The organism is Novosphingobium sp. (assembly GCF_036820275.1).
Taxonomy (GTDB): domain Bacteria; phylum Pseudomonadota; class Alphaproteobacteria; order Sphingomonadales; family Sphingomonadaceae; genus Novosphingobium.
The window spans coordinates 1-94,020 of sequence record NZ_DAISLT010000022.1; the positions used below are offsets into that span (position 1 = coordinate 1).

At 66.0% G+C, this 94,020-nt stretch carries 70 protein-coding genes; 36 read left to right on the plus strand and 34 right to left on the minus strand.

What is annotated here, in order from left to right; all coding sequences use genetic code 11:
* Together V7066_RS16925 and V7066_RS16930 are read right to left on the minus strand one after the other, a co-directional pair.
* On the minus strand, positions 1-766 hold a 766-nt coding region (locus V7066_RS16925), incomplete at its 3' end, for a Ca2+-dependent phosphoinositide-specific phospholipase C (protein WP_334184158.1).
* Positions 766-3,402: a TonB-dependent receptor gene (locus V7066_RS16930; protein WP_334184159.1), complete on the minus strand. Its 2,637-nt coding sequence runs from the start codon at positions 3,400-3,402 to the stop codon at positions 766-768. The genes V7066_RS16930 and V7066_RS16925, both read right to left, overlap by 1 nt.
* A 531-nt stretch (positions 3,403-3,933) precedes the next feature.
* Between V7066_RS16930 and V7066_RS16935 the strand changes: the two genes are divergently transcribed.
* Positions 3,934-4,455 (plus strand): hypothetical protein, encoded by a 522-nt coding sequence (locus tag V7066_RS16935; RefSeq protein ID WP_334184160.1) that lies wholly within the window; start codon positions 3,934-3,936, stop codon positions 4,453-4,455.
* Positions 4,422-4,916 (plus strand): copper resistance protein B, encoded by a 495-nt coding sequence (locus V7066_RS16940; RefSeq protein WP_334184161.1) that lies wholly within the window; start codon positions 4,422-4,424, stop codon positions 4,914-4,916. The genes V7066_RS16935 and V7066_RS16940 overlap by 34 nt, the downstream gene beginning before the upstream one ends.
* Before the next feature lie 95 nt (positions 4,917-5,011).
* Here the strand turns inward: V7066_RS16940 and V7066_RS16945 are convergent, their stop codons facing one another.
* Positions 5,012-5,890, minus strand: a complete 879-nt coding sequence (locus tag V7066_RS16945) for a class I SAM-dependent methyltransferase (RefSeq protein ID WP_334184162.1) — start codon at positions 5,888-5,890, stop codon at positions 5,012-5,014.
* A 91-nt stretch (positions 5,891-5,981) separates the two neighbouring features.
* Entirely contained in the window at positions 5,982-7,811 is a 1,830-nt protein-coding gene (locus V7066_RS16950; protein WP_334184163.1) for a sensor domain-containing diguanylate cyclase, read from the minus strand.
* Between the two features lie 167 nt (positions 7,812-7,978).
* On the opposite strand from V7066_RS16950, the gene V7066_RS16955 reads away from it, so the two are divergent.
* The gene (locus tag V7066_RS16955; RefSeq protein ID WP_334184164.1) at positions 7,979-8,386 is read left to right on the plus strand and encodes a low affinity iron permease family protein; all 408 of its coding nucleotides are present in this window, start codon (positions 7,979-7,981) and stop codon (positions 8,384-8,386) included.
* A 130-nt stretch (positions 8,387-8,516) separates the two neighbouring features.
* A complete protein-coding gene (locus tag V7066_RS16960) occupies positions 8,517-10,406 on the plus strand; it encodes a bifunctional sugar phosphate isomerase/epimerase/4-hydroxyphenylpyruvate dioxygenase family protein (RefSeq protein WP_334184165.1) in 1,890 nt (629 codons plus the stop codon).
* 214 nt (positions 10,407-10,620) lie between these two features.
* On the opposite strand, the gene aroE is transcribed toward V7066_RS16960, so the two are convergent.
* From aroE to V7066_RS16980, 4 genes are all read right to left on the minus strand, one after another.
* On the minus strand, positions 10,621-11,523 hold the full coding sequence (aroE, locus tag V7066_RS16965) for a shikimate dehydrogenase (protein ID WP_334184166.1): 903 nt from the start codon (positions 11,521-11,523) through the stop codon (positions 10,621-10,623).
* A gap of 28 nt (positions 11,524-11,551) precedes the next feature.
* Positions 11,552-12,901: an MFS transporter gene (locus V7066_RS16970; protein WP_334184167.1), complete on the minus strand. Its 1,350-nt coding sequence runs from the start codon at positions 12,899-12,901 to the stop codon at positions 11,552-11,554.
* Between the two features lie 145 nt (positions 12,902-13,046).
* On the minus strand, positions 13,047-13,964 hold the full coding sequence (locus V7066_RS16975) for a LysR family transcriptional regulator (RefSeq protein ID WP_334184168.1): 918 nt from the start codon (positions 13,962-13,964) through the stop codon (positions 13,047-13,049).
* Positions 13,965-14,017: 53 nt separating this feature from the next.
* Entirely contained in the window at positions 14,018-15,400 is a 1,383-nt protein-coding gene (locus tag V7066_RS16980; RefSeq protein WP_334184169.1) for an amino acid permease, read from the minus strand.
* Between the two features lie 417 nt (positions 15,401-15,817).
* Between V7066_RS16980 and V7066_RS16985 the strand changes: the two genes are divergently transcribed.
* Entirely contained in the window at positions 15,818-17,122 is a 1,305-nt protein-coding gene (locus V7066_RS16985; protein ID WP_334184170.1) for a methyl-accepting chemotaxis protein, read from the plus strand.
* A gap of 65 nt (positions 17,123-17,187) precedes the next feature.
* Here V7066_RS16985 and V7066_RS16990 read toward each other — a convergent pair whose 3' ends face one another.
* The 3 genes from V7066_RS16990 to V7066_RS17000 are packed head-to-tail and all read right to left on the minus strand — an operon-like array spanning position 17,188 to position 21,331.
* Positions 17,188-18,642 carry an efflux transporter outer membrane subunit gene (locus tag V7066_RS16990; protein ID WP_334184171.1) on the minus strand — a complete coding sequence of 485 codons (1,455 nt, stop codon included), beginning with the start codon at positions 18,640-18,642 and terminating at the stop codon, positions 17,188-17,190.
* 8 nt (positions 18,643-18,650) lie between these two features.
* Entirely contained in the window at positions 18,651-20,198 is a 1,548-nt protein-coding gene (locus V7066_RS16995) for an MDR family MFS transporter (protein WP_334184172.1), read from the minus strand.
* Entirely contained in the window at positions 20,195-21,331 is a 1,137-nt protein-coding gene (locus tag V7066_RS17000) for an HlyD family secretion protein (protein WP_334184173.1), read from the minus strand. The genes V7066_RS16995 and V7066_RS17000 overlap by 4 nt, the downstream gene beginning before the upstream one ends.
* 113 nt (positions 21,332-21,444) lie before the next feature.
* Here V7066_RS17000 and V7066_RS17005 point away from each other — a divergent pair, with 113 nt between their 5' ends.
* Positions 21,445-21,921 (plus strand): MarR family winged helix-turn-helix transcriptional regulator, encoded by a 477-nt coding sequence (locus V7066_RS17005; protein ID WP_334184174.1) that lies wholly within the window; start codon positions 21,445-21,447, stop codon positions 21,919-21,921.
* 389 nt (positions 21,922-22,310) lie between these two features.
* Positions 22,311-23,345 carry a class 1 fructose-bisphosphatase gene (locus V7066_RS17010; protein WP_334184175.1) on the plus strand — a complete coding sequence of 345 codons (1,035 nt, stop codon included), beginning with the start codon at positions 22,311-22,313 and terminating at the stop codon, positions 23,343-23,345.
* 58 nt (positions 23,346-23,403) lie between these two features.
* On the opposite strand, the gene V7066_RS17015 is transcribed toward V7066_RS17010, so the two are convergent.
* Positions 23,404-24,597, minus strand: coding sequence for a mechanosensitive ion channel family protein (locus V7066_RS17015; protein ID WP_334184176.1), 1,194 nt, complete (start codon positions 24,595-24,597; stop codon positions 23,404-23,406).
* A gap of 278 nt (positions 24,598-24,875) precedes the next feature.
* On the opposite strand from V7066_RS17015, the gene V7066_RS17020 reads away from it, so the two are divergent.
* From V7066_RS17020 to V7066_RS17045, 6 genes are all read left to right on the plus strand, one after another.
* Positions 24,876-26,018 (plus strand): glycosidase, encoded by a 1,143-nt coding sequence (locus V7066_RS17020; RefSeq protein WP_334184177.1) that lies wholly within the window; start codon positions 24,876-24,878, stop codon positions 26,016-26,018.
* A gap of 99 nt (positions 26,019-26,117) precedes the next feature.
* Positions 26,118-27,326, plus strand: a complete 1,209-nt coding sequence (locus V7066_RS17025) for a sugar phosphate nucleotidyltransferase (RefSeq protein ID WP_334184178.1) — start codon at positions 26,118-26,120, stop codon at positions 27,324-27,326.
* Between the two features lie 166 nt (positions 27,327-27,492).
* Complete coding sequence (locus V7066_RS17030; protein WP_334184179.1) at positions 27,493-28,596, plus strand: fumarylacetoacetate hydrolase family protein; 1,104 nt, start codon at positions 27,493-27,495, stop codon at positions 28,594-28,596.
* 13 nt (positions 28,597-28,609) lie between these two features.
* Positions 28,610-29,362, plus strand: coding sequence for an SDR family NAD(P)-dependent oxidoreductase (locus V7066_RS17035; RefSeq protein ID WP_334184180.1), 753 nt, complete (start codon positions 28,610-28,612; stop codon positions 29,360-29,362).
* 1 nt (position 29,363) lies between these two features.
* Positions 29,364-30,224, plus strand: coding sequence for an SMP-30/gluconolactonase/LRE family protein (locus V7066_RS17040; protein ID WP_334184181.1), 861 nt, complete (start codon positions 29,364-29,366; stop codon positions 30,222-30,224).
* Positions 30,225-30,258: 34 nt separating this feature from the next.
* Complete coding sequence (locus V7066_RS17045) at positions 30,259-31,722, plus strand: sugar porter family MFS transporter (protein WP_334184224.1); 1,464 nt, start codon at positions 30,259-30,261, stop codon at positions 31,720-31,722.
* Between the two features lie 210 nt (positions 31,723-31,932).
* Here V7066_RS17045 and V7066_RS17050 read toward each other — a convergent pair whose 3' ends face one another.
* Complete coding sequence (locus tag V7066_RS17050; protein ID WP_334184182.1) at positions 31,933-33,003, minus strand: LacI family DNA-binding transcriptional regulator; 1,071 nt, start codon at positions 33,001-33,003, stop codon at positions 31,933-31,935.
* A gap of 123 nt (positions 33,004-33,126) precedes the next feature.
* Positions 33,127-35,223 (minus strand): alpha-glucuronidase family glycosyl hydrolase, encoded by a 2,097-nt coding sequence (locus V7066_RS17055; protein ID WP_442947339.1) that lies wholly within the window; start codon positions 35,221-35,223, stop codon positions 33,127-33,129.
* A gap of 245 nt (positions 35,224-35,468) precedes the next feature.
* Between V7066_RS17055 and V7066_RS17060 the strand changes: the two genes are divergently transcribed.
* The 8 genes from V7066_RS17060 (at position 35,469) to V7066_RS17095 (ending at position 49,294) form a co-directional block, all read left to right on the plus strand.
* Positions 35,469-37,850, plus strand: coding sequence for a glycoside hydrolase family 3 N-terminal domain-containing protein (locus V7066_RS17060; protein WP_442947340.1), 2,382 nt, complete (start codon positions 35,469-35,471; stop codon positions 37,848-37,850).
* 11 nt (positions 37,851-37,861) lie between these two features.
* On the plus strand, positions 37,862-39,073 hold the full coding sequence (gene manD / locus V7066_RS17065; protein WP_334184184.1) for a D-mannonate dehydratase ManD: 1,212 nt from the start codon (positions 37,862-37,864) through the stop codon (positions 39,071-39,073).
* A gap of 23 nt (positions 39,074-39,096) precedes the next feature.
* Complete coding sequence (locus V7066_RS17070) at positions 39,097-40,389, plus strand: MFS transporter (protein WP_334184226.1); 1,293 nt, start codon at positions 39,097-39,099, stop codon at positions 40,387-40,389.
* Positions 40,386-41,798: a glucuronate isomerase gene (gene uxaC / locus V7066_RS17075; protein ID WP_334184185.1), complete on the plus strand. Its 1,413-nt coding sequence runs from the start codon at positions 40,386-40,388 to the stop codon at positions 41,796-41,798. Before V7066_RS17070 ends, uxaC begins: the two co-directional genes overlap by 4 nt.
* Positions 41,795-43,255, plus strand: coding sequence for a mannitol dehydrogenase family protein (locus V7066_RS17080; protein ID WP_334184186.1), 1,461 nt, complete (start codon positions 41,795-41,797; stop codon positions 43,253-43,255). Before uxaC ends, V7066_RS17080 begins: the two co-directional genes overlap by 4 nt.
* Entirely contained in the window at positions 43,252-44,931 is a 1,680-nt protein-coding gene (locus V7066_RS17085) for a GH35 family beta-galactosidase (RefSeq protein ID WP_334184187.1), read from the plus strand. Before V7066_RS17080 ends, V7066_RS17085 begins: the two co-directional genes overlap by 4 nt.
* Positions 44,932-45,066: 135 nt before the next feature.
* Complete coding sequence (locus tag V7066_RS17090; RefSeq protein ID WP_334184188.1) at positions 45,067-47,988, plus strand: TonB-dependent receptor; 2,922 nt, start codon at positions 45,067-45,069, stop codon at positions 47,986-47,988.
* Between the two features lie 85 nt (positions 47,989-48,073).
* Positions 48,074-49,294, plus strand: coding sequence for an SGNH/GDSL hydrolase family protein (locus V7066_RS17095; RefSeq protein WP_334184189.1), 1,221 nt, complete (start codon positions 48,074-48,076; stop codon positions 49,292-49,294).
* Here V7066_RS17095 and V7066_RS17100 read toward each other — a convergent pair.
* Positions 49,291-50,163 (minus strand): polysaccharide deacetylase family protein, encoded by an 873-nt coding sequence (locus V7066_RS17100; RefSeq protein ID WP_334184190.1) that lies wholly within the window; start codon positions 50,161-50,163, stop codon positions 49,291-49,293. The genes V7066_RS17095 and V7066_RS17100 overlap by 4 nt on opposite strands.
* A 228-nt stretch (positions 50,164-50,391) precedes the next feature.
* Positions 50,392-51,453, minus strand: a complete 1,062-nt coding sequence (locus tag V7066_RS17105; RefSeq protein WP_442947341.1) for a glycoside hydrolase family 43 protein — start codon at positions 51,451-51,453, stop codon at positions 50,392-50,394.
* A gap of 235 nt (positions 51,454-51,688) precedes the next feature.
* On the opposite strand from V7066_RS17105, the gene V7066_RS17110 reads away from it, so the two are divergent.
* Entirely contained in the window at positions 51,689-51,898 is a 210-nt protein-coding gene (locus V7066_RS17110; RefSeq protein WP_086492567.1) for a hypothetical protein, read from the plus strand.
* A gap of 99 nt (positions 51,899-51,997) precedes the next feature.
* On the opposite strand, the gene V7066_RS17115 is transcribed toward V7066_RS17110, so the two are convergent.
* A complete protein-coding gene (locus V7066_RS17115; protein ID WP_334184191.1) occupies positions 51,998-52,180 on the minus strand; it encodes a YbdD/YjiX family protein in 183 nt (60 codons plus the stop codon).
* The gene (locus tag V7066_RS17120) at positions 52,177-54,222 is read right to left on the minus strand and encodes a carbon starvation CstA family protein (RefSeq protein WP_334184192.1); all 2,046 of its coding nucleotides are present in this window, start codon (positions 54,220-54,222) and stop codon (positions 52,177-52,179) included. Before V7066_RS17120 ends, V7066_RS17115 begins: the two co-directional genes overlap by 4 nt.
* Positions 54,223-54,473: 251 nt before the next feature.
* Between V7066_RS17120 and V7066_RS17125 the strand changes: the two genes are divergently transcribed.
* From V7066_RS17125 to V7066_RS17135, 3 genes are all read left to right on the plus strand, one after another.
* Entirely contained in the window at positions 54,474-55,850 is a 1,377-nt protein-coding gene (locus V7066_RS17125; protein WP_334184193.1) for an ATP-grasp domain-containing protein, read from the plus strand.
* Positions 55,847-56,635, plus strand: coding sequence for a sulfite exporter TauE/SafE family protein (locus tag V7066_RS17130; RefSeq protein ID WP_334184194.1), 789 nt, complete (start codon positions 55,847-55,849; stop codon positions 56,633-56,635). The genes V7066_RS17125 and V7066_RS17130 overlap by 4 nt, the downstream gene beginning before the upstream one ends.
* A gap of 265 nt (positions 56,636-56,900) precedes the next feature.
* The gene (locus V7066_RS17135) at positions 56,901-57,587 is read left to right on the plus strand and encodes a CDP-alcohol phosphatidyltransferase family protein (protein ID WP_334184195.1); all 687 of its coding nucleotides are present in this window, start codon (positions 56,901-56,903) and stop codon (positions 57,585-57,587) included.
* Between the two features lie 82 nt (positions 57,588-57,669).
* Here V7066_RS17135 and V7066_RS17140 read toward each other — a convergent pair whose 3' ends face one another.
* Positions 57,670-58,179, minus strand: a complete 510-nt coding sequence (locus V7066_RS17140) for a winged helix DNA-binding protein (RefSeq protein WP_334184196.1) — start codon at positions 58,177-58,179, stop codon at positions 57,670-57,672.
* Positions 58,180-58,314: 135 nt separating this feature from the next.
* On the opposite strand from V7066_RS17140, the gene V7066_RS17145 reads away from it, so the two are divergent.
* From V7066_RS17145 to V7066_RS17160, 4 genes are read left to right on the plus strand one after another with little or no spacing between them, the layout of a single operon-like run.
* Positions 58,315-61,935: a hydantoinase B/oxoprolinase family protein gene (locus V7066_RS17145; protein WP_334184197.1), complete on the plus strand. Its 3,621-nt coding sequence runs from the start codon at positions 58,315-58,317 to the stop codon at positions 61,933-61,935.
* 40 nt (positions 61,936-61,975) lie between these two features.
* Positions 61,976-62,641 (plus strand): 5-oxoproline transporter, DUF969 family subunit, encoded by a 666-nt coding sequence (locus tag V7066_RS17150; protein WP_334184198.1) that lies wholly within the window; start codon positions 61,976-61,978, stop codon positions 62,639-62,641.
* The gene (locus V7066_RS17155) at positions 62,638-63,576 is read left to right on the plus strand and encodes a 5-oxoproline transporter, DUF979 family subunit (RefSeq protein WP_334184199.1); all 939 of its coding nucleotides are present in this window, start codon (positions 62,638-62,640) and stop codon (positions 63,574-63,576) included. The genes V7066_RS17150 and V7066_RS17155 overlap by 4 nt, the downstream gene beginning before the upstream one ends.
* Positions 63,573-64,586: a DUF2891 domain-containing protein gene (locus V7066_RS17160; RefSeq protein WP_334184200.1), complete on the plus strand. Its 1,014-nt coding sequence runs from the start codon at positions 63,573-63,575 to the stop codon at positions 64,584-64,586. Before V7066_RS17155 ends, V7066_RS17160 begins: the two co-directional genes overlap by 4 nt.
* Here the strand turns inward: V7066_RS17160 and V7066_RS17165 are convergent.
* The 5 genes from V7066_RS17165 to V7066_RS17185 all read right to left on the minus strand — a co-directional run bounded on the left by V7066_RS17165 (position 64,574) and on the right by V7066_RS17185 (position 68,729).
* Complete coding sequence (locus V7066_RS17165) at positions 64,574-65,377, minus strand: DeoR/GlpR family DNA-binding transcription regulator (RefSeq protein WP_334184201.1); 804 nt, start codon at positions 65,375-65,377, stop codon at positions 64,574-64,576. The two genes, V7066_RS17160 and V7066_RS17165, sit on opposite strands and share 13 nt — an antisense overlap.
* Before the next feature lie 33 nt (positions 65,378-65,410).
* Positions 65,411-66,949, minus strand: coding sequence for a glycerol-3-phosphate dehydrogenase (locus V7066_RS17170; RefSeq protein ID WP_334184202.1), 1,539 nt, complete (start codon positions 66,947-66,949; stop codon positions 65,411-65,413).
* Between the two features lie 113 nt (positions 66,950-67,062).
* Complete coding sequence (locus V7066_RS17175) at positions 67,063-67,509, minus strand: nuclear transport factor 2 family protein (protein ID WP_334184203.1); 447 nt, start codon at positions 67,507-67,509, stop codon at positions 67,063-67,065.
* A gap of 173 nt (positions 67,510-67,682) precedes the next feature.
* A complete protein-coding gene (locus V7066_RS17180) occupies positions 67,683-68,321 on the minus strand; it encodes a response regulator transcription factor (RefSeq protein WP_334184204.1) in 639 nt (212 codons plus the stop codon).
* A 54-nt stretch (positions 68,322-68,375) separates the two neighbouring features.
* The gene (locus tag V7066_RS17185) at positions 68,376-68,729 is read right to left on the minus strand and encodes a nuclear transport factor 2 family protein (RefSeq protein WP_334184205.1); all 354 of its coding nucleotides are present in this window, start codon (positions 68,727-68,729) and stop codon (positions 68,376-68,378) included.
* Between the two features lie 327 nt (positions 68,730-69,056).
* Between V7066_RS17185 and V7066_RS17190 the strand changes: the two genes are divergently transcribed.
* Positions 69,057-70,664: a PAS domain-containing sensor histidine kinase gene (locus V7066_RS17190; protein WP_334184206.1), complete on the plus strand. Its 1,608-nt coding sequence runs from the start codon at positions 69,057-69,059 to the stop codon at positions 70,662-70,664.
* Here V7066_RS17190 and V7066_RS17195 read toward each other — a convergent pair.
* From V7066_RS17195 to V7066_RS17215, 5 genes are all read right to left on the minus strand, one after another.
* The gene (locus V7066_RS17195) at positions 70,642-71,865 is read right to left on the minus strand and encodes a PAS domain-containing sensor histidine kinase (protein ID WP_334184207.1); all 1,224 of its coding nucleotides are present in this window, start codon (positions 71,863-71,865) and stop codon (positions 70,642-70,644) included. The two genes, V7066_RS17190 and V7066_RS17195, sit on opposite strands and share 23 nt — an antisense overlap.
* Positions 71,862-72,518, minus strand: coding sequence for a cytochrome b (locus V7066_RS17200; protein ID WP_334184208.1), 657 nt, complete (start codon positions 72,516-72,518; stop codon positions 71,862-71,864). The genes V7066_RS17195 and V7066_RS17200 overlap by 4 nt, the downstream gene beginning before the upstream one ends.
* Positions 72,515-73,609 (minus strand): catalase family peroxidase, encoded by a 1,095-nt coding sequence (locus V7066_RS17205; RefSeq protein WP_334184209.1) that lies wholly within the window; start codon positions 73,607-73,609, stop codon positions 72,515-72,517. The genes V7066_RS17200 and V7066_RS17205 overlap by 4 nt, the downstream gene beginning before the upstream one ends.
* 105 nt (positions 73,610-73,714) lie before the next feature.
* Positions 73,715-75,205, minus strand: a complete 1,491-nt coding sequence (locus V7066_RS17210; protein WP_334184210.1) for a hypothetical protein — start codon at positions 75,203-75,205, stop codon at positions 73,715-73,717.
* 2 nt (positions 75,206-75,207) lie between these two features.
* On the minus strand, positions 75,208-75,603 hold the full coding sequence (locus V7066_RS17215) for a response regulator (RefSeq protein ID WP_334184211.1): 396 nt from the start codon (positions 75,601-75,603) through the stop codon (positions 75,208-75,210).
* Between the two features lie 338 nt (positions 75,604-75,941).
* On the opposite strand from V7066_RS17215, the gene V7066_RS17220 reads away from it, so the two are divergent.
* Positions 75,942-78,905: a sensor histidine kinase gene (locus V7066_RS17220; RefSeq protein ID WP_334184212.1), complete on the plus strand. Its 2,964-nt coding sequence runs from the start codon at positions 75,942-75,944 to the stop codon at positions 78,903-78,905.
* Here the strand turns inward: V7066_RS17220 and V7066_RS17225 are convergent.
* Positions 78,879-79,493, minus strand: coding sequence for a response regulator transcription factor (locus V7066_RS17225; protein WP_334184213.1), 615 nt, complete (start codon positions 79,491-79,493; stop codon positions 78,879-78,881). The genes V7066_RS17220 and V7066_RS17225 overlap by 27 nt on opposite strands.
* 383 nt (positions 79,494-79,876) lie before the next feature.
* Here V7066_RS17225 and V7066_RS17230 point away from each other — a divergent pair, with 383 nt between their 5' ends.
* From V7066_RS17230 to V7066_RS17240, 3 genes are read left to right on the plus strand one after another with little or no spacing between them, the layout of a single operon-like run.
* Positions 79,877-83,074 carry an efflux RND transporter permease subunit gene (locus tag V7066_RS17230; RefSeq protein WP_334184214.1) on the plus strand — a complete coding sequence of 1,066 codons (3,198 nt, stop codon included), beginning with the start codon at positions 79,877-79,879 and terminating at the stop codon, positions 83,072-83,074.
* Positions 83,067-84,284, plus strand: a complete 1,218-nt coding sequence (locus tag V7066_RS17235) for an efflux RND transporter periplasmic adaptor subunit (protein WP_334184215.1) — start codon at positions 83,067-83,069, stop codon at positions 84,282-84,284. The genes V7066_RS17230 and V7066_RS17235 overlap by 8 nt, the downstream gene beginning before the upstream one ends.
* Positions 84,274-85,677, plus strand: a complete 1,404-nt coding sequence (locus V7066_RS17240; protein ID WP_334184216.1) for an efflux transporter outer membrane subunit — start codon at positions 84,274-84,276, stop codon at positions 85,675-85,677. Before V7066_RS17235 ends, V7066_RS17240 begins: the two co-directional genes overlap by 11 nt.
* 34 nt (positions 85,678-85,711) lie before the next feature.
* Here the strand turns inward: V7066_RS17240 and V7066_RS17245 are convergent, their stop codons facing one another.
* Positions 85,712-86,932: a glycosyl transferase gene (locus V7066_RS17245; RefSeq protein WP_334184217.1), complete on the minus strand. Its 1,221-nt coding sequence runs from the start codon at positions 86,930-86,932 to the stop codon at positions 85,712-85,714.
* 159 nt (positions 86,933-87,091) lie between these two features.
* Here V7066_RS17245 and V7066_RS17250 point away from each other — a divergent pair, with 159 nt between their 5' ends.
* Both V7066_RS17250 and V7066_RS17255 read left to right on the plus strand, forming a co-directional pair.
* Positions 87,092-87,769 (plus strand): response regulator transcription factor, encoded by a 678-nt coding sequence (locus V7066_RS17250; protein WP_334184218.1) that lies wholly within the window; start codon positions 87,092-87,094, stop codon positions 87,767-87,769.
* A gap of 7 nt (positions 87,770-87,776) precedes the next feature.
* On the plus strand, positions 87,777-89,189 hold the full coding sequence (locus V7066_RS17255; protein ID WP_334184219.1) for a sensor histidine kinase: 1,413 nt from the start codon (positions 87,777-87,779) through the stop codon (positions 89,187-89,189).
* Here the strand turns inward: V7066_RS17255 and V7066_RS17260 are convergent.
* The 3 genes from V7066_RS17260 to V7066_RS17270 all read right to left on the minus strand — a co-directional run.
* On the minus strand, positions 89,171-91,009 hold the full coding sequence (locus tag V7066_RS17260) for an Svx/AvrXca family virulence/avirulence protein (protein ID WP_334184220.1): 1,839 nt from the start codon (positions 91,007-91,009) through the stop codon (positions 89,171-89,173). The two genes, V7066_RS17255 and V7066_RS17260, sit on opposite strands and share 19 nt — an antisense overlap.
* 2 nt (positions 91,010-91,011) lie before the next feature.
* Complete coding sequence (locus V7066_RS17265) at positions 91,012-93,771, minus strand: DUF5695 domain-containing protein (RefSeq protein WP_334184221.1); 2,760 nt, start codon at positions 93,769-93,771, stop codon at positions 91,012-91,014.
* 18 nt (positions 93,772-93,789) lie between these two features.
* A partial coding sequence (locus V7066_RS17270) for an alpha/beta hydrolase family protein (RefSeq protein ID WP_334184222.1) occupies positions 93,790-94,020 on the minus strand: 231 nt, incomplete at its 5' end.

Sequence of the window (94,020 nt, forward strand, 5' to 3'; positions counted from 1 at the left end):
CGTCGGAGACGGCCTGACGCACATCGAACAGGACGTAGATCCGTCCGCGTGCCGCCTTCAGCGTGGGCCAGCCCTTCGTCGTCACCGCCCCTGCGAGCGTGGCCGCGTCGCCGCGCACTTCGTCGGGGGTGATGAGGCGTTTGCCCGGCAGCGCCTTGCGGATTTCGGCGTCCAGTGCATCGAGCAGGCGCGCATCGTCGAGCGGCAGCGGCTGCGTGATTTCGTGCGTGTTCGCGGTATCGGCGGCGTTGAGAGTCAGCATGATCGGCAGATGGCCGGGGTGCGCCCGCGACCACGCGTTCACTTCGGTGAGGCAGGCGACCAGGGTGGGGCACACGACGCGATAGTCGACGTCGGGAATGTGCAGCACCTTGTAGCCGGGCTTGCGCAACGCGGCCTCGTCGAAGCCCTCCTGCCTCGCCCGGGTCCGCTCGGTCGGAGAGAGCAGCGCCTCGCCCTTGGGGGCGGCATAGCGGCCGCCCTCGGGATCGGCGAAGATGTCGATCTCCAGCTGACGCACGCCGGCATCGAGCTGGGCGGACAGCGGCAGGTGGTAGTAGTCCAGCGCCTCGGCCATCTTCGGATCGCGGCGGCGCAGTTCCGCCATCACGGCTGCGGGAATCCGCGTCTTGAAGCTGTTGTGCGAGCCGACCACCTGGATGTCGTTCATGCGCAGCGGCCCGGAAGCCTCCGCGTCCTTCGCCAATACCGGGGAGGCCATCGCCCCCCCGACCATCAGCGCTGCGAGAAACGCCGCGCGCAGCATCAGAATTCCGCCCGCGCGCCGAACAGGATCGTGCGGCCGTAGTCGTTGATGTCGCCGTAACGGATCGGCAGGTCGTTGTATGTGTACTGGCGAGCCTTGGCGATGTTGATCGCCTCGAGGCTGAGCGTGACGTTACTGGTCAGGCGATAGGCGATCGACCCGTCGAGCGAACCGAATGCCGCGGTATAGGTCGGCGCCTGCGTAGTGCTGCCGGTGCCCGACAGATAACGGTCGCGCCAGACGTAGGACAGGCGGGTCGAGATCGGGCCCTTTTCGAAGAAGCCGACCACGTTGAAGCTGTTCTTCGACAGGCCGATCATCTCGTCCTTGATGACGCGCGAACCGGCGGTGTAGTTCGCCTTGACCGAAGTGCGGGTGTAGGATGCCTGGAAGCCTAGGCCGTTGAACGGCTGCGGCAGGAAGGTGAACACCTGCTGGTAGGCGGTCTCGAAGCCGTAGACCTTGGCGTCACCACCGTTCACCTGCGTGCTCAGCTGCACCGTGCCGCGACCCGGAATGTCGATCGGCACGTTCTGCTGGGTGATGTAGTCGTCCATCGACTTGTAGAACACCGCGCCGGTGAGCGAGCCGGACTTGTTGAAGTACCACTCCAGCGACCCGTCGAATTGGGTGGCGAGGAACGGCACGAGGTCCGGGTTGCCGCCGCTGGCGGTCGGCGCGTCGGTCGAGATGGTGATGCGCGGGGCGCTGTCGGTCACGTTCGGACGGGTCAGCACGCGGCTGGCGCTGAGGCGGCCGACGAGAGAGGGCGTCAGCTCGGCGCGCAAATTGAAGCTGGGCAGGACGTTGTTGAACGTCTTGGGGTACTTGACCGGGGTGATCGCGTCGCCGCTGCGCAGGTTGCCGCCCGCGACCTGGTCGGTGTGGACATAGCGCACGCCGATGTTGCCGGTGACCGCCACCGAACCCAGTGAGAAGTCGTAGTCGGCGCGGGCGTAGGCGCTCAGGATCTTCTCGGTGGTGCGGAACGAGGCGGCCAAATCCGCCGGGGTCAGCGCCGAGTTCTCGACCGTGGGGGTGAAGAAGGCGTCGAGATAGGCGCTCGTCACCGGGACCAGGAAGTTGCGCGGAATGTTGCCGCCCAGGCCCTGCAGATAGTCGTCGAACGGCAGTTGCTCGTAGGCACCCGAACCCAGGCTTGACAGCGGCGTGCCGGCTACCGGGTTGACGATGAAATCGCGGCGCGAATAGTCGCGCTTGCGGAACTGGTACTCGCCGCCGACCGCCAGCTTGGAGATGACACCCTCGAAATCGTGGGCGACGTCGGCGCGGGTGTAGAAGTTCCAGTCCTTGCTGTTCTTGGGCGCGATGTTGAACTGGTAGAGCTGGTAGTTGGCCGGATTGGTGGGATCGATCGTGGTGTTGAAGTCCGGCACTTCCTTGTAGCCGCGCGTCGCGTCATAGGTCAGCGGCGCGAAGAACATGGCGCGGCTGCGCACGGTGCCCACGTCGTAGCTGGGGTGGTAGCTGTGCGCGTAGGACCAGTTGACGGTGCCGGCGACATGCCAGGCGTCATGATCCCACGTCTGGCGCAGGCCGACGTTGAACAGGTCGTGGCGGTTAAGGCTGTACTCGCGCGAGGCCATGAAGCGCACGTCGTTGATCGTCGCCTTCACCACGGTATCGCCATCGAGCACGACGCTGCCCGGGACGATGGTGGGACGGTGACCGACGACGCTGCTGTCGTCGGGATAGATGTCGAGGCCGTATTCGTCGTAAGCCACGTCGAGGCGGGTGGCGAGGACGTTCAGCGTCGTCGTCATTTCCGGGTTCGGGCGCCACTGCATCGACAGCATGCCCGAGATGCGCTCGCGCTTTTCGGTCTCGACCGTCGCGCGGGTACGGGTGGGCAGGTAGAGACCGGTCTGGCCCAGCTGTGAGGCGAAGCGGTCCTTGTACCAGCCGGCGTTGTACCAGCGGTCGTTGCGCACGTCCTTGGCCCAGTACTGGCCGCCGACGAGGATGCCGAAGGTGTCGTCGTTGTTGACCCAGCTGGTGATCAGGGTGGCGTTCGGCTTCACCTTGCCGGTCTGCTCGGTGTAGGTGCCGCGCACGTTGAGCGTGGTCTTGGTGCCGACGTCGAACGGCTCGAAGGTCTTGACGTTGATGTTGCCGCCCAGCGCGCCTTCGGTCATGTCGCCGGTGGGCGTCTTGATGACGTCGATGCTGGAGGTGAACTCGGCTGGGAGCATCTCGAAGCGGAACTGGCGACCGGCGGCGCCGCCGTTCTCGATCACTTCGTTCACCGCCACCGGGCTGCCGTTCAGCAGGGTGTTCTGGAACTGTGGACCAAGGCCGCGCACACTGACGTTCAGGCCCTCGCCACGCGGACGGGTGATCGCGACGCCGGTGACCAGCTGCAGTGCCTCGGCGACGTTCTGGGTGGGGAACTTGCCGATGTCGGTCGAGTTGATCGAATCGACCTGGTACGATGCGGTGCGCTTGGCCTCGGTCGCGGCGCGCAGGCTGCGGGCGTAGCTGCCGGTGACGACGATGTCCTCACCTCTGACGCCAGCCTCGGCATCCGGCTCGGTTTGGGCGGATGCGGGAAGTGCGATGGCCGCGAACAGGATGGCCGACGTCGACGACGCCAAGGCCCGCTTGGTGATACGCATGTGAGATGTGACCCGAAGAGATTTTTATGTTGGGGCCCCACTAGGAACCATGCATGACGTTTCGCCGTCAAAGTCGTGACGGTTCGATGACCTCTGCGATTCAATGGAAATATATTTCAATGTGTAGCATCGTGGCGCTAATCTTGGGGCGACTGGGCAAATGCTGAATGACAGAAACATGGATTAGCGGACGGACCGCACCTAGGAACGAAAAATTGGCGGCTGAATGGCGACAAAGGGTCGGTTGGGCCGAGAACGAACGCCGCAACCTGGAACAATTCTGCCGTTCACGAGCGCATCAGTGAACGACGGCTATCGGCCGGAGCGGACAGAGAAGGTTTGCGGTGTCCTGCTCCCGAACGGACAAGTCTGGCCATTTCAGTCCGGCAGCTTCGTGGTCTCGGACCTGAGGTAGAAGTCGCTACCCGACCCAACATTTCTTGCGAGTGCATTCGAGGCAGGTGAGAGAATAGGGCTTGATCGGCGAGCCTATCGTGCTGGCGGGAACTCCACCATTTTCGACACTCCCGTTTGCGCAAAGCCATTGGCGGCACCGGGCTGGGCCGGGCAACCATTACCAACACCGGTACGCTGGAGGGTGGTAATCTGTCCGCCGCCATCGGTCTCGTGGGCACGTCGCCCTGGATCGCGACGATCATCAATAGCGGGGTCATCTCGGCAGGCGATGGCGGTGACACTGCGATCGACATGGGCACCAGTGCCAGCAGCCAGTTGACCCTGGAATTGCAGGACGGATCGCTGATCAACGGCAATGTCATCGCCAGCGGTAGCACGACGGACATCGTGCGCCTGGGAAGCACCATCAACAGCACTTTGGACGCCACGCAAATCGGCGCCACTGCGAAGTATCGTAATTTCGAGCTGTTTGAAAAGACCGACAGCGGCAAGACCAACTCGAATTCCGTATTGGCAAAGGTGGCGATGGAATCGGTTGGGAAGGACAGGCCTGATATGGCGGTGATATCGACCGGATCGTGCTCGCCAGCGAGGGCGAGGGTATGTTCGGCGAGCGGGCCGAACGCATCGAGCTAAATGTCTACTGGCGCCATGCGCTAGATCCCTGGTTCAACCTGCAACTCGGTATGCGACAGGACTTCCGGCCCGATCCGCAGCGTACTTATGCGCTGGTCGGTATCGAGGGGCTGGCGCCCTACTGGTTCGAGTTGCAAGCCCTGTTGCTTGTCTCGAAAAAGGACGACATCCATGCGCGCGGTAAGGCAGGCTATACGCAGCGCATCATCCAGTCGCAGGTGGTCGAACCCGAGGCCGAGGTGGATTTCGCGTTTCAGGACGTACCGGCGCTGGGCGTGGGAGCGGGCTTCGAACGTCTCGAACTGGGCACCCGGCGTCGTTACGAACGCAACCGTTCACTGGCACCTTATGTGAGGGTAAATTGGGAGCGCAAGCTGGGCGGAACCGCCCGGATCGCACGGGCTGCGGGTGAGGATATGTCCGGCGTTTCGGCGGTTTTCGGCGTGCGCGCGATGTTCTGAAATTGCGCGGTCTCGCAGTCCACCTTGTCGCCTCCCGTCCGCGAAAGGCTGCTTGCAACGTCCCGATGATGGGCGAAACCCGACAGCTGGACATCTCAAGCCGCCGGATTGCGTGCGGTGACAATCCACGCTGCACCATCGATCATCACCGAGGTTTCGCCGGGGCGCCGCTCGAAAGCCTCGCGCACGGCTGAGGCTGCGCGCTCACGCAGGCACTCTGGCCGGTCGGCCAGTGCGCGGGACAGCGGGCCGACTGCAAACGCCATGGCCACGGCATCGTCCAGCGCGGCGTTGCGGTTCTCGCCGCGCCCGAAGGGGATGTCGTGGTCGAAAGGGCGGGTCGCCACATCGGCAAAGCCAGCCTGGCCGAGGATGCGCTCGATGCGGGCCTGGTCGCCGAAGGAAAACGGGCCGGGAGCTTCGGGATCCGCAGGCGGCTGAATGGGGATCAAGTCCTCGATCGCACCCATCGGCAGGCGTACCCAGTCGTTCTCCTTCGCTCCGCGCCAGCAGACGAAGGCGAGCCGCCCTCCCGGTTTCAGGGCTCGGCGCATATGCGTGAAGGCGCGGGCGGGGTCGTCGAAGAACATCACGCCGAAGCGGGAGAACAACAGGTCGAAGGCTGCCTGTGGCAGCGGCGCTTCGCCCGCATCTGCCCGCTCGAACGAAACGGAGATATCGGCGGGAGCGATCCGGCGTGCCTGGTCCAGCAAGGCCTGTGAGATATCGACGCCGAGTACCTGTCCGTCCGGGCCGACCTTGCGGGCCAGCGCGAAGCTGGTCGCACCCGCGCCGCAGCCGATGTCGAGCACACGCTCGCCCATGGCCGGAGCGGCGGCGGCAAGCGCTTCGGTGCCGAAGACTTCCAGCATCGCATCGAGCCGGATCTGGTTCGAGACCCAGTTGTCGCCGGTGGAACCGCTCCAGTCGGAAACCCTGTGAATCCCGGCTTCCGCCGCTTCTGTTTGCTTCATTACCAAACCTTATTTGCGAATCATTCGCAAACATAGGGGCGCGACGCGGCTAAGCAATCCCTTGCGGAAGACGCGGCGAAGAGCGACCCATTCAGCCGGTGGCGGCAGAGGCTGTCTTTTCGTTGTTCTCGCCTGCCTGCACGATCCGGTTGCGGCCTTCGTCCTTGGCGCGCAACAGGGCCGCGTCGGCCGTGGCGATCAGCATATGCGCAGGGCCATGGTCCGGATAAGTGGCGACGCCGATCGAGACCGAGACCGGGCCGAGCGGCATGCCGTCATGCACCAGCGTCATGGCCAGTATGCGCTCCTGGATCAGGCGGGCGCGATCGAGTGCTCGGTCGCGGTCGCAGCCGGGTAGCAGCAGCAGGAACTCTTCGCCGCCGTAGCGGAAGGCGATGCCGTCCTCGCGCACCGCATTGTCGAGGGCACCGGCGACCGAACGGATCGTCATGTCCCCGGCGTCGTGGCCGTGGCGGTCGTTGAGCTGCTTGAAGTGGTCGATATCCACCATGAGGCAGCTCAGCGGCGTCTTCGAGGCATCGGCCTGGGCGACGTTGCGGCGCAGGGTATCGGCCAACTCGTGCCGATTGCGCAGTCCCGTCAGCGCATCGAACAGCGCCTTTTCATGGAGCGCATCGCGCAGTTTGAGATTGGCGAGCGCCAGCCCCACCGTTTCCGACATCAGCTCGATATAGACCTGGATGTTCCCGTTGGGTCCCCGCCGATCCGCGGCGTTTCGGCCCGCCATGTTTTCCAGCACCAGCAGGCCGATCGTCTCGCCCTGGGCGGTAAGCGGCACGCAGACGGTGGCCTCGGCGGTTTCGGGCGGGACATGCTTGCAGGGCACGTCCACGAGGTCGCCGCCGGGCATGTGCGACTGCCCGCGCCGAAGCGCCCAGCAATCGTCGGGAGTGAAGGCCGCATCGCTGCCGTGGGGCGACTGCCATTCGGATGCGCAGGCCATCATCCCCAGCCGGGTGTCGAGCGTGTAGAGGCGCCCGGCAAGCTCCGGCGCGATCCGCGGGGCGAACAGGCGCACGACCTCGAACAGGTCCGCCACGGATTCGCAGCCTTGCAAGCGCTGGGTCATACGCGACAACAGGTCGCGGACGTGCCAGTCGGCATCGCGCTCGCGCTCCAGCCGCTGGCGCTCGATACCGTTCTCGCGGAAGACGCGGATGGCATGGGCCATGTCGCCGATCTCGTCGATCTGGGAAAGCTGCGGGGGCTCCACCGCATAGTCCTGGTCTGCCAGCCGATTCACCACGTCGCTCAGCTTGACCACCGGCTTCAGGATCCGGCGCTTGAGCACGAAGCCCAGCACGAACAGGAACAGCACGGCGGTGATCGCCACCATGACTTCCGAAACCGTGCGCAGGCGCTGCGAGGCGCGGCTGGCTTCCTCGATCGCGCGGTCGGATCGATTGTCGAGCATGTAACGGAAACGGCCGAGCAGGAAGTGCACGCGTTCCAGTTCGCGCTCGTACTCGGCGCCGAAAATGATCTTGTGGGCGGTCAGTTCGTCTCCTGCCTTGATTGCGGCGATCGCAGCCTTCTGTTCGTCCTGAAGGGTCGCCGCCCAGCGCAGCCCTTCCTCCAGCGAGCGCAGTTCCTCCTCTTTGGCGCCGTTGTCCTTGAGCTTGGCAAGTCGCTGCTCGACAGGCCCGATTGCGGCCAGCGTCCGGTTATAGGCGATCTCGTGGCTGGGGTCGCCGGTGACGGCTGCCAGCCGCGCCTGATCGGTAAGCTGGGCTTCGTCCGCTTCGACTTCGAAGGCGAGCTGGTCGAACAGGTCGCGTTGGCGGACGGCCTCGCGTTCCACCTTGTCGGCATTGGAGGCCATGACCATGGTTACGCCTGCGGCGATCGTCAGGCAGACCGTCGCCCCGTAAGCCCAGTTGGTGATCGTCGCTATGCGCATGCCGTTTCCTGCCGCCCTGATCGCCTCATGCTCCCGGCGGAGAAATCTGGCCACCCCGTAAAACCACCGAATTGGATATGGTTTTCGCCTTGTCGCTCTCCGGGCGATGGGAAGGGAACGCCGGCACACACCGGAGCGTTCCTCACGCAGCCAGCGGGAGCTTCATCATGCGCAAGTCCTTCACTGCCTTCGCCAATTTCGTAGCCGATGCGGCAGGCAAGGCGCAGACGTTCATTATCGCCTTGCTGGTGGTGGTTGTCTGGGCGATTTCGGGGCCTGTGTTCAAATGGTCGGACACCTGGCAGCTCGTCATCAACACCGGCACCACCATCGTCACGTTCCTGATGGTGTTCCTGATCCAGAACAGCCAGAACCGCGATGCCGCAGCGCTTCAGGCCAAGCTCGACGAACTGCTGCGGGCGCTGGAAACGGCACGGGACGACTTCATCGGCATCGAGCATCTCAGTGTCGAGGAAATCGAACGCCTGCGCCAGATGCTGGAAGAGGAGACCGGCGAGTGCAAGGATGGTCGCAAGGCCCATGCCAGCGTGGATCGACTGCTCAGCCGCTATTGAGGATGATACTGAATGGAGCGAATTTGCCGTCTCTCCATAACAAGATGGCATGGGAGACTGAATCGATCCCGCTTCAATCGTGGGCATTCCGAGACGATATTGCAGGGATCACAATTCCGGGAAGATCGCCATGTCCAAGGCCGACACCAACGCCATCGCCACCGTCTCGCTGCGCGGCACGCTCGAAGAAAAGCTCAAGGCCGCGGCTGACGCGGGCTTCGACAGCGTCGAGATCTTCGAGAACGACCTGATCGGCTCGGCCCTGCGCCCGCGCGAAGTGCGCGCGATGATGGATGATCTCGGCATCCATTGTTCGCTCTACCAGCCGTTCCGCGATTTCGAGGGCATGCCCGGCGACATGCGCGCCCGCGCCATGGACCGCGCCGAGCGCAAGTTCGACCTGATGAGCGAACTCGGCACCGACCGCATTCTGGTCTGCTCCAACTGCTCGCCCCATTCGCTGGGCGACCACGCGCGCATCGTCGACGATTTCCGCGAACTGGGCGAGCGGGCCGCCGCCCGCGGCATTCTCGTCGGCTACGAGGCGCTGGCCTGGGGGCGCCATGTCAACGACCACCGCGACGTCTGGTCGATCGTCAAGCAGGTCGACCACCCCGCCATCGGCATCATTCTCGACAGCTTCCACTCGCTTTCGCGCCGCATCCCCAGCGAGAGCATCCGCGACATTCCCGGCGACAAGATCGTCTACGTCCAGCTGGCCGACGCGCCGCTGCTCGACATGGACCTGCTCTACTGGAGCCGCCACTTCCGCAACCTGCCGGGGCAGGGCGGTCTCGACCTGCCGGGCTACGTCGCCGAAATCCTGCGCACCGGCTACGACGGGCCGCTCTCGCTGGAGATCTTCAACGACCGCTTCCGCTCGATTTCCTCGCGCCTCGTCGCGCAGGACGGGCATCGCTCGCTCGAATATGTCCGCGATGCGGCCCGGCGCCTGCTCGATCAGCCGACCACGATGCCCGCGCCGCAGCCGCCGCTGGGCGCCGAGTTCGTCGAGTTCACCGCCACCGGCGACGACATTGCGCGGCTCGGACACACGTTCCACACGCTCGGCTTCGCGCATGGCGGCACCCATCGCACCAAGAAGGTCACGCGCTGGCGGCAGGGCAACGTCAACCTCGTCATCAACGCCGAGCCCAAGGGCTTCGCCAAGTCCTACCGCATCGTCCACGGCACCTCGATCTGCGCGATCGGCGTGCGGGTTAAGGATGCCGCTGCCGTCATGGAGCGCGCCGCCGCGCTCGGTATCCGCGCCTACAGTCCCGAGGGGCGCCCCGGCCGCATGGCCATGCCCGCGCTGCGCGGCGTTGGCGGTAGCCTGGTCTATCTCGTCGAGGACGACGGCGCCGAAGCGCTCTGGGCGCGCGAGTTCGAGGCGGTGCCGGTCGAGGATCTTACCGACGATGCCGGCGCGCGCGCGATCGATCATCTTGCCGCCGTAGTCCACAACGACGAGTTCCTGTCGTGGCAGCTTTACTGGCGCGCGCTGTTCGGCCTCGAAGGCCGTGATGCCAACGATGTGATCGACCCCTCGGGCCTCGTCCATAGCCAGGCACTGCAATCGCCGGACGGCAAGTTCCGCCTGACCCTCAATGCCTCGGATGCGCGTGAGACGCTGTCCTCGCGCTTCCTGGCGCAGGGCATGGGCGGCGGCTTCCAGCATGTGGCGCTCGCCAGTGACGACCTGCTTGCCACGGCCTCGGTCGTTCGCGCGCGCGGGGCGGCGATGCTTGATATTCCGGCGAACTACTACGACGATCTCGTTGCCCGCTTCGGCTTCGACGGCAAGGTTGCCGCGCGGCTGGAGGGGGCCGGGGCGCTCTACGACGAAGACTTCGCGGGTAATGCCTATCGCCAACTCTACAGCCGGGCATTCGACAAGCTGTTCTTCTTTGAATTCGTCGAGCGGGCTGGGACTTACGCGGGCTACGGTGCGCCGAATGCCGGGATCAGGCTGGCGGCGCAGAACCGATTTCGTGAAGTTGAAGAGGTTGTCGAGTAAGGAAAAAGGAAGATCCGGGGCCCTTCGACAAGCTCAGGAGATCCCCCGGACCCTCGGAATGTCGTCGTTGTGCACGACCTATCCGTCGTGCGATCCCTGCGGCGCAGCCATTATGTCTCCCGACGCAGCCATGAGTGCACAGCGGATAGGCTGGGCATGACCTCGACAGTATCGGGGGTGCAGGGGGGCTATGCTCCCCTGCTTTTCCTATTCCTTAAACAGCCTTGCTGGCTTTCGCGAAGTCCGCCAGCATACGCTCCACGTCCGGCTCCTGTCCGGTGAAGCGCGCAAAGGCGTGGGCCGCCTGCATCACCGCCATGCCGCCGCCGTTCAGTGTGGCGCAGCCGATTTCCTTGGCCGCCTTGAGCAGTTCGGTTTCGAGCGGGAAGTAGATCACGTCCGACACCCACATGTCGCGAGTCAGCAGCGCCGGGTCGAAGGGCAGGCCGGGGTGGCTGAGCATGCCCACGGGCGAGCACTGGACCACGCCGTCCACACCGGAGATCGCTTCCGCCGCCGAGCTTGCGGCGATGACTTCGGCTTCGGGGAACAGCGCGCCGAGACGCTCTGCGAGGGCCTGCGCGCGCTCGGTGGCGGGGTCGAAGATTGCCAGCCGCTGGGCGCCGAGGTCGAGGTGGGCATAGCCGACTGCCGAGGCCGCGCCGCCTGCGCCGACCATCGCCACGTTCGCACGCGGCAGCACGCCGAGCGAGGCGAGGAAGCTGGCGCGGTAGCCGGACCAGTCGGTATTGTCGCCGATCAGCTTTCCGTCCCGCAGCAGCACGGTGTTGACGGCGCCGAGCTTGGCGGCGGCTTCGGACAGTTCGTCCATCAGAGGCACGACCGCCTGCTTGAAGGGGTGGGTGACGTTGGTGCCGTCGAACCCGAGCGCGGCCATGGTCTTCAGGAAATCGCCCAGGTCGTCGGCGTCGAAGCCGATCACGTCGCTATCGAGGATGCGGTAGACCAGCGGCAGGCCGAGCGCCTTGGCCTCGGTCTGGTGCATGGCCGGGCTGCGCGAGCCGCCGATACCGGACCCGATCAGGCCGCATAGGATGGACCGCGGGCCGGAGCGGGGGCTGGACGTGCGCGAGGGAGCCGCAGCGGGCGTGGTCATTTTCGGGTCCTTGGTAACGAGAGAGCGCTCAGCGCTGTTGGGGCATTCGGATGAACGTCACGGCGAGGCCAGCGAGTACGGCGGGCACTGCAAAGATCGCGAAGATCGCGGACAGCGGCACCTTCTCGGCCAGCAGCACGCCGCCCAGCATCGGTCCGATCACCGCGCCGATGCGGCCGACGCCCATGGCCCAGCCGAGGCCGGTGCTGCGCACTTGCGGCGGATAGAAGCTGGTGGCGAGCGGGTAGCAGCCGTTGAAGCCGCCCTGGATGAAGGCGCCGATGAAGAAGGCGGTCAGCAGCGTTGCGGCGATCGTCATCGAGACCGCGCCGAACACGACGAGGGCGACGGCGGCGAGCACCATGTAGAGCAGGATCAGGCGGCGCAGGTCGATACGGCTGGCGATCAGGCCGATCGAGGTGATGCCGATGAAGGCGCCGATGTTGTAGACCGCACCGGCGTAGATCGCCTGGGTCGAGGGCAGGCCTGCCTCCACCGCGAGCTTGGGAATCCAGCTGATGACGAAGTAGAGGGTCATGAAGCCGAAGATCGTGGCGGTCCAGAGCAGGATCGTGCCAGTGGTGCGGCCTTCGCCGAGCACGCCGCGCAGGCCGACGGAGTGGGCTTCGGCGTCGCGGCGCTCGGGCAGGGCTTCCAGGGTCGGACGGCCGAGCGAGGCAAGCAGGCGGTTGGCCTTGGCGAGCGCACCCTTGGGCTGGTGGGCCAGCAGGAAATCGACCGATTCCGGCAGGAGCACCCAGACCAGCGGCAGCGCCAGCAGGCAGAGCGTCGCCGCGCCGAGCAGCATGGCCTGCCAGCCGTGGGTGTCGATCTGGTGGGCGACGATGAAGCCGGTGAGCGTCGCGCCGACCGGATATCCGGCCTGGAGGAAGCCCACCGCGAAAGTGCGGTGCTTGGCCGGGGCATATTCGGCGGTCAGCGCGGCCATGCTGGCGAGCACGGTGCCGATGCCGATGCCGACGACGAAGCGCGAGACGATCAGCTCGACGATCGAGGTCGCCATGGCCGAACCGAACATCGCCACCGTCATCATCACCAGCGAGGCGATGATGAGCTTGCGGCGGCCGAACTTGTCGGCCAGCGGCGCGATCAGCAGGCCGCCTGCGGCCATACCGGCGAGGCTGGAACTGAACACGACGCCGAGGCTTTCGGGACTGATCTTCCAGTCGGCGGAAAGGGCGGGTGCGACGTAGGAGAGGATGAGCACGTCCATGCCGTCCAGCATGTTGAGCAGGAAGCAGACGGCGACCACGAGAACCTGCCGCGGGGTCCAGCCGTCGACGTTCTGCGAGGCGGTCTCGCCGACAGTCACGTAAGGGCGCACGGATACCGATCCGGCGGCGGAGTAGCTGGCCATGGTAACGCCTTTCCCATCCTCAGCGGCGCTTGCCTTGCGCCTGTTGTCGTCCGGCCGCTCGGTGCCGGGACTTGTATGAACCTTGCGAGCTGGATCAACGGTGTTTGATCCGGGGGCGCATTGCCAGACATTGCGGGACTGTGACTTATAGCGTTATGTTATGGGTTATAACTCTTGGCAAATTCATCAGGATGTTGCGGGCAATTTCCTCGAAGGTCTCACCGACCAGAGTGCGCGCCACGTCGAGGTTGCGGCTGACGTAGACGGGCAGGAGGCCCGGCGACTCGAACTCCAGGAAGCGCACGGTCTCGGCATGGGGCTGCATCGCGGTGAAGCTGTCGACCAGCGCAATGCCCATGCCCTGGGCCACGAAGGCCACGGCGGTCTCGGCGAAGCGGATATAGGTGGCGACTTCCAGTTCCTCGCCCGCATCCGCATACATCCGGGCGATGATCCGGCCGTGGGGCGTGTTTTCCTGGAACGACTGGATGCGTTCGCCCTTGAGGTCCGCTACCGTGATCCGCTCGCGTTCCGCCAGCCGGTGCCCGGCAGGAACGGCACAGACCATGCGGCCGTTGCCGATGCGGCTGGAGAGCACGTTGGGGTGATCGATCGGGAACACCGTCAGCGCATAGTCGCCGCGCTGGAGCGCCAGCCAGTCGTCCGCCTGCTCCACCGAGAGAATGTCGAACTGGATGGTGAGGTCGGGGTAGTTGGTGGTCAGCCGCGAGAGCATCTGGGGCACCACGGAATGTCCCAGCGAGGGCGAGGCGCCGACCCGGAACGTGCGATCCTCCCCCTTGGCCAGGCGGCGCACCACATGCTCGAGGTCGCTGAAGCCCTTGTAGATCTGCTCGATCTCTTCGAACAGCACGCGGGCCTCCGACGTGGGAACCAGCCTTCCACGGGTGCGGTCGAACAGTCGGAAATGGAGCTTGTCCTCCATGTGCCCGAGCATGCGGCTGAGACCGGGCTGCGAGGTGCCCAGCATCCGCGCGGCACCACTCACCGTCTTGGTGATCATCACCGCACGGAAAATCTCGATCTGCCTAATGGTCAGCATGGCTTGCGGCTAGCACGCCGCTGTGCTCGCGCCAACGGCTCTCTTGGGCGCGGTCAGCCGGCCCGGCGGCGGCGGTGGACCAGATAAAGCAGGCCGCCGAGCACGTTCCAGCAGAGGCAGGCGATCAGCGTCTTGTTCGGCAGACTGGCGAAGAGATAGAGACAGCCGCCGATCGTCACCGCGCCGACGAGAACGCCCGCGGGAACACGGAACGGACGATGGGCCTCTGGCTGGCGCTTGCGCAGTACGATCAGGCAGGTGCCGACCGCCGCGAATGCTATCAGGGTCCCGGCATTGGCAAGCGCCGCGATTTCCGAGATCGGCAGGATTCCGGCCAGGATCGCCACTATCACGGCGGTCATCGTCGTCACCCGTACCGGAGTCCCGCGCGAGGAGAGCTTTGCCAGCGAGGCGGGCAGGAAGCCGTCGCGTGCCATGGCGAGGAAGATGCGGCTTTGGCCGTAGAGAAAGCCGAGAAGCACGGTGGGCAGGGCGATCACGGCGGCGATCGCGACGATATGGGCGACGCCCTCGCGGTTCATCTGGCGCAGGATCAGTGCCAGCGGTTCGGGGCTGTCGGCAAAGCGCGCGAAGGGCATGGCGCCGATCGCGGCGGCAGCGACCAGTACGTAGACGAGCGTGCAGATCGCCAGCGAACCGATGATGCCGATCACCAGATCACGGCCGGGATTGCGGGTTTCCTCGGCGGCGGTGGAGATCGCGTCGAAGCCGTAGAAGGCGAAGAAGATGATCGCGGCGGCGGCCATGACGCCGCGTTCCACGCCGTCCGGGCTCATCGACTTGCCGAAGCCGAAGGGCATGAAGGGGGAAAGGTTCGCGGCATCGAAGGCGGGCAGGGCGACGGCCACGAAGAGGCTCAGCGTCAGGATCTTGATGACCACCAGCACGGTGTTCACCCTGGCGCTTTCGCGGGTGCCGAAAGCGAGCAGCCCCGCGACCACTGCGATGATGACGATGGCGGGCAGGTTGATGATCCCACCCAGTTCCGGGCCTTCGGTCAGCGCCTTGGGGAAGCCCAGGCCGTGGAGCAGCGGCGCGGCATAGCCCGACCAGCCGACCGCCACGGTCGAGACCACCAGTGAATATTCGAGGATCAGGCTCCAGCCGACGATCCAGCCCACCGTGCTGCCCAGCACCTTGTGGCTGTAGCTATAGGCGCTGCCCGCCGTGGGCATCATGGTCGACAGCTCGGCATAGGCGAGTGCGGCGCAGGCGCAGATGGCCCCGGCGATGGCAAAGGACACCAGAACCGCCGGTCCCGCGCGGTCGGCGCCGACCCCGATCAGCGTCAGGATGCCGGTTCCGACGATGGAGCCGACGCCGAGCGCCAGGAGGTGCGGCCAGGACAGGGTCTTGGGAAGGGCGGATGGAGCCGGTGCGTGGGCCGGTGCTGGGGCCGGTGCGGGGGTAGTCATCGGGGTGATCCTCTCGGGTATTGCTCCTGCCCTAGCACTCGCGGGACGCGGCGCAAGTTCGCTTGGGCTTGTCGTCCACCGATGGCCCTCCGCTGACGGGAGGGGCGGCTTTGGCCGCGGAAATGCCTGCAACCGGTTCGGTGCGGTCGTGCAGCCATCGGCTCGCTAAAGAGCGCGTCGATGGACTTGAGTGAACCTGTTGCAATCAATCACGAAAATGTCTTTTCGGGTAATTAAGCAATCGTTTTTAGTTCTATTCCCGTCCCTTGCGGTCGACTTCGCGAAACAACCTGTTCGGTTGCAATTCGGTGACGCTCTGAAACCAGCGTCCAATTCCCCTCTATAAGGCAGGAGGATGCTTCGCTCGCCGATACTCTATCTGGCCGGGCGAGAAACTCAGGGGTGGGGGAAATCCGAATGGAATGGTTCAAGGCCAATGCACCGATCCGTCTGAAATTGCTGATCTCTTTCGGCAGTTTCGTAGCGCTTGTAGCGGTTTCCGGAGGGGCGGGGTTGCTCGTGGGCGAAAGCGCCGCGCACTGGGTGGCGCTGGGCGCGACCTTGGTGGCCGCGCTTCTGGCCGTATTCTATCGCGAGGCGATCGCTGGGCCTTACGTCACGACCGTGGTTCGCATGGAAGGACTGGCAGCGGGCGATCTCGAAAGTCCGATCGAATTCACTGATTATCGCGACTGCGTGGGGCGGTTGACGCAGGCGATGTTCCAGTTCCGTGCCACGGCGCAGGCGGAAATCGCCGCCAATGAGGAGACCCAGCGCAACGCCCTTGTCGTGCAGGGTATGGCCGAGAACTTCCGCAGCCTTTCCGATGGCGATCTGACGGCGGACATCGTTGCCGACTATCCTGTGCAATATGCGGCATTGAAGGACAGTTTCAACGAAGCCCTGGCCAGCCTGCGGGGGCTGCTCGGCTCGGTCAAGGCAAGCACCCAGAACAGCCTGACGGGGTCGCGCGAGATCGCGCAGGCCTCGGAAGACCTTGCGCGGCGGACCGAGAGTAACGCCGCCAGTCTCGAACAGACGGCAGCGGCGATCCAGCAGATCGACGAGCGGCTGCGGGCCACGGCGCAGGCCGCAACGCGCTCGGTGGCGACCTCGGAGCAGGCGATGGGCGCGGTGCTGGAGGGGCGTGCGCGCACCGATGCGGCGGTTCAGGCGATGAGCCGTGTCAGCGATAGTGCCAAGGGTATCGACGGGGTTATCGAGGGGCTGGACAAGATTGCCTTCCAGACCCGCGTGCTGGCCATGAACGCCGCTGTCGAGGCGGGGCGGGCGGGCGATGCCGGGCGAGGCTTCGCGGTGGTGGCCGATCTCGTCTCGGCTCTGGCGATGCGGGCGGAGGAAGAATCGAAGCGCGCGCGCGACCAGCTCGGGGTCACCCAGACCGATATAGCAGTGGCGGTGGAGGCGGTGCGGAAGGTCGATTCCGCGTTCGGTGTGATATCTTCGTCAGGCGAGGAAGTGACGCGGCTGGCCGGGCAGATCGCCGCCGACAACGATGCCCAGGCCGCGGCCATCGGCGAGATCAACACGGCGGTCGGCGCGATGGACCACGCGACCCAGCAGAATGCCGCAATGGTCGAGGAAACCTCGGCCGCCGCCCGCAACCTTTCTTCGGAAATCGTCGCCCTGGCGGCGGAAGCCGATCGCTTCCGGATGGGACCGGCGACGCCGGGCCTGCGACTTATCTCGCGGCACGGCTGATACGGTTTTACCGCGGGTGCGTGAAGGCTCCCCCGCCCGATCAGGCAGGGGAGCCTTCTTCCTATTTATTTCCAAGCCAGGCCTAGCGCCTTCTGGATCGCAACGTAGTCTGCCGTGAGCGTCGCGCGGGCGGAGACGAGGTTCTGCTCGGCGCCGTTGCGTTCGTCCTGCGCCTTGAGCAGGGCGATCCTGGTGGCGGTGCCCGCCTGGAAGCGCTGCTCGGTCAGGCTTTCGGCCAGCGCGGCCTTGTCGCGTGCGCGGGCGAGCGCGGCGACCGTGACCCGGCCCTCGCGGTAGCGCGCGAGCGAATCCTCGGCATCGCGCAGTGCGGTCAGCACCGTGCCGCGATAGCGCGCTTCGGCTTCGTCGCGCACCGCCTCGGATTGGTGGACCTTGGCCTTGTTGCGGCCGAAATCGAGGAAGTTCCAGCTCAACTGGGGGGCCGCCAGAGCCGTGAAATCGTCCAGCTTGCTCAGATCGCTGATCTTGGTGCCGCCGATACCGATCAGTCCCATGAACGAAAGCCGCGGAAAGCGTGCGGCTTCGGTCTGACCGATCTTTGCCGTGTCAGCCGCGAGTTCGCGCTCCGCCGCGCGGATGTCCGGACGGTTGGCGATCAGGCGGGCGGGATCGCCGATCGGGACCGAGGCGGGCGGCAGCGGGATATCTCCGGCGGCGGCCAGGCTGGCGTCGAGCGCGCCCGGCTCCTGCGCGGTCAGCACCGCCAGCGCGTTCATGAAGGCATCGCGGTCGGCGGCAAGCGGGGCGAGCTGGGCGCGGGTGGAAGCAAGCTGTCCTTCCGCCTGTGCCACGTCCATGGCGGTCGCGGTGCCGCGTTCGAAGCGCTGACGGGTCAGGCCGAGGGCTTCCTCCTGAAGCGCGATCGACTGCCTTCCGAGCGCAATCCGCTGCTGGCGGTCGCGCAAGTCGAGATAGTTCTTCGCGACATTGGCCGAGAGGCTGACCTGCACGTCGGCCAGGCTGGCCTCGCTGCCTTCGAGGCTGGCGCGGGCGGCCTCTACCGCGCGGCGCTGGCCGCCGAACAGATCGATCTCCCAGCTCGCATTGAAGCCGAGGTTGTAGAGATTGAGATCGGTGCTGCCGCCGCCGCCGCCGCTTTCCTCGCCGGAGCCGGACCCACTGCCGCTGTCGCTCGAACCCAGATTGAGGCCGGGGACATGGGCATGGGCGTACAGGGCCGAGGCGCTGGCCTTCGGTGCGAAATTGGCGCGCTGCTCGCCGAGCGCGGCGCGGGCCTGGCGAAGTCTGGCCTCACCGGCCTTGACGTCGGTGTTGTTCGCCAGGGCGCGGGCGATCAGATCGTCCAGCAGCGGGTCGCCGAGCGGCTTCCACCAGTCGGCTACCGGGGGAGCTTCGGTCACGGCGCCGGCATCGGCGCGTACGAAGGCGGCAGGCGTCGCGGCGTCCGGAACGGCCTTGGGCGGACCGGCATAGTTGGGGCCGACGGTGCATCCGGCCAGGACGCCGGTCAGCAGGGGCAGCAGGTGATAGGAGCGCATGGTGTACCTCAATGTCCGGTCGCCAGCGGTGCATTCTTGGGCAGCGGGCGAAGGAACAGGACGAGCGGAATGACGAAGACGATGCCCACCGACATCATCCAGAACATGTCGGCGTAAGTCATCGTCAGCGACTGGATCTGGATCGTCGCTTCGAGCGAGCGCAGGACCCCGGCACCTTGCGCGGTCACATAGTCCTGCACGGCGACGGAATTGGCGTTGAGGCTCTCCTCCAGCCGCCGGGCGTGGAGCCAGAGGCGCTGGTCCTGGATCACCGCGATCCCGGCCAGCGCGAACGAGCCGCCAAGGTTGCGTGCGGCGTTGTAGAGACCCGAAGCGTCGCCCGCCTCTTCCTTGGGCACCGAGCGGATCGCCGCCTGGTTCAGGAACATCATGCAGAACACCGTACCCATGCCGCGCATGAGCTGGGATTCGACGAAGTCCGCGCCGTCGGAGAGCGGGGTGAGGCCGGTTTCCAGCCAGGCGCTGAGAGCCAGGACCGAGAGCCCGAAGCCCACCGAGAGCCGGATGTCGACATTTCGGATCAGCCAGGGCGTCACCGGCATCATCAGCATGACGGGAATGCCCGAGAGCATCACCACCTGCCCCGATTGCAGCGAGTTGTAGCCCGCGATCGTCGAGAGGAACTGCGGGATCACGTAGGAGGTCCCGTAGATCACCATGCCGACCACGGTGACCATGGCGACGACGCTGCCGAACTGACGGTCCAGCAGGAGCCTGAGCTTGATGACCGGCTTGCGCGCGAAGACCTGACCCAGGGCGATCATGATCAGCCCGAGGATCGTGACCCCCGTGAGCATGACGATCAGTTCCGAGGAGAACCACTGTTCGCGCTCGCCTTCTTCCAGCACCACGGTCAATCCGCCGAGGCCGAGGGCAAGGCCGAGGATGCCCAGCCAGTCCGCCTCGCGAATGAGGCTGAGGTTGGACTTCTGGTGTGGAATCGCGACGAGCAACAGAGTCGCCAGGGCGATGCCGACGGGCAGGTTCAGGAAGAAGGCATAGTGCCAGCTGACGTTCTCGGTCAGCCAGCCGCCCAGCACCGGGCCGACCACCGGGCCGAGCAGGGCGGTGGCGCCGAACAGGGCATTGCCGATCGGCTGCTGTGCGCGGGGTAACCGCGTTGCCACGATGGTCATGGCGGTGGGGATCAGCGCGCCGCCGGTGAAGCCCTGGCCGATGCGGCCGACGATCATCATCGGCAGCGTCGTCGAGAGGCCGCACATGATCGAGAACAGCGTGAACAGTGCAGAAGCGACGAGCAACAGCGTCCGTAGGCCGAGCAGGCGTTCGAGCCAGCCGGACAGCGGGATGATGACGATCTCCGCGACGAGATAGGCGGTGGCGATCCAGGTGCCTTCGGTGCCGCTGGCGCCGATCTCACCCTGGATGGTAGGCAGCGAGCTGTTTACGATGGAGACGTCGAGCGTCGCCATCAGCGCGCCCAGCGTCCCCGCCGCTACCGCCAGCCAGGCGGCGGCATCGGCGCGCTGTTCCGGTACGGGGGCGCTCCCGGAAAGAGCGGGAGCCGTGCTCACTGGCGCTTGTCCCGCTGGGCCTTCTCTTCCTGAGCGATGCTGTGCTGCGCGCCTTTGGCCGAGATCGTGTCGACGGTGACCGTCACCGAAAGACCGGGCACCAGCACGCGGCGGGCTTCCGGTCCGGCGTCGATGGCGATGCGCACGGGGACGCGCTGGACGATCTTGGTGAAGTTGCCGGTGGCGTTCTGCGGCGGCAGCAGCGAGAACTGCGCGCCGGTGCCCGGCGAGATGCTTTCGACGTGACCGGCGATCTTGGTGCCGTTCAGTGCATCGACTTCGATCGTCGCGGGCTGGCCGGCGTACATCAGGCCGATCTGCGTTTCCTTGAAGTTCGCCGTGACATAGAGCTTGTTCAGCGGCACGACCGACATCAGGCGGGTGCCCGCTTGCACGTACTGCCCGGCGCGTACGGTGCGATCGCCGATGCGGCCGTCGACGCTGGCCTTGAGCACGGTGGCGCCGACATTGACATGGGCGGCGGCCAGTTGGGCCTTGGCGGCTTCGCCTTGGGCTTCGGCCTGACGGATCTGCGCCTTGAGCGAACCGATCCGGCGCTCGGTCGAAAGCAGGGCGGCGCGCTGTGCATCGGCAGCGGCGCGGGCCTTTGCCGCCTGGTTGCGCAAGGATGCGAGCTGCTGCTTCGTTTCGGCGCCGCTGGCGGCGAGCGGGGCGTAACGGGCTGCCTCGCGCTCGGCATAGCGGGCGTCTTCCTCGGCCGAGGCGAGCTGGGCGCGGGCCTGGGCGATCCCGGCTTCCTGCTCGCTGATTCCGGCGCGGACGTTTTCGGCATTAGCCTTGGCGACGTCGATCTGCGCCTGATATTGCTGGGCCTGGGCGTCATAGTCGCGCGGGTCGATGCGTACGAGCGGCTGTCCGGCCTTCACGTTCTCGTTGTCGCCGACCAGCACGGCATCGACATAGCCGGAAATCCGGGGCGAGACGGTAACCGCATCGGCCTGGATAAAGGCGTCGTTGGTATCCTGCAGATACTTGCCGCGCGTCTCGTAGTGGAGCAGCCAGGCCCCGCCGGCGACGATCGCCACGGCGACGCCCCCCAGAAGCACGAAGCGCGTGCGGGAACTTTTCTGCGCGGAGGGGCTTTCCTGCGACTCGGTCACGTCGTTTGCCATCGGTCTTTTACTCGTGCCTTATTGCTGCATCGCAGCAGTGATATATCCCGCACTTGCACCGCTGCGAAGCATATGGCAATGCCATTTGATATGGTCCCACAATATTTCTTGTCATGAGCATTCAGCAGGACGTCCTCGAGCAGATGCGCGATCTGCACTTCAGAATGCACCGTCTCTTCAACGACCGGATGCGGGCGCAGGGCGCGTCTCTTGCCCAGCTCAAGCTGCTGTTGTTGATAGAGCGTTGCGGAGAAATGCGCTCGACCGACATTGCCGATGCGCTCGGTCAGGCGCCGCGCACCGTGACCGAGGCGGTGGATGGGCTGGAGCGGGACGGGCTGGTCATGCGCCATCCGGACCCGAACGATCGGCGGGCCAAACGGATCAATCTGACGGAGGCGGGGCGCGGGGTCATCCGGGAGGTGGAGCCTCACCGGGATGTGTTCGCCGCAGAGTTCTTTGCATGTTTGCCGGAACAGGACCTGGAGAAGTTCCTATCGATTCTCACGACATTGAACGGGCGCATCGTTGAAATGGGCGCGCCCAGCAGCCTGGGGGCCTTCAGGCCCGACGAAGGATCAGGTCAATAGCAGGATCGTGACGAGCGCGACGCTGCCCGAACAGCAGACCGCGGCGCACAAGGCCCGAAACTCGCAGACGCAAAATACGGATTCCAACCGTTCCATGGCGCTCTCCTGTTCATCCGCTCTCTGGCGGTTGCGCGCAGGATATCACCATCCGTTGCGGGGTGGAAGAGAACATCGTTCTTGCGGCGGATTCAGCTCCGATAATTACCCTTTGATCGATCGAGCGATGGATCGGGCAAAAACTCCGCCTTTCTAATCCTTCATTCCAGCGTTTGCCGATGGCCGCGCCGCGCGGCTTGGTCTAAGGATGCCGAACCGGAGGCCGCTGGGCCGCCGCGTCTCACACTTTCAGGCCGTCATCGCCTCCAATACCGTCAGGCAGGGAACCGACCATGAAGCCGACTACGCTCACCCGTTTTCTGATAGAACAGCAACGGGAGCCCAATTCCGCCTGTCCCGCCGAACTGCGTCTCCTGATCGAGACCGTGGCCCGCGCCTGCAAGGTGATCGCACAGGCGATCTCCAAGGGTGCGCTGGGCGACGTGCTCGGCAGCCTGGGCTCCGAAAACGTCCAGGGCGAAGTGCAGAAGAAGCTGGATGTCATCGCCAACGACTTGCTGGTCGATGCCAACGAGTGGGGCGGCCACCTTGCTGCCCTGGCCTCGGAAGAGATGGAAACCATCCACCGCATTCCCGGTCGCTACCCTAAGGGCGAATACCTGCTGCTCTACGATCCCATCGACGGATCCAGCAACATCGACGTCGATCTCTCGGTCGGCACGATTTTCTCGGTGTTCAAGGCGCCTGAAGGCGCGTCGGGCCGTGAAGTGACGGAAGAAGACTTCCTTCAGTACGGCCGCGAGCAGGTGGCCGCCGGCTATGCGATCTACGGCCCGCAGACCCTGCTGGTCCTGACGATCGGCACCGGCGTCTACGAATTCACGCTCGACCGCGAAGTCGGCGCGTGGCGCATGACCGACGGGCCGCTCAAGGTCACGTCCGGCACGACCGAAGTCGCGATCAACATGGCGCGCCGTAGCCAGTGGTCGCCGGGCATCTCGCGCTATGTCGATGAGCGCGTGGGCTGCGTCGACGGCCCGCTTGCCGGGCAGTACAACATGCGTTGGACCGGCTCGATGGTTGCGGACGTGCACCGTATCCTGAAGCGCGGCGGCGTGTTCCTCTACCCGTCGGACTATGCCAATCCGGGCAAGGCGCGTCTGCGCCTGCTCTATGAAGCCAATCCGATGGCTCTCCTGATCGAGCAGGCCGGCGGTGCCGCCACCGACGGGCGCGAGCGGATCCTCGATGTCGAGGCGATCGGTCTGCACCAGCGCGTCGGCGTGGTGCTGGGCGATCCGGCGGAAGTGGCGGCCGTGCGCGAGCTTTCGCTGGCGCTGGACCGTCAGGACGTTCCTGTTACCTGAACTCTCTTGAAGGTTCGAGCGAAGCCCCGGTCGCCTTGGCGGCCGGGGCTTCGTGCGTTCAGGTCCGTTCGACGGGCAGGGTGCTGGCGCCGTCGAGGTAGGGCATGATGAGCTTGCCGTCCGGTGCCGCGGTGAAGGTGGTCTGGGTAGGATAGGGGATCGAGATGCCCTCCGCCGCGAAGCGCTTCATGATCGCCACCAGCAGCCGGTCGCGCAGCGGGTGGGCGACCGACCAGTCCGCGCCCGGGACATCCACCAGCAGGGTGAAGTCCAGCGAACTGGCGCCGAAAGTCTCGAAACCGGCGCGCGCCGCCTTGGCACCTTCGGCCTCGACCAGTTCCTTCAGGATGGCGGGAACCCGCGCCAGCGTTTCCGGCGGCGTCTCGTAGGCGACGCCGATGGTGAAGGGCATGCGGATATGGTCCCGCTTGGTGACGTTGAGCAGTTCCTTGTCGAGCAGGGCCTTGTTGGAGATCACCCGCAGTTCGCCGGTATAGGCGCGGATGCGGGTGGATTTGAGGCCGATCGCCTCGATCGTGCCGCTGCTGGTGCCGTAGCTGATCTGGTCGCCCTTGCTGAACGGACGGTCGAAGATGATCGCCAGCGCCGCGAAGAGATCCGCGAAGATGCCCTGCGCGGCCAGGCCGATGGCGATGCCGCCGACGCCGAGACCGGCGACGAGACCCGTCACGTTGACACCCAGGTTGTCTAGCAGGACCACGGTGGCGACTGCGAAGACCACCACGCTCACCAGCAGCCGGATGAGGCCCATGGCATTGATGATCGTCTCGCCCTGGAAATGCTCGCTGGCGGTCTTGTGCTCGATGGCGCCGAGGATCAGTTCGCGTGCCCAGATCGCGCATTGCAGCACGGCGGCGATGGTGAACAGGAACGTCACCAGATTGTCGAGCATCGGCGGCGTCTGGGCGTAGTTGTCGACCACCTTGATGGCGACCATGATGATGAAATAGTTGGTGGTCTTGGCCGCCACCCGGCCCACCACGGTCAGCCAGGCGCCGCGTGCATGTCCCGGGCGACAGAGACGGGTGCCGAGCCTGCGCAAGGCATAGAGTGCCGTGACGATGCCGAAGGCGATGGCACCGGCGATGATGATCTGCAGCCAGTAAGCCTGGAACCAGCCGACCGTCGAATGGGTAAGGTCCTGAAGCTGCGCCTGCACGTCGGGCGCAGGAGGTCGGGTCTGGGCTTGGACCGGCGGTGTCGAGGAGGGGGTGGGAGTGCTTGCAGCCATGGGTACTCTTCGTTCTGGTGTGCTGTCGGCAGGGTGCCCTTGGAGAGCATGGTCCCGCCGGTCGGGCGATCCGCCAAAGCGATTTGCGCGAATGCCGCGCGGGCGTCCTTGCAAGCCGGATCAATGGTTATGCCGGTGAAATTGTTCCCGGCGGTTCACGCTTCCGGATTAGGAGCAGGCTTGTGAAAGCGTCAACCGGCGGCTGTGCCCAGCAGGGTGAGGGCACTCCACGCGTTCCGGTGCGTTAGCCCTGCGCAAGTCCGGGAGAGTTCGCGAAGATGCCAGACCCGTTTCCAGAGGACCGCCTCGTCTTCGTACCCGACGATGTGGACCTCTCGCGCTCCCCGCTGGCCGGGCATCTCGACGCGGAGACATATGTGCTGGGTGCGTTCAATCCGGGCTTCACGCGGCTGCCCTCCGGCAATCTGCTGATGATGGTCCGCGTAGCCGAGGCGCTGCGCGAGCCGATCCGGGACGGTCATGTCCACGCCATCCGCTGGGAGGGCGAGGAGGGAACCGAGGGGCGCTATGTGCTGGACGCCTGGCCGCTCGAACATGCCGACACGGCCGATCCGCGCAAGTTCATGCTGCGCGGAGGCGGCTGGAAGGTCATGGCGCTGACCTCGCTGTCCTGGCTGCTCCCGGTCGAACTCGATGCCGAGGGATTGGAAGTGATCGCCGTCCATTACGACCGGGCCGTGGCGCCGCGCAGCAGCCTGCAATGCTACGGCGTGGAGGATGCGCGGATCAGCAAGGTGGACGGAAGCTGGCTGATGACGACCTGTTCCGTCAGCCCGGAGCGTCATTCGACGACGCTCTACAGCTCGGAAAACGGGCTGGACTGGCGTTTCGAGGATATCGTGCTCGATCACCAGAACAAGGACATGCTCATCTTCGAGGGTCTGATCGACGGACACTACTGGGCGCAGACGCGGCCGCTGGGCGATCTCTATTTCGCCTATCCGCCGGGCAGCGAATGGCGGGCTGGGCCGTCGATCAACCTCGCCCATTCTCCCGACTGCAGGTTCTGGAAGCCCTGCCGCAAGCCCGGCATCCGGCCGCATTCGGGCACTGTCGCCACCGCGCGCATGGGCGGAGGCGCCCCGCCGATCCTCACCGAGGAAGGCTGGCTGACGCTCTGGCACGGGGTGGAGCCCAAGGAAATCGTCGGCATCTATCGCACGTACTGGTCGATCCTCGACAGCGCCGATCCCTCACGCGTCCTGCGCACCGGAAGTAGTCCGCTGATCGAGGCCGATCCGCGGCTCACCCGGCCGCTGGAAGCGCAGATGTACCTGCATGATGTTGTTTTCACGACGGGAATCGTCGAGGCAGGCGATCATTACATTGTAGCGTCCGGAGAGGCGGACCTCGCTTGCCGGATTACCCATGTTTCCAAATCGCGGTTCCGGAGCGCCTGAGCCAAAGTCCGAATGCGACGAACCGTGCCCGGCGCGGCGGAACCGGGCCCTCCTTTCGCGGATTAGGCACCGGAGCATTACTGTGATGAAGAGGGGCGAATGCCTGGGGCCAATCCCGAAGACCGTAACGGAAAAGTCCTGGCGATCATCCTGGCGGGAGGTCGGGGCAGCCGCCTTCACGACCTGACCGACCGCGAAGCGAAACCGGCGCTGCCGATCGGTCCCCATGCGCGGCTGATCGACTTCACCCTGGCCAATGTCGTCAATTCCGGCATCGGTCAGGCCATGGTGCTGACCCAGTATCAGCCCGATACGCTCCATCGCCACCTGCTGGACAGTTGGCAGGCCGAAACCGCGCAGCCTGCCATCTCGATCCTCGATGGCGCCGAGTACGGCCCTTACGAAGGCACGGCTGCCGCGGTTTCCTGCGTCGTCGACGAGATCGACCTGATCGCGCCGCGCCATGTCGTGATCCTGGCCGGCGACCATCTTTACCAGATGGACTACCGCCCCTTCGTGGAGCGCCACATCGCCACCGGTGCCGAAGTGACGGTGGGCGTCGTCCATGTCCCGCAAGAGCAGGCAGCGGGGCTGGGCGTGCTCGAAGCCGATGCCGCGCATCGCGTTACGTCCTTCGTCGAGAAACCCTTCGTGGCGCCGCCGGCGCCGGACAGGCCGGGCTTCACGCTCGCATCCATGGGCATCTACGTCTTCGGATGGCCGCTCCTGCGCGATCTGCTGAAGGAGATCGAGGGCACCGTGGCCGATCTCGACTTCGGCAAGCACATCGTTCCCGCGCTCGTCTCCTGCGGAACGGCCTTCGCCTATACCTTGCCCGGGCGACAGGGCCGCGAGCCCTTGTGGCGGGATCTCGGCACGCTCGATGCCTATCACGGCGTGCAGCGCCAGTTGCTCGACGGCTCGCTGCCGCTCGATCCCGCGTGGTCGATCGACTATCCGGTTCATCATGGCCTTGGAGACCGCCGCGCGATCGGGTTCGGATCGCGCTTGCGCAATGTCGTGTTGCTGCCGGGCGCCACGATCGGGCGGGCGGTGACGATCTCCGATGCGATCGTGCTGGCCGATGCCGTCGTGCCTGACGGCTTCGACCTCGATGCCGAACTGACCGAGCACGGCAGGTGGTGTGTCGTTTCGGAAGGCGGCATCCGGGTGATTTCCGCAAGGGCGCTCCAGCGTCTGGCATCACGGCGGCGGCGCGAAGCCGAACCCTCATCGATCGGCGGCTTCCGCGAGCCGGACCGGCGCCCTCGCAGGGCTGGAGCGGTTTCGCCTCCCTCTTTCCTCTGAACCCTGCTTACTGGCGGCCTACGGCCCGCGTGTTCCGGCGGCGTCCCGGCACGGCAGGATCGCGCCTGCTCGATCGGTCTTGACAAAGCCCTCCGATCTGCCGATTGGTAGCGCTATCACTTAAAGAAACATGGGAGGGGGAATCCGTGGCGAATCCCGATACTGCATGTCGTTGATGCCTGCCGACTGGACTTCCGGTACTTTTCTGGGGCGCGCCGATTTCGGCGAAGGGCCCAGCCCGATTCTCGTCGTTCGCGGCGAAGTGATCGACATGTCCGCCGTGGCGCCGACTGTCTCGGCGCTGGTCGAGGCGGGCGACTTCTCCGGCACCGGCGGCAAGAACCTCGGCGCTTTCGATCCCGAGGCCGTGAACCTGCTCAGCCCGGTCGATCTGCAGTGCGTGAAGGCCTGCGGCGTCACGTTCGCCACGTCCGCCATCGAGCGCGTGATCGAAGAGCGCGCCCGTGGTGACTGGAGCGCCGCCGCTGCCATTCGCGAGCGTCTGGAATCGCGCATCGGCGGCCAGATCCGCTCGGTCGTGCCCGGTTCGGAAGGTGCTGCCGCGCTCAAGGCCGCGCTGATCGAGGACGGCCTCTGGTCGCAGTACCTTGAAGTCGCGATCGGTCCCGACGCGGAAGTCTTCACCAAGTCGCCGGTGCTCTCCACCGTCGGCGTCGGTGCCGAGATCGGCGTGCGCTCGGATTCGAGCTGGAACAACCCCGAACCCGAAATCGCCCTGCTGGTCGGCAGCGACGGCAAGGCGGTCGGTGCCACGCTCGGCAACGACGTCAACTTGCGCGATTTCGAGGGGCGCTCGGCCCTGCTGCTGGGCAAGGCCAAGGACAACAACGCCTCCTGCTCGCTCGGCCCGCTCGTCCGCATCTTCGACGGGAGCTTCACCATCGACGACGTGCGCGTCGCCGAAGTGCGCCTCTCGATCACCGGCGAGGACCAGTTCGCGCTGCGCGGCACCAGCAATATGGCCGAGATCAGCCGCGATCCGCTGGACCTCGTGCGCCAGACGCTGAGCGAACATCAGTACCCCGACGGTTTCGTGCTGTTCCTCGGCACGCTCTTCGCGCCCGTGCAGGACCGCGACGAGGAAGGCCGCGGCTTCACCCACAAGGTGGGCGACGTCGTCACCATCGAGAGCGACAAGCTGGGTCAGCTCCGGAACCGCGTCGTCACCTCGCGCGATGCCGCGCCCTGGCGCAACGGCATTGCCGCGCTCTATGCCAACCTGCTCTCGCGCGGCCTGCTCAAGGCTTGATGAAGGCCCATCCATGACCAAACATTCCGCCATCTACCCCAGCCTCAAGGGCAAGCGCGTGGTGATCACGGGCGGCGGCACCGGCATCGGTGCGGGCCTTGTCGAGGCTTTTGCCGCGCAGGGTGCCCAGATCGCTTTCGTGGACATCAACGCCGCCGCGGGCGAGGCGCTTTCCGCCTCGCTGCCGGGCACGCATTTCCGCGCCTGCGACCTTCGCGATCTTGACGCCACCGCCGCGACTATGGCCGAGCTTTCGGGCCTGCTGGGCGGCGTCGACGTGCTGCTCAACAATGCCGCCAACGACGATCGCCACACGATCGACGACGTGACGCCCGCTTACTGGGACGATCGCATGGCCACCAACCTGAGGCACCAGTTCTTCGTCGCCCAGGCGGTGCTTCCCGGCATGAAGGCGCAAGGTTCCGGCGTGATCCTGAACTTCGGTTCGATCAGCTGGCACCTCGGCTTGCCGGACCTCGTGCTCTACCAGACCGCCAAGGCGGCCATCGAGGGCATGACCCGCGCGATGGCGCGCGATCTTGGCGCGGACAATATCCGCGTCAACACGATCGTGCCGGGCAATGTCGATACCCCGCGTCAGAAGCAGTGGTACACGCCCGAGGGCGAGGCGGAGATCATGGCTGCACAGTGCCTGAAGGCGCGCATCCAGCCTGCCGACGTCGCCGCGCTCTGCCTGTTCCTGGCCTCGGACGACGGCGCCATGTGCACGGGGCACGACTACTTCGTCGATGCCGGGTGGCGCTGAGATGAAACCGGAATCCGTCCTCTCCATCGGCGCCACGCTGGGCGAGGGGCCGGTCTGGACCGGCGACCGCCTGTGGTTCGTCGACATCAAGGAGCACCGGCTCTACCGGCACGATCCGGCGACGGGCATGCTCGACATGTGGCATGCGCCCGACCAGATCGGCTGGGCACTGCCGACCGAGCGCGGCGACATGATCGCCGGGATCAAGACCGGGCTGCATCGCTTCAGCCCGGAAACCGGCACGTTCGAGCTGCTTCACGATCCGGAGCCGAGCCGTCCCGAAAACCGGCTCAACGATGCCGCTACCGATCCTGCGGGGCGCATCTGGCTGGGTTCGATGCACGACGACGAGACCGAGGCTTCGGGCGCGCTTTACCGGCTCGACAACGGGCACTGCGCCCATGCCGGTCTGCCCGAGGTGGTCATCACAAACGGCCCGGCGATCAGCGCGGACGGACGGACGCTCTGGCACACCGATACGCTGGGCAAGACGATCTGGCGCGTCGCCGTCGCTGAGGACGGCACGCTCGGCAGGCCCGAGCTGTTCGTCACGATCGAGGACGGCGCGGGCTGGCCCGACGGCTGCGTGATCGATGCCGAGGGCTGCCTCTGGACCGGCCTGTTCGGTGGCTGGGGCGTGCGCCGCTACGACCCGGCGGGCAAGTTGATGGAGACCGTGAAATTCCCGGTCGCCAACATCACCAAGATCGCCTTCGGCGGCCCGGATCTGCGCACGGCCTATGCCACCACGGCGCGAAAAGGCCTGTCGGCGGCGGAACTGGAACAGCAGCCGCTCGCGGGCAATGTTTTTGCTTTCGATCCGGGCGTTTCCGGCTTGCGGGTGAGCCCGGCCAACAGCTAAGTCCGGGCGACTGATTTCGGGCGCTAAAAATAATATCGCGCATCTCGATGAAGGGGAAAGAGGAATGACTGCGGCGCAGACTGGGCCAGCTTTTGGTTCGGAAAGCCGGATCAACATGGCGTTCATCATCGCCATCGTGGCCGTCGCCACGATCGGCGGTTTCATGTTCGGCTACGATTCCGGCGTTATCAACGGCACCCAGAAGGGGCTTGAAGCCGCCTTCGATCTCGGCAAGCTGGGCATCGGCTTCAATGTCGGCGCGATCCTCGTCGGCTCGTCGATCGGCGCTTTCGCCGCCGGTCGCATGGCCGACGTCATCGGCCGCCGCGGCGTGATGATGCTCGCCGCCGTATTGTTCTTCGTCAGCGCCCTTGTAGCCGGTGCCGCCGGTTCCTCGGCCATCTTCATCATCGCGCGCATCATCGGCGGCCTCGGCGTGGGCGCGGCCAGCGTGATCTCGCCGGTCTATATCTCGGAAGTGACGCCCGCCGCCATTCGCGGTCGCCTGTCGAGCGTGCAGCAGGTGATGATCATCAGCGGTCTCACCGGCGCCTTCGTCGCCAACTTCGTGCTCGCGCGCTACGCCGGCGGCTCCACCGCGCCGCTTTGGCTCGACCTTCCGGCCTGGCGCTGGATGTTCTGGCTCCAGTCGATTCCGGCCGCGATCTACTTCCTGGCGCTGCTGATCATCCCTGAAAGCCCGCGCTACCTTGTCGTCAAGGGCCAGGAACCGCGAGCCCACGCCGTCCTGACCAAGCTGTTCGGCACGGCCGAGGCCGACCGCAAGGTCGCCGAAATCCGCGCCAGCCTCGCCGCAGACCATCACAAGCCCAAGCTCTCGGACCTGATCGAGAAGACCACCGGCCGGGTGCGCCCGATCGTCTGGGCCGGCATCGGCCTCGCCGTGTTCCAGCAGCTCGTCGGTATCAACGTGGTGTTCTACTACGGCGCCACCCTGTGGGAGGCGGTCGGCTTCTCGGAAGACTACGCGCTCCAGACCAATATCCTCTCCGGCGTGCTCTCGATCGGCGCCTGCCTGGCGACGATCGCGCTGGTGGACCGCATCGGCCGCAAGCCGCTGCTGCTGATCGGTTCGGCCGGTATGGCGGTGACGCTGGCGACCGTGGCCTATGCCTTCTCGACTGCCGTCGCCGGCGCCGATGGCGCGGTCTCGCTGCCCGGCAACAACGGCGTGATCGCACTGGTCGCCGCCAATCTCTACGTGATCTTCTTCAACATGAGCTGGGGCCCGATCATGTGGGTCATGCTCGGCGAGATGTTCCCCAACCAGATCCGCGGCTCCGGCCTCGCGGTGGCGGGCTTCGCGCAGTGGATCGCCAACGCGGCGGTTTCGGTGAGCTTCCCGGCGCTGGCGGTCAGCCCCGGCCTCGCCGTGACCTACACTGGCTATGCGTTCTTCGCGGCGGTATCGTTCTTCTTCGTCCGCGCCATGGTCAACGAGACCAAGGGCCGCGAGCTGGAAGAGATGGAAGGCTGATAAACCCCGGGGCAGGGGCCGCGTGTCCTTGCCGCTTTCCATTCGTCATTGCGAGCGTAGCGAAGCAATCCAGGACGGATTACGCGGCTCTGGATTGCCGCGTCGGCTTCGCCTCCTCGCAATGACGAGGGTGGGGAATGGACTGCCAGAAACGAAAAACGCCCCTTGCGATCTGTCGCAAGGGGCGTTTTTCGTACCGTCAGGTCAAGATCAGGCTGTCGGGCCGGCGTCCGAATCCCGGCGGATCAGCTTGAACTCCGCCACGACATGCGGGTGTTCGCCTGCCGACTTTCCACTATTGCGCGAGCGGATTTCGCCGATCAGCAGGCGGACTGCCCGCCTTGCCATTTCGGTGGTGGGCTGGCGGATCGTCGTCAGCTCGGGCCAGACCGAAACGGCCAGCGCGGTATCGTCGTAGCCGCAGACCGTGAGCTGACGCGGCACGTCCAGCCCGCGCCGGTGCGCCACGGTGATCGCGGCGGCGGCCATGTCGTCGTTGGAGGCGAAGATCGCCGTCGGCGGCGTGTCGAGGTCGAGAAGCTGCGTCGCCGCTTCCAGCCCCGAGCGATAGGTGAAGTAGCCCTGCGCCACCAGCGCCGGATCGAACGGCAGGTGCAGCGCCGAAAGCGCTTCGCGGTAACCGTCGAGGCGCTCGGCGCTGGCCGTCTGGTTGGGATGGCCGGTGATGAAGCCGATCCGGCGGTGGCCCAGCGAGGCGAGGTGGTGGGTCATCGTGAAAGCCGCCTCGCGGTCGTCGATGCTCACCGAGAGCGCCCATTCCGGCGCACGGCCCGTGGCGACGGCCACCACCGGCACGTCGGCATGGCGGAGCGCTTCCAGCACGGCAGGGGAGTCGCTGAGCGGCGGCGGCAGGATCACGCCGTCGATGCGGGTGCGCAGCAGTTGCGCCACCGCCTTGGCTTCCCCTCCGCCTCCTTCACCCTCCTCGTTGCAGGGCTTCACCAGCAGCTGCGCATTGGCGGCGCTGGTTTCCTCCAGCGCGCCGACCAGGAATTCGCTGAGATAGGCAAAACTGGGGTTGGAGTGGAGCAGGCCGATCCTGATGTCCTCGCCGCCCGCCAGGATGCGCGCGGCATTGCTGGGGGCATAGTTCAGTTCCGCGATGGCGGCCTCGACCTTGCGGCGAGTCTCCTCGCGAACATTGGCGCCCTTGTTGATGACGCGGCTGACCGTCATCGGCGAGACCCCGGCTAGGCGCGCAACGTCGTCGATCTTGGCGCTGGCGCGCTGCTTGCGTGGAACTCTGGTCTGGCTGCTCATCTGGTTCCCCGGTGGAGTCCCGGCACGCGCGAAACGTGCCGGGGAATGTTCGCTAACACCACAAGTCGGGCTGATAGCGCAACCATCGAAACGCGATCAGTTTGTCCCGATCGATGGGGCCAATCAATGAGGATGCCCAGGCGCGAGGGGGAAGTCCTGCGCCTTGTACCAGGCCAGATCGTGTTCCGGTGCAGCCACGCCGGAGGGCAGCGGCAGTCCGTTGACGGACATCCAGTAGGCCAGGCTGGCATCGCGCCACCACTTGGCCTCGTTATGCTGGATCTGGAGGTACGAGGCCGTCTTCTGCCAGCGTTCGGCATCGACGAGACCTTTCACGCCCTGCCACTCCGCCTGCATCTGGGCGACGGTGGCAACGCCGCGGTCGTAATGCGCGACCATGTCCTGCCACAACGTACGGCCGGACTTCATCTTCCAGTCCCACGGCAGGTGATGGAACCACAGCAGTTCGCTTTCGGGCGCCGTGCGCGGGTCTGCCAGCATCTTTGCGACCGCCGGTTCGTACTGCGCGACGGCATTGCTGCCGGTCTTCGTGCGGTCGAAGCCGATGCCGTTTTTGTCGGCCTTGTGATAGTAGACCGGGTTCCATTCGGGCCGGGCGAGATCGCTGATCCACGGCCCCGGACCGTAGTGGTGGCCGGTGCCCATTAGGTGGGCGAGGCCGAACGGGCCGGTATAATCGACCACCGCCTCGCGCGAGGCCATCATCATCTTGACGGCGGTATCGACCACGCGCGGATCGTTGCCGAAGGTCTGCTGCGCCCATTCGCGGGCGATGGCATCGGCGGGGAGCGTCGGGTCCCAGGCGAGGCGGCCGAAGGCGTACCAGTTGGCCTGGTTTAACGTCGAGCCGGACCAGTCGCGGTCGCGCCCGACATTGGCGACACCGGCAATGCCGCTGAGCTTATGGCCATAGAGCGAACCGTCCACCACCTTGGCGACCGTCGATCCCTTGCCCTTGGCGCGGGTGTCGGCCTCCAGCACTTCCTCGAACAGCGGGCCGAGGTAGGCGAGGTGGGTGGCGAAGCCGAGGTATTCCTTGGTGATCTGGAGTTCCAGCATCATCGGCGTCTTCGGCATGGCGCCGAACAGCGGGTGGAACGGCTCGCGGGGCTGGAAGTCGATGGCGCCGTTCTTCACTTGCACCAGCACGTTGTCGGCGAACTTGCCGTCGAGCGGCTTGAACTCGGTATAGGCCTGCTTGGCGCGGTCGTCCGGGTCGGTCTCGGCATAGACGAAGGCGCGCCACATGACGATGCCGTTATGCGGCGCGACGGCGGCGGCGAGCATGTTGGCGCCTTCCGCATGGCTGCGGTGATAGTCGCGTGGGCCGGGCTGGCCTTCGCTGTTGGCCTTGACCAGGAAGCCGCCGAAATCGGGGATTTCGCGGTAGATCTCGTCGGTCTTGGTCTTCCACCAGGCCTGAACTTCGGGATCGAGCGGGTCGGCGCTCTTGAGGTGGCCGATCTCGATCGGCGCCGAGAATCGGGCGGAGAGGTAGACCTTGATGCCCCAGGGCCGGAACACGTCTGCCAGGGCCTTGGCCTTGGCGATATAGGGCGCGGTCAGGCTTTCGGGCTTGGCGTTGACGTTGTTGAGGACGATCCCGTTGATGCCGAGCGCGGCATTGGCGCGGGCATAGTCGGTATAGCGCGGGTCCTTGAAGTCCGGCAGGGTCCACCAGTCCCACAGCGACTGGCCCGCGTAACCGCGCTCCACCGAACCGTCGAGGTTGTCCCAATGGTTGAGCACGCGCAGGCCGATCTTCGGGGCGGATTGGAGATCGATCGCGGCAAGGTCGGCGCCGGTCTTCTGTGCGCGGATCAGGGCGAAAGCGCCGTAGAGCACGGCGCGATCGGTCTTGCCGGTGACGACCAGAGACTTGCGGCCATCGAGCGTGGCGGCGCGCACGAGATAGCCTTCCTCGCCCAGCGAGGCCGTGGGCAGGCGCAGGGCGGCAAGCGCCGGGTCGCCTACTTTCGCAAGGACGACCGGAAGCGGCGTGGCGGCAAGGTCGCGGCGCAGTTCGCCGGCGGCGCGCTCCAGCGTCTCCGACTGTCCGATCACGCGGATTTCCGTGGTGGTCGAGGCATTCGCAGGCGCCAGCCAGAGGTCGTAGCCGTCGTTTGCAAAGGCCGGAGCGCTCGCGAAGCCGAGGGCCGTCACGCATACGCCGATCGTCAGAAGCCGCTTCTTCATCATCCTCCCCTGTATCCCAGATCGTGGCCGGTGGCCGAAATGCAATTAGCGCGGCGATGCCATTGACAAGCTCGCTCGTTGTCGCGCATGATACCGCTAACACACAAAGTTCCGGGCAGGCAACAGCCTTTGCCGCCGGATTGGGAAATGGGCCGGATAGAGGGCCTGAGGATGCAGGGGAGCACGATGATTCTTCCGGTTTATCTGGCGCTTGCGGGACGTTTCTGTCCGCTTCCGGAGGTTTTGGCATGATCGCCGCTGCGGTGAAGCGCCGTGAACTTCTGCGCTGGGGCGCGGGCGCCTCGATGCTGGCCTTCCTCCCGGTCTCCGCGCGCGCCGCGACGCCGCTTTACAAGGACCCGAAGGTCCCGGTGGATCTGCGCGTCAAGGATCTGATGGCACGCATGACGCTGGACGAGAAGGTCGCCCAGCTCGTCACCCTTTCCACCCGCAAGCGCGAGATCATGAACGAATCGCGCGCTTTCGATCCGGTACTCGCCAGCAAGGCGCATCCCGACGGTATCGGCCAGATCGCGCGCCCTTCGGATCGCGGCGGTGCGGCCACGGCCAACAACACCGGCACCGAAGTGACGGGCCGCTGGCGCAAACCCGCCGATACCATCGCTTTCGTCAACGCCACCCAGAAGTGGGCGCGCGAGCAGACCCGCCTCGGCATTCCCGTGCTGTTCCATGAGGAATCGCTCCACGGCTACATGGCGCCCGAAGCGACCAGCTTCCCGCAGGCCATTGCCATGGCCGGCAGCTTCGACACCGATCTGGTGGAGCGCGTGCAGTCGGTGATCGGCCGCGAAGTGCGCGCGCACGGCTCCACCCTGGCGCTCTCGCCGGTGGTGGACATCGCCCGCGACCCGCGCTGGGGCCGTATCGAGGAAACCTTCGGCGAAGACCCCTATCTCTGCGGAGAAATGGGCGTCGCCGCCGTGCGCGGCCTGCAGGGACCGGGCAAGGAACTGGCCGAGGGCAAGGTCTTCGCCACGCTCAAGCACATGACCGGCCACGGCCAGCCCGAGGCAGGCAACAACGTGGCCCCGGCGCCGCTCGGCAAGCGCGAGCTTTACGATTCCTTCTTCCCGCCGTTCCGCGAAGTGGTGCGCCGCACCGGCATTGCCGCGGTCATGCCCTCGTACAACGAGATCGACGGCATCCCCAGCCATGCCAACCGCTGGCTGCTGAACGACGTGCTGCGCGGCGAATGGGGCTTCGACGGGGCCATCGTCAGCGACTATGCCGCAATCGGCGAACTCGCCTCGTTCCACCACCTTGCCAGCGATATCGAGGGTGCGGCGCGTCTTGCCCTTCACGCGGGGGTAGATTGCGACCTGCCCGACGGCGAGGCCTATCGCACGCTGGCCGATCAGGTCCGCAAGGGGCTGGTGCCGCTTGCCGCCGTCGATGCCGCCTGCCGCCATATGCTGACGCTGAAGTTCCGCGCGGGCATGTTCGAGGCCGGACCGGTCGATCCCAAGGCTTCCGCGAAGCTCACCGCCAATGCCGAAGCCCGCGCGCTGGCGCTGGAAGCGGCGCGCAAGTCGATCTGCCTGCTCAAGAATACGGGGGTTCTTCCGCTCGCGGCGGGCGCGCAGAAGCGCATCGCCGTGGTCGGCCCGAACGCCAATGTCACCCGCCTCGGCGGCTATTCGTCCGAGCCGCGTTCCAGCGTGAACCTCGTCGAAGGCATCAAGGCGCGCGTCGCGGGCAAGGCCGAAGTCGTCTTCGCGCAAGGCGTGTTCATCACCCGGAGCGAGGACCGCTCGGCCAACGAAGTCCTGCTGGCGGACCCTGCCAAGAACCGGGCGCTGATTGCCGAAGCCGCAGAAATCGCCAAGGGCTGCGACGTGGTGGTTCTGGCCATCGGCGATACCGAGCAGACCAGCCGCGAAGGCTACGCGAAGAACCACCTCGGCGACCGCACCGACCTCGACCTCGTGGGAGAGCAGAACGACCTGTTCCGCGCGCTCAAGGCAACCGGCAAGCCGGTGATCGTCGTTGCGCTCAACGGCCGTCCGCCGTCGTGGCCAACCGTGGCCGATCAGGCCGACGCGATCCTCGAATGCTGGTATCTCGGCCAGGAAGGCGGCACCGCGATGGCCGAGGCGCTGTTCGGAGACGTCAATCCGGGCGCCAAGCTGCCGGTCACCGTGGTCAAGGACGTGGGGCAGGTGCCCTTCTTCTACAACCACAAGCCCTCCGCCAAGCGCGGCTATCTCTTCACCGAGACGGCGCCGCTCTATCCCTTCGGTTTCGGCCTCAGCTACACCACCTTCACCGTGGGGGCGCCGAGCCTTTCGGCCGCGCGGATCGGTACGGCGGGCAATGTCACCGTCTCCGTCGATGTGACCAACACGGGCCAGCGCGAGGGCGATGAAGTGGTGCAGCTCTATGTCCATGATCAGGCGGCAAGTGTAACCCGCCCGGTCATGGAAATGCGCGGATTCCGCCGTGTCACGCTCAAGCCCGGCGAGACGCGCAAAGTCGAGTTCACGCTCGGCCCCGACGATTTCAGCCTCTGGAACGAGGACATGCGCGAAGTCGTCGAACCCGGCCTGTTCGATATCCTGGTCGGCGCCAGCAGCGTCGATCTCAAGACCACAACTCTCGAAATCGCCTGAGGATTCACCCAATGCCCAAGATTGTCGATGCCAAGGTCATCATCACCTGCCCGGGTCGCAACTTCGTCACGCTCAAGATCACCTGCGACGATGGCACCACCGGCGTCGGGGACGCGACCCTCAACGGCCGCGAGCTGTCGGTGGCCAGCTACCTGACCGACCATGTGATCCCCTGCCTGATCGGCCGCGACGCGCACCGTATTGAGGACGTCTGGCAGTACCTCTACAAGGGTGCCTACTGGCGCCGCGGCCCGGTGACGATGACCGCCATCGCCGCTGTCGACATGGCGCTGTGGGACATCAAGGGCAAGATCGCCGGGCTGCCGGTCTACCAGCTGCTCGGCGGCGCAAGCCGTGAAGGCGTGATGGTCTACGGCCACGCCAACGGCACGACCATCGAGGATACGATCAACGTCGCGCTCGATTACCAGGCGCAGGGCTACAAGGCGATCCGCCTCCAGTGCGGCGTGCCGGGCATGGCTTCGACTTACGGCGTCTCCAAGGACAAGTATTTCTACGAGCCCGCCGACGCCGACCTGCCGACCGAGAACGTCTGGAACACCGCGAAGTATCTGCGCGTCGTGCCCGAACTGTTCAAGGCCGCGCGCGAGGCGCTGGGCTGGGACGTGCACCTGCTGCACGACATCCACCACCGCCTGACCCCGATCGAGGCGGGCCGCCTCGGCAAGGATCTGGAGCCGTACCGCCCGTTCTGGCTGGAAGACGCGACCCCTGCCGAGAACCAGGAAGCGTTCAAGCTGATCCGCCAGCACACCACCGCGCCGCTGGCCGTGGGCGAGATCTTCAACTCGATCTGGGACTGCAAGGACCTGATCCAGAACCAGTTGATCGACTACATCCGCGCCACCGTGGTCCACGCGGGCGGCATCACCCATCTGCGCCGGATCGCTGCGCTGGCCGATCTCTACCAGATCCGCACCGGCTGCCACGGCGCCACCGATCTCTCGCCGGTCTGCATGGCCGCCGCGCTGCACTTCGACCTGTCGGTGCCGAACTTCGGCGTGCAGGAATACATGCGCCACACACCGGAAACCGACGCGGTCTTCCCCCATGCCTACACTTTCGAGAACGGCATGATGCATCCGGGCGACGCGCCGGGCCTGGGCGTGGACATCGACGAGGAACTGGCCGCCGGCTACGAATACAGCCGCGCCTTCCTGCCGGTAAACCGCCTCGAAGACGGCACGATGTACAACTGGTGATCACGGTGAACGGCGTGACGCCTATCAATGACGCGGCGGCGGAGCCGAAGAAGCCCTCGGGCCGTATCCGCTGGATCGTCTGCGCGCTGCTCTTCGCGGCGGTGGTGCTGAGCTATGTGGACAGGCTGGTCCTGCCCACGCTCAAGCCCGAGCTTCAGGCGCGCTACGGCTGGAGCGAGAGCGGCTATGCCGACCTCGCGATCTGGTTCCAGGCGGGCTATGGCATTGCCTATGTGTTCTTCGGCCGCCTGATCGACAAGATCGGCGCGCGGGCGGGCTATGCCCTGGCCGTGACGCTCTGGACGGTGGGCCACATGGCGCACGCGCTGTTCACCTCCACCAGCGGCATGCTTTTCGCGCGCATTCCGCTGGCCATCGGCGAGGCGGGGACGTTCCCCGCCGCCATCGCTGCCACCAACGAATGGTTCCCCAAGCGCGAGCGCGCTTTCGCCATCGGCATCTTCAACGCCGGTTCCAACGTCGGGGCGATCCTGACGCCGCTGGTCGTGCCGATCATCGCGCTGACGCTGGGCTGGCGCTGGGCCTTCATCCTCACCGGCCTGCTCACGGTCCTGTGGCTGGCGGCCTGGCTCGGCTTCTACCGCCGCCCGCGCGACAAGAAGAACCTGAGCGCCGAGGAGCTTGCCTGGATCGAGGCCGATCCTGTCGAAAAGCCGCGCCCGGTCAAGTGGCGCGCGCTGTTCGGCTATCGCCAGACTTGGGCCTATATGCTGGGCCGCTTCCTGATCGACCCGGTCTGGTGGACCTTCCTGTTCTGGCTGCCGGACTTCTTCAACAAGCAGTTCGGCGTGAAGATGCTGGACTTCGGGCCGCCGCTGATCGCCGTCTACCTGCTGGCCGATGTCGGCTCGGTGCTGGGCGGCTGGGCTTCCTCGCGCTTCATCGGCCGGGGCTGGAGCGTCAACCGCTCGCGCAAGACGGCGATGTTCCTCGCCGCGCTCTGCGCCGTGCCGATCGCCATGGCACCGCACGCGCCGGGCCTCTGGACGGCGGTTGCACTGGTCGGCCTCGCCTGCGCCGGACACCAGGGTTTCTCCGCCAACCTCTACGCGCTTCCCGGTGACACGATGCCGCGCTGGATGACCGGATCGGTCGTCGGGCTCGGCGGGCTGGCGGGCGCCGTGGGCGGCATGCTCATGGCCAAGTTCGCCGGTGCCATCCTCGAAACCGTGGGCAGCTACGAGCCGATCTTCGTGGTCGCCTCCTGCGCCTATCTCGTGGCGCTGGCCGTCATTCACCTCGTTCTTCCCCGTTACCAGATCGCCGATCCCGACGCTGAGAAAGCCACAGCATGACCCGTCCGCTCGTTCTCCATCCCGACCGCCTGTTTCCCGCCGATCCCGGCACCCGCGCGATTGCGCGTGCGCTCTACGAGGGCGTGAAGGACCTGCCGATCGTCAGCCCGCACGGCCACACCGATCCGGCCTGGTTCGCCTACGACGAGCCTTTCACCGACCCGGCTTCGCTGCTGATCGTGCCGGACCACTACGTGTTCCGCATGCTCTATTCGCAGGGCGTGGCGCTGGAATCGCTGGGCGTGCCGAGCGTCGACGGCAGCCCGGTAGAGCAGGACCCGCGCAAGATCTGGGCGATTTTCGCGCAGCACTACCACCTGTTCCGGGGCACGCCCTCGCGCATGTGGCTGGACTGGGTCTTCGCCGAAGTCTTCGGCCTCGACGTGCTGCTCGATGAGACGACTGCCGGCCACTACTACGAAGTGATCGACGCCGCGCTCAAGACCGAGGCATTCCGCCCCCGCGCCCTGTTCGAGCGCTTCGGCATCGAGGCGATCGCCACCACCGAAGGCCCGCTCGATCCGCTCGCCCATCACCGTGCGATCCGGGAAAGCGGTTGGAGCGGCCGCGTCGTCACCGCCTATCGCCCCGATCCGGTCGTCGATCCCGAAACGCCGGGCTTCGCCGGGAAAGTCGCGAAGTTCGGCGAGATGGCGGGCGAAGATGTTTCGACTTATGCGGGCTACCTCGCCGCGCACCGCTTCCACCGCGCCCGCTTCCGCGAGGCCGGGGCGACCTCGACCGACCACGGCCACCCCAGCTCCCTGACCGCCGATCTCTCGCCGGAGGATTGCGAGGCGCTCTATCAGCGCGTTCTGTCCGGCGCGAGCAAGGACGACGCTGAACTGTTCCGCGCCCAGATCCTGACCGAAATGGCGGGGATGAGCGTGGAGGACGGCATGGTGATGCAGCTTCACCCCGCGGTCCATCGCAGCCACAACCAGGCCGTGCTCGACCGCTTTGGGCGCGACAAGGGCGGCGACATTCCGATGGCGGGCGAGTTCGTGCAGGCGCTGAAGCCGCTGCTTGACCGCTACGGAAACGACCCGCGCCTGACCTTGATCCTCTTCACGCTCGACGAGGATGTCTACTCGCGCGAACTGGCGCCGCTGGCCGGGCACTATCCCTCGCTGCGCCTCGGTCCGCCGTGGTGGTTCCACGATTCCCCGGAGGGCATGCGCCGCTTCCGCGAACGCGCGACCGAGACCGGCGGCTTCTACAACACCGTCGGCTTCAACGACGATACCCGGGCGTTCCTCTCGATCCCGGCGCGGCACGATGTGGCTCGCCGCATGGACTGCGCCTGGCTGGCTCAGCTCGTCGCCGAACACCGCTTGCCCGAGGACGAGGCACACGAAGTGGCGCGGGCGCTTGCCTATGATCTCGTCAAGGCGGCGTACAACCTGTGAGGCTTTCGAACGACACTCTTGCCGGCGTTCCGGCCTCCGTCGCCCGGCCCGCCTATGACCGCGCGGCGGTCTCGGCGGGCGTCGTCCATCTCGGGATCGGCGCCTTCCACCGGGCGCATCAGGCCGCCGTGTTCGAGGCGGCGCTCGCATCCGGCGATCTGCGCTGGGGCGTGATCGGCGTCTCGCTGCGCTCCGCTTCGGTGCGGGACCAGATGAACCCGCAGGACGGGCTTTACACCCTGCTGGTGCGTGAAGGCGAAAAGCAGACGCCGCAGATCATGGGCGTGGTGCAGCGGGTGCTGGTCGCGCCCGAGGACCCGGAGGCGGTCGTTGCTGCGCTGGCTTCGCCCGATACGCATCTCGTCACCCTGACGATCACCGAAAAGGGCTATTGCCTCGATCGCAAGAGCGGGCGTCTCATGGCCGAGGACCCGGACGTGGCCGCCGATCTCGCCGGGCTGGAGCGCCCGCGCACGGCGGCGGGGTTCTTGGTTGCGGCGCTGGCGCGTCGGCGTGCCGAGGGCCTCTCGCCGCTCTCGATCCTCTCCTGCGACAACCTGCCGCACAACGGCGCCCTGCTGAAAGGCGCCGTGCTTGCCATGGCCGAGGCGCACGATCCGGCGCTCGCTACATGGATCGCGGAAAATTGCACGTTCCCCGCCACCATGATCGACCGCATCGTCCCTGCCACGACGGACGAGGACATCGACGGTCTCGCGGGCCTGATCGGTGTGGAAGATCGAGCCATGGTCAAGGCCGAACCCTTCCTGCAATGGGTGATCGAGGACAGCTTCGCGGGCGAGCGCCCGGACTTCGCAGGCCTCGGCGTTCAGCTTACCGGCGCCGTCGCTCCGTGGGAGGAAGCCAAGCTGCGCCTGCTCAACGGCGCGCATTCGGCGATCGCCTATCTCGGCGGCCTGGCGGGCGACCAGTTCGTGCACGAGTTTGTCGGCACCGCACAAGGGCTGCTGTTCGTCGAGCGGCTCTGGGACGAAGTCGTGCCCACGCTCGATCCGCCGACCGGGCTGGACATCGCCGCTTATCGCCGCGAACTGATGGCGCGCTTCGCCAACAGCGCACTCCAGCACCGCACCCGCCAGATCGCCATGGACGGTTCGCAGAAGCTCCCCCAGCGCTTGCTAGCGCCGCTCGACGCGGTGCATGGGCAGCGTGCCTCCTTCACCGCCGTCGCGCTCGCGGTTGCGGCCTGGGTGCGCTGGCAGGCAGGGACGACCGACGCCGGTGAGAGCTTCACCGTCGACGATCCCGCCGCCGCGGCGCTGGCCGATGCCCTTCGCGGTGCCGAAAGCCCGCGTGCGCGGGTGGTCGCTGCGCTGGGCGTCCTCGGCTACACCCCCGATACTTCCGTGCTCGACGCCGTCACCGCGCATCTGGGCCATCTCGAAACATCCGGCGCCCGCGCCGTGATCGCTGCCTTCCTGGGAGAGACCGCATGACCTTCCGCACTGCCATTCTGGCAGTCACCGCTCTCACGGGCAGCCTCGGCCTGGCGGCTCCCGCTCTGGCCGATGCGCCGCGTCTGGAGGCGAAGGGCGATACGCAGCAGCTCATCGTCAATGGCAAGCCCATGTTGATGATCGCAGGCGAACTCAGCAATTCCGCCTCCTCCAGCGCGACTTACATGGAGCCGCACTGGAAGCGGCTGAAGGAGATGAACCTCGATACCGTGCTGACGCCGGTGTCGTGGGAACTGATCGAACCTGTCGAAGGCACGTTCGACTGGTCCTCGGTGGATTCGCAGCTCAAGGCGGCGCGAGCCAACAATCTCAAGCTGGTGGTCCTGTGGTTCGGTGCGTGGAAGAACTCCATGTCCACTTACGTGCCCGCCTGGGTGAAGCGCGACCAGCAGCGCTTCCCGCGTGCGCAGCTTCCGAACGGACAGGGCGTGGAGATCCTCTCGACGTTCGGCACGGAGACGCTGAAGGCCGACGAACGGGCCTATGCCGCCCTCATGGCGCATCTGAAAGCGGTGGATTCGAAGGACAACACCGTCGTCCTAGTGCAGGTGGAGAACGAGATCGGCATGCTGCCGGTCGCGCGCGACTACAGCGCCGCCGCCACTGTCGCCTACCGGGAGCCGGTTCCGACTGAGCTGGTGAACTACCTCGTCGCCCACAAGGACACGCTCGTGCCGGGCATGCGCAGGATGTGGCTCGATCGCGGTGCGCGCACCAGCGGCTCCTGGGACGAACTGTTCGGCGGCGGCGACGCCTCGGCGGAAGTCTTCGCCGCCTGGCACTATGCCCGCTTCGCCGACCAGCTCGCGGCGGCGGGCAAGGCGGCTTACCCGATCCCGATGTATGTCAACGTCGCGCTCAACCGTCCGGGCCGCATTCCCGGCGAATACCCCAGCGGTGGCCCGCTGCCGCACTTGCTCGACGTCTGGAAGGCTGGCGGCCCACACCTCGATTTCCTGGCGCCGGACATCTATTTCCCGAACTTCGTGGATATCGTGAACGGCTACAAGCGGCCGGACAACGTGCTGTTCATTCCCGAAGCGCACAACTCGAATAATCCGACGGCACCGGCAAACGCCTTCTATGCCATCGGCCAGCTCGACGCGATCGGCTTCGGCCCGTTTTCGATCGACTCGGTGGACGAGGAGCCAGGTGCGCTGAAGGATGCCTACGGGGTGCTTCAGCAGCTCAAGCCCTATATTCTGGACGCGCAGGGCACCGATCGCATGGTCGGCTTCAAGCCGCGCCAGCTCTATGACGATACGCTCGTCTACGAGCCGGAAACCCGTGACGTGGGACCCTACCGCTTCACCATCGCTTATGCCGACATCCAGAGGCCGGTGGCGAACCCCGGCGCCGATGCGTCGCAGCCGGGCACGACCGCGGCGATCGCGGCGGCGGGCGGCATGATCATCCAGATCGCACCGGAGGAATATCTGATTGCGGGGCAGGGGATCACGGTTACCTTCAAGCCCAAGACCGATACCGCTGCTCTGGCTGGAATCGATTCGGCCTTCGAAGGCAAATTCGACCAGACCGGCAAGTGGGTGCCCGGCAGGCTGCTGAACGGAGACCAGACTCATCAGGGGCGCCATATCCGCCTGGAAGCTGGGAAATGGCAGATCCAGAGGGTAAAGCTCTACAGCTACAGATAAAAGATACCGCTAACATAAGTGTTGACGCGCCGCTGCACCGGGCATATGTAGATAACAATGATAGCGCTACCAGCAGTGGCGCAAGCCGCGATCCGCCATGAGGCGGACGCACCGTTACATGGGAGGGGATATCCAATGCGATCCAACCTGATTTCCGTTCGTGCCGTTCTCCTGAGTGCCGCTGCGCTCCAGGGCTTCGTCGTTCCCGCTGCCTACGCGCAGGATGCCGAGCCTGCTGCCACCACCGATGCAGCAGCGCCCGCGCCGCAGGACGAGCCGACGAGCGAGGACATCATCGTCACCGGCATCCGCGCCTCGCTGGCCAGCGCCACCAACGCCAAGCGTGAAGCCGTGACTTTCGGCGACTCCATCTTCGCCGAGGATATCGGCAAGCTGCCCGCCACCAACCTTGCTGAAACCCTGAACCGCATGCCCGGCGTGCGCCTCAACCGCGATATCAACGGTGAAGGCACCCAGGTTGCCATCCGCGGCCTCGGCCCCAGCTTCACCCGCGTGCTGCTGAACGGCTCGCAGCTTCAGGTGGCTTCGGACGGCGGCACCAACGGCGGCAGCGCCAACCGCGAAGTCGATCTCGACTTCTTCCCCTCGGAACTCTTCACCCGGCTCGACCTTGCCAAGAGCCCGACGCCCTCGACCCTCGAAGGCGGCATCGCCGGCACGGTCAATCTGCGTAACGCGCGTCCCTTCGACAAGGAAGGCACGCATATCACTGCCGTGGCGCAGGGTCAGTACACCGACAGCAACGGCAAAGTCAGCCCGCGCGGCGCGCTGGTCGCCAGCCACACGACCGATACTTTCGGCATCCTCGTCGGCGTGGCCGGCGTGAAGACCAAGACCCGTGTCGACGGCTTCGAGACCGTGGGCTGGGGCGACGGCAACCTGTCGTGCGGCACCGGCTGCACCGATCCGGGCAACAACAACTGGAACTGGGCCTCGGTGGTTCCCGCCAATGCCGGTCACGGCCTCGTTGCCGGTCAGCCGGTCGACGTCGTCGCCACTTCGGGCCTGACCCGCAGCCAGCTCAGCACCGCGCTGCTGCCGCGCCTCGGCCGCAACAGCCTGACCAGCGGCGACCGCTCGCGCATCTCGGCGCTGGCCTCGCTCGAATGGCGCCCCAGCGACGAGCTGCACTTCGCGCTCGACGGCATCTGGGCCAAGTCCAAGCGTGACTACAACAAGGTCAACATGAACTGGCAGGTCCGCAACTCGGGCCCCGGCACCGGCGCGCAGGCGACCGGCGGCATGGTCCCGATCGACCTCACCGTCGATGACAATGGCGTCGTCACCAGCGGTACTTTCGCGAACTCTTCGTTCTTCCTCGAAGCCAGCCAGTTCAAGCAGACCACCAAGTTCTGGAACATCAACCCGAGCGTGACCTGGCAGCCCTCCGATACCGTGAAGGTGGAGGCGAGCGCCAACTGGTCGAAGAGCAAGTTCTTCCGCGAACAGCCGACTTTCGCGTTCCAGACCGCACCGAACTCGGGCGTGGATGTCTATTACGACAACACAGGTGCCGCGAACCGGCCGCTCATCACCACGAACGTCGATCTCAACGATCCGAACCTCGGCTGGCAGTGGTATCGCCAGAACATCCAGCTCGTGCGTCGCAGCACCGAGACCAAAGGCGCTCACCTCGATACCACGATCGGTGACGATCAGTTCAGCATCAAGGTCGGCGGCGCCTACGATCGCGCCCAGCGTTCGATCCGCGCCTATGACAATTCCATCGCCTACCAGCAGTCGGTCTGCGGCACCGGCTGCACCGGCGCCACCGGCTCGGTTCCGACCACCGCGATCGCGCAGTACCTGAAGCAGTTCCCGGTCAGCAACTTCGGCCATCTCGCCAGCGGCAGCGTCGGCTACAACGCCTTCGTGGTGCCGGACTTCGACGCGCTGAAGGCCGCCACCAACTATGCCAGCTACCGTGACAGCGCTCCGGAAGCACGCGGTGCGGTGACCGGCGGCGCGACCGGCGACATGGACGAGACGGTCTGGGGCGCCTACTTCGAACTGAACGGCGTCACCCAGCTGTTCGGCCGCGACCTGCACGTGAATGCGGGCATGCGCTATGCCCACACCCGTCAGGTCGTCGTCGGCCCGAGCCAGGTCGGCACCACGATCGTCGACATCACCGCGAAGTCGAATTACGACAACTTCCTGCCCTCGATCAACCTGACCTACGACCTTCTGGACAACGTCAAGCTGCGCGCTTCGGCATCGCGGACCATGACCCGTCCGGACGCAGGCCAGATCCTGCCGGGCATCACCTTCTCCGACCCCTCGGCGCTGGTGGCGACCGCGGGTAACCCGGACCTGACGCCTTACACCTCGGACAACTACGATATCGGCGGCGAAATCTACACCGGCGGCATCGGTTATGTCGGTCTCTCGGCTTTCGTGAAGAACATCCAAGGCTTCACCGAAACGCAGGTGACCAGCGCCAGCTTCGGTTCGCTGAACATTCCGTTCGACAGCCTGCTCTCGACCCAGCAGGATGCCCTGCGCAACCGCGCTGCGGCTTCCGGCGTCGCGATCAGCGACCTGCCGATCACGGTGAACCGCCCGGTCAACCTGTCCGACCTCAGGATCAAGGGCATCGAGGCGACCTGGGTTCAGCCGCTCGACTTCCTCGTCAAGGGCCTCGGCTTCTCGGCCAACGGCACTTATCTTGACCAGTCGTCGTCCTCGGGCCTCGTCGCCACCGGCGTCTCGAAGTATTCGTACAACCTTCAGGGCTTCTACGAGAACCACGGTCTGTCGGTCAGCCTGAACTACGTCTGGAACGACAAGTCGATTGCGGTGAACGGTCCGCAGAACAACATCCCGGGCGCGGCGCTGCGCTCCGATGCCCGCGGCCAGCTCGACCTTTCGGCCGGTTACCAGCTGCCGTTCCTCGACAATGGCGTGCGTCTGACGCTCGACGTGCTGAACATCACCAACGAGCCGCTTCGTACCACGTTCGAATATTCGAACGCAGCCTATTCGGTCTACTATCCGGGCCGTCAGGTCCTGGTCGGCCTGCGCGCCAACTTCTGATTGTTCTTGCAGGGAACTCCTCCTCCCTGAAAACTGCGAGCCGGCGATCCATGATCGCCGGCTCATTTCTTTTGAGGGTCATGCGATGCCGCCGAAATTTCGTCCTCTCGTCCTCACTGCCGCGCTTCTGGCGAGCGGCTTGGCCGTGCCTGCCTGGGCCGCCGCCTGCCCCTGGGTTGCGGCTTGGGGTTCTTCGCAAATGGAGCCGGGCGCCGATAATGCGCTGCCTGCGGAGGCCTTGCGCGACGTGACCCTGCGGCAGATCGTGCGCCCCTCGATCGGGGGCAGCGGGCTGCGGGTGCGCTTTTCCAACGCTTTCGGTGACACCCCGCTGGTGATCGAGGCGGCCACGCTGGCGCGCGCGGTGCAGGCCGACAAGGCTGCCGTGGATGCCGCGTCGATCACGCGCCTGCGCTTTTCCGGCAAGGCGCGCGCGGTGATTCCGCCCGGCGCGGACTGGCTCTCCGATCCGGTCGACCTGCCGGTCAAGGCTTTCGAGGATCTTGCCGTCTCGATCCATCTCGAGGCCGTGCCTCAGCGGCAGACCTCGCACCCCGGCTCGCGCGCGACCTCCTACTGGCTTTCAGGCGATCACGTCGCGGAGGCGGAGTTGCCTTCGGCTAGCACCATCGACCACTGGTACATGCTCTCCGGCATAGAGGCGCGGGCCTGCGGCGGCGGGGCCGTTGTGGCCTTGGGCGATTCCATTACCGACGGACGCGGCACGACCACCAACGGTAACGATCGCTGGACCGACGTTCTCGCCCGTCGCCTTGGCGGAAAGCGCGCGGTCATCAACCAGGGCATCGGTGGCAACCGCGTGCTGCTCGACGGTCTCGGACCCAATGCCATGGCCCGGCTCGACCGTGACGTGCTGGCGCTGCCCGGCGTCACCCACCTGATCCTGCTCGAAGGCATCAACGACCTTGGCAACCTGACACGCCTCAAGCCTGTAAGCGCGCAGGAACATGCCGCCATGGTAGAGCAGATCACCGGTGCCTATGCCCAGATCGTTACCCGCGCCCGCGCCCACGGGATCAAAGTCTACGGCGCGACGATCCTGCCCGACATGGGCACCGAGTATTACCACCCCGACGCGGCCAACGAGGCAGACCGCCAGGCCGTCAACGCCTGGATACGCACGCCCGGAAACTTCGACGGCGTGATCGATTTCGACAAGGTGATGCGCGACCCCGCGCGTCCGGATCGGCTGAACCCGGCCTACGACGTGGGCGATGCGCTGCATCCCAATCCGGCCGGATACAAGGCCATGGGCGAGGCGATACCGCTGGAACTGCTGCGTTAAGTTGCCGGACAGACTTCGTCGCCCGGCCGCGAAAGCGGGGCGGTCCGCAGCAGTGCGGGCGAGGGGCCGGGTTGGGTTGGATCGGTCGCCGCGTAGAACTTGTCCCGCTGCGCCTGCTCCAGCGGGATGAAGCGGAAGCCCATCTCGCGATAGAGAGCCAGCAGACGCGGCAACATGCGCGCGTCGAATGCGCCGACGTGGAGCAGCAGCACATAAGGCACGTCGCGGCCGTAGCGCGCATGGGACGCGCCGCGCGCCGCTTCCGCGTCGGCTTGCGCGGCTTCGAGATAGCGCGTTTCGAGATCGGCGATGGCGCCCCCATTCCCTTGCGCAGCGCAGCGGGCATAGGGCGCGTTCCAGGCCCAGTCATCGAAGGACAGGCTGACCCCGGCGATCCGATAACGCCGCTCGGCCAGGGCCTTTCGCACGGCGTCGCGGACGGCCGGATCCTTGCCCTCGGCGAGGAAGGGATAGCGCAGCAGCCGCTTCATTCCGTAGGATGCGAGGGCCGTCTGGTTGCGGTCCACCTCCGCGATGAACTGCGCCGCGCCTACTTTGTCGAGATTGAGGTGGTTGTAGCCGTGATTGCCCAAGGGAAGCCCGGCTGCGCGCCAGTGGGAAAGCACGGTGTCGGGTTCATCCGGTTGGCCCTTGCCCGCGTTGGCGAAACCGAAAGCAGGCGCATGGGCCTGCTTGAGCGCGGCCACTATCGCGTCGACGACCGTGACCGGCGTCTCGCCCGCGGGGTAGGGCGTGTGCGAGGGCAGGTCGTCGAACGTCAGCGCAATCTGCGGGGCGGGCGCCGCGAAGACGGGGAGGGGAAGAAGGGCGAGCGTGGCGGCCAACAGGCACGGGGGCTTTGTGATCATTGCTCTCGCTGCCACTTTTCGTACCCTTTCACGGCGAACCTCTCATGTCGTCATTGCGAGCATAGCGAAGCAATCCAGAGTCGGTCTTAAGCTGCCCTGGATTGCTTCGCTATGCTCGCAATGACGAAAGGTGTTTGAGGCAAGTGATTGTAGGGAGAGGATAACTCGCTCCAACGACATCACGCCGGGACAGCGAACGGGTCATCCGTCCGCTATCCCGGCTTTGCCTCAATGCACGAAGGGATCGATCGTCTTGATCGTACCGTCTTCGTTGTAGTGCAGCTCGGTGACCTTCACATTGCGCAGGCGGGTCTGGCCGGAGAGCTGGCTATCGGCGTAGAACAGCCACCACTTGCCGTCCTTCTCGACGATCGAGTGGTGCGAGGTCCAGCCTTCGACCGGGTTCAGGATGCGGCCCTTGTACGTGAAGGGGCCATAGGGCGAATCGCCGATGCCGTAGGCGATGTAGTGCGTATCGCCGGTCGAGTAGCTGAAGTAGTACTTGCCCTTGTACTTGTGCATCCAGGAGGCTTCGAAGAAGCGGCGGTCGTGATCGCCGCCGAGCAGGAGCTTGCCCTTCTCGTCCACGATCTTCACTTCGCGCGGGGCCTCGGCGAATTCCAGCATGTCGCCGCTCATGCGCGCCACGCGCGGGAGCAGGGCGGGCTTGTCGTCGGCCTGGAGGTCGGTCTTCGAGCCGTTCGGGTCGTACTTGCCGTTCACGTTGCGCTGGAGCTGGCCGCCCCAGATGCCGCCGAAGTACATGTAGCTCTGGCCGTCGTCGTCGGTGAAGACGGCCGGGTCCATCGAGTAGCTGCCCTTGATCGGCTGGGGCTGCGCCTTGAACGGTCCCATCGGGTCCTTCGAGGTGGCCACGCCGATGCGGAAGGCGCCCTGCTTGTCCTTGGCCGGGAAGTAGAGGAAGTAGGTGCCGTTCTTGAAGGCGGCATCGGGCGCCCACATCTGCTTCGAGGCCCAGGGCACCTGCTTCACGTCCAGCGCGACGGGACCGACGGTGACCTTGCCGCCAACATTGTCCATCGACAGGACATGGTAGTCGCGCATCTCGAAGTGGCTGCCTAGGTCGTCCTCGGGCGTCGGGCCGTCGATGTCGTGGCTGGGATAGATGTAGAACTTGCCGTTCCACACGTGGGCCGAGGGGTCGGCGGTGTAGATCTCGCTGACGAGGGGCTGCGAAAGGTACTTCTTGCCGGAAGCGGCGCCGGTTTCGGTCGCGTCTGCCGAAGCGGTGGCTTCGGGCGCCCCGCCGGTTCCGTTACAGGCCGCCATCAGGCCGCAGAAAGCGGTTGCCGCAAGGGCTGCGTAAATTCGCCTCGACACATCAATCTCCCGGTCGGTTTAACCTTCTGGATTGAAAGATAGCGCTAACATGATGGCGGGGCAACCGGGAAAGCGGATCACCCATTGCCGGCATGGTGAGTTTACCTGAGCGAAACTCCAGCTATCGTAATTGCCATTGCCGGGAACGCGCCAAGCTGGCACGGGCAGGGCGAGGGCAATGAACATGACTATCCTGCAAGACATCGAAAAACTCGTCGCCCGGCTCGCGCCGGAGCCGGTCTGTGACGACTGCATCACGCAAAGGCTGGGACTTAGCGTGCTTCATCATGCGGATGTCCAGACCCGCGAGCTGGTGGGAACCAACGGCTTCGTGCGCAGCAAGGACGAGTGCAGCCTCTGCGGCGAGACCAAGCTGGTGATTCGCAGGCACTGAGCCACAGGCCTTCGGTTTCCGGCAGCCGCAACCTCGTCATCCCAGCGAAAGCTGGGACCGCTGTCGGTTTTTACGCCCAGCCGGGTTGCCCGCTAGCGGTCAGCAGCATCGCCCGCCGTTCTTGCCGCCATACCGCGCCTCCTGACGGTCCCGGAAGAACGCCTTGCGATCCATGACCGGACGCTCGGGATGGTGCGCGGTCATGTGCCGGACATAGTCGTCGTAGTCCGGCACCCCGACCATCAGCCGCGCCATGCGGCGCAAGGTTCCGATCACGCTCATGCCGCCACCGGATGCGCCGGGATCTCGTTCACCGTCGGCACGGTGCTGCGGCGCGAGGCCATGCAGGTGCGCCAGGTGAAGACCATCAACGAGAGCACGACCGCCAGGAACACGGCAACCAGCGCGGCATCGACCCGGTCGTTGAAGACGATCCGTTCCATCTGCTCCAGCGACTTGGCGGGTGCCAGGACCTCTCCCCGTTGCAGCGCGGCGGAAAACTTTGCGCCATGGGCCAGGAAACCGACGGCGGGATCAGCGGAGAACAGCTTCAGCCAGCCCGCCGAAAGCGTACAGACCAGGAGCCAGGCGGTCGGCAGCAGCGTGACCCAGGCATAGCGGTCGCGTTTCATGCGGAACAGCACGGCCGTCGCCAGCATCAGCGCGATGGCGGCGAGCATCTGGTTCGAAATGCCGAACACCGGCCAGAGCGTGTTCACCCCGCCGAGCGGATCGGTCACGCCCTGGTTCAGGAAGAAGCCCCAGGCCGCGACGCAAAGTGCCGTCGCGACGAGGCCGGGAATCTGGCTCCTGCTTTCGCTCAAGCGGGGCACGGCCAGCGCCATCAGGTCCTGCAACATGAAGCGCCCGGCGCGGGTGCCCGCATCGACGGCGGTGAGGATGAACAGCGCCTCGAACAGGATCGCGAAGTGATACCAGAACGCCTTCATCGCCGGTCCGCCGACGACATGGGAGAAGATTTCCGCCATGGCCACGGCCAGCGTCGGGGCGCCGCCCGCGCGGGAGATGATGGTGTGCTCGCCGACGTCCCGCGCGGTCTGGGCGATGGTTTCGGGGGAGATCGCGAAGCCCATGGCGGTCACCGCATGGGCGGCGCTGGAGGCGTCGGTGCCGATCAGGGCGGCGGGGCTGTTCATGGTGAAGTAGATGCCGGGATCGAGGATCGAGGCTCCGACCAGTGCCATGATCGCCACGAAGGCCTCCATCAGCATGGCGCCGTAGCCGATCAGCGGGGCGTCGGTCTCGCTCGCGATCAGCTTGGGCGTGGTGCCGCTGGCGATCAGGGCGTGGAAGCCGGACACCGCGCCGCAGGCGATGGTGATGAACAGGAAGGGGAACAGACCGCCCGAAAAGACCGGGCCGCCGCCGCTCGCAAAGGCGGTGAGGGCAGGCATTCTCAGCGGCGGGGCCATGATGACGATGCCGATGGCGAGCGCGGCGATGGCGCCGATCTTGAGAAACGTCGAAAGATAGTCACGCGGGGCCAGCAGCAACCAGACCGGCAGGACCGAGGCGACCGCGCCGTAGCCGATCAGGATCCAGCAGAGCTGTACCGGCGTGAACGTGAACAGCGGCCCCCAGATAGGCGACTGCGCCACTGCCTGCCCATAGACGATGGCCGCGAGCAGGCCGACGAGGCCGAGCACGGAGACTTCGCCGATCCGTCCCGGCCTGATCCAGCGGGTATAGGCGCCCATGACCATGGCCAGCGGCACCGTGGCCGCCACGGTGAACATGCCCCAGGGGCTTTCCGCCAGCGCCTTCACGACGATCAGCGCCAGCACCGCGAGGATGATGACCATGATCATGAAGGCGCCGAACAGGGCTATTGTCCCGGCCACCTGGCCCATTTCCATGCGGATCAGCTCGCCCAGCGAGCGGCCGTCACGCCGCATCGAGATGAACAGCACCATGAAGTCCTGCACCGCTCCCGCGAGCACCACGCCCCCGATGATCCAGAGCGTGCCCGGCAGGTAGCCCATCTGCGCAGCGAGCACCGGCCCGACCAATGGCCCGGCACCCGCGATGGCCGCGAAGTGGTGGCCGAACAGCACGGTGCGGTCGGTCGCCACGTAGTCCAGCCCGTCGGCGCGCCGGATTGCCGGGGTGGGCCGCGCCGGGTCCAGCTTCATGACGTGGCGGGCGATGAACAGCGCGTAATACCGATAGGCGACGAGGAAGCAGCACACCGCTGCCACCACGATCCACAGCGCGTTCACGGTCTCTCCGCGCGAAACCGCGACGACGCCGAGCGAGACGGCGCCGACAAGGCCGGTGAGAAGCCATGGCAGGTGGCGGATCATCTTTCTCTCCTTTGCGCGCCGTACTCGCGCGCCGCTTGTCCGTGCATAAAGCCTTGGACGGGCGAGGGAACCGGGAATCGCAGCAATGTGTGACAGCGGGGCAAAGATCGTTGGCGGAAGGTCCGGCGCGTGGCACCGACGCGCTCCTCATGCGTTCAGGTGCTTAATGTGCTTTGTTTTTAATAGATTGACATGCTGTGCCAGACGCGGCGGAATAGTCCGCTGCTGCCTATCCTGGGGGACCTGAAGCCTTGCGTGGCTGGATTCTGTTTCATCGCGACCTCGATCCCGCGAACTCCGAAGTGCCCGAAGTGCTCCGCTTCCAGGAGGCGGCCAGCGCCATGGGCATCGAACTGTCGGTGCTCCATCCCCACAAGTTCGACCTCGTGGTCGGGGCGGAGGAGGGCTGGAGCACGACCTATCAGGGCCGTCTGGTGGAGCGCCCCGACTTCGTGATCTGCCGCACCGGCGCGGAAACGGACTATTTCACCCTCGCCCTGCTGCGCCATCTGGAGCGAAGGGGCGTGCGGCTGGTCAATGGACCGGCGACGATCGAACAGGTGGCCGACAAGCTCCATACGCTACAGACGCTCAACCGCGCGGGCTTGCCGATTCCGCGCACGATCCTGGGGACGTTCCCCATCGACGTCGATCTCGTGGAGCGGGAACTCGGCTTCCCGGTCATCGTCAAGACGCTCAAGGGCACGCGCGGCGCCGGTGTGCTCAAGTGCGAGGATCGCAATCAGTTCGAGGATCTCGCGGGCCTGCTCGAAAGCGCCGATGCCCAGGCCGATTTCATCCTCCAGCATTACGTGCGCGCCAGCCATGGCCGCGACGTGCGCGTGCTGGTGGTGGGCGGGCGCGTGATCGCGGCCATGGAGCGGCGCTCGCTGACCGGCGGGTTCAAGTCCAACGTCTCGCTTGGCGGCGTGGGCATTGCCTACAATCCGCCGCCGGAAATGGCGGAGCTGGCGGTGCAGGCCGCCGACGTGCTGGAACTCGACGTTACCGGCATCGACATTCTCTTCGACGAGGAAGGCTACCGCATCTGCGAGGCGAACTCGGCCCCGGGCTTCCAGGGGCTGGAGCGGGCGACCGGCTACGACGTACCCTCGGCCATTCTCGAATGGGTGATTTCGACCCAGGAAGAGGCCGCGCCGGTCGTCGCCCCGGCGGCGGAAAGCAATGCCTTGGCGGACCTCGCCTTCGGCGGGCGCGCGGGTCTGAGGGCGCTCAGCGACCGCAATCCCGACTATCGCCGCTTCGCCAGCGCAGTCGGCGTGCGCATGGTGGGTGCCGGTCTGAGTTGCCTCGCCCATGCCGGGCTTCCTCCGGCCCTGACCGATCGCAAGAGCCGGGTCGGCCGGGGTCTCAGGACCTTGTTCGACGGCCGGGTGAATGCCGACCTTTCGGCGCTCAACGATCAGGAACAGGAAAGGACGCTGATGATCGTGCTGGTCGCGGCGATCTGGGCGGCGGTATTGCCCTGGCTGGCGGGCGTGGGGGTGGTGCCGGGCGTAGTGCTTTCGATGATCGCGCTCTGTTTCCCGCTGGTGTTCATGACGACTGCCCCGGCGGGCCGGATCGGGCGTTCGGCTTCCTCGCTGCGCCGGAAGGTGGGCGGATGATCGACATGGCTGCCATTCCCTGGGCCGATCTCGCTCCCTTCATCCTCGCCGGATTCTTCGCGCAGCTGGTGGACGGCGGCCTCGGCATGGGCTTCGGGGTGCTTTCCAACTCGCTGCTGGTGCTGTTGGGCCTGCCGCCCGGCGCGGCCTCGGCGGTGACCCACCGGGTCGAGAGCTTCACCAGCGGCGCCTCGGGCATCGCTCATGCCTTGCAGCGCAATGTCGACTGGCCGCTGTTCGCGCGGCTGGTCATGCCCGGCATTGTCGGCGGCCTGCTGGGCGTCTGGGTGCTGACGAGCGTGAACATGGCGATCCTGCGCCCGGCGGTGCTGGTCTATCTCGCCGCTGTCGGGCTCTACCTGATCTGGCGGGGGCCGAGGCGGCCGCAGTCCTATCGTCGCATGAAGCTGGTCGGTCCGCTCGGACTGATCGCGGGTTTCCTCGATGCCTCGGGCGGGGGCTGGGGGCCGATGGTGACGGGCAACCTCATGGCACAGGGCATGACCCCGCGCATGGCGATCGGCACGGCCAATGCAGCCGAGTTCTTCGTGACGGTTACCGTGCTGACGGCCTTCATCGGACGGCTGGGCCTGCAATCCTTCACGATCGCCGCATCGGGCCTGTTGATCGGCGGCGTGTTTGCCGCGCCTTTCGGGGCCTTGCTGACGCGGCGGATATCGCCGCGCCGGTTGATGGAACTGACCGGGGCCATTCTCGTGGCGCTCAGTCTGGGCGGTCTGGTCTCGCTGATGTTCTCCCCGATCCCCCTGTTTTCGCGCCTCTAAATCGGTGAATTGACGGCCGCGCGGGCTGGCCGAAGGCGGCCAACTGGCCAATCGGCTCATCCTCGGCTATGGAGGCGCGATCACCGGCTGTAATTTGCGTGTCGGCGACTGAGAGACCAACGGGCTCCCGCACACAGGAGCCTTCGATGGAACTCTGTAAAATCCTTTCGATTCAAACCTCGCGGGCCTTGCTCGCGGGGCGTGGCTGGCCGTGGCCTGTCCTGATCGACACGCCTTTCAATGCCAGAAAATCCGGACGACCTGCATGAACGCCAAGACCACCGCCCAACCCGCTCCGCCCACCCGCATCCAGGAAAACCTGCTGGCCCGGCGCGAGCGACAGCTCCTGCAATGGCTCTGCGCCCGGATGCCGCGATGGGTGACGCCGGACCTGCTGACCGCCACCGGCCTCGTCGGTGCGTTCATGACGTTCGGCGGCTATGCGGCCAGCAACCTTTCCGCCGGGTGGCTCTGGCTGGCGATGGCCGGTTACGTGGTACAGTGGTTCGGCGATTCCATGGACGGCAGCCTTGCCCGCTTCCGCAAGATCGAGCGACCGTCCTACGGCTATTTCATCGATCACAGCTGCGACGGGCTGACGACCGCGCTGATCGTCTGGGGCATCGGCACCAGCCCTTACGTTACGATGGACGTGGCGATGGTGGCGCTGGTCGGCTACCTCCTGCTGTCGATCCATGCCTATCTCGCCGCCCGCGTGCTCGGCGAATTCAAGCTCTCCTACCTCCAGGCGGGACCGACCGAACTGCGCTTCATGCTGATCGGCCTTACCGCGATGATGATGGTGCTGGGCAGTGGACGCGGTCTGTTCGGCGTGGTTTCGGGCTTCGACCTGTTCGTCGGTACGGTTGGCGTGATCCTGATGGCGCTCTTCGTGATCCAGACACTGGTGACCGGCAAGCGCCTGAACGTGCTCGCGCACGAGAATCGCTGAGAATTTCCGGATTTTTGACCCAGAGAGATTAAGGCGGTGGGAGATTTGGGCGGGCGATCCGGAAAAACCGGACGCCCTGCGCTCATAGAGTGGCTGCGGCGCGGGCGGCCTGGTTGTAGTCTCCCGAGAGCATCCGCAGTTTTTCCGCCGTTTGCGAGAGCGTTTCCTCGCTGAGCGACGCCTTGACGTCGCCTACCAGCACTTTCTCGCGAATGGCGCGGTAGGCGTCGCAGAAGGCGATTCCGGCCTGTGTCACGGCGATGACCTTCTCCTTGCCGACCCGGCTTGTCTCCACCAGCCCGGCGTTCGACAGTTTGCGGACGGCGTAGTTGACCAGATGCGCATCCTCGACATGAAGCACCAGCATGAGGTCCATGAAGCGCTTGGGCCGGTCGCGATGGCGGACGGAGTGGAGCACCAGAACTTCCAGCGGACTGAGCTGCTGCCCGGCCGCGGCAGCGCAGCGCACGATCCATTTCTGATAGGCATTGGCGGCCAGGGTCAGGCTGAATTCCAGCTCCGACAGGGCAGGGGATGCACCGTCGGCAAGATGTGCGGAAGAGATGATCGGACCGGGTTCGTTGGCGCTCATGCGATCGTATGAAATCGAGGGTGAAGGCTTGTCAATGCCGCGGCTAAGGCGTGGGCGGGAGGAGACGTGCTCGCTTGACAGGACAGACGGAAAGCTATTCATTGACAATTTATCGGTAAATCGTCGGAGTGGGTGATGGCGTCGGGTTGGCAGTTCTGGATCGATCGTGGCGGCACTTTCACGGACATCGTCGGTCGCCGCCCGGACGGCACTTTCGTCTCGACGAAGCTGCTGAGCGAGAACCCCCAGCGCTATCGCGATGCCGCCACGGCCGGGATACGCAGCCTGCTCGGCCTCGAATTCGATGCGCCGCTGCCGGCGGGACTCGTGGCCGGGGTGAAGATGGGCACGACGGTCGCCACCAATGCCCTGCTCGAACGGCAGGGCGCGCCGCTGCTGCTGGTGGTGAACGAGGGTTTCGGCGACCTTCTGGAAATCGGCGACCAGAGCCGCCCCGATCTCTTCGCGCTCGATATCCGGCTGCCGCAGCAGCTCTACAGCGCGGTCGAGGAAGTCGGCGGGCGCTGCGATGTCGATGGCGATCCGATTTCCCGGCTCGATGAGGATACCGCCGCGCGGATGTTTGCGCGGCATCGCGGTGAAGGCATCACGGCCTGCGCCATCGCACTGGTGCACGGCTGGAAATACCCCGAGGTTGAACGGCGGCTGGCGGAACTGGCCCGGCAGGCGGGGTTCACACAAGTCTCCACCAGCCACGGCACCAGCGCCTTGCTCGGCCTGGTGCCGCGCGCCTCGACCACGGTGGTCGATGCCTATCTCTCGCCGGTGCTGAGCGACTACGTGGGCCGCGTCGTCGACCGGCTGGGCGATGTGCCGCTCTACTTCATGCAGTCGAGCGGCGGACTGACCGAACATGATACCTTCCAGGGCAAGGACGCGATCCTGTCCGGCCCGGCCGGAGGCGTCATCGGCGCGGCGCGGACGGCGCAGGCGGCGGGATTCGAGCGGATCATCGGCTTCGACATGGGCGGTACTTCCACCGATGTCGCGCTCTATGCGGGCGCGCTGGAGCGGGTGATCGACGCCGAGGTGGCGGGCGCAAAAGTGCGCGTGCCGATGATAGCGATCAACACGGTGGCCGCGGGCGGGGGCTCGATCCTGAATTTCGACGGCGCGCGCTACCGCGTCGGGCCGGACAGCGCGGGCGCCGATCCCGGTCCTGCGTGCTACCGCCGGGGCGGGCCGCTGACGGTGACCGATGCGAACGTCATGCTGGGGCGGATCGCGCCTGCGTTCTTCCCGGCGATCTTCGGACCGGAGGGGGACCTGCCGCTCGACCGGGATGTCGTCGCGCAGCGCTTTGCTGCGCTCGCACAGGAAGTGGAGGCGGCGACCGGACGTGCCACCGACCCGCGCGAGGTCGCCGAAAGCTTCGTGCGCGTGGCGGTTGCGGCGATGGCGCGAGCGATCAAGGAAGTCTCCACCGAGCGCGGCCACGATGCCGCCGATTTCACCTTGCAGTGCTTCGGCGGCGCAGGCGGACAGCATGCCTGCATGGTCGCGGCGGAACTGGGCATTTCCACGGTCTTCATCCATCCTTTCGCCGGGGTGCTTTCGGCCTATGGCATGGGCTTGGCCGATCGCAGCGAAGTGCGGCGGGTGGCGATCGAGCGTCCGCTCGATGCCGGAACGGTCAAGGCTCTGCGCGAGGATGCCGAGGCGATCGGGGCGGAACTGGCCGATACGATCGCGACGAGTGGCGAAAGCGCCTCGCTGCGTACCGAAGCTCGTGTGCACTTGCGCTATCAGGGCACTGACACCGGCATAGCAGTCGCGCTGGACCATGCCGAGGCGATGGCGGAGGCCTTCGACAAGGCCCATGTCGCGCGCTTCGGCTTCTCCACGCCCGGTCGCTCGCTGGTGGTCGACAGTATCGAGGTCGAGGCGATCCTGCCGGGCGAGACCGTTGCTATGCCCCGGCTGGCGCGGCGGCCCGAGGGCGAGCCGCTGCCGGTCCTCACCCGCATGGCGCTCTGGGCGGAAGGGGCGGAAACCGAGGCCGCCGTTCACGACCGCGCCGAGCTGCTGGCGGGGGACCGTGTGGTCGGCCCCGCGCTCGTCCGCGAGCCGCTGGCCACCACCGTTATCGAGCCGGGCTGGGTGGCGACGATGGACGACTGGGGCAATCTGGTCCTGCGACAGGAAGGCGCTTCGGCCGCGCTGAAGGGGCGCGACGGCGCAGTCGCCGACCCGATGATGCTCGAACTGTTCAACAACATGTTCATGGCCGTTGCCGAGCAGATGGGGGCGGTGCTGCGGCATACCTCCACCAGCGTCAATATCAAGGAACGCCTCGATTTCTCGTGCGCCCTGTTCGATGCGGACGGCAACCTGATCGCCAATGCGCCGCATGTGCCGGTTCACCTCGGCGCCATGGGCGAGAGCGTGCGCGCGGTGCTGGCGGCGCGGGGCGGCAGCCTCAAGCCCGGCGATATGGTCGCGCTCAACGATCCCTATCGCGGCGGCACCCACTTGCCCGATGTCACCGTGGTGGCCCCGGTCTTCGACGAAACGGGAGAACACATCCGCTTCTTCGTGGCCAATCGCGGCCATCATGCCGATATCGGCGGCATCGCGCCGGGGTCGACCCCCGCGGTCTCCACCAGCCTGGAGCAGGAGGGCGTCGTCATCGCCGATTTCCTGCTGCTCGAAGGTGGCACGTTCCGCGAGCAGGCCTTGCGCGATCTGCTTGCCGCGGCGCGCTATCCGGCGCGCAATCCCGACATGAACGTGGCCGATCTCAAGGCCCAGGTTGCGGCCAACGAGACCGGCATTCGCGAGATCATGGCCCTGCTGCGCCGCTACGGCTGGAGCACGGTTTCCACTTACGTCGGCCACATGATGGCCAATGCCGAGGAGAGCCTGCGCCGGGTGATCGATCGTATCGGCGACGGCGTCTTCGACTACCGCATGGACGACGGTGCGCGGCTGCGTGTCCAGGTGAGCGTTGACCGCGCGCGCCGCAGCGCGACGATCGACTTCACCGGCACCGACCCCCAGCGTCCGGGCAATTTCAACGCGCCTCCAGCGGTCACGCGCGCTTCGGTGCTCTATGCCTTCCGCTGCCTGGTCGATGCTGACCTGCCGCTCAACGAAGGGTGCCTGGTTCCGCTCGACATCGTCGTGCCGGAAGGGACGTTCCTTTCGCCTCGTCCCGGGGCGGCGGTGGTTGCGGGCAATACCGAGGTCAGCCAGGCCGTCTGCAATGCCCTGCTGGGCGCGCTCGGCGCCACGGCCAGCGCGCAGGCGACGATGAACAACTTCCTGTTCGGTAACGAGCGCGTCCAGTATTACGAGACGATCTGCGGCGGTGCCGGAGCCAGCGCGCGCGCGGACGGGGCCTCGGCGGTCCATACCCACATGACGAACACCCGCATCACCGATCCGGAAGTGCTGGAAATGCGCTATCCGGTGCGGCTCGAACGTTTCGCGATCCGCAAGGGATCGGGCGGCGAGGGGCGGCAGCGCGGCGGCGACGGCGTGGTGCGCCGGGTCATGGCGCTGGAACCGTTGACCGCGACCATCGTCTCGTCGCGGCGCAGCGAAGGGCCGTTCGGTCTCCAGGGCGGCGCACCGGGACAGGCAGGGCGGCAATGGGTCGAGCGTGCGGATGGATCGCGGATCGATCTGGGCGGCACGGCGGAAGTGCCGCTGGCCATCGGCGATGCCATCGTCATAGAAACGCCGGGTGGTGGCGGCTTCGGCACGCCTGCCGATGACGAAACCGCTGCCTGAAGCAAACTTGGCCTGAAGCAAACATGGGGGGAAGTACGAGATGCTGGTTCTGTTAGCCGTCGTCGTTCTCGTCGCCGGGCTGGTGGCCCGGATCAATCCGCTGGCGGTCGTGCTGGCCTCGGCGGCGACCGCCGGGCTGGCGGCGGGATTGCCGCTTCCCGAATTGCTCGCGCAGTTCGGGGCGGCCTTCAACGCCAACAAGTTCGTCACCGCGGTCTTCCTCGTCATTCCGACGATCGGGCTGCTCGAACGGCACGGCTTGCAGGAACGCGCCAAGCAGTTGATGCGGGGACTGCGCGGCATCACGCTGGGGCGGTTGCTGTTCGCCTATCTGCTGGCGCGCCAACTGACCTCCGCCGTGGGCCTCACCCAGCTTGGCGGGCAGGTCACGATGGTCCGGCCGATGCTCGGGCCGATGGCGGAAGCGGCGGCGGACAAGGAGGGCGCGCAGATCGATGCCGATCGTGCCAAGGCTCTGGCGGCGGCGACCGACAATGTCGGCCTGTTCTTCGGCGAGGACATCTTCCTGGCGATCGGCTCGATCCTGCTGATGAAAGGCGTGATGGAAGGCTACGGCATGAAGGCCGAGCCGTTCGCGCTGTCGATGTGGGCGGTGCCGACCGCGATCGCCGCCCTGCTGATCCATGGCGGGCGCGTGCTGCTGCTGGACCGCGGTCGCAAGTCTTCCTTGGGTGAAACCGCGTGATCGGGCTTGAGCTTGTCTATGCGCTGGCAGGCGCGATGTTCCTCGGCTTCGCGCTGGTCACGGCGCTTCACCGGCGGGACCGCAAGGGCCGCGCCACGGCCCTGCTCTGGGGGCTGATCGCGTTGAGCTTCCTGCTCGGCGACTATATCGGCGACATGGCCAATGGCGTGCTGGCGATCGTCATCGTCGCGGTGGCGGCTTCGGGCCGCACCGGCGCGGCACCGGCCTCGAATGAGGACGGGCAGGAAGCTGCCGCTTCGCACTATGGCAATCGCCTGTTCCTCCCCGCACTGGCGATCCCTGCCATCGCGCTGGCCGGGACGGTGCTGTTCAAGTCGGTGCCGGGGATCGTCAAGGCGTCCGACGCCACGCTCGTCTCGCTGGGGCTGGGAGCGCTGGCCTCTACCGTGATCTGCATGGTCTGGTTCCGCACCCGCGCCGACGCGCCCTTGCGCGAGGGCGTGCGGCTGGCCGACGGCCTCGGCTGGGCGATCCTGATGCCCCAGCTTCTGGCAAGCCTCGGGATCATCTACGCAGCGGCCGGGATGGGAACGGCGGTTGGCAGCCTGCTCGACCATGTGGACACCGGAGGCAGCCTCTTTGCGCAAGTGGCGCTCTATTGCACGGGCATGGCGCTGCTGACGGTGCTGATGGGCAATGCGCTGGCCGCGTTTCCCGTCATGTTCGCGGCGATGGGCGCACCCTTGCTCGTGACCGTGCAGCATGGCGACCCGGCCGCCGTGGCGGCGATCGGTATGCTCGCGGGCTTCTGCGGCACGCTTCTCACGCCGATGGCGGCCAACTTCAATCTTGTTCCGGCCGCCTTGCTGAACTTGCGTGACCCATACGGCGTCATCCGCGCCCAGGCGCCCACGGCGTTCGCGATGCTGGCGGCCAATATCCTTCTCCTCTATTTCCTGGGGTTCTCCCGATGACCACGATCCTGACGGCGGAGCATGCTTCGCATTTCGCGCAGCTCACGCTGGGCCACCTCGGCCGCGAATATCCCAACAAGCTCGACCATATGCTGAATGGACCGGACGATGCGCAGACGCCTTCGGCGCTCCATCCGGTGTTCTACGGCAGTTTCGACTGGCATAGCTGCGTCCATGGCTGGTGGCAGGTCATGCGTTTGCTTCGCCTGTTCCCGCAGATTCCCGAAGCCGAGGTCATCCGGGCGCGCGCCGATGCCATGCTCGTGCCGGAGAAGATCGCCGGGGAGGTCGCCTATCTTGCCCGCCCGCTGTCGCAGGGCTTCGAGCGCCCTTACGGCTGGGCCTGGCTGCTTGCGTTCCATCACGAACTCTCGTTGCACGAGCGCCGGGACTGGGCCGATGCTCTCGCACCGCTGGCCGATATCTTCGCGCAGCGCTTCGAGGATCACCTTCCCAAGCTGACTTATCCGATCCGCCACGGCATCCACAGCAATTCGGCCTTTGCGCTCGTTCTGGCGCACGAATGGGCGAAGGATCGGCGCAGCGGTCTTGCCGCCCTGATCGAAAGCCGTCTCGGCGACTGGTTCGGAGGGGATCGCGCCGCACAGGCCTGGGAGCCGTCCGGCGACGAGTTCCTCTCACCCACTTTGACCGAAGCGCTGGCGATGAGCCGCGTGCTTGCTCCGGCCACGTTCGCAGACTGGTTCGACGCCTTCCTTCCCGATATTGCCGAAGGCCGCCCCGAGACCCTGCTGGTGCCCGCCTTCGTTTCGGACCGGACCGACGGCAAGATCGCCCATCTCGACGGGTTGAACCTTAGCCGCGCCTGGTGCTGGCGGCAGATCGCGGCACGCCTGCCGGAGGACCACTTCGTTCGCAAGGCGGGGGAAGAGATCGCCGAACGGCATTTGCAGGCCGCGTTGCCCCATCTGGCGGGCGACTACATGGGTGAGCACTGGCTGGCGACCTTCGCCCTGCTGGCGCTCGATCGGACGCCTCAGGCCTCGTAGAGCTGCGTTTCGATCAGGTTGACGCCGTTTCGCTCGCAGGCGCCGCGCAAGTCGGGATCGGCGAGGCGGTCGCAGACGAAGAAGTCGATGGCTTCCATACCGCAGACCCGCACCGGCGCCGAGCGGCCGACTTTCGAGGAATCGGCCACGAGAATCACCTTGCGGGCATTGCGGATGATCGTCTGCGAGACTTCCACTTCGTCGATCGCGAAGTCCAGCAGGCTGCCGTCGCTGTCGAGCGCGGAAATGCCGATCAGCGCATAGTCCACGCGGAAGTTCTCGATGAAGCGCATGGCGAGCGCGCCGACCACGGCGCGGTCGCCGGTGCGCACTTTGCCGCCGACGCTGACGAGATCCAGCGACGGATGGCTCGACAGGGTATCTATGACGTTGAGGTTGTTGGAGATCACCATCAGGTTGCGGTGATGCGTGAAATTGGCGGCGACGGCCTCGGTGGTCGTGCCGATATTGACGAAGAGCGAGGCGCCGTCCGGGATTAGCGCGGCGGCGGCGGCACCGATCTGCGCTTTCGCGTCCGAGGCGACGTCGCGGCGCTTGTCGTAGGCGAGATTGTCCACGCCCGACGTGATGAGCGCGCCGCCGTGCACGCGCGAGAGCAGCGATTGCCCCGCCAGCACGTTCAGGTCCTTGCGGATCGTCTGGGGGGTCACGCCGAGGCGCTCGGCTAGATCGTCCACGCTGACGCTGCCCGCGCCGCGCGCAATGGTCAGGATATGGGCGCGGCGCTGGGCGACGATGTCGCCGTTGGTATCCGCAGTGGTCTCGATCATGTTTCCCCGTCTTGTCGCCTTTCGGGCAGACCTTTAGCGCGCCTCGGCTGTGCGGCTTAGCCAGGCATCGATTGCTTCGGCAGTACCGGGCGCCACGTGCAGGCCCAGCTTGCTGCGGCGGAACAGGATATCCTCGGCAGTGCGCGCCCATTCAGCTTCGACGAGGTAGTCGATTTCGCGGGCATGAAGGCCGCGGCCGAAGTCCCGGCCGAGGTCGGCCGGGGTACGGGCCTGCCCCAGGATCTCGGACGTGCGCGTTCCGTAAGCCCGGGCGAGGCGGCGCAGCAGATCGCGGGGCATCTGCGGATAGGCTGCAATCAGATCGGCGACGAAGCGCTCGAAATCACCGCCCGCGATATCGCCGCCCGGCAGCACGACACCGGCGGTCCAGGGCATGGACACTTGCGGGAAGAGCTGGGCGATATGCTCCATCGCGTGTTCCGCGAGCTTGCGGAAGGTCGTGATCTTGCCGCCGAAGATCGACAGCATCGGCGCCTGCCGCGCATCGCCCTTTTCGAAGTCGAGCACGTAGTCGCGCGTCACTGCCGAGGCGTTGGCGGCATGATCGTCGTAGAGCGGGCGGATGCCGGAATAGCTCCAGGCGATGTCCTGCGGGCTGACCTGCCGCTCGAAATAGCGATTGGCGGTTTTGCACAAGTAGTCGATCTCGCCCTGACTGATCGTCGCCTTGCCGGGTGCTTCGGTCCAGGGTTCGTCGGTCGTGCCGATCAGCGTGAATTCGCGCTCGTAGGGGATCGCGAAGACGATGCGGCGGTCGGGGTTCTGCAGCATGAAGGCATGTTCGCCGTCATAGAGACGCGGGACGACGATGTGGCTGCCCTTGACGAGCCGCACCCCGCGATCGTCCCTGGCGCGGCCGATCCGGCGCAGCAGGGCATCGACCCAGGGACCGGCGGCATTGACCAGCATCCGGGCGCGGACTTGGCGCGTGCCCTGTTCGCTCTCGATCGTGGCGACCCAGCCGCCGTTCTCGCTGACGGCATCGGTCAGGCGGGTGCGGGTCTCGATCCGGGCGCCGCGTGCGGCGGCATCCATGGCATTGAGCACGACGAGGCGGCTGTCCTCGACCCAGCAGTCGGAATAGGCAAAGGCTTTTCCTTTCCCTTTCGAATTTTGCGCTTTCAGGCCGCTTCCGCGCGGGCTGCGGTCGAGATCGAGCGTCTCCGTGCCGGGCAGATTCTTGCGGCCGCCGAGGTGGTCGTAGAGGAACAGGCCGAGGCGAACCATCCATGCCGGACGCGGGGAAAGCGACTGCGGCAGGACGAAGCGCAGCGGCCAGATGATGTGCGGCGCCATGCCCAACAGCCGCTCACGCTCGATCAGGGCTTCCCGGACAAGCCGGAACTCATAGTATTCGAGGTAACGCAGGCCGCCGTGGATCAGCTTGGTCGAGGCCGAGGAGGTATGGCTGGCGAGATCGTCCTGTTCGACCAGCAGGACCGAAAGGCCGCGCCCGGCGGCATCGCGGGCGATGCCCGCACCGTTCACGCCGCCGCCGACGATCATCAGATCGTAGGCTTCGTCCTGCAAGGTGCGGGCGGGGGACGTCATGGCGCTCTCTTGTCGATCCGTTGGCTTTCGTTATTCGAAAATATATCGGTTAAACGAAAATGCAAACGAAACTTATGGAGTTCGTTTGAAAACGCGCTCAGAGATCGGCCGTATCAATGTTCCAGCGCGGCTTCGAGGTTGCCGAATACCCCGAGTTGAGCCAGGAGAATCGTGGCTGCGGTGTAGCAGTGGAACGAGGCGACCTTGCCGTCCTGCAAGTGGAACACGTCGCAGCACGGGGTGTGAATTTCCTTGCCCGTGGCCTTGATCGTTCCTGCCGGAAGGCGCAGATCGCCGCGGTGCGTGCCGTTGAGACTGAGTTCGACGATCACGATATCGCCGTGCACGATGAACTTCTCCAGCTTGCGATGCATGTCCGGAAAGGCTTCGGCATAGATGTCTACAGTGTCGCCGATTTCCTTGCCGTAGTACTTCTGCCCGGCGGCGACATCCCAGAAGTAGCCGTCCTCGGTGAACAGGGAAACGAACCGGGCGGTGTCCCTGTCGCTACCTTCGGCGCTGGCGTAGAGCGAGCGGATCACGTCTTCATTGGTCGGCATTTCGATGGTCCTTTCCAAGGGTCAAGCCCGGTCGTCGTCCTGGACGGGCGACGCTGGGCATGACGATGATAGGAAAGGAAGCGCGGCAGTGCGTTCAGGCGCGCGTATGGGCATTTGATACGCGCAGATCAGGGCATCATACGCGGGTATAAACGGCTGTGGGCACGGCTGCGTTACAGGACGCTCTTCACGGCTTCCGCCATCTTCACGAAGTCTGCCAGGTTCCTGGCGCCCATCTTGCGCATGGCATTGCCGCGATGGATCTTGACGGTGATTTCGCTGAGTTCGAGGTCCCAGGCGATCTGCTTGTTCATCCGGCCCTGGGCGACGAAGCCCATGACTTCGCGCTCGCGCGGCGACAGCAGGGCATAGCGATCGCGCAGTTCCTCGAAACCCTGCCGCTCGGCGCGCTGCCGGGCATCGCGGGCCAGCGCGGTGGTCACGGCGTCCAGCATGTCCTGTTCGCGAAAGGGTTTGGGCAGGAAGTCGACCGCACCTGCCTTCATCCCGCGCACGCTCATCGGGATATCGCCGTGGCCGGTCATCAGGATGACCGGCATCTGCACCCCCGCTTCGGCAAGCTGGACCTGGAAGTCCAGCCCGCTGACGCCGGGCAGCCGCACGTCGAGGATCACGCATCCGGCCGCTTTCGCGCATCCGCAGGCCATGAAATCCGCAGCGCTGGCAAACGTGCGAACCGTGTAGCCGACCGACCGGAACAGGCCGTCGAGCGCGATGCGGATCGAAGGGTCGTCATCGACGACGTGGATCGTCTGAACTTCGTCGGTAACGGTCATGGTGGGCAGGGTCATGTCACGCTTTTGCCGTCTGCGTCCAGTCTGCGGGCGATTTCGGATTTTGCATCGTCATTCACCGCCGCCGTCGAGGAAGACGATCAGGGTGGCGATCCGGCCGTTCCTGGCGATCACGACATCCCACCCGGTGTAGCGGGGAAGTTCGCCGACCGGACCGGAGCCCCAGGCAATCCGGCCTGCATCGTGCAGGGTTTGCGGCTCGCCGATCGGCGTATAGGCGTAATCGGGATGCGTGGCACGAAGCTGGCCGGCGAAGGCATCGATCGCCTCGCGGCCCCGGATGACGCCGGGGGGAACATGCAGCGCGCAGTCGTTGGTCCAGAGTTCGTTCAGGGCCGCTCGCCGGCGGTCGGGATCGTTCTCGCCGAACACTTCGCGGAGATTGCGCTCAAGCAATTCTTTCATGCGCACCGTAGATGTCGGCGGTTCGCAATGGTCGTCGGTAGGCTGTTCCACGAGTTCGATCCCCTTCTCTGCGGCGTATCCGCATGACGCGGGTCAATGTGGCCTATCCCGGGGCTGCGCGAACCTCATACACGGGTATGAGCGCCGTGATAGGCGACGGCCATCGTGTTCGCATCCCCCCGTTCGGGGGGGCAATCCGTCCCCGCGAGCGCGCGATTGTTGCGATCGCAGCCGGGCAATATCATTGCGCTGCCTGCCGCTAGTCGGTTCCGGGCCGAAAGGTCCCTGTCCGCGCGGCTCCAGACGAATGTTGCGAGGCTCGCCGGAATGTTGGACACAAGATCAGAGTCCGGGACCGGCGACTACGGTGTCTCGACGGCCGATGCGGTTCCCGCCCTGATCTCGTTCTTCGATGCCGGGCATGTCTGCCGTTTCGCCAACGATCATCATATCCACTGGTACGGCAGGACGCCGGCACAGCTTGTCGGCTGCCATATGCGCGACTTTCTCGGTAAAGCGCTCTATGCCGAGCGGGCGCCCTGGCTGGAACGCGTGGCCGCAGGCGAGACGGTTTCGTTCGAGGCCGAAGTCCCGCACTGCAGCGGCGGCGCACGCGAGGCGGCGATCCGCTACGTTCCGAGATTTTCCGAGGGGCGGTTCGAGGGCTTCCATACCCTCGTCTTCGATCTCTCGCGCGAGCAGAACCGGTTTCACAGCGTGTTCGACGGCACGATCGTCGGCTTCGTGGAGATCGATCTTCGCGGGGTTCGCCGGGTCATGGCCGAACTGGAGAGCGAGGTGGGTGACATTGCCGCCCACATCGCGTCCGATATCACGGTAGTCAGGCGCGTGCTCGATCGCACGCCGATCGTCGGTCTCAACGAAAAGGCATGCCAGATGCTGGGCGTGGCGCCTGCCGAAGCGGTGGGGAAGCCGCTGGGTCTCTGGTGCCCGGACGAGACGATGGGGGTGTGGAACCGTGTCTTTCTCGATTACATCGCCCGCAAGGCCAGTCATGAGGCGGAGACCGTGGTACGCCGCAAGGACGGCTCCCACCTCGACGTGGTCTTGAGCGCCGCCTATCCGAAGCGGCCGGAAGAACAGGTCTTCGTCGTGGTCGGGCTCGTCGATATCAGCGAGCGGATCGCCCGGGAAAAGGCGCTTGCCCGCGCGCAGCTTGACCTTGCCCACGCGGGCCGCGTCTCGATCCTGGGGGAACTGGCGGCATCCATCACCCATGAGATCAACCAGCCGCTGAGTGCGATCATGGCGAACGGCAATGCGGCGCTACGCTGGCTGAACAGGCCGGTGGCTGACCTTGACGAAGCGCGCGCGGCCATCGGCCACATGATCCTGGAGGGAGAGCGCGCGTCCCGGATCATCGCGCGTACGCGCGCCATGGCGATGAAAGGCAGCGGCGAGCGTACCGTCTTCGAACTGAGGAGGACGCTGGAGGAAGCGATCGAGATCACGCGGCGGCAGATCGGCATCCTGGGTGGATCCTGCACGCTTCACGGCTGCGAGGTCCCGCTTCGGATTCTGGGCGACCGGGTGCAACTGCAACAGGTCGTCATCAATCTCATCGTCAATGCCGCTCAGGCGATGGCCGGAGGCGCCTGTCAGGAACGGACGGTCGAAGTCCATTGCCAGGCCCAGGGCGCGCGCGCGATCGTTCGGGTGGTCGATACGGGGCAGGGGTTGGATGCTGTCGGTGCAGCTCGTCTGTTCGAGGCGTTCTTCACGACCAAGGCCGACGGCATGGGCATGGGCCTGTCCGTGTCCAAGGGAATCGTCGAGGCCCACGGCGGCACGATCGCTGCCTGCAACAACGCAGGACCGGGCTGTACTTTCACGGTCGATATCCCGATCGCCGCTGCGCAACGGCCGGACGAGGGCGAAGGATCGGCGGCGTTCAGCCCGCTCGGGGCAATGTGAACCGGAAGCTGGCACCGCCCCCCGCTGCGGCGGTCGCCAGGATCGAGCCGCCATGGGCTTCGACGATCGTGCGGGTTATCGAAAGGCCCATGCCCATGCCGCCGGGCCTGGTCGTGTAGAAGGCGTTGAAGATCTGCTGGCCCAGGGTTTCGGGGATGCCGGGACCTTGGTCATCGACGTGAACCACCATGAAGGTGCCCTCCACGCGAGCGGAAAGGGCTATCCGGCGCGGCGCGGGGATCGCGGTCATGGCCTGCGCGGCATTGACCAGCAGGTTGATGAGCACCTGCTGGATCTGCACTTTGTCGACCTGCACCCTGCCAACGCCCGCAGCGATATCCACGTCGACTTCCGCGCCGAGGCTGCCCAGTTGCCAGCGGCTTATCGCGAGCGCTTCGTCTATGATCGTGGCGAGATCGTGCGGTGCGCGGTCGCCGTCTCCCTTCGTCGCCATGCGACGGGTGCGGGCGAGCACTTCGCTGGCGCGGGTGCCGTCCTCGACGATGCGGGAAATGGCATCGATCGCTTCCTCCAGGTCGGGTGTCGGCCGCCTGAGCCAGCGCAGGGCCGCATTCCCGTTCGCGACCAGCGCGGTGAGAGGCTGGTTGACTTCATGGGCGATGGAAGCGGCCAGTTCGCCCAGAGTGGCGACGCGGGCTGCCCGGATCAGCTCGGTATTGAGCCTGGCCAGCGCCTCCTCGCGCTCGATGCGGTCGCTGATGTCCATGATGGCGAAAGTGCCTGCCGGGGGCGATACCGGCTCCTGCGGAAATGCCGTGCTGACATGGACGGGGAACAGCGAGCCGTCCGCGCGCATCATCAGCGCTTCGCCCTCGTACCCTGCTTCGCCGGTCAGATAGGCGACGAGGTTGTCGAACAGCATCGTTTCCGCCTGGGGCGGACACCAGTGCCCGAAAGGCGTCGCTAGCGCGGTTTCCCGGTCGACGCCGAACAGCACCTGCGCGCGTGTGTTGAGGTCGAGAACGCGGCAGGTGTCGATCGATTGGCGGATGAAGGCAGGATTGGCCCGGACGTAGTCGGCGGGTTCCAGTCCGGTCTCCCGGCACCTTTCGGCCAGCATGGCCTGCATGTCGGCCAGATCGATTTCCCAGAACGCGACGACCGTCGCCTCGAAGATCCGGTGATAGCGATGAGCCTGAGTGCCGGGGTCGGATTCTGGAAAATCGGGTGCCGAAGTCATTCGTCCGCCTTGGGCTGGGATGCCGAAACATCCGCGATACCCGGACTTTCGGTGGAGCGATATACGGCCAGGTCCGAGATTTCGCTATTGTCTTGCGAAGGTTCCGGAGGGCTTGGCGGCGTTCCCACGGTCATGCTGCGCAGCACGCCGTCCTTGCGGATCAGGCCGTGGAACAGTGCGGCGCAGAGGTGGGCGAGGATAAGGGCGAAGAACAGCACCGCGATCACCGTATGCGCCTGCCGCAACACGGCGTAGAGCCGCAAGTCGTGCGGCGCGATGGGCGGCAGTATCAGACCGGGGAACACTTCCACCGGATAGCCGCCGGCGGCCAGCATGGCCCATCCGATCAGCGGCATGGCCGCCATGCTGGCATAGAGCAGCACATGCGAACCCTTCGCCGCCAGCACTTGCATGGGCGGCAGGTCCAGAGGCAGCGGCGGCGAACCTGTGGCGAGGCGCAGCGGAAGGCGTAGCAGCACCAGGATCAGGATCGCGATGCCGACCGGCCGGTGCAGCTCCAGCAGCGTCGTGTAGGCGGGGCCGGTGGTGGAGACCATGCCGACACCGATGAACAGCATGGCGAGGATCAGGGCCGCCATGAGCCAGTGAACCACGCGCAGCAGCGGATGGAAATCGTGGGGAGGGCGGTTCATCGCGCAGACTCCTGACCGGCAGGGGCTTTGGCAAGATCGCCCCCGACCGCGCTTGGATGCGGGCCTTCCTCGGCTCGTCGCAGGAAGGAGGAGGAATAGACTTTCGACCGTGCCGCCAGCAGCGGGTCATCGGACAGGCCGATGCCGGTCGGCAGGATCGTGGGATCGAAGTTGAGATCGCGGCAGGCGCCGACTTCCTCGGGCATGACCTTGTCGACGGTGAGGACACCGGCGTCGATTGTCCGGTGCGGTCCGGACCACGCCACGGTGGCGTCGTCGGTCCGGTCGCCGGGGTTGGCGAGCGTCAGGATCAGGTGCCAGCGCGAGGGACCCTTTGCCGTCCGCTCGATCATCTCGCGGAAGAGGGCATCGCGGGGCAGGGTGTCCAGATGGGCCTTGTCCAGCCCGCTGAGCGGTGCCTCCGGGGTGAACTGCCAGCGCACGAAACGGCTTTGCCCTGCGCTGTCGGTCATGGTGAAGGCATTGATCGCGTAATAGGTCGCATTGGCGAAGCTGCTCGGCAGCACGGCCTTGGCGAGATAGTCCTGGAATGCCTTTACCGAGGGATACTCCGCGATCAGGGCCTTCATTTTCGCCGGATCGGGCTTGCCCGTCGCCGGATCGGGGCGCGAGGCGCGTTGCAGGGCGATAAAGCCCGCCGCGTTCGATACCGGGAAGATGGGTGTATGGTCCATAGCCATGCGCCACTCCTGGCCGTCGGGGGTCTTCAGGAGCAGGGCCATCGAATGGAAGACATTGCGTCCATCGGTGGCCAGCGGATTGCCGCCTGCGACCGAGAAGCGCCCGATCACGGGATATGTGCCGGGTTCGAATGCCTGGGCTGTCGATACTGCGCTTCCGGCACCGTTGGCGGCGAAGTTGCCCGAAAGACAGAGGCCTTTGGCGTGGGCGCGGCGGAAGCCGGGCTGCTTCTTCCCGGTATTGTACTCAAGCGCGCGGGTGACGTCGCCGCCGTTGATGCGCCTGGGGCCGATCCATCCGGCCGCCCACAGGAAGGCCAGCACGAGCAGGGCGGCGATACCGGCGATGACGAGGATGGGGCCGGGAGGAACCGGTTTTCTGGTGGACATGAAATCTCCGTGCCGCCGTTGGCGTTGGGCCTGGGATCGGACGGGCTTATGCCATGGCTTCGGGAAATGCTTTTATACGCGGGGATGATCGAAATCACCTGCGCATCAGGCACGGGGGAGTTCGAGTTCGATGTCGATGCCCGTTCCGGCGCAGTTGCGGGTGACCCGGATCGAGCCGCCATGAAACTGGGCGATGGCGCGGCAAAGACTGAGGCTTCCGGCGGAGAGGTGCGCGGGCTGTCGATCCGAAACCTTGGGGAATGCCGATTCCGTGGCGGTGCTACAGGTGATGCGAAGTCGCATGTAGGAACCGTCGGCAGATGTCGCGATCCTGATTGCCCTTTCGCCTTCGGCGCAGTGCGAGGCGTTCAGGGCGCCGCCGATCAGGCTGCAGACGAGCTGCTCCAGCAGCTGGACCTCGCCCAGGATGTGCGTGTCGCCGTCTTCAGACGCCAGATCGAACGAGGCTCCCGGATGCTCAGCCTGGATTACCTCGACCACGCGCAGGACGAGCGGGTCGAAAGGCAGCAGCGTTCGTTCCAGACGACCGCGTTCCACGACTTCGTGGACCTGGGCAATGACCTGGGTCGCATCTGCCCCGGCATGTTGCGCCTGCGCGATCACCCGGCGCGCTTCGGCGACATCCGGGGGGCGTCTGTCGAGCCAGCGGCGCGCGGCGGCGAGATAGGCGTTGATCGACGACAGCGGCTGGCTGACCTCGTGCGAAATCGACGTGGACAGGCCGCCGATGATCGCTCTGTGCAGGGCTTCGTCGCGCTCCTGACGGGCCGATTCAAGGCTCTTTTCCATGCGTTTGCGCTCGGTGAGATCGAGCACGCTGCCGCAGATGCGATCGTAGCCGTTGCCGTCGGTCGGCAATCGCATCGCAATGAAGATGGGTACGATATCGCCCCGGGCGGTGCGGACCCGGCATTCGGTCTCGAACGTCGGGCTGCGCCGGTCGAGGGCGAGCAGGCCCTGCACGAAACTTCGATCCTCTTCAGGCAGGAAATCGGCCAGACGCTCGAAGAAAACCGCATCGCCGTCGATATCCAGCAGCCGCCTGGCCGCATCGTTGGCATGGCTGATCCTGACCAGGCCGCACAAGTGCGTGACGTGGCCGGGATGGGCTCGCAGATGGGCTTCCAGATCATCGACGCCGCTTGCCTTGAGAGCATTCAGTTCGGCCATGACTTGCGTGAAATCATGCTCCCAGATGGCAAGGGCAACCGAGTTGAAGATCGTTTCGTAACGGACGTCGCTTGCCCGGACTTGCTCGCGAAGCCGGGCGCTGCGGGCAAGCAGCAGGGCGGCGATGGTGATGGCGGCCAGACTTGCCACGAGGCGCAGCATTTCGTCGGTGTCGGCTCGGCCGCCGTGGCTGAGGAGAAAGCTGATGACGGCAAGAGCGGCGCAGGGATAGGCCCAGCGAGAAGCACGCGACCGCGCAGCCCCATCGTCGGCAATCAGCAACACCAGCGCATAAAGCACGGCGACGGCGCTTTGCAGGCGGGTGAACGTATCGATTGCGAATACGGCTCCCGCTGTCAGAGCCGCCAGAGAAACTCGGGTCCTGTCCGTGAAGGGCGTGACCATGGCTAGGCTTTTCCGGTCGAGTCCAGCAGACTTTCGATCATGGCGATGACGGCATCGGCATCGAGCGGCTTGGCGAGGAAACTGTAGGCGCCCTTTTCCTCGGCGCGTCGGCGCCATTCGGCATCGGGAAAGGCGGTCATCAGCGCTACCGGAAGATCGGGCGCCAGGGCGTGGATACGGTCGAGCAGATCGATACCGGAAAGTCCCGGCATCTGGATATCGCTCAGGACGATGATGAACCGGCTCAAGTCGTGTTCGAGCAGGCCAAGGCCGCTTTCGAACAGCTCCGAACGCACGTCGATCGACCGCAGCAGTCCGGCGAGTGCCGTGCGGACGCATTCTTCGTCATCGACGATCGCCACGGAGGGGGGCGGTTGCAAGGGGCGTGTACATTTCATTGAAAAGCCTTCCGATCGCCTCGTTGCCTAAAGCGGATGCCGGGGGCCGGACAATTATACGCGGGTGTGAATGGAGCGGGGCCGGAGGTTCGTTCCGGTTTCATACCCGAGCATGAGTGCGTGCACGGCGGAGCGGTGCTAGGTGCGATCGTGCCGTGCTGCGTCGCCGCTCGGGTGAAGGGGAAATTGGAAGGGTGCCGAACGCGGTGCAACGGACAGGCGGACCGGGTTCGATCCGACGGCGGCAGGGTTGGCGGCCGTTGCGGTTCGTCCTGCTGTGCGCGCCGTGCTTCTTGTGTGCAGCAGAGGCCGGAACCCCGCCACTTTCCCCGGTGGACATGCAGGCCCGGCTGGACATGCAGGGCTGGCAACGCAGCTTCACGGGGCCGCGCGAAGGGGCACCGGCCGGAGTTCGGGCGCTGGCGCAGACGCCGGATGGAATCCTGTGGATCGGCGCCAGCGACGGACTCTACAGGTACGATGGCCGGAGTTTCACGCGGTTGGCGCCCTCCAGCACGAAACCGATCCAGGCGGATGCGATCGGCCCCCTGCTGGCGACCGACGACGGCGATCTGTGGGTAGGGCACGACTACGGAGGGCTATCGCTCGTACGCGGCGGACTGCATCTTGCTCAGACCGGCCTGCGGATAAGCACGGTCTGGGCTCTGCCGACCAATCGTGCCGGGGCGGCCTGGGCCGTGGGCAGCGACGGCCGCCAAGTCTATGTCGCGCGCCTCGTCGATCGCAAGTGGGTGTCGTGGACCGAATTCGAGGCCGATCTGTTCTATGGCAGTGCGGTCGGCGGCGACGGAACTCTCTGGCTCATCGTCGGAGACCGGCTCATCGCGATCTCGGCAAGGGATCGCCGTGCGCACGTTGTCACGCGCGGAATCCGTTTCTCCAGCCTTGCCGGCAGCCCGGACGGCCGCGTCTGGCTGGTGGGGAAGAGCCGCCTCACCCAGCTGCTTCCCGGCATCGGGATCGGTGGCGATGCCTTGGCGATCACAGGCTTTGCCCGCAGGGGCGACGCGCCGGTCCGGTTCGAGGATGCCCGGCACTTCTGGGTATTGCAGGGCGACAACGTGCTGGAGCGTTACGCAATCGGAGCGTCCGGGCATGCCGAGCGGATCGGCGCTTGGCCCAGCGGCTATGCGCTGACCGCATCCTTCCTGCCGCTGAGCGCGCTGCCCTCGATGGTCGATCGCGAAGGGGCATTCTGGATCGGGACGAGCCAGGGGCTCGAACGCTTCAGTCGGAGTTCCTTCGTCCCGGTTCTGGCGGGGGCCAACAACACGGTCGAGAACCGATCGCCGGCATTCGCGACCGTCGACGGGAGGGGAGCGGTCTGGGCCTGGCGGCACGACCGGCTGTTTCGGTCCGACTATAGAGGCGGCCTCGTTTCCTGGCCGGGGGCGCGGCCCGGTGGGGCGGCGCCCTGCGCGGCAGGGTCCGGAGGCGTCTGGGTGTTCAACGGAACGGATCGTCTCGCGCGCATCGGCGGGCCTTCCGCGGCGTCGGTTCGTCTTGACCCTGGCGCGGCACGGCTGGCGAAAGAACTGGGTCTCACCGGATGCCTCGAGGACGAGCGGGGGCGCCTGTGGGGGGCTGGCGATCGTGGACTGGCGCTTCTTGAAGCGGGGCGCACGGCCGCAGTCCCTCTCGGGGAGGATTCGGGCTATTCGATCGGGACTTATGCCGCGTGGCGAGACGGCTGGGTGCTTGCCTATATCGGCAACGGCAATCTGTGGCTGACTGACGGCGCGCATTCCCGGATCGTCTGGCGCCGGGCCGACAATACGCTCGGCTTCATCGAAGCGCAGTATCGCAGCGGGGAGGCGATACTGCTGGGCGGTGACCGCGGACTCGGTCGGTTCGACGGCCGGTCGGTCAAGGTCGTTTCGAGCGCACGCTTTCCCTGGCTCAATTTCGTTGCCGGTATCGTGCAGACGCCGCGCGGTGACACATGGCTTCAGATCAGCAGCGGGGTCGTGCGCCTGCGGACGGCCGATCTCGATCGCACATTCGTCGATCCGCATTTCCAGCCCGATGTGCGCATCTTCCGGGCTGCCGACGGGGTGCCGGGGCCGCCGAATTACGCGAACATGTCAGGCCTATCCGCCGACGGCGACGGACGCGTCTGGGTTTCGACGAGCAATGGGATCGCCGTATTCGATCCCGCCACCGCTCCGCCTGACGGGCCGCCGCCGCGGGTGCTGGTGACGGCGATCGAGGCCGATGACCGGGTCATGCCGGTGGCGGGCAGGGTGGAACTGCCGCCCGGAACCGGACGGCTGCGGGTCCAGCTTGCCGTCGTCGATTTCGACAATCCCATGGCGACGCGCCTGCGCTACCGATTGAAAGGCCTGGACGGCGAGTGGGTCGATGCCAGCGAGCAGCGCGCGGCGATGTTCACGCGGTTGCCTCCGGGCCATTACCGGCTCGAGGTCGTCGGTGCCAATTCTCACGGCGTCTGGAACCATCAGGGACAGAGCATCGAGATCGAGGTGGCGCCGCATTTCTGGCAGACCTGGTGGTTCGCAGCGTCGGCCGCGCTGTTCCTGTTGCTTGGTCCCTGGCTCGCCGTGCGCTGGCGTGTCGCACAGGTCGCGCGGCGGCTTCGCAGCCAGGCGGCCGAACGCGCGAACGAGCGTGAGCGCATTGCCCGCGACATTCACGACACCCTGCTGCAAGGGATGCAGGGGCTGGTCATGCGGATACAGGCGATCACCTCCCGGATGCAGGCTCCCGATCCCAATCGACAGGAACTGGAGCAAAGCCTCGACAGGGCCGATGCATTGATTGCGGAGGGCAAGCAGCGTGTCCACAACCTGCATCTGGAGGACAGCCCCGCCGATCTCGATGTCCTGTTGCGACAGGTCATGATGGAAATGCCGTTTGCCGCCGATGTGGAGCGCTCCGTCTCGGTAACCGGGCACCCTCGTTCGGTCGAGGTCGTGGTCATCCGCGAGGTTCGCGAGATCGTGGCGGAAGCGCTGTTCAACGCCGCGCGGCATGCCCATGCGCGGACCGTGACGGTCGAGATCGGGTTCGGCCCGCGCGTGCTGGACGTTGTCGTTGCCGATGACGGTTCCGGTTTCGAAAGCGCCAGGGATGCCGCTTCCGGTTACGGTCTCATTGCGATGCGAAAGCGGGCCGAAAGCATCGGGGCCCGGTTGACGGTGGAATCGAGGCCGGGACGGGGCACTTCCGTACGGGTTCGGGTGCCGGGGCGAAAAGCCTTCCCCGCTCGCCTTGCGGCTTTGTTCCCGGGCCGTTCAGATCGTCAGCATGCCGCGCCGTAAGGCTTCCATGACCGCATGGGTGCGGTCGGAGACATTGAGCTTTGCATAGGCGGTTCTGAAGTAGTCTTTCACGGTTTCCTCGGAAATGCCCAGGAGCCGTGCGATCTCTCGGTTGCCGTTGCCTCTGGCCGCTTCGGCGAGGACTTGCGTTTCGCGCGGTGTCAGGGACCGCTCGCCGACATGAATGGCGATTTCCGAGGCGACTGCGGCATCGATGAAGCGTTTTCCCGCATGCACATCGCGGATCGCCTGGGCTATGACCTTGCGGGCGCTGCTCTTGAGCATGTAGCCGGCCGCGCCGATCTTGAGCGCGCGCGCCGCCGAGGCATCCCCGGCATAAGTCGACAGGACAATGATCCTTGCCGATGGGGCCTCCGCCAGAATGGTCGCGATGGCTTCGGCTCCGGTTGCCCGGGGCATCTGCATGTCCATCAAGGTGACGTCGGGCCGAAGGGCCGAGAATTGATGCACGGCTTCGATACCATCGCCGGCGGTACCGGCAATCGTCAGATCCTCTTCGTTGTCGATGATGGCGCTCAGGCCCTCGCAAACGACGGGGTGATCGTCGACCACCAATACACGGATCATCGCTGGTTCTTTCGGGCTTCGGAAAACGGCTTGCGGTATAACCTTAGACTTGCTCCGCCTATCCGGACAACCGGATTACGCTCCGGCGGCCATCGTCTGTAACGCCCGGATTCGCCACCGGAACCGCATCTCCTGACGATCGGCTGGACATTGACCGGAAACAATCATGAAATAGATTCATGAGAGTATTCCATATAGCGCATTTTTCTAACGGGGTACGGGTCGTTAGGGGCTGAACTATTCCTTCAGGATTTCCCGTCCGTTTCTGGTGCCTCGCGCAGCAGAGGGTAGCAGCGGCGGAAACCCAACCAAAAAATGAACCGGAGAGGAATTCGCCTGTCCTGCGCGCGCGCCTGCGTGCCGGGCGGCCTATGGAGTACTCGATGCTAGGTATCGTCAAGACCGCGCTGCACCGCCCCCTGACCTTCATCGTCATGGCCATCCTCATCGCCATCGGCGGTCTGCTTGCGGCGTTTCGAACGCCGGTGGACATTTTCCCCGAAATCAAGGTGCCGGTCATCGCCGTCGCCTGGACCTATGCGGGTCTCGCGCCGCAGGACATGACGGATCGTATCGTCACGCCCTATGAGCGCGTGCTGACCACCACGGTCAACGATATCGAGCATATCGAGAGCCAGTCGCTCCAGGGCACCGGCATCGTCAAGATCTATTTCCAGCCCGGCGCCGACATTCGCACCGCCACCGCGCAGGTCACTTCGGTGTCGCAGACGGTGCTGCGCCAGATGCCGCCCGGCATCACGCCGCCGCTGATCCTGAACTACAGCGCCTCGACCGTGCCGATCCTCCAGCTTGCGCTGTCGGGCGAGGGCATGACCGAGCAGCAGCTGTTCGACATCGGCCAGAACCAGATCCGTACCGGTCTCGTCACCATTCCGGGCCTGGCGATGCCGTTCCCTTCGGGCGGCCGCCAGCGCCAGGTGCAGATCGACCTCGATCCCCAGGCGCTCCAGTCCAAGGGGCTTTCGGCGGTCGACGTCGGCAATGCCATCGCCTCGCAGAACCAGATCAACCCCGCCGGTTTCGTCAAGATCGGCGAGACCCAGTACTCGGTGCGCCTGAACAACACGCCGGATTCGATCGAGGCCCTCAACAACCTTCCCGTGAAGGTCGTCAACGGCGCAACCATCTACATGCGCGACGTTGCCTATGTTCGCGACGGCAGCGCCCAGCAGCAGAACGTGGTGCACGTCGAAGGCAGCCGCTCGGCCCTGCTGACCGTGCTCAAGAACGGTGCGACCTCGACGCTCTCGATCGTCGAAGGCGTCAAGGCGGCCCTTCCCAAGATCGCGGAAACCCTGCCGGCCAGCCTCAAGATCCTGCCGGTCGGCGACCAGTCGCTGTTCGTGAAGGCGGCGGTCAGCGGCGTCATCCACGAAGGCGCCATCGCTGCGGCGCTGACCTCGCTGATGATCCTGCTGTTCCTCGGCTCCTGGCGTTCGACGGTCATCATCGCGCTGTCGATCCCGCTCGCGGTCCTTGCCGCGATCGCCATGCTCGCGATCTTCGGGCAGACCCTGAACGTGATGACGCTGGGAGGTCTCGCGCTCGCGGTCGGCATCCTCGTCGACGATGCGACCGTGACGATCGAGAACATCAACTGGCACCTCGAGCAGGGCAAGGGCGTGATGGAGGCGATCCTCGACGGCGCTGCCCAGATCGTGACCCCGGCCTTCGTCTCGCTGCTCTGCATCTGCATCGTCTTCGTGCCGATGTTCTTCCTGCCGGGCGTCGCGGGCTACCTCTTCGTGCCGATGGCGCTGTCGGTGGTCTTTGCGATGATCGCTTCCTTCGTCCTGTCGCGTACCCTGGTGCCGACCCTGGCGATGTACCTGCTGAAGCCGCACGCGCCGCACGGCGAGAACCCGCACAACGCCGGGACGCCGGATTCGCAAAACCCCCTCGTGCGCTTCCAGCGTGGTTTCGAGGCTCGCTTCGAGAAGCTGCGTGACGGCTACCTCGGCCTCCTGCACCGCGCGCTGAACGGCCAGAAGGCCTTCATGATGGGCTTCCTGGCGGTCGTCGTCGTCTCGTTCGGACTGATGCCGTTCCTCGGCAGCAACTTCTTCCCGACCGTCGACTCCGGCCAGATCGCCATGCACGTCCGCGTGCCGGTGGGCACCCGCATCGACGAGACGGCGCTGCGCTTCCAGCGGATCGCTGCGGAAGTGCGCAAGGTCGTCCCGAAGTCCGAACTGGGTTCGATCACCGACAACATCGGCCTTCCGGTCAGCTCGATCAACACCGTCTACAACAACAGCGGCACCATCGGTCCGCAGGACGGCGACATGCTGATCACCCTGAACAAGGGGCATGCCGCAACCGACGGTTATGTCGAGAAGCTGCGCCGCGAACTGCCGCGCCTGTTCCCAGGCACCCAGTTCTCGTTCCTGCCCGCCGACATCACCAGCCAGATCCTGAACTTCGGCTCGCCTTCGCCGATCGACGTCCAGATCGCCGGCAAGGACCTGGCCGCCTCGCGCGTCTATGCCCAGAAGCTGATGGCCAAGCTGGCCCGCATCCCCGGCCTTGCCGACATGCGGCTCCAGCAGCCCGCCAACTCGCCGCAGCTCGACGTCGATGTCGATCGTGCCCGCGCGGGCCAGTACGGCCTCACCGAGCGTGACGTTACGACCAGCCTCGGCAACTCGCTGGCAGGCACGTCGCAGACCGCGCCGGTGTTCTTCGTGAACCCCGATAACGGCGTGCAATATTCGGTCGTTGCCCAGGCGCCGGAATATGCGGTGGATTCGATCAGCAAGCTGTCGAACCTGCCGGTTTCGGGTGCCGCTGCCGGAACCCGTCCGCAGCCGCTGGGCGCGCTGGCGACACTGAACCGTTCGACCACCGCGCCGGTCGTCTCGCACTACAACATCGCCCCGGTCATCGACATCTACGGTACGCCGGTGGGTCGCGATCTCGGCGCCGTGGCCGGTGACGTGCAGAAGGCGATCGACTCGCTGAAGGCCGAAGCGCCCAAGGGTTCGACGATCACCATCCGCGGCCAGTACCAGACGATGAACACCGCCTTCTCCGGCCTCGGCTGGGGCCTGCTGGCGGCGGTCGTGCTGATTTACCTGCTGATCGTGGTGAACTTCCAGTCCTGGCTCGATCCCTTCGTGATCATCACCGCGCTTCCGGCCGCGCTTGCAGGTATCGTCTGGATGCTCTTCGCAACCGGGACTACACTGTCGGTTCCGGCTCTGACAGGTGCGATCATGTGTATGGGCGTCGCCACCGCCAACTCGATCCTCGTCGTCAGCTTCGCCCGCGAAAAGCTGGCCGAGCTGGGAGACCCGGTGAAGGCGGCGATGGAGGCGGGCCTCGTCCGCTTCCGCCCGGTGCTCATGACCGCGCTGGCGATGATCATCGGCATGGGCCCCATGGCGCTCGGCCTTGGCGAGGGCGGCGAGCAGAACGCTCCGCTCGGCCGCGCCGTCGTCGGCGGCCTGATCTGTGCCACCATCGCAACCCTTCTTTTCGTTCCCACCGTCTTCGCCTTCGTCCACGGCCGTCGCCGCGAGAAGGCAGCCCCCCAGGAAGTGCAGGCCGCCCATGCATGATTCGACCTCTGAAACCGCCGTTCACCCGACCGGCCCGCAGACCCGCACCCTGAAGCGCGTCGGCATCGGTGCGGCGGTGATCGCGCTGGCCGTGGTCGGCGCGGGTATCGCCACCCGCCTCAGCGCCACCCGCGATCTCGAAACCGTGGCCGAGGATGCCGCCGTGCCGACCGTCGCGGTCGTGTCTCCGACGGGTGCGGGCGATGCCGGCGGCCTGGCTCTGCCCGGCACTGCGCAGGCCTTCAACAGCGCGGCGATTTATGCCCGCACCAACGGCTATGTCCGCAACTGGCAGGCCGACATCGGCGACCGGGTGGCAGCCGGACAGACGCTCGCCGTGCTCGATGCGCCGGAAGTCGACCAGCAGCTCGCCCAGGCCAAGGCGGACTACCAGACCGCGCTCGCCAACCAGCGCCTTGCCGCCACCACCTCGAAGCGCTGGAGCGCCATGCTCAAGCAGGACGCCGTCTCGCAGCAGGAAGTGGACGAGAAGGCGGGCGATCTCGCCGCCAAGACCGCGCTGGCCAATGCCGCGCTCGCCAGTGTGCGCGAGCTTGAGGCGACACGCGGCTTCACCCGGCTCTCGGCGCCGTTCTCGGGCGTCGTGACCAGCCGTTCGGCACAGATCGGCGCGCTGGTCGTGGCGGGCAATGCCGCCGCGCAGCCGCTGTTCACCGTTTCCGACGTGCACCGCATGCGCATCTACGTGCGCGTGCCGCAGATCTATTCGGCGCAGGTCAAGCAGGGCGTCGGCGTCAACCTGACCCTGCCGGAATTCCCCGGCCGCACTTTCCCCGGCACCGTCACCCGCAGTGCGGGCGCGGTCGATGCCCAGTCGGGCGCGGTCCTCGTCGAAGTCCAGGCCGACAACAGCGACGGTTCGCTGAAGCCGGGCGCCTTCGTGGAAACGCACTTCGACGTGGCGGGCGGCGTCCAGGGCCTGACCCTGCCGGGCAGCACGATCCTCTATACCGACAAGGGGCCGAGCGTGGCCGTCGTCGGCGCGGGCGACCGCGTGACGGTGCGCCCGGTGACGATCGCGCGCGATCTCGGCAAGTCGGTGGTGGTCTCGGTCGGTGTCAAGCAGGGCGACCGCGTGGTCGACAGTCCGCCGGACTCGATGCGCAGCGGCGATCAGGTGAAGATCCAGAAGACCGCGCCGAAGCCCGCTGCTCCGGCGGCTGCAAAGGGTGCGGCTCATGGCGGCTAGGCTGCGCGCAGTCGCGGCGCTGCTGCTCGCCGGATGTTCCGTGGCCGGGTGCTCGATGGCGCCCGACTATCACGCCCCCGAAACCGCCGCGCCGCCGGCCTTCCGCGAAGTCGAAGGCTGGTCTCAGGCCGCCCCGCGCGATGCCGAGGCACGCGGTGACTGGTGGTCGATGTTCGGCGATCCGACGCTCGACGATCTGGAAAAGCGCGCCGAAGCCGCCAGCCCGACGCTGGCTGCGGCGCTCGCCCGTTACGATCAGGCGCGCGCCTCTGCCGGTGTCGCTGCCTCCGACCTCTATCCGACGGTCGGCGTCAGCGGCGATGCTTCGCGGGATCGCGTCTCGGCGGGCCGCCCGCTTTCGACCGGCACGGCGCGGACCTACAACAACTTCGTGGTCGGCGGCAGCCTGTCCTACGAAGTCGACCTCTGGGGCCGGGTCCGCAATTCGGTGAAGGCGGCCAATGCTGAAGCGGTCGCCTCCAGCGGTGATCTCGCCTCGGCGCGTCTCAGCCTTCAGGCCTCGGTGGCGGATGCCTACTTGCGCCTGCGGGGCCTTGATGTGCAGGCCGATCTGCTCAACCGTTCGGTCGAGGCGTTCGAACGTGCGCTCAAGCTCACCGATGCGCGCCATTCGGGCGGCATCGCTTCGGGCATCGACGTCAACCGCGCGCGTACCGTGCTCGGCAATGCCAAGGCGCAAGTCTCGGCCGTCGCCAACGAACGCGCGGCGACCGAGCATGAGCTGGCAGCGCTGATCGGCACCACGCCCGCGGAATTCTCGCTGCCGATGCGCAGCGAGCCGCTCGACGTGCCGGACGTCGCCGTGGGCGTGCCTTCGGAACTGCTCCAGCGCCGTCCCGACATTGCTGCGGCGGAGCGCCGGGTCTTTGCCGCCAATGCTCGCATCGGCGTGGCGAAAGCGGCCTGGTTCCCCTCGATCGGCCTTGGCGGCGGCGCGGGCTGGCAGACCACGCATGGCAACCTGCTGAGCACGCCCAACACGTTCTGGTCGCTCGGCCCCGTCTCGGCCTTGCTGACGCTGTTCGATGGCGGCGCGCGCAAGTCGCAGGTGAAGATGTCGCGTGCGGAGTACGAAGAAGTGGCGGCGAACTATCGCTCCACCGTGCTCGGCGCCTTCCAGGACGTGGAAGACGCGATCGCGGCGATGCATCACCTCGAAACCCAGGCCTCGGCGCAGCGCGACGCCGCGCAGGCGGCCCAGCGCACCAGCGAGATCGCGCTGTCGCGCTACCGGGACGGCGCTTCGGACTATCTCGAAGTGGTGACCGCGCAGACCGATGCGCTCGATGCGCAGCGCTCGTGGATCGGCGTCCAGACCGCGCGGATGCGGGCGAACGTCGCTTACGTCCGCGCCATGGGCGGCATGAGCTGAAAGGCACACACCTCTCGGCCCGCCCCGCCTCCAGTCAGGCGCGGGCGGGCTGTAACCCGGCCACGCGCGCGACAATGTCGGCGGCGAAGCGGATCGGGTCCTCACCGGCAAGAAACGGCGTGCCGTCCGGCTTCCAGTCGAGTCCGCCGATCGCGTAGCGCATGCGCTCCTTCTGCCAGGCGACATAGGCGCGGTGATCGGCGAAGGCTTGGTCGATGGCGGCCACCGGATCGGCGTCGGGCGTGACGACATCGCCGAAGTGCCACATCGCGTAGTCCTCGCTGTCCTGCCACTGTGCGCCGTGGGCGTTGACGAAGAGGCACGGGCGCGGGCGGATCAGGAATTCGTAGACCTGGCTGCTCACGTCGCCGAGATAGAGATCGGCGGCGCAGGTATAAGTCATGTCGTTGCAGCGCGGCGAGCCGAGATCGACGATCACCTGGCCGGGCACGGAAAGCGCTTCCCACTCGCGGCGCTGGCGCGCGGACAAGCCCGCCGCCATGCGGACGTGCGGGGCGACGACGAGGTTGTAGCGACCGTCCCGCACCACGGCGTCGATCAGCTTCTTCGCGAAGGCGTCGAAGGAATTGAGCTTCGCCGTGAAATGCGGGTTGTAAAGCACTGTCTTGCGGTCATTGTCGAACAGCGGCGTGCGGTTCAGACCGGCACGCAGCATGGCGGCCAGCTTGATCGGGCCGGTGGCAGTGCAGTTTTCCGGCGTCACCAGACCGGCGGCGAGCAGGCGGTCTCGGTCCTTCTTTCCGGCGACGATCACGTGCTCGAACAGTTCGAAGCGCTTCTCGAAACCGACCGCGCGGTCGCCCGCGCCGTGCGGGATATGGACGAGCGGGGGGCACTGCTTCCACAGCCGTGCAAGAATGGTCGATGTGCGTTCGGCGCAGAGGACCAGTTCGGCATCGCGGATCAGCGAGGACCAGTAGACCAGCCGCGCCAGCTTGCGGGCGAAACCGGGGATTACGGCCTTGAGGGCCGACGGCAGCCGCATCTCGACGAGAGCGGGCAGGGGCAGGCCGATCTTTGCGGCAAGTTCGCGGACTGCCTCGGCGTCGGCCGCCTTGGGCACGAAGACCGTCACGCTGCCGGGATGGCGCCGTTCCAGTTCGCAGGCGACCGGCACGATATGCGGCAATTGGTGCGCGCCGCCGACGGCCAGGACGTGGATCAGGCGCGGTGCGGCCGTTCTGAGGGTCGTGGCCGGAAGGGCGTGCGGGGGAGCAGTGACGGTCGCGGTCATTTCCGGCCTATGCCGCAGCCTTGTCTCGGCAGGATTGCGGAAACATTTGGATTTGCCCATGTTGCGGGCGGCCTGCCGCTCGACGTGCGAGCGGCGGATCGATACGGGCGGGCTGTTTGACGCGCCTATTTCCGTAATGCCGTGCCGGGACCGAAGTTTATGCAGATCCTGCTTGTCGAAGACGATGCCAGCCTGGCCGCCCACGTCGCGGCGGGTCTGCGCGAGGCCGGGCATCTCGTCGATCACCGCGGCGACGGGCGCGAGGGGCTGATCCAGGCCACTTGCGAGACCTACGACGTGATCGTGCTGGACCGCATGTTGCCCTCGCTCGACGGGCTCAAGCTGCTGGCGGCCCTGCGCGCCACCGAGAACACCACGCCGGTCCTGATCGTCAGCGCGCTGGGGGACGTGGACGAACGCGTCCGCGGCCTGCGGGCGGGGGGGGACGACTACATGGCCAAGCCTTTCGCCATGTCCGAACTGCTGGCGCGGGTCGACAGCCTCGGTCGCCGCAACGCCGCCGTGGCTGAGCCGGGAGACATCCTGCGGGTGGGCGACCTGGAGATCGATCTTGTTGCCCATGTCGTCTCGCGCGCGGGGCGGCGCATCAACCTGACCCTGCGGGAGCTGCGCATCCTGGCCTATCTCGCGCGCAATGCCGGGCGGGTGGTCACGCGCTCGATGCTGCTCGAAAACGTCTGGGACTACAATTTCGACCCGCAGACCAATATCATCGACCAGCATATCTCGAAGCTGCGGCAGAAAATCACCGAGGACGATGAGACTTCTCTGATCCACACGATCCGGGGTCTCGGCTACGTCATGCGAGCGGAGTGACCCGGCGATGACGCGCCTTTTGCGCAGCCTCTCGTTCCGGCTGGCACTGACTTATGCGGTGTTGTTCAGCCTGTCGGTCGCGGTGCTGTTCGGCGCAGGCTATTGGTGGCGGGTAACGCGGCCGATGGCGGAGGTTCGCGCGCGGGTGGAAACCGAGGCGGGCGAGATCGGCGCGATCTACCGCAAGTCCGGGATGGCCGCTGCGCAGGACGCGCTGGACCGGCGGGCACACCGGTCAGCCGCGCGGGCCGCGTTCCACGTCCTCGTCGCGCCCGACGGCGAGATCGTCTCTGCCAATCTGCCGAGCTGGCCGCCGAAGCCCGGCAGGGACCTTACCGTGATCGAGGCCGACCGTTTCGTGGACGGCTTCGAGATCGACCACTCGGCCATCGTTCGCGACCGGACCATGCCGGACGGCGGACGCCTGATCGTGGGGCGGGATGTGCAGGACATCCTCGACGATGAGGACCTCTTGCGCACCGGCGCGATCTGGCTGCTTTGCGGCACGCTGGCGCTGGGCCTGATCGGGGGGTGGCTGATGAGCCGCGCAATCGGCAAGCGCATCGACATGGTGGCGTCCACCGCGCTCCAGGTGATGGAGGGCGACTTGTCCGGCCGCGTGCAGGTGCGCGGCACCAACGACGACTTCGACCGTCTCGGCGTCACGCTCAACCTGATGCTCTCGCGGATCGAGAGCCTGTTCGAGGCGGTCCGCCGGGTGTCGGACAATGTGGCGCATGAACTGCGCACGCCGCTGGCGCGCCTGGCCGGAAAGCTGGAAGTGCTGGAACACGATCTCGGTGAAGATCCGGACTGTAATTTCGGGGCCCGTCGTGCCGTCTCCGAGGCTATCGTCGAGGCGAACCGGCTGCGGCAGATTTTCGCGGCGCTGATCCGCATTTCGCGGCTCGAAGGCGGCAGGGCCGCCGCGCAGATCCAGCGCACCGATGTCGTGCAACTGCTGGAGGACGTGGTGGAATTCTACCAGCCCGAAGCGGAGCGGCGCGGCATCGACCTCCTGCTCGATGCGCGGCGGCCGCTGGTGGCGGATCTCGATCTGGATCTGGTGTTCCAGGCCATGTCCAACCTGCTCGACAATGCGCTCAAGCATGTGCCGGACGGGAGCCGGGTGGACGTGCGGGCCGGACGGCAGGGCGGAGACCTGCTGCTGGCGGTGTCCGACGACGGCCCCGGCCTCGCCCCGGCCGATCTCGCGCGGGTGACGGAGCCGTTCTACCGCGCAGAAAGCTCGGCGGGCGTGCCGGGCGAGGGGCTGGGGCTGAGCATGGTCGCGGCGATCGCGCAGGTCCATGGTGCGCGGATCGTCTTTGCCGACAACCGGCCGGGCCTGAGCGTCACGTTGGAGTTTCCGGGGCAGTTTCCGGGGCGCCTTCCCGGTTCTCAGGGTATCCAGCGATAGCGCGGTTTGGCGGTGACTTCGGGCACCGGCGCGGTGAGGTCCGCGCCGTGCTTGGCGTCCTTGACCGTTCCCGGATCGACGAAGCCATAGAATACGCCGGTTGAGGCGGAACCGCCACGTTGCTCGACGTCGCCGATGTTCCGGGCCGTTCCCGAAAGAACGATGCCCCGTTCGTATTCGCCCAAGGCAAGCATGGCGGTAGCCGCATGGGCCTTGTCCTTGATGACGGTATCGCCGCGCAGCACGGTCAGCCCGGAAACCACCGCGTCGCCGAGCACCTGGGCCTTGTCCAGAACCACGGCGTGATCCTCGATCCGTGCCTTGCCGGAGACGGTGCCGGAGATCACGCGGGCATAGGGGCCGACATAGGCGCTCGCGGCCACGTTCGCCTGCGGGCCGACCCAGCCGCCGCCGTTGGGATGGCGATGGCCGCCGGGGATCGGCTCGGGCGCGTCGGGGAGGGCGCCGTCGAACTCGACCATCCAAGGATAGCGGTAGATCGAATACCAGGGCTGATCCCAGCGGATCTTCTGCATCTCGGAGGGCGTGGCCATGACGACGAGGTAGAGCCCGGTATCGCCGGGGTGTACCGCGATCGAAGTCGTCCCCTTCGCGCCGCGCTGGAGGGCGGTCATGCGGCTCTTGCCGTCCGCGCCGACGGCGACCACACCCCAGCGCCAGTCCGAGGAGGGCGACGGGATCGTCTCCGGTTCATCGGCCAGTCCCGGCAGTGAGGCGACGGCGCTCGCCTGCTGGACCACGCCGCGGAAGGTCACGGTCACATGGTCTCGCCCGGCGTCGGGGTGCAGCTTGACCACGTTATAGCCCCAGCGCTGCGGCGCCCACATCTCGGGCACGGCAAAGCGGCGGCGCTTCAGGTCGATGGGATCGAGCACGGTGGCGGAAAGGATGCCCGCGTCAGTGGTCTGGTCGTACGTGCCGTAGTTGCGGCGGAAGACCGGGCCCTGGTCGCTGCCGTCCGGGTTCGTGTAGTCCCAGTTGGCGTTGTGGAGCGCCCAGTCGCCGAACGTGTCGTTGAGCTGGTCCTGCGTCCAGCCCATGTTGCGCTGAAGCACGCTGAAGGGATCGGCGGTGAGGCGCGCCGGGTCGTCCTTGCCGGGCGCGGTGCGCCAGATCGCGTTGACCGCTTCGAAGCCCTTGGTGTCCTTGAGGTATTCGAGGAACTGCCAGTTGCAGTAGCGCGTCCGGGTCGAGCCGTAATAGAGGTGGGGGTACTGCTTGAGCAGCACCGAGCAATGGGTGTTCTCGCGGAATTCCGGCAATTGCACGGTCATCCAGTTGGCGTGGCTTTCGAACAGCCAGCCGGTGAAGGGCGAGTCCATCAGGCGACCGGTAGCGGCCTGCAAGGCGTGGGTCAGTTCATGCGCGAGGCCGAAGCGATCCTTGAGCGCGCCGGGGTCGATCCACATGCCCATGTGGCCGAGTTCGTCGGCGCCGCCGGTCAGGCCGTAGCCCACGCCGATATAGGCATTGACCTTGAACTTCGTCGCCGAACCGCAATGAGGCTCGGGAAATTTCAGGGTGCCGAGGAAATAGTTCCAGACATATTCGAGGTGCTTCGTGGCAGCCTTGGCGACGTCCGGCTCCACCGTGCCGGGCTTCCAGTGGAGCGCGAAGTGTTCGCTTTCCATCTGGAGCGGCAGCGCGGAATTGGCCGCGTCCGACGGATCGGTTGCTGCGACCTGCCACGCCCCGGCCGCACAAGACGCACTCGGTGTGGATTGGGCGGCCGGGGAGGCAAGCGCCGGTGCTGACGGAATGGCTAGTGCCAGCACCGAAGCCTGAAGCAGGGTTTTCATTATCAGCGCGGGCTGAGCGTGACGGCGGTTTCGCCGGTGCCGAGCGCGATGGCATAGCCGCCGCGATCCGCCGTGCCGGTGTCCGTGCCATAAGTCTTGCCGCCGGCCGTGGTGGTCTCGAACAGCAGGCGGGCGGTGGGTGCGGTGGTCGAGGCCGGGTCGAGCGTGAGCACGATCTTGCCGGTCTTGGCGTCGTAATCCGCGCTCTTGATGCGGCCTGCCTCCAGCGTGATCCAGAGACCGGCGGGGGCGATGAACAGACGGCGACGGGCGCCGTCCTTTGGTTCGATATGGACCTTGCCGCCCTTGGTCGTCAGGTCGCCGCCGAAGCCGAGCCAGCCGAACTGCGGGTCGCTCACCATGTAGGTCGCCGAAGTGATGGCATGGCCGTAGAAGCCCATGCCGTAGTCGCCGGTGATGGCGTCCCACTTCATCATGTCGGGCCAGGAGTGGAATGCGGCCGAGCCGAAGCCCTGCTGGTCGATATTGGTGATCCCGCCCATCATGCCGCCATAGGCGACGCGCAGCAGGTGCAGGTCGCCGGGGTTCTGGCGATAGGCGTCGAACAGCGGCACCGCGTTGAGCGCCGAGCCGTAGTGGTGGATCTGCCGCTCGATGCGCGAGACCTTGCCGCCGTAGAGGAAGTCCCAGTAGCGGCGGGCATTGCCGTTGTAGCCCCAGTTCGGGATGGTCGGGTCATAGGCGAGGATGACCTCGCGCGTCTCGTCCGCCTGCGGCTGATAGCCGAAGTAGCGCATCCAGGCGTAGACTTCGGGCTGGCCGGTGGAATCCCAGGCCATCTCGCTGCCGAACGGGAACTTGAGCGTGCGCCAGTGATCGGCGCGGCCCTTCATCAGGCCCTCCATCTCGGTGGCTTCGGCGGTCAGCCCCTCGCGCTTGAGGTCCTTCAGGATGTCGAGGAAGACGTCGCCTTCCATCTGGCCGAACTGCGCATAGTACGGCGCATCGCGCATCATCGCGACCGAGGTGCGATAGGCCCATTCGAGGTAGAACTTCCAGTCGTGCTGCTTAACCAGCCCCTGGTTGTCGCGGGCGAGGCGGTAGAGCACCCAGTGGCCGATCGCGACGTGCGGATAGTTGTAGGAACGGCCGAGATCGTCCGAATCCTTCTTCGACCAGGCGGTCCAGCTCTTCCAGTTGATCTTGGGGTCGTAGTAGTTCGGGAACTCTACCGGATCGTAGTAGAAGATGCTCTTCTTGACCGCGCCCGCCTGCGGGCCGTCCTTGACCTGAAGCGTGCCGAGCACGGTCTCGTTGACGAGGCGCTCCAGCTTGGCGACTTCTTCCGGGCTGGGATTGTCGAGCTGCTTCATCATCGCGGCAACCCACGAACCGGCGCCGCCTTCGTCGCTCATGCCCGAGACCCAGACGCGGCCGTCCTGCGTGAGGATCTTGTTGTCCTCGCGGTCGTAGGAAAGGATCGCGGGGCTGCGGTGGAAGGGGTCGCCCTTGCCCTCGAACCACTGGTTCGTCGTGGTGAACTGGCCGATGTCCGCCATGACCTGTTCGAGCGGCTTGGTGATGTAGTAGCTGACGGTCTGCTTCTGGCCGTCGGCATATGTCACCGTCAGGCGCGCCTGGCCCCAGCCCGAGGCCTTGACCTGATAGCGGGCCCAGCCGGTTCCCGACTTCTCGGAAGTCGCCGTAAGCGCGCCTTCGGGGAAGGATTCGATCTTGGCGACCTTGCTCGGCGTCTTGAGGAAGAGGCTGGCGGTCTGGTCGGTCGGCACGACATAGCCGGGGATGCCGACCGCGACGGGGCGCTTGTTGGCGACCAGCGTATCCTCGATCTTGCGGATATCGGGCGCAGTCACGAAGCGCAGGCCGATCGTGCGGCTTTCACCCGGCGCGAGGGTGATGCTGGTCGGTTCGTTCCACTGCTGGCCGGCCTTGGCCCATTCCTTCTCGGCAAAGCCCTTGCTGGCGACGGTCCAGTCGTAGAAGCCTTCCGAAACCTGGCTGCGCTGGCTCCTGTCGGTGAAGATGTCGCCGTTCTTCGCTGCGCGCGCTTCGATGATCGGGCGATAGGCTTCGAGCGGGGTGCCCTTCTCGGGCAGGACCAGCAGGGCAGGACCCTGGCCGTTGAGACGGGTGACCTGCAGATAGCCTGCGTCACGGCCGATATAGGGATCGACGAAGCTCGCCTCGGCATGGGCCGTGTCGAGGTCGCGGTCGAGGATGATGTTGTCGAACACCATCGGCATGCCGAGGCCGCCGATCTCCACGGCTGCGCTGCTGGTGTTGACCAGGGTGAAGCGCATGGCGAGGACGCCTGCCTCGTTCACCCAGCGGCGCTCGACGCGCAGCGGCATTCCGGCCCCCATGGAGGCGGTGATGTCGGCAGCGGCGAGCACGCCGTTGCCGCCTGCCAGCGCCGCGATCTGCTTGCGGGCGTGGGCCGAGGAGAAGTCCTGCCAGTCGGAACCGGCCGTTTTCAGGCGGATGTGGATGTCGCCGATGTGGACGTAGCCGTCGCCCGCGCGTTCCGGTTCGCGGCCGGCGGGAACGAAGTCGAAGGCGGTGTTGCCCTTGGGCGAGAGGTGGGCGAGCGTCTGCGTATCTGCGCGAAGTGCGAGATCGAAGGCCGGGGTCTGCATTTCGGTCTTGCTGATCGGCGGATAGACCGGCTTCGGCTTCTGCGCTTCGCCTTCCTCGGCATAGGCCACGGTCGTCGGCAGCATGGCCGGGAGAGTGCCGAGCACCAGGGCGACGAGCGGCAGGGGCTTCAGGAGACGCTTCATTTCAGGTCCTCGCAGGGATTACTTGTTGGCTGCCGGGGCAGCAGATGTGGCCGCCGTCACGGGGCCGAGCGCAGGCGGCGTTTCGCCGAGCAGGTACTGGGTGAAGTAGTCGCGCAGCTTCTTCCAGAAGAAGGGGCGATAGACGTTATGCGTGGCGTTGGGCACGACCACCATGTCGACGTCGCGGCCGGCATCGATCAGGGCCTTGGCAAGGCGGAAGCTCTCGGTGACGGGCACGTTGTCGTCGAT

What these genes read in the sequence shown, in the direction of transcription:
- V7066_RS16930 (WP_334184159.1), bottom strand. Translation starts at nt 3,402, where the DNA reads ATGCGTATCACCAAGCGGGCCTTGGCGTCGTCGACGTCGGCCATCCTG.
- V7066_RS16940 (WP_334184161.1), top strand. Translation starts at nt 4,422, where the DNA reads ATGTTCGGCGAGCGGGCCGAACGCATCGAGCTAAATGTCTACTGGCGC.
- V7066_RS16945 (WP_334184162.1), bottom strand. Translation starts at nt 5,890, where the DNA reads ATGAAGCAAACAGAAGCGGCGGAAGCCGGGATTCACAGGGTTTCCGAC.
- V7066_RS16950 (WP_334184163.1), bottom strand. Translation starts at nt 7,811, where the DNA reads ATGCGCATAGCGACGATCACCAACTGGGCTTACGGGGCGACGGTCTGC.
- V7066_RS16955 (WP_334184164.1), top strand. Translation starts at nt 7,979, where the DNA reads ATGCGCAAGTCCTTCACTGCCTTCGCCAATTTCGTAGCCGATGCGGCA.
- V7066_RS16960 (WP_334184165.1), top strand. Translation starts at nt 8,517, where the DNA reads ATGTCCAAGGCCGACACCAACGCCATCGCCACCGTCTCGCTGCGCGGC.
- aroE (WP_334184166.1), bottom strand. Translation starts at nt 11,523, where the DNA reads ATGACCACGCCCGCTGCGGCTCCCTCGCGCACGTCCAGCCCCCGCTCC.
- V7066_RS16970 (WP_334184167.1), bottom strand. Translation starts at nt 12,901, where the DNA reads ATGGCCAGCTACTCCGCCGCCGGATCGGTATCCGTGCGCCCTTACGTG.
- V7066_RS16975 (WP_334184168.1), bottom strand. Translation starts at nt 13,964, where the DNA reads ATGCTGACCATTAGGCAGATCGAGATTTTCCGTGCGGTGATGATCACC.
- V7066_RS16980 (WP_334184169.1), bottom strand. Translation starts at nt 15,400, where the DNA reads ATGACTACCCCCGCACCGGCCCCAGCACCGGCCCACGCACCGGCTCCA.
- V7066_RS16985 (WP_334184170.1), top strand. Translation starts at nt 15,818, where the DNA reads ATGGAATGGTTCAAGGCCAATGCACCGATCCGTCTGAAATTGCTGATC.
- V7066_RS16990 (WP_334184171.1), bottom strand. Translation starts at nt 18,642, where the DNA reads ATGCGCTCCTATCACCTGCTGCCCCTGCTGACCGGCGTCCTGGCCGGA.
- V7066_RS17000 (WP_334184173.1), bottom strand. Translation starts at nt 21,331, where the DNA reads ATGGCAAACGACGTGACCGAGTCGCAGGAAAGCCCCTCCGCGCAGAAA.
- V7066_RS17005 (WP_334184174.1), top strand. Translation starts at nt 21,445, where the DNA reads ATGAGCATTCAGCAGGACGTCCTCGAGCAGATGCGCGATCTGCACTTC.
- V7066_RS17010 (WP_334184175.1), top strand. Translation starts at nt 22,311, where the DNA reads ATGAAGCCGACTACGCTCACCCGTTTTCTGATAGAACAGCAACGGGAG.
- V7066_RS17015 (WP_334184176.1), bottom strand. Translation starts at nt 24,597, where the DNA reads ATGGCTGCAAGCACTCCCACCCCCTCCTCGACACCGCCGGTCCAAGCC.
- V7066_RS17020 (WP_334184177.1), top strand. Translation starts at nt 24,876, where the DNA reads ATGCCAGACCCGTTTCCAGAGGACCGCCTCGTCTTCGTACCCGACGAT.
- V7066_RS17025 (WP_334184178.1), top strand. Translation starts at nt 26,118, where the DNA reads ATGCCTGGGGCCAATCCCGAAGACCGTAACGGAAAAGTCCTGGCGATC.
- V7066_RS17030 (WP_334184179.1), top strand. Translation starts at nt 27,493, where the DNA reads ATGTCGTTGATGCCTGCCGACTGGACTTCCGGTACTTTTCTGGGGCGC.
- V7066_RS17035 (WP_334184180.1), top strand. Translation starts at nt 28,610, where the DNA reads ATGACCAAACATTCCGCCATCTACCCCAGCCTCAAGGGCAAGCGCGTG.
- V7066_RS17040 (WP_334184181.1), top strand. Translation starts at nt 29,364, where the DNA reads ATGAAACCGGAATCCGTCCTCTCCATCGGCGCCACGCTGGGCGAGGGG.
- V7066_RS17050 (WP_334184182.1), bottom strand. Translation starts at nt 33,003, where the DNA reads ATGAGCAGCCAGACCAGAGTTCCACGCAAGCAGCGCGCCAGCGCCAAG.
- V7066_RS17055 (WP_442947339.1), bottom strand. Translation starts at nt 35,223, where the DNA reads ATGATGAAGAAGCGGCTTCTGACGATCGGCGTATGCGTGACGGCCCTC.
- V7066_RS17060 (WP_442947340.1), top strand. Translation starts at nt 35,469, where the DNA reads ATGATCGCCGCTGCGGTGAAGCGCCGTGAACTTCTGCGCTGGGGCGCG.
- manD (WP_334184184.1), top strand. Translation starts at nt 37,862, where the DNA reads ATGCCCAAGATTGTCGATGCCAAGGTCATCATCACCTGCCCGGGTCGC.
- uxaC (WP_334184185.1), top strand. Translation starts at nt 40,386, where the DNA reads ATGACCCGTCCGCTCGTTCTCCATCCCGACCGCCTGTTTCCCGCCGAT.
- V7066_RS17085 (WP_334184187.1), top strand. Translation starts at nt 43,252, where the DNA reads ATGACCTTCCGCACTGCCATTCTGGCAGTCACCGCTCTCACGGGCAGC.
- V7066_RS17090 (WP_334184188.1), top strand. Translation starts at nt 45,067, where the DNA reads ATGCGATCCAACCTGATTTCCGTTCGTGCCGTTCTCCTGAGTGCCGCT.
- V7066_RS17095 (WP_334184189.1), top strand. Translation starts at nt 48,074, where the DNA reads ATGCCGCCGAAATTTCGTCCTCTCGTCCTCACTGCCGCGCTTCTGGCG.
- V7066_RS17100 (WP_334184190.1), bottom strand. Translation starts at nt 50,163, where the DNA reads ATGATCACAAAGCCCCCGTGCCTGTTGGCCGCCACGCTCGCCCTTCTT.
- V7066_RS17105 (WP_442947341.1), bottom strand. Translation starts at nt 51,453, where the DNA reads ATGGCGGCCTGTAACGGAACCGGCGGGGCGCCCGAAGCCACCGCTTCG.
- V7066_RS17110 (WP_086492567.1), top strand. Translation starts at nt 51,689, where the DNA reads ATGACTATCCTGCAAGACATCGAAAAACTCGTCGCCCGGCTCGCGCCG.
- V7066_RS17115 (WP_334184191.1), bottom strand. Translation starts at nt 52,180, where the DNA reads ATGAGCGTGATCGGAACCTTGCGCCGCATGGCGCGGCTGATGGTCGGG.
- V7066_RS17120 (WP_334184192.1), bottom strand. Translation starts at nt 54,222, where the DNA reads ATGATCCGCCACCTGCCATGGCTTCTCACCGGCCTTGTCGGCGCCGTC.
- V7066_RS17130 (WP_334184194.1), top strand. Translation starts at nt 55,847, where the DNA reads ATGATCGACATGGCTGCCATTCCCTGGGCCGATCTCGCTCCCTTCATC.
- V7066_RS17135 (WP_334184195.1), top strand. Translation starts at nt 56,901, where the DNA reads ATGAACGCCAAGACCACCGCCCAACCCGCTCCGCCCACCCGCATCCAG.
- V7066_RS17140 (WP_334184196.1), bottom strand. Translation starts at nt 58,179, where the DNA reads ATGAGCGCCAACGAACCCGGTCCGATCATCTCTTCCGCACATCTTGCC.
- V7066_RS17145 (WP_334184197.1), top strand. Translation starts at nt 58,315, where the DNA reads ATGGCGTCGGGTTGGCAGTTCTGGATCGATCGTGGCGGCACTTTCACG.
- V7066_RS17150 (WP_334184198.1), top strand. Translation starts at nt 61,976, where the DNA reads ATGCTGGTTCTGTTAGCCGTCGTCGTTCTCGTCGCCGGGCTGGTGGCC.
- V7066_RS17160 (WP_334184200.1), top strand. Translation starts at nt 63,573, where the DNA reads ATGACCACGATCCTGACGGCGGAGCATGCTTCGCATTTCGCGCAGCTC.
- V7066_RS17165 (WP_334184201.1), bottom strand. Translation starts at nt 65,377, where the DNA reads ATGATCGAGACCACTGCGGATACCAACGGCGACATCGTCGCCCAGCGC.
- V7066_RS17170 (WP_334184202.1), bottom strand. Translation starts at nt 66,949, where the DNA reads ATGACGTCCCCCGCCCGCACCTTGCAGGACGAAGCCTACGATCTGATG.
- V7066_RS17175 (WP_334184203.1), bottom strand. Translation starts at nt 67,509, where the DNA reads ATGCCGACCAATGAAGACGTGATCCGCTCGCTCTACGCCAGCGCCGAA.
- V7066_RS17180 (WP_334184204.1), bottom strand. Translation starts at nt 68,321, where the DNA reads ATGACCCTGCCCACCATGACCGTTACCGACGAAGTTCAGACGATCCAC.
- V7066_RS17185 (WP_334184205.1), bottom strand. Translation starts at nt 68,729, where the DNA reads ATGAAAGAATTGCTTGAGCGCAATCTCCGCGAAGTGTTCGGCGAGAAC.
- V7066_RS17190 (WP_334184206.1), top strand. Translation starts at nt 69,057, where the DNA reads ATGTTGGACACAAGATCAGAGTCCGGGACCGGCGACTACGGTGTCTCG.
- V7066_RS17195 (WP_334184207.1), bottom strand. Translation starts at nt 71,865, where the DNA reads ATGACTTCGGCACCCGATTTTCCAGAATCCGACCCCGGCACTCAGGCT.
- V7066_RS17200 (WP_334184208.1), bottom strand. Translation starts at nt 72,518, where the DNA reads ATGAACCGCCCTCCCCACGATTTCCATCCGCTGCTGCGCGTGGTTCAC.
- V7066_RS17205 (WP_334184209.1), bottom strand. Translation starts at nt 73,609, where the DNA reads ATGTCCACCAGAAAACCGGTTCCTCCCGGCCCCATCCTCGTCATCGCC.
- V7066_RS17210 (WP_334184210.1), bottom strand. Translation starts at nt 75,205, where the DNA reads ATGGTCACGCCCTTCACGGACAGGACCCGAGTTTCTCTGGCGGCTCTG.
- V7066_RS17215 (WP_334184211.1), bottom strand. Translation starts at nt 75,603, where the DNA reads ATGAAATGTACACGCCCCTTGCAACCGCCCCCCTCCGTGGCGATCGTC.
- V7066_RS17220 (WP_334184212.1), top strand. Translation starts at nt 75,942, where the DNA reads ATGCAGGCCCGGCTGGACATGCAGGGCTGGCAACGCAGCTTCACGGGG.
- V7066_RS17225 (WP_334184213.1), bottom strand. Translation starts at nt 79,493, where the DNA reads ATGATCCGTGTATTGGTGGTCGACGATCACCCCGTCGTTTGCGAGGGC.
- V7066_RS17230 (WP_334184214.1), top strand. Translation starts at nt 79,877, where the DNA reads ATGCTAGGTATCGTCAAGACCGCGCTGCACCGCCCCCTGACCTTCATC.
- V7066_RS17235 (WP_334184215.1), top strand. Translation starts at nt 83,067, where the DNA reads ATGCATGATTCGACCTCTGAAACCGCCGTTCACCCGACCGGCCCGCAG.
- V7066_RS17240 (WP_334184216.1), top strand. Translation starts at nt 84,274, where the DNA reads ATGGCGGCTAGGCTGCGCGCAGTCGCGGCGCTGCTGCTCGCCGGATGT.
- V7066_RS17245 (WP_334184217.1), bottom strand. Translation starts at nt 86,932, where the DNA reads ATGACCGCGACCGTCACTGCTCCCCCGCACGCCCTTCCGGCCACGACC.
- V7066_RS17250 (WP_334184218.1), top strand. Translation starts at nt 87,092, where the DNA reads ATGCAGATCCTGCTTGTCGAAGACGATGCCAGCCTGGCCGCCCACGTC.
- V7066_RS17255 (WP_334184219.1), top strand. Translation starts at nt 87,777, where the DNA reads ATGACGCGCCTTTTGCGCAGCCTCTCGTTCCGGCTGGCACTGACTTAT.
- V7066_RS17260 (WP_334184220.1), bottom strand. Translation starts at nt 91,009, where the DNA reads ATGAAAACCCTGCTTCAGGCTTCGGTGCTGGCACTAGCCATTCCGTCA.
- V7066_RS17265 (WP_334184221.1), bottom strand. Translation starts at nt 93,771, where the DNA reads ATGAAGCGTCTCCTGAAGCCCCTGCCGCTCGTCGCCCTGGTGCTCGGC.